This window comes from Streptomyces sp. NPDC031418, from assembly GCF_055581605.1.
In genome coordinates, this window is the sequence record NZ_JBVIJC010000001.1 from 1 (window position 1) to 112382 (window position 112382).

At 71.9% G+C, this 112382-nt stretch carries 100 protein-coding genes, 1 tRNA gene and 2 pseudogenes; 59 read left to right on the forward strand and 44 right to left on the reverse strand.

The features are described from left to right. Positions 1-91: 91 nt before the first annotated feature. Both ACZ5CZ_RS00005 and ACZ5CZ_RS00010 read left to right on the forward strand, forming a co-directional pair. Positions 92-520, forward strand: a complete 429-nt coding sequence (locus tag ACZ5CZ_RS00005) for a hypothetical protein (RefSeq protein ID WP_385840020.1) — start codon at positions 92-94, stop codon at positions 518-520. A gap of 74 nt (positions 521-594) precedes the next feature. Next, the gene (locus ACZ5CZ_RS00010; RefSeq protein WP_385840019.1) at positions 595-1185 is read left to right on the forward strand and encodes a hypothetical protein; all 591 of its coding nucleotides are present in this window, start codon (positions 595-597) and stop codon (positions 1183-1185) included. On the opposite strand, the gene ACZ5CZ_RS00015 is transcribed toward ACZ5CZ_RS00010, so the two are convergent. Both ACZ5CZ_RS00015 and ACZ5CZ_RS00020 read right to left on the reverse strand, forming a co-directional pair. Further along, on the reverse strand, positions 1182-3515 hold the full coding sequence (locus tag ACZ5CZ_RS00015; protein WP_468937843.1) for an ATP-binding SpoIIE family protein phosphatase: 2334 nt from the start codon (positions 3513-3515) through the stop codon (positions 1182-1184). The genes ACZ5CZ_RS00010 and ACZ5CZ_RS00015 overlap by 4 nt on opposite strands. A gap of 92 nt (positions 3516-3607) precedes the next feature. Continuing rightward, complete coding sequence (locus ACZ5CZ_RS00020; RefSeq protein WP_468937846.1) at positions 3608-4450, reverse strand: lysozyme; 843 nt, start codon at positions 4448-4450, stop codon at positions 3608-3610. Positions 4451-4675: 225 nt separating this feature from the next. Here ACZ5CZ_RS00020 and ACZ5CZ_RS00025 point away from each other — a divergent pair, with 225 nt between their 5' ends. Further along, positions 4676-5167: a MarR family winged helix-turn-helix transcriptional regulator gene (locus ACZ5CZ_RS00025; RefSeq protein ID WP_468937848.1), complete on the forward strand. Its 492-nt coding sequence runs from the start codon at positions 4676-4678 to the stop codon at positions 5165-5167. 10 nt (positions 5168-5177) lie between these two features. Here the strand turns inward: ACZ5CZ_RS00025 and ACZ5CZ_RS00030 are convergent, their stop codons facing one another. Further along, positions 5178-5969 (reverse strand): protein phosphatase 2C domain-containing protein, encoded by a 792-nt coding sequence (locus ACZ5CZ_RS00030; RefSeq protein ID WP_468937850.1) that lies wholly within the window; start codon positions 5967-5969, stop codon positions 5178-5180. 384 nt (positions 5970-6353) lie between these two features. Here ACZ5CZ_RS00030 and ACZ5CZ_RS00035 point away from each other — a divergent pair, with 384 nt between their 5' ends. The 5 genes from ACZ5CZ_RS00035 to ACZ5CZ_RS00055 are packed head-to-tail and all read left to right on the forward strand — an operon-like array spanning position 6354 to position 12065. Then, positions 6354-9197: a sensor histidine kinase gene (locus ACZ5CZ_RS00035; protein ID WP_468938384.1), complete on the forward strand. Its 2844-nt coding sequence runs from the start codon at positions 6354-6356 to the stop codon at positions 9195-9197. Next, a complete protein-coding gene (locus ACZ5CZ_RS00040; RefSeq protein ID WP_467545352.1) occupies positions 9194-9712 on the forward strand; it encodes a roadblock/LC7 domain-containing protein in 519 nt (172 codons plus the stop codon). The genes ACZ5CZ_RS00035 and ACZ5CZ_RS00040 overlap by 4 nt, the downstream gene beginning before the upstream one ends. Further along, complete coding sequence (locus tag ACZ5CZ_RS00045) at positions 9709-10128, forward strand: DUF742 domain-containing protein (protein ID WP_385840010.1); 420 nt, start codon at positions 9709-9711, stop codon at positions 10126-10128. Before ACZ5CZ_RS00040 ends, ACZ5CZ_RS00045 begins: the two co-directional genes overlap by 4 nt. Then, on the forward strand, positions 10109-10771 hold the full coding sequence (locus tag ACZ5CZ_RS00050) for a GTP-binding protein (protein ID WP_385840009.1): 663 nt from the start codon (positions 10109-10111) through the stop codon (positions 10769-10771). Before ACZ5CZ_RS00045 ends, ACZ5CZ_RS00050 begins: the two co-directional genes overlap by 20 nt. Positions 10772-10817: 46 nt before the next feature. Next, positions 10818-12065, forward strand: a complete 1248-nt coding sequence (locus tag ACZ5CZ_RS00055) for a styrene monooxygenase/indole monooxygenase family protein (RefSeq protein WP_467545356.1) — start codon at positions 10818-10820, stop codon at positions 12063-12065. On the opposite strand, the gene ACZ5CZ_RS00060 is transcribed toward ACZ5CZ_RS00055, so the two are convergent. From ACZ5CZ_RS00060 to ACZ5CZ_RS00075, 4 genes are all read right to left on the reverse strand, one after another. Next, positions 12044-13105 (reverse strand): C40 family peptidase, encoded by a 1062-nt coding sequence (locus tag ACZ5CZ_RS00060; RefSeq protein ID WP_468937853.1) that lies wholly within the window; start codon positions 13103-13105, stop codon positions 12044-12046. The two genes, ACZ5CZ_RS00055 and ACZ5CZ_RS00060, sit on opposite strands and share 22 nt — an antisense overlap. A 123-nt stretch (positions 13106-13228) precedes the next feature. Then, complete coding sequence (locus ACZ5CZ_RS00065; protein WP_385839989.1) at positions 13229-13519, reverse strand: hypothetical protein; 291 nt, start codon at positions 13517-13519, stop codon at positions 13229-13231. A 10-nt stretch (positions 13520-13529) separates the two neighbouring features. Continuing rightward, positions 13530-14177 carry a TetR/AcrR family transcriptional regulator gene (locus tag ACZ5CZ_RS00070; protein ID WP_385839988.1) on the reverse strand — a complete coding sequence of 216 codons (648 nt, stop codon included), beginning with the start codon at positions 14175-14177 and terminating at the stop codon, positions 13530-13532. A gap of 157 nt (positions 14178-14334) precedes the next feature. After that, positions 14335-15273, reverse strand: coding sequence for an AurF N-oxygenase family protein (locus ACZ5CZ_RS00075; RefSeq protein WP_468937856.1), 939 nt, complete (start codon positions 15271-15273; stop codon positions 14335-14337). 123 nt (positions 15274-15396) lie between these two features. On the opposite strand from ACZ5CZ_RS00075, the gene ACZ5CZ_RS00080 reads away from it, so the two are divergent. Further along, entirely contained in the window at positions 15397-16506 is a 1110-nt protein-coding gene (locus ACZ5CZ_RS00080; protein ID WP_468937858.1) for a ferritin-like domain-containing protein, read from the forward strand. Between the two features lie 48 nt (positions 16507-16554). Continuing rightward, entirely contained in the window at positions 16555-17433 is an 879-nt protein-coding gene (locus tag ACZ5CZ_RS00085; RefSeq protein WP_468938387.1) for a hypothetical protein, read from the forward strand. Between the two features lie 53 nt (positions 17434-17486). Here ACZ5CZ_RS00085 and ACZ5CZ_RS00090 read toward each other — a convergent pair whose 3' ends face one another. The 5 genes from ACZ5CZ_RS00090 to ACZ5CZ_RS00110 all read right to left on the reverse strand — a co-directional run bounded on the left by ACZ5CZ_RS00090 (position 17487) and on the right by ACZ5CZ_RS00110 (position 22969). Then, positions 17487-18944, reverse strand: a complete 1458-nt coding sequence (locus ACZ5CZ_RS00090; RefSeq protein ID WP_468938389.1) for a penicillin-binding transpeptidase domain-containing protein — start codon at positions 18942-18944, stop codon at positions 17487-17489. 35 nt (positions 18945-18979) lie between these two features. Further along, the gene (locus ACZ5CZ_RS00095) at positions 18980-20341 is read right to left on the reverse strand and encodes an FtsW/RodA/SpoVE family cell cycle protein (protein ID WP_468937860.1); all 1362 of its coding nucleotides are present in this window, start codon (positions 20339-20341) and stop codon (positions 18980-18982) included. A 64-nt stretch (positions 20342-20405) separates the two neighbouring features. Then, positions 20406-20765: an SH3 domain-containing protein gene (locus tag ACZ5CZ_RS00100; RefSeq protein ID WP_385839984.1), complete on the reverse strand. Its 360-nt coding sequence runs from the start codon at positions 20763-20765 to the stop codon at positions 20406-20408. Positions 20766-20981: 216 nt separating this feature from the next. Beyond that, positions 20982-22232: an ATP-binding protein gene (locus tag ACZ5CZ_RS00105; RefSeq protein ID WP_468937862.1), complete on the reverse strand. Its 1251-nt coding sequence runs from the start codon at positions 22230-22232 to the stop codon at positions 20982-20984. Continuing rightward, positions 22232-22969, reverse strand: coding sequence for a hypothetical protein (locus ACZ5CZ_RS00110; RefSeq protein ID WP_468937864.1), 738 nt, complete (start codon positions 22967-22969; stop codon positions 22232-22234). The genes ACZ5CZ_RS00105 and ACZ5CZ_RS00110 overlap by 1 nt, the downstream gene beginning before the upstream one ends. 287 nt (positions 22970-23256) lie before the next feature. Between ACZ5CZ_RS00110 and ACZ5CZ_RS00115 the strand changes: the two genes are divergently transcribed. Next, entirely contained in the window at positions 23257-24129 is an 873-nt protein-coding gene (locus ACZ5CZ_RS00115; RefSeq protein ID WP_468937866.1) for a nuclease-related domain-containing protein, read from the forward strand. A 31-nt stretch (positions 24130-24160) separates the two neighbouring features. Here the strand turns inward: ACZ5CZ_RS00115 and ligD are convergent, their stop codons facing one another. Continuing rightward, positions 24161-25060: a non-homologous end-joining DNA ligase gene (gene ligD, locus ACZ5CZ_RS00120; protein ID WP_468937868.1), complete on the reverse strand. Its 900-nt coding sequence runs from the start codon at positions 25058-25060 to the stop codon at positions 24161-24163. Between the two features lie 50 nt (positions 25061-25110). Between ligD and ku the strand changes: the two genes are divergently transcribed. After that, positions 25111-26142, forward strand: a complete 1032-nt coding sequence (gene ku / locus ACZ5CZ_RS00125) for a non-homologous end joining protein Ku (protein WP_385839978.1) — start codon at positions 25111-25113, stop codon at positions 26140-26142. A gap of 9 nt (positions 26143-26151) precedes the next feature. Here the strand turns inward: ku and ACZ5CZ_RS00130 are convergent, their stop codons facing one another. After that, positions 26152-27318, reverse strand: a complete 1167-nt coding sequence (locus ACZ5CZ_RS00130; protein WP_468937871.1) for an MFS transporter — start codon at positions 27316-27318, stop codon at positions 26152-26154. A gap of 174 nt (positions 27319-27492) precedes the next feature. Between ACZ5CZ_RS00130 and ACZ5CZ_RS00135 the strand changes: the two genes are divergently transcribed. After that, positions 27493-27837, forward strand: a complete 345-nt coding sequence (locus ACZ5CZ_RS00135; RefSeq protein ID WP_468937873.1) for an ArsR/SmtB family transcription factor — start codon at positions 27493-27495, stop codon at positions 27835-27837. A gap of 259 nt (positions 27838-28096) precedes the next feature. Here the strand turns inward: ACZ5CZ_RS00135 and ACZ5CZ_RS00140 are convergent. Next, positions 28097-28168 (reverse strand) — tRNA-Arg (locus ACZ5CZ_RS00140). 475 nt (positions 28169-28643) lie between these two features. On the opposite strand from ACZ5CZ_RS00140, the gene ACZ5CZ_RS00145 reads away from it, so the two are divergent. The 25 genes from ACZ5CZ_RS00145 to ACZ5CZ_RS00265 all read left to right on the forward strand — a co-directional run bounded on the left by ACZ5CZ_RS00145 (position 28644) and on the right by ACZ5CZ_RS00265 (position 54489). Continuing rightward, positions 28644-29111 carry a response regulator gene (locus ACZ5CZ_RS00145; protein ID WP_468937875.1) on the forward strand — a complete coding sequence of 156 codons (468 nt, stop codon included), beginning with the start codon at positions 28644-28646 and terminating at the stop codon, positions 29109-29111. Between the two features lie 130 nt (positions 29112-29241). Beyond that, a complete protein-coding gene (gene nrtL / locus ACZ5CZ_RS00150; RefSeq protein WP_468937877.1) occupies positions 29242-30213 on the forward strand; it encodes an ArgS-related anticodon-binding protein NrtL in 972 nt (323 codons plus the stop codon). A gap of 20 nt (positions 30214-30233) precedes the next feature. Further along, positions 30234-31625 (forward strand): diaminopimelate decarboxylase, encoded by a 1392-nt coding sequence (gene lysA, locus ACZ5CZ_RS00155; RefSeq protein ID WP_385839972.1) that lies wholly within the window; start codon positions 30234-30236, stop codon positions 31623-31625. 152 nt (positions 31626-31777) lie between these two features. Then, positions 31778-33070, forward strand: coding sequence for a homoserine dehydrogenase (locus ACZ5CZ_RS00160; protein ID WP_468937879.1), 1293 nt, complete (start codon positions 31778-31780; stop codon positions 33068-33070). Between the two features lie 6 nt (positions 33071-33076). Then, on the forward strand, positions 33077-34135 hold the full coding sequence (gene thrC, locus ACZ5CZ_RS00165; RefSeq protein WP_385839968.1) for a threonine synthase: 1059 nt from the start codon (positions 33077-33079) through the stop codon (positions 34133-34135). Positions 34136-34364: 229 nt separating this feature from the next. Continuing rightward, a complete protein-coding gene (thrB, locus tag ACZ5CZ_RS00170; RefSeq protein ID WP_385839967.1) occupies positions 34365-35294 on the forward strand; it encodes a homoserine kinase in 930 nt (309 codons plus the stop codon). A gap of 407 nt (positions 35295-35701) precedes the next feature. Then, positions 35702-37696 (forward strand): transcription termination factor Rho, encoded by a 1995-nt coding sequence (gene rho / locus ACZ5CZ_RS00175; RefSeq protein ID WP_468937882.1) that lies wholly within the window; start codon positions 35702-35704, stop codon positions 37694-37696. 341 nt (positions 37697-38037) lie between these two features. Then, entirely contained in the window at positions 38038-39183 is a 1146-nt protein-coding gene (locus ACZ5CZ_RS00180) for an LCP family protein (protein ID WP_468937884.1), read from the forward strand. Between the two features lie 200 nt (positions 39184-39383). Beyond that, the gene (rpmE, locus tag ACZ5CZ_RS00185) at positions 39384-39608 is read left to right on the forward strand and encodes a 50S ribosomal protein L31 (RefSeq protein WP_019326867.1); all 225 of its coding nucleotides are present in this window, start codon (positions 39384-39386) and stop codon (positions 39606-39608) included. Between the two features lie 107 nt (positions 39609-39715). After that, positions 39716-40783 (forward strand): peptide chain release factor 1, encoded by a 1068-nt coding sequence (gene prfA, locus ACZ5CZ_RS00190; RefSeq protein WP_385839962.1) that lies wholly within the window; start codon positions 39716-39718, stop codon positions 40781-40783. A gap of 31 nt (positions 40784-40814) precedes the next feature. Continuing rightward, positions 40815-41660, forward strand: a complete 846-nt coding sequence (prmC, locus tag ACZ5CZ_RS00195) for a peptide chain release factor N(5)-glutamine methyltransferase (RefSeq protein ID WP_385839960.1) — start codon at positions 40815-40817, stop codon at positions 41658-41660. Positions 41661-41712: 52 nt separating this feature from the next. Next, positions 41713-42360, forward strand: coding sequence for an L-threonylcarbamoyladenylate synthase (locus ACZ5CZ_RS00200; protein WP_385839959.1), 648 nt, complete (start codon positions 41713-41715; stop codon positions 42358-42360). Next, the gene (locus ACZ5CZ_RS00205; protein ID WP_385839958.1) at positions 42357-43034 is read left to right on the forward strand and encodes an arsenate reductase/protein-tyrosine-phosphatase family protein; all 678 of its coding nucleotides are present in this window, start codon (positions 42357-42359) and stop codon (positions 43032-43034) included. Before ACZ5CZ_RS00200 ends, ACZ5CZ_RS00205 begins: the two co-directional genes overlap by 4 nt. Positions 43035-43130: 96 nt before the next feature. Beyond that, positions 43131-44369 carry a serine hydroxymethyltransferase gene (locus ACZ5CZ_RS00210; protein WP_385839956.1) on the forward strand — a complete coding sequence of 413 codons (1239 nt, stop codon included), beginning with the start codon at positions 43131-43133 and terminating at the stop codon, positions 44367-44369. Between the two features lie 130 nt (positions 44370-44499). Beyond that, positions 44500-45816, forward strand: coding sequence for an MraY family glycosyltransferase (locus tag ACZ5CZ_RS00215; protein ID WP_468937888.1), 1317 nt, complete (start codon positions 44500-44502; stop codon positions 45814-45816). Between the two features lie 303 nt (positions 45817-46119). Beyond that, entirely contained in the window at positions 46120-46557 is a 438-nt protein-coding gene (locus ACZ5CZ_RS00220) for a hypothetical protein (RefSeq protein WP_468937890.1), read from the forward strand. 273 nt (positions 46558-46830) lie between these two features. Beyond that, a complete protein-coding gene (gene atpB / locus ACZ5CZ_RS00225) occupies positions 46831-47601 on the forward strand; it encodes a F0F1 ATP synthase subunit A (RefSeq protein WP_385839953.1) in 771 nt (256 codons plus the stop codon). A 75-nt stretch (positions 47602-47676) separates the two neighbouring features. Continuing rightward, complete coding sequence (gene atpE, locus ACZ5CZ_RS00230) at positions 47677-47922, forward strand: ATP synthase F0 subunit C (RefSeq protein ID WP_385839952.1); 246 nt, start codon at positions 47677-47679, stop codon at positions 47920-47922. 39 nt (positions 47923-47961) lie between these two features. Further along, positions 47962-48513, forward strand: a complete 552-nt coding sequence (locus ACZ5CZ_RS00235) for a F0F1 ATP synthase subunit B (RefSeq protein WP_385839950.1) — start codon at positions 47962-47964, stop codon at positions 48511-48513. Further along, positions 48510-49325 (forward strand): F0F1 ATP synthase subunit delta, encoded by an 816-nt coding sequence (locus tag ACZ5CZ_RS00240; protein ID WP_385839949.1) that lies wholly within the window; start codon positions 48510-48512, stop codon positions 49323-49325. The genes ACZ5CZ_RS00235 and ACZ5CZ_RS00240 overlap by 4 nt, the downstream gene beginning before the upstream one ends. Positions 49326-49452: 127 nt before the next feature. Further along, complete coding sequence (atpA, locus tag ACZ5CZ_RS00245; RefSeq protein ID WP_385839948.1) at positions 49453-51045, forward strand: F0F1 ATP synthase subunit alpha; 1593 nt, start codon at positions 49453-49455, stop codon at positions 51043-51045. A 21-nt stretch (positions 51046-51066) separates the two neighbouring features. Beyond that, positions 51067-51981: a F0F1 ATP synthase subunit gamma gene (locus ACZ5CZ_RS00250; protein ID WP_385839946.1), complete on the forward strand. Its 915-nt coding sequence runs from the start codon at positions 51067-51069 to the stop codon at positions 51979-51981. Further along, the gene (gene atpD / locus ACZ5CZ_RS00255) at positions 51981-53417 is read left to right on the forward strand and encodes a F0F1 ATP synthase subunit beta (RefSeq protein ID WP_385839945.1); all 1437 of its coding nucleotides are present in this window, start codon (positions 51981-51983) and stop codon (positions 53415-53417) included. Before ACZ5CZ_RS00250 ends, atpD begins: the two co-directional genes overlap by 1 nt. Before the next feature lie 117 nt (positions 53418-53534). Further along, on the forward strand, positions 53535-53912 hold the full coding sequence (locus tag ACZ5CZ_RS00260) for a F0F1 ATP synthase subunit epsilon (RefSeq protein WP_385839944.1): 378 nt from the start codon (positions 53535-53537) through the stop codon (positions 53910-53912). 130 nt (positions 53913-54042) lie between these two features. Then, positions 54043-54489 carry a DUF2550 domain-containing protein gene (locus tag ACZ5CZ_RS00265; protein WP_385839942.1) on the forward strand — a complete coding sequence of 149 codons (447 nt, stop codon included), beginning with the start codon at positions 54043-54045 and terminating at the stop codon, positions 54487-54489. A 73-nt stretch (positions 54490-54562) separates the two neighbouring features. Here the strand turns inward: ACZ5CZ_RS00265 and ACZ5CZ_RS00270 are convergent, their stop codons facing one another. The 3 genes from ACZ5CZ_RS00270 to ACZ5CZ_RS00280 form a co-directional block, all read right to left on the reverse strand. Further along, positions 54563-56383: a glycosyl hydrolase family 18 protein gene (locus ACZ5CZ_RS00270; RefSeq protein ID WP_385839941.1), complete on the reverse strand. Its 1821-nt coding sequence runs from the start codon at positions 56381-56383 to the stop codon at positions 54563-54565. 115 nt (positions 56384-56498) lie between these two features. Next, a complete protein-coding gene (locus ACZ5CZ_RS00275) occupies positions 56499-57152 on the reverse strand; it encodes a response regulator (RefSeq protein WP_468937895.1) in 654 nt (217 codons plus the stop codon). Beyond that, complete coding sequence (locus tag ACZ5CZ_RS00280) at positions 57149-58330, reverse strand: sensor histidine kinase (protein ID WP_468937897.1); 1182 nt, start codon at positions 58328-58330, stop codon at positions 57149-57151. Before ACZ5CZ_RS00280 ends, ACZ5CZ_RS00275 begins: the two co-directional genes overlap by 4 nt. A 151-nt stretch (positions 58331-58481) precedes the next feature. Here ACZ5CZ_RS00280 and ACZ5CZ_RS00285 point away from each other — a divergent pair, with 151 nt between their 5' ends. After that, positions 58482-59012: a hypothetical protein gene (locus ACZ5CZ_RS00285; RefSeq protein ID WP_385839936.1), complete on the forward strand. Its 531-nt coding sequence runs from the start codon at positions 58482-58484 to the stop codon at positions 59010-59012. Here ACZ5CZ_RS00285 and ACZ5CZ_RS00290 read toward each other — a convergent pair. From ACZ5CZ_RS00290 to ACZ5CZ_RS00300, 3 genes are read right to left on the reverse strand one after another with little or no spacing between them, the layout of a single operon-like run. Further along, on the reverse strand, positions 59009-59581 hold the full coding sequence (locus ACZ5CZ_RS00290) for a cob(I)yrinic acid a,c-diamide adenosyltransferase (RefSeq protein ID WP_468937899.1): 573 nt from the start codon (positions 59579-59581) through the stop codon (positions 59009-59011). The genes ACZ5CZ_RS00285 and ACZ5CZ_RS00290 overlap by 4 nt on opposite strands. Before the next feature lie 13 nt (positions 59582-59594). Next, positions 59595-60344 (reverse strand): ABC transporter permease, encoded by a 750-nt coding sequence (locus tag ACZ5CZ_RS00295; RefSeq protein WP_385839934.1) that lies wholly within the window; start codon positions 60342-60344, stop codon positions 59595-59597. Positions 60345-60354: 10 nt separating this feature from the next. After that, positions 60355-61140 carry an ABC transporter ATP-binding protein gene (locus tag ACZ5CZ_RS00300; protein WP_385839932.1) on the reverse strand — a complete coding sequence of 262 codons (786 nt, stop codon included), beginning with the start codon at positions 61138-61140 and terminating at the stop codon, positions 60355-60357. Positions 61141-61220: 80 nt separating this feature from the next. On the opposite strand from ACZ5CZ_RS00300, the gene ACZ5CZ_RS00305 reads away from it, so the two are divergent. From ACZ5CZ_RS00305 to ACZ5CZ_RS00320, 4 genes are all read left to right on the forward strand, one after another. Continuing rightward, entirely contained in the window at positions 61221-61853 is a 633-nt protein-coding gene (locus tag ACZ5CZ_RS00305) for a TetR/AcrR family transcriptional regulator (protein WP_468937902.1), read from the forward strand. Between the two features lie 227 nt (positions 61854-62080). Next, positions 62081-62929: a 3-hydroxyacyl-CoA dehydrogenase family protein gene (locus tag ACZ5CZ_RS00310; RefSeq protein WP_385839929.1), complete on the forward strand. Its 849-nt coding sequence runs from the start codon at positions 62081-62083 to the stop codon at positions 62927-62929. A gap of 186 nt (positions 62930-63115) precedes the next feature. After that, entirely contained in the window at positions 63116-63439 is a 324-nt protein-coding gene (locus ACZ5CZ_RS00315) for an STAS domain-containing protein (protein WP_385840314.1), read from the forward strand. Between the two features lie 296 nt (positions 63440-63735). Further along, a complete protein-coding gene (locus tag ACZ5CZ_RS00320) occupies positions 63736-66195 on the forward strand; it encodes an ATP-binding protein (protein WP_468937904.1) in 2460 nt (819 codons plus the stop codon). A gap of 82 nt (positions 66196-66277) precedes the next feature. Here the strand turns inward: ACZ5CZ_RS00320 and nucS are convergent, their stop codons facing one another. Continuing rightward, on the reverse strand, positions 66278-66949 hold the full coding sequence (gene nucS, locus ACZ5CZ_RS00325; protein ID WP_385839927.1) for an endonuclease NucS: 672 nt from the start codon (positions 66947-66949) through the stop codon (positions 66278-66280). A 276-nt stretch (positions 66950-67225) separates the two neighbouring features. On the opposite strand from nucS, the gene ACZ5CZ_RS00330 reads away from it, so the two are divergent. Beyond that, on the forward strand, positions 67226-67618 hold the full coding sequence (locus ACZ5CZ_RS00330; protein WP_385839926.1) for an SCO5389 family protein: 393 nt from the start codon (positions 67226-67228) through the stop codon (positions 67616-67618). A 137-nt stretch (positions 67619-67755) separates the two neighbouring features. On the opposite strand, the gene ACZ5CZ_RS00335 is transcribed toward ACZ5CZ_RS00330, so the two are convergent. Continuing rightward, positions 67756-68784: an LLM class flavin-dependent oxidoreductase gene (locus ACZ5CZ_RS00335; protein ID WP_468937907.1), complete on the reverse strand. Its 1029-nt coding sequence runs from the start codon at positions 68782-68784 to the stop codon at positions 67756-67758. A gap of 233 nt (positions 68785-69017) precedes the next feature. Between ACZ5CZ_RS00335 and ACZ5CZ_RS00340 the strand changes: the two genes are divergently transcribed. Further along, a complete protein-coding gene (locus tag ACZ5CZ_RS00340) occupies positions 69018-69350 on the forward strand; it encodes an ATP/GTP-binding protein (protein ID WP_385839922.1) in 333 nt (110 codons plus the stop codon). Positions 69351-69354: 4 nt separating this feature from the next. Here the strand turns inward: ACZ5CZ_RS00340 and ACZ5CZ_RS00345 are convergent, their stop codons facing one another. From ACZ5CZ_RS00345 to mce, 6 genes and pseudogenes are all read right to left on the reverse strand, one after another. Further along, complete coding sequence (locus tag ACZ5CZ_RS00345; protein ID WP_385839921.1) at positions 69355-70233, reverse strand: ABC transporter permease; 879 nt, start codon at positions 70231-70233, stop codon at positions 69355-69357. Continuing rightward, positions 70230-71519, reverse strand: a complete 1290-nt coding sequence (locus tag ACZ5CZ_RS00350; protein ID WP_385839920.1) for an ABC transporter ATP-binding protein — start codon at positions 71517-71519, stop codon at positions 70230-70232. The genes ACZ5CZ_RS00345 and ACZ5CZ_RS00350 overlap by 4 nt, the downstream gene beginning before the upstream one ends. A gap of 203 nt (positions 71520-71722) precedes the next feature. Continuing rightward, on the reverse strand, positions 71723-72658 hold the full coding sequence (locus ACZ5CZ_RS00355) for a coiled-coil domain-containing protein (RefSeq protein WP_385839918.1): 936 nt from the start codon (positions 72656-72658) through the stop codon (positions 71723-71725). Between the two features lie 183 nt (positions 72659-72841). Next, positions 72842-74014, reverse strand: a pseudogene (locus ACZ5CZ_RS00360) (hypothetical protein); the annotation flags it as partial. Between the two features lie 132 nt (positions 74015-74146). Continuing rightward, positions 74147-77008: pseudogene (gene scy, locus ACZ5CZ_RS00365) on the reverse strand (polarized growth protein Scy); the annotation flags it as partial. 206 nt (positions 77009-77214) lie between these two features. Continuing rightward, positions 77215-77655 carry a methylmalonyl-CoA epimerase gene (gene mce, locus ACZ5CZ_RS00370; RefSeq protein ID WP_450784507.1) on the reverse strand — a complete coding sequence of 147 codons (441 nt, stop codon included), beginning with the start codon at positions 77653-77655 and terminating at the stop codon, positions 77215-77217. Between the two features lie 148 nt (positions 77656-77803). Here mce and ACZ5CZ_RS00375 point away from each other — a divergent pair, with 148 nt between their 5' ends. Together ACZ5CZ_RS00375 and meaB are read left to right on the forward strand one after the other, a co-directional pair. Next, a complete protein-coding gene (locus tag ACZ5CZ_RS00375) occupies positions 77804-79003 on the forward strand; it encodes an acetyl-CoA C-acetyltransferase (protein ID WP_385839914.1) in 1200 nt (399 codons plus the stop codon). Positions 79004-79049: 46 nt separating this feature from the next. After that, positions 79050-80006, forward strand: coding sequence for a methylmalonyl Co-A mutase-associated GTPase MeaB (gene meaB / locus ACZ5CZ_RS00380; RefSeq protein WP_385839912.1), 957 nt, complete (start codon positions 79050-79052; stop codon positions 80004-80006). Positions 80007-80692: 686 nt separating this feature from the next. Here meaB and ACZ5CZ_RS00385 read toward each other — a convergent pair. From ACZ5CZ_RS00385 to ACZ5CZ_RS00405, 5 genes are all read right to left on the reverse strand, one after another. Then, complete coding sequence (locus tag ACZ5CZ_RS00385) at positions 80693-81340, reverse strand: TetR/AcrR family transcriptional regulator (RefSeq protein WP_468937912.1); 648 nt, start codon at positions 81338-81340, stop codon at positions 80693-80695. Then, positions 81337-82038, reverse strand: coding sequence for a DUF4166 domain-containing protein (locus ACZ5CZ_RS00390; protein ID WP_468937914.1), 702 nt, complete (start codon positions 82036-82038; stop codon positions 81337-81339). The genes ACZ5CZ_RS00385 and ACZ5CZ_RS00390 overlap by 4 nt, the downstream gene beginning before the upstream one ends. Then, complete coding sequence (locus tag ACZ5CZ_RS00395; RefSeq protein WP_468937916.1) at positions 82035-82796, reverse strand: hypothetical protein; 762 nt, start codon at positions 82794-82796, stop codon at positions 82035-82037. Before ACZ5CZ_RS00395 ends, ACZ5CZ_RS00390 begins: the two co-directional genes overlap by 4 nt. 148 nt (positions 82797-82944) lie before the next feature. Next, the gene (locus ACZ5CZ_RS00400; protein ID WP_468937918.1) at positions 82945-83238 is read right to left on the reverse strand and encodes an MTH1187 family thiamine-binding protein; all 294 of its coding nucleotides are present in this window, start codon (positions 83236-83238) and stop codon (positions 82945-82947) included. Continuing rightward, complete coding sequence (locus tag ACZ5CZ_RS00405) at positions 83235-83585, reverse strand: DUF3817 domain-containing protein (protein WP_385839906.1); 351 nt, start codon at positions 83583-83585, stop codon at positions 83235-83237. The genes ACZ5CZ_RS00400 and ACZ5CZ_RS00405 overlap by 4 nt, the downstream gene beginning before the upstream one ends. 200 nt (positions 83586-83785) lie before the next feature. Between ACZ5CZ_RS00405 and ACZ5CZ_RS00410 the strand changes: the two genes are divergently transcribed. The 7 genes from ACZ5CZ_RS00410 to ACZ5CZ_RS00440 all read left to right on the forward strand — a co-directional run bounded on the left by ACZ5CZ_RS00410 (position 83786) and on the right by ACZ5CZ_RS00440 (position 89388). Continuing rightward, positions 83786-84418 carry an AIM24 family protein gene (locus tag ACZ5CZ_RS00410; RefSeq protein WP_385840312.1) on the forward strand — a complete coding sequence of 211 codons (633 nt, stop codon included), beginning with the start codon at positions 83786-83788 and terminating at the stop codon, positions 84416-84418. Between the two features lies 1 nt (position 84419). Continuing rightward, positions 84420-85070, forward strand: coding sequence for an AIM24 family protein (locus ACZ5CZ_RS00415; protein ID WP_385839905.1), 651 nt, complete (start codon positions 84420-84422; stop codon positions 85068-85070). Between the two features lie 65 nt (positions 85071-85135). Beyond that, positions 85136-85897: an AIM24 family protein gene (locus tag ACZ5CZ_RS00420; protein ID WP_385840311.1), complete on the forward strand. Its 762-nt coding sequence runs from the start codon at positions 85136-85138 to the stop codon at positions 85895-85897. A 92-nt stretch (positions 85898-85989) separates the two neighbouring features. Further along, the gene (locus ACZ5CZ_RS00425; protein WP_385839904.1) at positions 85990-86466 is read left to right on the forward strand and encodes a MarR family winged helix-turn-helix transcriptional regulator; all 477 of its coding nucleotides are present in this window, start codon (positions 85990-85992) and stop codon (positions 86464-86466) included. Positions 86467-86634: 168 nt separating this feature from the next. Further along, positions 86635-87144: a MarR family winged helix-turn-helix transcriptional regulator gene (locus tag ACZ5CZ_RS00430; RefSeq protein WP_385839903.1), complete on the forward strand. Its 510-nt coding sequence runs from the start codon at positions 86635-86637 to the stop codon at positions 87142-87144. Between the two features lie 129 nt (positions 87145-87273). After that, positions 87274-87612, forward strand: coding sequence for a DUF3817 domain-containing protein (locus ACZ5CZ_RS00435; RefSeq protein ID WP_385839902.1), 339 nt, complete (start codon positions 87274-87276; stop codon positions 87610-87612). A 75-nt stretch (positions 87613-87687) separates the two neighbouring features. Then, positions 87688-89388 carry an acyl-CoA mutase large subunit family protein gene (locus ACZ5CZ_RS00440; RefSeq protein ID WP_450784502.1) on the forward strand — a complete coding sequence of 567 codons (1701 nt, stop codon included), beginning with the start codon at positions 87688-87690 and terminating at the stop codon, positions 89386-89388. Positions 89389-89611: 223 nt separating this feature from the next. On the opposite strand, the gene ACZ5CZ_RS00445 is transcribed toward ACZ5CZ_RS00440, so the two are convergent. Beyond that, complete coding sequence (locus tag ACZ5CZ_RS00445; RefSeq protein ID WP_385839900.1) at positions 89612-90226, reverse strand: TetR/AcrR family transcriptional regulator; 615 nt, start codon at positions 90224-90226, stop codon at positions 89612-89614. Between the two features lie 213 nt (positions 90227-90439). On the opposite strand from ACZ5CZ_RS00445, the gene ACZ5CZ_RS00450 reads away from it, so the two are divergent. From ACZ5CZ_RS00450 to ACZ5CZ_RS00465, 4 genes are all read left to right on the forward strand, one after another. Then, complete coding sequence (locus ACZ5CZ_RS00450; protein WP_385839899.1) at positions 90440-91405, forward strand: tetratricopeptide repeat protein; 966 nt, start codon at positions 90440-90442, stop codon at positions 91403-91405. 623 nt (positions 91406-92028) lie between these two features. After that, positions 92029-92667, forward strand: a complete 639-nt coding sequence (locus ACZ5CZ_RS00455) for a DUF6230 family protein (protein WP_385839898.1) — start codon at positions 92029-92031, stop codon at positions 92665-92667. A 116-nt stretch (positions 92668-92783) separates the two neighbouring features. Next, positions 92784-93341 carry a DUF6114 domain-containing protein gene (locus ACZ5CZ_RS00460; protein ID WP_385839897.1) on the forward strand — a complete coding sequence of 186 codons (558 nt, stop codon included), beginning with the start codon at positions 92784-92786 and terminating at the stop codon, positions 93339-93341. After that, on the forward strand, positions 93331-94773 hold the full coding sequence (locus ACZ5CZ_RS00465) for a hypothetical protein (RefSeq protein WP_468937923.1): 1443 nt from the start codon (positions 93331-93333) through the stop codon (positions 94771-94773). The genes ACZ5CZ_RS00460 and ACZ5CZ_RS00465 overlap by 11 nt, the downstream gene beginning before the upstream one ends. Before the next feature lie 109 nt (positions 94774-94882). On the opposite strand, the gene pyk is transcribed toward ACZ5CZ_RS00465, so the two are convergent. The 3 genes from pyk to pta form a co-directional block, all read right to left on the reverse strand. Next, entirely contained in the window at positions 94883-96307 is a 1425-nt protein-coding gene (pyk, locus tag ACZ5CZ_RS00470; protein WP_468937925.1) for a pyruvate kinase, read from the reverse strand. A gap of 84 nt (positions 96308-96391) precedes the next feature. After that, positions 96392-97600, reverse strand: coding sequence for an acetate kinase (locus tag ACZ5CZ_RS00475; RefSeq protein WP_468937927.1), 1209 nt, complete (start codon positions 97598-97600; stop codon positions 96392-96394). Between the two features lie 28 nt (positions 97601-97628). Further along, complete coding sequence (gene pta / locus ACZ5CZ_RS00480; RefSeq protein ID WP_468937929.1) at positions 97629-99704, reverse strand: phosphate acetyltransferase; 2076 nt, start codon at positions 99702-99704, stop codon at positions 97629-97631. A 209-nt stretch (positions 99705-99913) separates the two neighbouring features. Here pta and ACZ5CZ_RS00485 point away from each other — a divergent pair, with 209 nt between their 5' ends. Then, positions 99914-100939 (forward strand): ATP-dependent 6-phosphofructokinase, encoded by a 1026-nt coding sequence (locus ACZ5CZ_RS00485; RefSeq protein ID WP_385839892.1) that lies wholly within the window; start codon positions 99914-99916, stop codon positions 100937-100939. Positions 100940-101292: 353 nt separating this feature from the next. On the opposite strand, the gene ACZ5CZ_RS00490 is transcribed toward ACZ5CZ_RS00485, so the two are convergent. The 6 genes from ACZ5CZ_RS00490 to ACZ5CZ_RS00515 form a co-directional block, all read right to left on the reverse strand. After that, positions 101293-102132 (reverse strand): methionyl-tRNA formyltransferase, encoded by an 840-nt coding sequence (locus tag ACZ5CZ_RS00490; protein WP_468937932.1) that lies wholly within the window; start codon positions 102130-102132, stop codon positions 101293-101295. A gap of 44 nt (positions 102133-102176) precedes the next feature. Further along, a complete protein-coding gene (locus tag ACZ5CZ_RS00495) occupies positions 102177-102386 on the reverse strand; it encodes an MbtH family protein (protein WP_385839890.1) in 210 nt (69 codons plus the stop codon). A gap of 108 nt (positions 102387-102494) precedes the next feature. Beyond that, on the reverse strand, positions 102495-108857 hold the full coding sequence (locus ACZ5CZ_RS00500; protein ID WP_468937934.1) for an amino acid adenylation domain-containing protein: 6363 nt from the start codon (positions 108855-108857) through the stop codon (positions 102495-102497). 191 nt (positions 108858-109048) lie between these two features. After that, positions 109049-109735, reverse strand: coding sequence for a helix-turn-helix domain-containing protein (locus ACZ5CZ_RS00505; RefSeq protein WP_385839888.1), 687 nt, complete (start codon positions 109733-109735; stop codon positions 109049-109051). A gap of 174 nt (positions 109736-109909) precedes the next feature. Beyond that, positions 109910-110611, reverse strand: coding sequence for a response regulator (locus ACZ5CZ_RS00510; RefSeq protein WP_468937937.1), 702 nt, complete (start codon positions 110609-110611; stop codon positions 109910-109912). After that, positions 110608-112236, reverse strand: coding sequence for a sensor histidine kinase (locus tag ACZ5CZ_RS00515; RefSeq protein ID WP_468937939.1), 1629 nt, complete (start codon positions 112234-112236; stop codon positions 110608-110610). The genes ACZ5CZ_RS00510 and ACZ5CZ_RS00515 overlap by 4 nt, the downstream gene beginning before the upstream one ends. Between the last annotated feature and the right edge of the window lie 146 nt (positions 112237-112382).

The window sequence follows — 112382 nt, forward strand, 5'->3', positions numbered from 1 at the left end:
CAGTGGTGGCTAACCCGCATGGTACGGCGGCCGGGGCGGTCTCCAGCGCCCCCCCGGGCCGCCGTGTCCCTCCTCTCCCCAAGGACACCCCATGACCAGGAAACTCCGGCTCCGCGCGGCCCGTCTGCTGGCCGCCGCCGTCACCCTCGCCGCGGGCACCGGCTGTGCCGCCCGCGCCCTGCCGGCCCCCGCAGCGGCCGACCGCCCCGTCACCTCCGAGTGCGGCAACGGCGGCGCCGGCGGCCAGGGCGGCGACAGCGGCGCGAACGGCCGGCCCGGCAAGCCCGGCAAGCCCGGCAGCCCCGGCACCCACGCCTGCAACCGCTACGCCGACCTGCCCGACAAGCCGAAGGGCGACCTCACCCTCGCCGACAAGGTCCGCGTCGTGCTGGTCCTGCTGAACGGCGGCGCGACCGAGGCGCAGATCGCCCACAAGTACCGGATGTCCCCGCACGAGGTCGAGGCATGGAAACGGGCCTACCTCGACGACGACTGGGCCGTCCTCATGCGCCACACCTGAGAAACCGCCCACGCACCCCGACGAACCCCATGACCCCGATGAACACCCACGACAACCGACGAGCAGGAAGCACCATGAAGACCGAAACGCGCAGGAACTCGCTCACCGCGGCCGCCGCCATCGTCTTCCTCGCCGTGACCGGCGCGGCCGTCCCCGCCGGCACCGCCCTCGCGGCCCCGCTCGGGCACAGCAGCCCCGCGCACACCCACCACGACCGCGACCACGACCGGCACCACGACCACTCCCCTCACGACCGGCACGGGGACGACCACGGCTACTGCCGCCGCGGCGACGGCGGCAACGGGGGCAACGGCGGGGACGGCACGGGCAGCCCGCCGGTGTGTACGGCCCCGGGCCAGACCGGCACCGGTGGTGCGGGCGGGCGCGGCGGCCGGGGCAGCTGCGGCGGCCGGGACGGCCGTAACGGCAGCAGTGGCAGCGGGGGCGGCGGGGGCGGCGGGGCGCCCTGCCCGGAGCCGCCCTCGACCTCGGGCACGGACGGCGGCAGCGACCACGCACCGCAGAACGGCTCCGCACCGTCGGCACCCTCGGATAACAGCGGCCACGGCGACTCCGCGCCGCCCGACCAGGGCAGCGACAGCGGCCACGGCAACCCCGCGCCGCCCCCCGACCAGGGCAGCGACAGCGGACCGGTCGTCTCCTAAAGGGCCTGGAGCCCCGTCAGGTTCTGTTCGGCCCAGACCGTCTTGCCGATCCGGTCGTGCCGGGTGCCCCAGCGGTCGGCGAGCTGGGCGACGAGCAGCAGGCCGCGCCCGCCCTCGTCGAAGATCCGGGCGCGCCGCATGTGCGGGGTGGTCCCGCTGGCGTCGTACACCTCGCAGATCAGGGTGGAGTTCTGATGGATCAGCCGGAGCCGGATGGGCGGACGGCCGTAGCGGATGGCGTTGGTGACCAGCTCGCTCACCATCAGCTCGGTGGTGAAGGCCGCCTCGCTGAGCCCCCAGGCGCTCAGCTGGTCGTCGGCGAGATGGCGGGCCCGGGAGACGACGGTCGGCTCGGGCGCCAGCTCCCAGGAGGCGACCCGGTCCTCGTGCAGTACCCGGGTGCGCGCCACCAGCAGGGCGATGTCGTCGTCGGGCCGATGGGTCAGCAGCTCGGTGAGCACGTGGTCGCAGACCGAGTCCAGGGTGCGGGCGGGCCGGCCGAGCGCGGCGAACATCTTGTCCAGCGCCTCGTCGATGTCGTGGTCGCGGGCCTCGAACAGGCCGTCCGTGTAGAGGGCGAGCACACTGCCCTCGGGCAGTTCGGTCTCGACGGCCTCGAACGGCAGCCCGCCGAGCCCCAGCGGCGGACCGGGGGGTACGTCGAGGAAGCGGACGGCGCCGTCGGGGGTGACCACGGCGGGCGGCGGATGGCCGGCCCGGGCCAGGGTGCAGCGCCGCGAGACCGGGTCGTACACCGCGTACAGGCAGGTGGTGCCGATGCCGCCGGCGGTCTCGGCGGCCGGGTCCGCGCTGCCCTCGTCGGCGGCCAGCCGCAGCACCAGGTCGTCCAGGTGGGTGAGCAGCTCGTCGGCGGGCAGATCGACGTCCGCCAGCGTGCGCACCGCCGTCCGCAGCCGGCCCATGGTCGCGGAGGCCCGGATGCCGTGCCCGACCACGTCCCCCACGACCAGCGCCACCCGCGCCCCGGACAGCGGGATCACATCGAACCAGTCGCCGCCCACCCCGGCCCGGGTGGCGGCCGGCAGATAGCGGGTGGCGATCTCCAGGGCGGCCTGGTCGGGCAGGGTGTGCGGGAGCAGGCTGCGCTGGAGGGCCATGGTGGTGGTGCGGGAGCGGGTGTGGGCGCGGGCCCGGTGGATGCCGGTGGCCGCGCGGGCCGTGAACTCCTCGGCCGCCCGCAGCTCCTCCGGGCCGAACGGCTCCCGCTGCGGACGCCGGCCGAACAGCGCGACGCCGAGCGTGCTGCCCTCGGCGAGCAGCGGTACGGCCAGCAGCGAGCGGGTGCCGGAGGCGCGCAGCCAGAGGGCGCCCGGGTCCAGCGCCGCCCACCCGGCGACGGCCGGGTCCGTGGTGTCGTACAGCAGCGGCGTACCGGCCGCCAGGCACTGGGCCGGCGGCGAGTCCGCCGGGCAGACGGTGGCCTCGCCGACCCCGGTGCCGTAGCCGGTCCGGTCCTCGTCCGGGACCGCGCGCAGGGCGGCGCGGCGCAGCACCACCTGGTCGGTCGGCGAGACGGGTTCGTCCTCGCCGAGCGGGGTGTCCAGCAGGTCGACGGCGATGACGTCGGCGAGTCGCGGGACGGTGACCTCGGCCAGCTCCTGCGCGGCCCGGGACTGGTCGGCCACCGTGCCGACGGGGGTGCCGGAGTCGGCGGGCGGCGCCTCCCCGGTCGCGGGGGCGGACAGGCAGACGGCCCGGACCCGGCCGCCGGCGTCCTTCAGCGGGGTGAGGACGGCGCTGCGGCCCAGGTCCGGACCGAGCCCGGCCGGCGCCTCCTGGGGCCGGCCGGACTCCAGCGCCTGCCGCATCGAGCGCTCGGTCTCCTCGCTCCCGGTGCCGGGCGCGATATGGGCGAGACGCAGTCCGCGCATCGCCGCCTCGGGCAGGGCGAGGGTGTGCTCCATCCGGCGGTTGGCCCGCACCAGCAGCAGATCGGCGTCGAAGATGGCGAGCGGGAAGGGGGACTGGAGGAAGGTCCACTCCTCCAGCGGTTCGCCGCGGGGCGGCTGGGCCCGGGCGGTGACGGCGCTGACCACCAGCCAGTCCGCGGCCCGGCGGTGGGCGAGCACGCCCAGTTCCAGCAGCCGGCCGTCGCGGTGGCGCAGCGGTACGGTGCCGTGCCAGCGCTGCCGGCCGGCCAGGACGCGCCGGGCCGCCGGACCGTCGGCCGCGAGCAGCGCGGTGGCGGGACGGCCGACGACCGCCGAGGAGTCGTAGCCGAGCAGCCGCCGCGCGCCCTCGCTCCAGCCGGTGAGGATCCCCTGCTCATCGATGGTGGCCGTGGCCGTGTACGTGGACTGTCGCTCCATCGCCGCTCATCTCGCCCTTGCTCGGCAGGCTCTCCACCCCCCAGCATGATCCGGGGCGCCGCTGAGCACCAACGCAGCGATCCACGGGCCGGCTATCCGTTGGCCAGGGCCTGCACCCGGTCCAGCGCGCCGTTGAACTTGTCGTGGTCACCGACGGTCGGGCCGGACGAGGTGTACTGCCACATCGTGTAGTACGACCATCCGGCGGGCAGGGTCCCCGGGTCCGTCGCGTAGCGGGCGATCCACAGCGGGTCGTTCGTGGCGAAGCCGCCGTAGTTGCCGGTGCACTGGCTCCACCAGCTGTAGGCCGTGTAGATCACCGGGTAACGGCTGGTGAGCGACTTGTAGGTGGTGACGAAGTCGGCGATCCAGCTGACCATCTGGCTCGCCGTCTTGCCGTAGCAGGCCGCCCCGTACGGGTTCCACTCGATGTCGAGGGCACCGGGCAGGGTCTTGCCGTCCTGGGACCAGCCCCCGCCGTGGCTGACGAAGTAGCTGGCCTGGGTGGCGCCGCTCGTGGTGTCCGGGGTGGCGAAGTGGTAGGAGCCGCGGATCATGCCGACGTTGTACGAGCCGTTGTACTGCTGGGCGAAGGACGGGTTCGTGTAGTAGGTGCCTTCCGTGGCCTTGACGTACGCCCAGCGCACCCCGCTGCCGTACAGCGTGGACCAGGCGACGTTGCCCTGGTACGCCGAGACGTCCACGCCCTCGGTCTGGGTGACCGAGGCGGGCGTGGCGGTGCCCTTCCGGCCGTCATGGGCGAGCACACCCATGCCCATGTAGGCGGAGCCGCGGCTGGGCTTGGCCGCGGCCTGGGCGGAGGTGCCGGGCAGCGCGAGGGCGAGCGCCGTGAGCAGGGCGGTCAGCCCGGCTGTGAGAAGGAGGGCGCGCGGGGAGCGGGCGGGGCGGATGGAACCGGGTCTGTGCACGGGCATGACGTGCCTCCGGGTGTGAGGTGGGGGAGCACAATGTGGGGGGTCTCCCACTGGCGTGGGCATGCCATTGGTTGCTCGCTAAAGAAGCTACGCACGTAGATAGGGCGACGGAAGGGGGTCCGGCCACCGCCGTTGGTCTACGCCTGCGAAATACTGACCGAGCTGCGGCAATGGCGGCGTTTGACAGAAACTTTCAGGACCGCGAAACCGATCAGGGGTGCTGACGTGCACGAGGACGGAAACGGCGACGAACCACTCGGCGCCCGCCAGGTGACGCCCAGTGGTGCAGACCAGGAGTTCCTGGCGCTGGAGCGCGAGTTGACCGTGCTGCTCCGGCGCGCCCGGGCCAACCAGGGCGAGATGGCCCGGGAGGTCCACCCCGATCTGGAGTCCGCCGCCTACGGACTGCTCATCCGGCTGGACGAACAGGGCGGCCAGCGGGCCACGGAACTCGCCGGCTACATCGGCGTCGGCAAGGCCACCATGTCGCGCCAGCTGCGCGCCCTGGAGGAGCTGGGCCTGATCGCCCGCGAGCCCGACCCCGCCGACGGCCGCGCCTGGCTCGTCACCCTCACCGAGGAGGGACGCCGCCGCGTCGGCACGGTCCGCGAGGCCCGCCGCGCCCGCTACGTCAGCCAGCTCGCCCACTGGAACCGCACCGAGGTGGCGGAACTCGCCCGGCTGCTGCACCAGCTGAACCGGGTCATGGAGAAGTAGCCCCCCGGGCTCACAGCTCGACGTACACCGCGGTCGCGTCGTCGTGCGTCTTGGCGCGGCCGAGGAACGCCCGCTCCTCGCGGTCCGCCGCCTCCAGCTCCCGCACCCGGTCCACCAGCGACCGGGCCCCCTCCTTGGCGAGGATGTCGAACAGGGCCGTCCAGTCGCCCTCGTGGAACAGCTCCGTCCAGCGGCTCGCGCCGTCCGTCAGCGCGGCCAGGGCGCGGACCTGCGCGCGGGGCACCGCGCCGGTCACCGCACGGGCGGCCACGGAGGGATCCGCGGCGGCCGTGAAGAAGCCGCCCTCCTTGTTGCGCAGCGTGCTGTCGACCACGGCCGCGCTCGCGAGCGCCGAGCGGGGCAGCCGGGCCAGCCGGTCGTCCAGGACCGGGGTGACCGCACCCTGTGGCGACCGGAGCAGCAGCACCGCGTCGGACAGCACCAGGTACTCGACCAGGTCGGCGGACCAGCGGGCCAGGGCGACGGTCGCCTGCGGTGTCCGCGGGTGAGAAAGCTCACAGGTTTGAGCGTGGGCCTGGGCGGTGCGCTCGATCGCCCGGGAAAGAATCTCCGGCAGCGTCAGATCTCGCCCGGAAACGGTCAGTTCGGTCAGTGCGCCACCCAGGTGCGCGGTGAACCAGGGGACGGAATGCAGACAGCCCGTCTCGCCGCTGGGCGGCGGTGTCACCCCGTCCAGCACGATCACACAACCCCCCTGTCCGGAGGCGGGAAGTCCGACACCGGCGAAGTCCTCGTCGGGGCGGGCCGCGTCGCCCGGTTCCGAGACCAGATCAGTGCGCATTCGGCCAGTCTGCACGACCTCTTCACAGCGTGCGCCAAAGGCTGCGAAGCGTTGCCGAATGACCACGACCCCGCAGGTCAGCCGTCTGGTTTGGGAGGGAATGAGGCACTCCGGCAAGACGCGGTGGCGAATCCTGCCAAAGCCTGCCGCCCGCGTCCAACCGGCCCCCCGCGCAGGGGCCGTGCACGCGCCAGAGGAACTTGCCCGCCAACTCCCCTCCGATGTTCACTCCTTCGAGTGGCGGGTCAGGTGATGCACGACCACCGCCCACCGGCGCTGGGAGGGTCGGGAACCGTACGAACCGGGTGTACGCACCACTTGGCGCCGACATGACGGGCCGCCACCCGGGCCCTTGGGTAGACGAGTTACGGAATGCGAGCACCGGTGCAGATGAAGCGGCCTCGGCGCACAGGCAGGCAGACGGCCCCCGAGGGGACCGCCGAGCAGACCCCCGTGGGCACCGGCCGCCCCACCCATGTGCGCACCCGGCTGATCATCGCCGTCGCGGTGGTCGCCGCGGCCGTCGCCGGAGCCGGCGCGCCCGCACTGCTCACCGCCTCCGGGAACGTCAGCGACTCGCAGGACCTGGTGACCCTGGCCGCCCGCACCGAGGACGCCCTCGCCCTCGCCCACTCCCTCGCCGACGAGCGCGACGAGGTCACCTCCTACATCGCCGCGGGCCGCCCCCGCTCCAAGGCGCCCTCCGAGGACCGCAGCGCCCGCGTCGACCACGAGGTCGAGGACCTGCGCGCCGACCCCGACACCCCGGCGAGCCTGCGCACCGACCTCGACGCCATCGAGCCGAACCGGCACGCGGCCCTCACCGGCAAGTCCACCGCCCTCCAGGCCCACCAGGCCTACTCGGCGATCATCAACGACCTGCACCGGCTCGCCGAGCAGCTCGCCGACCGGATGCCCCCGCGGGCCGGTTCCGGCGCCCATGCGCTCGCCGAACTGGACACCGCCGTCCAGCAGTCCGCCGCCGCCCGGGGGCTGCTGCTGGCCGCGCTGAACGTCCCCTCCACCACCCGCACGGTGATCAACCCCCTCACCGGCCTGCCCACCACCACCTCGCTGACCACCGAGGCGGACCGCAAGCAGCGCGACGCGCTCACCGCCGCCGCCCAGCAGGCCCGCGTCCGCGCCGACGCCGCACTCGCCGGCTTCCGCGCCACCGCCCCCAAGGCGGCCGTGGACTCCTACGCCTCCACCGTCACCGGCCCCGAGGTCAACTCGGCGGAGAAGTACCTGGCCACGCTCACCGACCAGCCCACCCTCGCCGACAGCGAGCTGACCACCAGCACCAAGAAGCTGGACGCGGCCCTGTCCGCCCGCGTCGACCTGATGCGCGGCGCCGAGTCCGCGCTCTACGACCACCGCACCAAGGACCTCGAAAAGCTCCGCGACGACGACGTCACCGCGCTGGAGGTCCGGGTCGCGGTCCTCGGCGTGCTGATGCTGGTGGCCGTGGGCATCGCCACGGCCATGGCCCGCACCCTGACCCGCCCGCTGTCCGTGCTGCGCCGCGGCTCGGCCCGGCTGGCGCAGTCCGAGCAGCCGACGGCCGAGGAGCCGATCGCCTTCACCGGCCGCAACGACGAGTTCGCCCAGGTCGTCCGCTCGGTCAACGCCCTGCACGCGCACGCGCTCGCCCTCCAGGAGCGGGTGACGACGCTGGAGACCGACCGCAAGCACCTGGTCGGCCAGCGGCAGAAGATGGCCGACGCCCGGGAGTCGCTGCGCGCGGAACTTGCCGACGCCGAGGCCCAGTTGCAGCGGCTGCGCACCAGCATCGGCGGCACCTTCGTCAACCTCGCCCTGCGCACCCTGGGCCTGGTCGAGCGCCAACTGGGGGTGATCGAGGGCCTGGAGGAGCGGGAGCAGGACCCCGACCGGCTGGCCACCCTCTTCAAGCTGGACCACTTCGCCACGGTCATGCGCCGGCACAGCGAGAACCTCCTGGTCCTCGCCGGCACCGAGCATGTGCAGCCGCACCACGGGCCGGTCCCGCTGGTCGACGTGGTCCGCGCCGCGGTCAGCGAGATCGAACGCTACGAGCGGGTCCGCATCGCCTCCCTGCCCCCGCACGCGCATGTGGCGGGCTTCGCGGCGGACGACCTCTCCCATCTGCTGGCGGAACTCATGGAGAACGCGACCTCGTTCTCCCCGCCGGACCTTCCCGTGGAGGTCTCCGGCTGGCTGCTGGAGTCCGGCGAGATCATGCTCTCCGTCCAGGACGAGGGCATCGGCGTCACCGAGGACCGCCTCGACCGCCTGAACTCCCGCCTCACCGACTTCGACCCCGAGTCCCCCTACGACCAGGAGGGCGAGGACGGTCTCGGCCTCGGCCTGTACGTCGTCGCCCGCCTCGCCCACCGCCATGGCGTCCGGGTACGGCTGCGCGAGCAGAAGCAGGGCGGCACCGCGGCGGTGGTGATCCTTCCGTCCACCCTGCTCGCGGAGGCCGCCCCGGCTTCGATCCCACCCCAGGCTTCCGCCCAGGGCACCCCCGTCTCCCTCCCCGGCGCCAACGCCGAAGCCAACTCCAACATCCTCCCCACTCGTCCCACACCCCCGACCCCGCTGCCCGCTGCGTCCGGCGGTTCGGCGGAGGGGCCGGCTGTGGAAGCCGACGGTGGGGCCGCGGATGAGTCCGTCGGTGAGTCGGCGGATGCTGTGGACGCCGTGGATGCCGAGGAGGCTGTCTCCGAGGGAGACCATGACTCCGCGGTCGGTGACGAGGGCCGGGCTCAGGATGAGCACGGGGCCGCGGCCGACGACGCGGGCTGGGCCGCGGGTGGACATCCGGAGGTGGGGGTCGAGGCGTATGCCGAGACCACGATGGAGCTGTTGCTCCCGGATCCCACCCCGCCGCAGGAGGCATCCGGCGAGCCCGCCGCTGACGGCGAAGGCGCCCCGAAGGGGCCGTCCGCGGCCGACGACGAAGGCCGTACGGACGGGGAGGCCGAGGAGCCGCTCACCAGCAAGGGCCTGCCCAAACGCACACCCAGGATCACCACCCCCGCCGAGGCCCCGCGCCAGCGGACCCGCTCGGTCGACGCCGAGGCCCTGCGCCGCAGGCTGGGCGGCTTCCGCCGGGGGGCGGAGGCCGGCTACCGCGACGTAGAAGCGCAGATCGAGGAAGAGACGGCCAACAACCGGCGGCCGTCCGATGACGCACACGCCGAAGAAACCACGGGGGGTACAGCCGAGGAGGCAACCAGTTGACCGCGCCGAGTACCTACGGACTGAGCAGTGAAGCCCGCAATCTGCACTGGCTGCTGACCAACCTGGTCGAGGAGGTCCCCGGCATCCAGTCCGTCGCCGTGGTCTCCTCCGACGGCCTGCTCCTGCTCTCCTCCGACCCGGGCCACACCGAGCAGTCCCGCCAGGCCCTCCAGGAACGCAGGTCCGCCCCGGTGAAGGGCCCCCGCGGCTCCGCCGCCGACCTCGCCACGATCGTCTCCGGCATCGGCAGCCTCACCGTGGGCGCGGCCAGGCTGCTGGAGTTCGGCGGGGTCAAGCACACGATGGTCGCCATGGACGAGGGCAGCCTGTTCGTGATGTCGATCAGCGACGGCTCGCTGCTCGGCGTACACGGCTCCGCCGAGTGCGACATGAGCGTGGTGGCCTACCACATGGCGCTGTTCGTCGGCCGGGCCGGCCATGTCCTCACCCCGGAACTCCGCACGGAACTCCGGCAGTCACTGGAGGCCGACGCCGCCACCGGGACCGTCCGATGAGCGGCCGCCCGCCGAAGCTCCCCGTCCGCGGCGGCGACCGCAAGCCCGCCCGCGTCCGCCCCTACTCGCTCACCGGCGGCCGTACCCGCTTCGGCCATGTCCTCCTCGTGGAGACGTTCGTGGCCAGCACGGCGGCGCTCGACGCCCCCGAGGAGCGCAAGGAGCTGACGAACGGCTCGCTCAACACCCGGGTCATGCCGGAGCTGCGGGCCATCGTCGAACTGTGCCGCCGTATGCGCACGGTGGCCGAGATCGCCGCGCTGCTGAAGATGCCGCTCGGCGTGGTCCGCGTCCTCCTGAGCGATCTCGCGGACCAGGGAAAGATCCGTGTGTACGGCACCGGAACCGGTCACGGCACCGGCCGCCCGGACCGCGCTCTGCTGGAAAGGGTGCTGAGTGGACTCCGCCGTCTCTGACGCCACCGTCGCCGACGCCACCGGCGTCACCCCGCTCGTCGCCGGCTTCACCGAGCCCGACGAGGATCTGAAGGCCTGGCAGAAGGACCGTACCCGGGCCCCCGTCGCCACCAAGATCGTGGTGGCCGGGGGCTTCGGCGTCGGCAAGACCACGCTGGTCGGGGCCGTCTCGGAGATCACGCCGCTCCAGACGGAGGCGCTGATGACCGAGGCGAGCGAGGGCACCGACGACCTCTCCGCCACGCCGGACAAGCTGACCACCACCGTGGCCATGGACTACGGCCGGATCACGCTCGACGACGACCTGGTGCTGTATCTGTTCGGCACACCGGGCCAGCAGCGGTTCTGGTTCATGTGGGACGACCTGGTGCGCGGTGCGATCGGCGCGGTCGTGCTGGCCGACACCCGTCGGCTGAAGGACTGTTTCCCCGCGCTGGACTACTTCGAGAGCTGCGGGCTGCCGTACGTCGTCGCGGTCAACCACTTCGACGGCAGCGAGCGGTTCGACCCGGAGGACGTCCGCGAGGCGTTGACCATACCCGCGCACATCCCAATCATGATCATGGATGCGCGGCGCCGGATCTCGGTGATCGAGACCCTGCTGTCCCTGGTCGCGCACGCTCTGGACGAAACCCCCGAGTAGTCCCGGAGCAGTCCCCGAGAAATCCCCGTAAGGAGCCCTCCCCCGTATGCGGAAGATACTCGTCGTCGGAGCCGGCCAGTCCGGACTCCAGCTCGCCCTCGGCCTCCAGTCGCACGGCTACGAGGTCACCCTGATGTCGAACCGGACCGCGGACGAGATCCGCTCCGGCCGGGTCATGTCCACGCAGTGCATGTTCGACACCGCCCTGGGGCACGAGCGCGATCTCCAGCTGAACTTCTGGGAGTCCCAGGCCCCGAAGATCGAAGGACTCGGCGTGTCGGTCGCGGCCCCCGGCTCGCACGACCCGGGCCCCACCCAGCGCGCGATCGACTGGGTGGGCCGGCTCGACGGGTACGCGCAGTCGGTCGACCAGCGGGTGAAGATGGCCGGCTGGATGGAGACCTTCGCGCAGCGCGGCGGCCAGCTGGTCATCCACGGCGCGGCGGTCGGCGACCTCGACTACTTCTCCCGCGCCTACGACCTCGTCCTGGTCGCCGCGGGCAAGGGCGAGCTGGTGTCGATGTTCGCCCGCGACCCGGAGCGCTCCCCGCACACCGAGCCGCAGCGCGCGCTGGCGGTGGCCTACGTCCACGGCCTGGGCCCCCGCCCCGAGCACCCGGATTTCCACGCGGTCCGCTGCAATGTGGTCCCCGGCGTCGGCGAGCTGTTCGTCATGCCGACGCTCACCACCTCCGGCCCGGCCGACATCCTCTTCTGGGAGGGCATACCCGGCGGCCCGCTGGACGTCTTCACCGGCGTCAAGGACCCCGCGGAGCACCTCTCCCTGACCCTGGAACTCATGGAGAAGTTCACCCCGTGGGAGTACGCGCGGGCCACCAGGGTCGAACTGACCGACGCGGGCGGCACGCTGGCCGGCCGCTACGCCCCGACCGTCCGCAACCCCGTCGGCCGGCTCCCCTCCGGCGGGCTGGTCCTCGGCGTGGCCGACGTGGTCGTGGCCAACGACCCGATCACCGGCCAGGGCTCCAACTCGGCGGCCAAGTGCGCGGCCGCCTACCTCGCCGCGATCCTGGAACACGGCGACAAGCCCTTCGACGAGGACTGGATGCGGGCCGCCTTCGACCGCTACTGGGCCACCGCCCAGCACGTCACCAAGTGGACGAACGCGATGCTGGCCCCGCCGCCGGAGCACGTCCTGAACCTCTTCGGCGCGGCCGGCGCGCTCCCGGCCGTCGCCGACCGCATCGCCAACGCCTTCGACGACCCGGCCGACTTCGAGGACTTCTTCTACGACCCCGAGAAGACGGCCGCCTACCTGGCCTCGGTGGCCTGACCGCCGTCCGGACGCACGGCTCCCAGGACCGGGTACGACGCCAGCGGGGACACCTGCACCCTGGCGCCGGGCCGGGGAGCCTGGACGACCTTCCCGCCCCCGACGTACAGCGCCACATGGGTCGCCTGCGGGAAGTACACCACCAGGTCACCCGGGCGCAGTTCGCGCAACGGGACCCTGCGCAGCCGCTGCCACTGCTCCTGACTGGTGCGGGGGATCGGGGTGCCCGCGTGCGACCACGCCTCGGAGGTCAGGCCCGAGCAGTCGTAGGCCCCGGGGCCCTCGGCGCCCCACTCGTACGGCTTGCCCAGCTGGTCCATGGCGTAGCGGACCGCGCGGCCGCCCTCCGCGGAGGCGGGACGGTCGGCCGGCAGGGCGCCCGAGGTGGACAGCCGCTGCTGGGCCTCGGTGACCCCCTGCTGCTCCAGCCGGGCGACGGCGGCCAGCTGGTCCGGGGTGAGCGAGGCCAGCATGCGTTCCACGTCGGCCAGCCTGCCCCGGACCTCGTCGCGCTGCTTGCGCTGCCGGTCGGCGAGAGACAGCTGGGCGTCCAGCGCCTTGCGGGCCGCCCGGGCCAGGACGTCCTGCCGCTTCTCCGTCCCGGCCAGCCGGGCCACCGTCCGGGCCCGTTCCCGCGCCAGTTCGCCGATGACATGGCCCTCGTCCAGCGCGTGCTGCGGGTCCGGGGCGAGCAGCAGGCGGACGTACGGTCCGAGTCCGTCGCCGGACTGGTACTGCTGACGTGCCAGCCGCCCGGCGTCCCCCTGGCTGTCCCGCAGGGCGAGCCGGGCGCGGGCCAGTTCACCGTCCAGCCGGGACACCTCGGCGCGCTGCGCCGCCAGCTTCTCCGTGGTCCCGTTGTAGGTCTCGGTGGCCTGCTCGGCCTGCTGGTAGAGCTGCTGAAGGTCCGTCAGGAGGCGGGAGACGGACGGCTGTCGGGGTTCGGGTTCCGGTACGGCCGCGGCCGGCGCCGCGGGGGCGAGGGCGGCCTGGGCCGCCACCGCGGCCGTACACGCCAGGCGGACAAGCCTTCCTGACACGACATCACCTCGGGTGCGGGGAGGGAATCCCGGCGAGCGGGCTGTTCGCCTCCCATGGCACCGCGATTATCGGATGAATCGGTGCGGGGCGCGCGCCGAGCCTGCGCGGACGGCGCAACCCTGTCACCCGTTCGGCCGCTCCTCGGGGCCCTCCGGCTTCGACCAGGGCCACCGGAGCTTGCCGCCCGACCTGTCCTCGGGGTCGTACGCGTACTTCCACCCCTGGATCAGCCCCAGCCGCTTGCTGTACCCACGCGGCACCCTGCGGTAGACGTACACGGCGGGCGGGCCGCCCGCGGGGTCGGGGACGGGGATGCGGTACGTCTTCGGGGGGTGCCCGGTCGGGCCGACCAGCACGGGCAGCACGCGCCCGTCCATCGGGCCGCCCTCGAAGGGGGTGTCCTGGCTCTTCACGGCTCCAGTGTCAGCCTTCCGCGGCGAGCGCGCCGACCAGGCCGGCCGTCTGCTCGTCCCGGCCGGCGGTGACCGCGAGCATGGCGGTGAACTGCTCCACCAGCCAGTCGCGCAGCTCCTGCACCGGGGGCTGCTTCTCCTCGTCCAGCCAGATCAGCGAGGCCGCCTCCACGGCGGTGATCCAGGTCCGTACGGTCATCCGCAGCCGGGGGCCGGGGGCGGTGACGCCGAGATGGCGGAAGATGTGCTCCGCCGCCGCCCGGCGCACCCCGTCCACGATGGCCGTGGTCCGCGAGGTCTCCACCACGCTGCCGCCCTGGAGCAGCGCGCTGAAGCCGGCGTCGTGCTCGTCGACGAAGGCCAGGTAGCGGTCCAGGGTGCGGCACAGCCGGGCCAGCAGCGGGCCCTCGCGGGGTTCGTCGAAGCAGTGCTGGAGTTCCTCGGCGGCGGAGCGGAGCGCGGCCTCGTACAGCTGCTGCTTGCCGCCGGGGAAGTACCGGTACACCAGCGGACGCGAGACCCCGGCCGCCTCCGCCACGTCGTCCAGCGACACGTCCTCGGGGGCGCGGTGCGCGAAGAGGGTGAGAGCCGAGGTGAGCAGTTGGCTGCGCCGGGCTTCGACGGTGAGGCGGCGGTAGGCGGGGGTGGCCGGGGTCATGCTCAGCAGCCTAATCGCTGCGCTGCTTCGGCCGTTTTTGTCTGCGGGTGCGTTGGGGCTGGTCGCTCCCCCGAGTTCTCGGCTTCGCTCGAACAGGGGGCACCCCCGTCGCGGCGGAGCCGCATATCGGACAGAGCCCCGCGCCCCTTCGGGGCGCTTATGCCAGTAGTCCCGATGACCTCCACAGGCGGCGGCCCACTCCGCGCAGGACGCCGATGTCGTCCAGGAAGTCGGTCAGCCGCTTCGCGCCGGTCTGCATGATCTCGCGGCGGTGGGCGCTCGCCTTCACCTGGGCCATCGCCTCCCGCTTGTCCAGTCCCACGTTCGTGTAGACGTCCGGGTTCACGAACGCCACGGAGAACACCCGGGCGAACTCGCCCGAGGTGACCCGGGTGAACTCCTGCGACCACCTCGGCGCGGTCAGCATCTGGCGGCGCAGCTCCTCGCGGGCGTACCGGACGTGCCGGGCCTCCTCGACGACGTGGATGCGGGTGACGCCCCGGATCAGCGGCTGGACCCGCTCGTCCGGGAAGGTCAGCCGCTGCATCCAGTCCAGCACCTCCTCACCGAGCAGCGTCGCGGTGAAGGAGCCGGGGGTGGTGGAGATGGTCTTGAAGACGCGGCCGAGGTTCTGGTGGGCCCTGCTGACCGGGTACCAGGGGGTGCCGCCGTGCGAGATCAGCCGGGCGAACATCTTCGAGTGCCGGCACTCGTCCTCGATCTCGGTGAGCGCGTAGCGGACGTGCGCGCTCGTCGCCGCCTTGTCGTAGATGTGCCGGACGAGCAGCTGCATGAGGATGATCTCGAACCAGATGCCGAGCGAGGCCAGCGCGGCCGCCTCGTGCTGGGAGAGCAGGATGCGCTGCTCCTCGCTCATCCGCTTCCACAGCGGCGTGTCGTACAGCGACACCAGCTCCGGCGGCCAGAACCACTTGCCCTCCTCGAAGGGCGCGTCCCAGTCCAGCTCCCTGTCCGGGTCGAAGGAGTGCTTGGCGGAGGAGGCGAGCAGCCGCTCGGCCACCTGCTCCCGGTCCTTGAGCAGGCCGAGCGCGTCGCGCAGGCCGTCCAGCGCGTCCGCTTCCGTCAGGGTCGTCATGGCTCCCTCACCTCGTTACCCGGGGGTACGTCGTCAGCCTCTTATGAGACTGCCTGTCAGCAAGACCGTCAATCCCCTGCACCGGACTTGTTGACTCGGCGTCTACGTGTGAGCCTGCGAGGTATGCCGACCCATGACCTCTACGCCAACGCGCCCGGTGACTCTCCGTGGCAGGTGCCCGCGACCGGCGCGGCCCGCTTCAGCTGGGAGTACGACGACGGCCGTGACCGACTGCTCGCCCTGTACCAGAAGGGCAAGGACAAGCAGTGGGACGGGCAGACCCGTATCGACTGGGACCTGGAGGTCGACCCGTACGACGCGCTCGGCACGCCCGAGGAGGCGATGTCGCTGTACGGGACGCCGTACTGGGACAAGCTCAACGCGAAGGACAGGGGCGAGCTGCGCCGGCACTACGCCTCCTGGCAGTTCAGCCAGTTCCTGCACGGCGAGCAGGGTGCGATGATCTGCGCCGCCCGGATCGTGGAGTCGGTGCCCGACATGGACGCCAAGTTCTACTCCGCGACCCAGACCATGGACGAGGCCCGGCACGCCGAGATATACAGCCGGTTCCTGCACGAGAAGATCGGGCTGGTCTACCCGATCAACGACAACCTCCAGTCGCTGCTCGGCGACACCCTGCGGGACAGCCGCTGGGACATGCCCTACCTCGGTATGCAGGTCCTCATCGAGGGACTCGCCCTCGCCGCCTTCGGCATGATCCGGGACACCACCAAGAAGCCGCTGCCCAAGCAGATCCTCACCTACGTCATGCAGGACGAGGCCCGGCACGTGGCCTTCGGGCGGATGGCGCTGCGCGACTACTACCAGCAGCTGACCGACGCCGAGCTGCGCGAGCGCGAGGAGTTCGTCATCGAGGGCTGCTATCTGATGCGGGACCGGCTGCGCGGGGTGGAGGTGCTGGAGAACTTCGGCATACCCAGGGCGGAGGCCGAGGCGCTGAGCGAGCGCTCCGAGTACCTCCAGCTCTTCCGTAAGCTGCTGTTCAGCCGCATCGTGCCCTGCGTCAAGGACATCGGCCTGTGGGGCAAGCGGCTCCAGCAGGCCTATGTCGACATGGGCGTCCTGGAACTGGGCGACTCCAGCCTGGACCTGCTGATGGCCCAGGACGAGGAGCTGGCCGACCGGCTGGACGCGGAACGCTTCGCGGCCGAGGAGCAGGAGCGGGTGGCCGAGGTGACGGGGGCGATCGAGGCCGGAGCGGACGAGGGCTGAGGCGGCCGAGGGGCCGTCCGCCCCGTGCAGTAGCGTGCTGGCGTGTCCATGCCTCCGCCGTCGCACCCTTCCCCGTACGGCCCCCAGCAGCCCCAACAGCCCTACCCCTACGGCTCCCAGCCCCCGCAGGGACCCGCCGGGCCGTACGGCTCCCCGTACCCCCAGGCACAGCCCTACCCTCCGGCACAGCCCTACCCCCAGGCACAGCCCTACCCGCAACAGCAGCCGTATCCGGGTCAGCCCTACCCGCCCCAGCAGCAGTACCCCGGCTGGGGCGTGCCGCCCATGGGGCCGCCGCCGAAGAAGCGGCGGGTCGGGCTGGTGCTCGGGATCGTGGGCGGTGTCGTCACCGCCGGTGTGGTGGGGCTGATACTGCTCGGGACGGCGGCCGAGGGCGGCTTCCCCGAGGCGAAGAACAAGCTGGTGCTTCCGCACACCCTCCTCGACGGTAAGTACACCCTCGCCCAGGACCTGTCCGGCACCGAGGGCAAGAAGGTGGAGGAGGAGGCCGACGGCGCCTGGGACGCCAAGGACATCCACGCCGTCACCGGCCGCTACAGCCCGGGCGGCGACGACACCAAGGGCATGCTGCTCGTCTCGTCCATGTACGGCCGGTTCAAGAACCAGGACGACGTCCGCAGCCGCATGCTCAAGGGCGCCACCCAGGCCGACGGCGTGACCCTGGACCAGCCGCCGAAGGACGTCACCCCGCCCGGCGCGGCCACCACCATCAGCTGTGAGGTGCTGACCCAGAAGGGCGCCCTGGCGACCCTCACCTACCCGGTCTGTTCCTGGGCGGACGGCAACACCGCGGCCGTGGTGGCCGAGGTCGACATGGCGACGACCCACGCCGCGGACGTCGATCTCGCCGCCGCCGCGCGGCACACCGTCACGGTCCGCTCCGAGATGCTCCGGCCGCTCGGCTGACCTCCGGGCGCCCGCCCGAGAGCCTTTCGGAAGAAGGGCTCTCGGGCAGGCGCTCACCGGGCGAGGACCGCCCGCATCACGTCCCGGGCGATCGGCGCCGCGTCCCCGCCCCCGCTGATCTCGCCCCGGTCCGCCGACGCGTCCTCCACCACCACCGCGACCGCCACCTCCGGCTCCAGGGCATCCTCCGACTGCGCCCAGGACACGAACCAGGCGTACGGCACACCGGAGTTGCCCACACCGTGCTGGGCGGTGCCGGTCTTGCCGCCGACCAGGGCGCCCGGGATGCCCGCCCGGGTGCCGGTGCCCTCCTCGACCACGTCGGTCATCAGCTCCTTCAGCCGGGCCGCCGTGTCCGGCCGCATCACCTGCCGCGCCGGATGCGCCCCGCTCCCGGCCACCGTCTCACCGCCCCGGCGGGTGGTCCGCTCGATCAGGTACGGCCGGCGCAACCGGCCGCCGTCGGCGACGGCCGCCGCCACCATCGCCATCTGGAGCGGTGTGGCCCGGGTGTTGTACTGCCCGATCGAGGACAGCGCCAGCTGCGCCCGGTCGACATGGGTGTCGAAGGTGCTGGGCGAGACGCCGAACGGGATGCGCAGCGCGGGGTCGTTGAAGCCGAACGCCCGCGCCGTCTCCGCCATGTCCCGCACGCCCACGTCCACGCCGAGCTTGGCGAACACCGTGTTGCAGGACCACTCGAACGCCATCCGCAGCGAGGCGTCCGCACAGCCGTCGCCCTCGTTGGTCAGCCGGGTGGTGGTGCCGGGCAGCCGGTAGGGGTCGGGGGAGTCGGTGGGCGCGTCCAGGTCGGTGACCACCCCCGAGTCCAGCGCCGCGGCCGCGGTGACCACCTTGAACGTCGACCCCGGCGGATAGGTCTGCCGTACCGCCCGGTTGAGCATCGGCTTCTCCGGGTCGTGGTTGAGCCGCGCCCACGCCGACGCCACCGCCTCGCCGTTGCCGGACAACAGCGCCGGGTCGTACGACGGGCTCGTCACCAGCGCCAGGATGCGGCCGGTGGCCGGCTCGATGGCGGCCACCGCGCCCTTGCGCCCGGCCAGCCCCCGGTACGCCGCCTCCTGGGCCGCCCCGTCCAGCGTCGTCACCACGTCGCCGCCGGGGTTCGGCCGCCGGGTCGCGTCCCGCCACAGCGGCAGCGGCGACAGCACCGGATCGGTGCCCGACAGCACCCCGTCCGCCGCGTGCTCCAGGAACGTGGTGCCGTACATCTGCGAGGCGAAGCCGGTCACCGGTGCATACAGCGGGCCGTCGCGGTAGGTGCGTTCGTAGCGCAGCTGCTCGCCGGTGTCCACGGAACCCGTGACCGGCTCGCCGTCGACCAGGATGTTCCCGCGCGGCTGGCCGTAACGGGCGATCGTGGTACGCCGGTTGGCCGGGTTGTCGTCGTAGGCGCCGGACTGGACGACCTGCACCCGGGCCGCGTTGACCAGCAGGGCCGCGAGCAGCAGGGCGCAGAACGCGCAGGCGTGCCGGATGTACCGGCCCATCGGCCGGCCGCCCTCGCCGAGGCCGCCGTACTCGGTCACCGCGCCTCCCGCCCGTCGTACTGGCTGCGCGCCGAATGGCTCACCCGGATCAGCAGCGCCACGATCGCCCAGTTGGTCACCACCGAGGAGCCGCCCTGGGCGAGGAACGGCATCGCCATGCCGGTGAGCGGGATCAGCCCGGTCACCCCGCCCGCGATCACGAACACCTGGAGCGCCAGGATCGAGGCGAGCCCGACCGCGAGCAGCCGCCCGAACGGCTCGCGCAGCGCGAGGCCCGCCCGGTAGCCGCGCTCCACCAGCAGCGCGTAGAGCAGGATGATCGCGGCCAGGCCGGTGAGGCCCAGCTCCTCCCCGGCCGTCGCCAGGATGAAGTCCGACTTGGTGGCGAACCCGATGAGGATCGAGTGGCCGAGCCCGAGCCCGGTGCCCAGGACCCCGCCGGCGGCGAACGCGAACAGCGACTGGGACAGCTGGTTCGGCCCCTGCCCCGCCTCGATGGTGGCGAACGGGTGCAGCCAGTCCTCGATCCGCTGGTTCACATGCGGCTCCAGCCGCCCCACGGCCACCGCGCCCAGCACGGCGAGCAGCAGCCCGACCGCGATCCAGCCGGTGCGCCCGGTGGCGACGTACAGCAGCACCACGAACAGCCCGAAGAACAGCAGCGAGGTGCCGAGGTCGCGCTCCAGGACCAGCACGCCGACGCTCATCAGCCAGATCGTCAGGATCGGCCCGAGCACCCGCCCGGTCGGGAACTGCAACCGCCACACCCGGCGGCCGGTGTACGCGAGCGCGTTGCGGTTGGCGGCCAGGTAGGCGGCGAAGAACACCGCGAGCAGCACCTTCGCGAACTCGCCCGGCTGGATGGAGAACCCGGCGATCCGGATCCAGATCCGGGCCCCGTTGACCGCCGGGAAGAGGATCGGCAGCGCGAGCAGCGCCAGCGCGGCGACCACGCACACGTACGCGTACCGCTGGAGCATCCGGTGGTCGCGCAGCATCAGTACGACCAGGATGAACAGGCCGACTCCCAGCGTGGACCACACCAGTTGGGCGGGGGCCGCCCGGTCGCTCGGCGTCTCCAGGTCCAGCCGGTAGATAAGGACCAGGCCGAGGCCGTTGAGCAGCACCGCGATCGGCAGCAGCAGCGGGTCGGCGTACGGCGCCCGGATCCGGACGGCGAGATGCGCGAACAGGGCGAGCACCCCGACCCCGGCCCCGTAGCCGACGGCGCCCGGCGGCACCGTACCGGCCCTGGCCAGGCCCACCGCGCAGTAGCCGGACACCGACAGCAGGACGGCCAGCACGATCAGGGCGAGTTCCATGCCACGGCGCCGGGGGAGGCGTACGGCGGGTGCGGGAGCCTGGGCCGCCGCCAGGGTGGTTCCGGCGTTCGTCATGCCCGGAACCTACCCAAAGGGGAGGTCTGGCGGGTGTTGTCCCCCGGCAGTGTCCGTCGGCGCGTCAGCACCGGCGTGGCAGGGGCCCGATGATGTCGATGTACCGCGCCGTGCCCCAGGCCCAGGTGCCGTCCGTCAGCAGGTACCACACCGGGTTGCCGTGCACGGGCCGCCCGCGCGTCTCGCAGAAGACCGACACCCGCTCGCCCTCGTCGACGAACCGCACCCGCCGGCTGCCCCGGTCCGGCCGGTCCCGCAGCCACATGCCCTCCTCGGCGGTGACGACACCCTGGGAGAAGCGCGGATCCCTCCCGCCGCCGTCGTCCTCGTCCGCGAGGGCGGGCACGGCCGCGACGGTACAGGCCAGGGTTCCGGCGGCGGTGACTATGGCGAGCCCACGGGAGAGGACGGAACGCAGGGACATGGGGGCACCTCCGGGCGGCGGACGGATCCTGACTAACCGCCACATTAGGATCGGCCGCCTGCGGGTGCCCTGCGCATTAGTCCCTTAGGGGCGCGCGGACACTCGGTCCCTTAGAGGCGCGGGGCATCGGTCCCTGCGGGCACCGGTCCCTCAGGGGCGCGGGGACATCGGCGGCTCAGGGGCGCGGGGACATCGGCCCCTACGGGCATCGGTCCCTTAAGGATGCGGGGAGTCGGGCAGCCGCAGCGTGGCGACCGCCCCGCCGTCCACCGCGTTGGCGAACGACAGCCTCGCCCCCAGCACCTCCGCCTGCCCCAGCGCGATGGTCAGCCCCAGCCCGTGCCCGGTGGCGCCGCCCTCCGTACGGAACCGCTGCGGCCCGTGCGCGACGAGGTACTCCGGATAGCCGCCCCCGTGGTCCCGCACGGTCACCACCGGCCCGTCCACCGTCAGCACCACCGGCGCGGCCCCGTGCTTGTGCGCGTTGGCCACCAGGTTCCCCAGCACCCGCTCCAGCCGCCGCCGGTCGGTCTCCACCCGCGCGTCCCGGAGGATCCGCACCTCCGTACGGGTGCCCGAGGCGCGTACCACCCGCTGCGCCAGCGCCCCCAGCTCCTCGGTGTCCACCTCCAGCCTCTCCCGGCCGGTGTCCAGCCGGGAGATCTCCAGCAGGTCCTCGGTGAGCGTGCGCAGCGCCGCCACCCGGTCCCGCACCAGCTCCGTCGGCCGGCCCGGCGGCAGCAGCTCCGCCGCCGCGTGCAGCCCGGTCAGCGGGGTGCGCAGCTCATGGGCGACGTCCGCGGTGAACCGCTGCTCGCTCAGCAGCTTGCTCTGGAGCGTGGAGGCCATGGTGTCCAGGGCGGCCGCGACGGCGGCCACCTCGTCCGGCGGCCGGCTCGCGTCCTTGGTCCGTGGGTCGTTCACCCGCGCGTCCAGATCGCCCGCGCTGATCCGCCGGGCCACCCGGGCGGTGCCGTGCAGCCGGCGGGTCACCCGGCTCACCGCGAACACCCCGACCAGCACGGTCGCCCCGATGGCGAGCCCCGAGGACCACAGGATCGAGGTGTCGAGGCCGGCGATCGTACGGGCCTGCTGGGAGTAGTCGACCTCCACGGCGAGCGCCCGGTGGCCGGCCACCGGCCCCGCCGCCCACATGGTGGGCCGGCCCAGGTGCGCGGAGACCATCGTGCCGCGCTCCCCGGCCGCCGCCAGCGTCCGCAGCGGCGCGGGCAGCCCCTCCGGGTCCACCCCGGCGCCCGGCAGCAGCGTGTCCCCGGCCTCGTACGCCTGGGTCGCGTCGGCCAGCCGGGACAGCGCCAGCTTGCGGGCCTGGCCCACGGTCTGGTTGGTCACCGAGACATGCACCAGGACGCCCAGCAGCGCGGCCAGCGCACAGCACATCACCGTGATGAACAGCGCCGCCTTCACGGCGAGCGTCCCGGCCCACTGGGGCAGCGCGACCCTCATCACGCGCCCGCCGACGGCGAGACGGACGGCACCGGGCTCGGCGAGGGCTTCCGGGTGCGGCGGCCGTCCCCGGTGTGCAGATACTCGTCCCGGGAGAACACCATCGCGCGCTGCTCCGGGTCCCACACCCAGGTGGTGCGGTACTCGTACCCGGAGATGTCGGCCGGCGAGCGCTCGATCAGCGCGCGTCCGGCCAGCTCCACGCCGATGATCGCGTCGTTGTCGGCCAGGACCTGCACCAGCCGGTGCTTCTCGACCGTGTAGACCCGTACGGCCGTCTGGTTCGTCGGGTACAGCCGGAAGCCGAGCGTCATGTCGGGCCGGCCGTCGCCGGTCAGGTCCCGGTAGTACGCCGGCAGCAGCGGGCAGCGCGCCCGCCGCCCGCCCGGCCGGCACTCCTTCAGCCGGTCCACCGTCGCGTGGTACGCCCCCTTCGACCCGTAGTCGTCCGGATGGGCCTTCACCTCGGCGTCCACCACGTCCACCGGATCGACCCTGCGGATGTCGTCACCGGGCACGGTCACACCCTTGACGGTCTCCCGGGTCGCCACGGAGTACGGAAAGGCGGGGCTGGACGCCGGCCGCAGGTCGGGCCAGAGCTTGGCGGGACTGATGGCCGTCTGGGTCGGACCGGCGGCCTGGAGCCCGCCGCTGTCGCCGCAGGCCGCCGCCGTCGCCGCGAGCAGTGCGACGGCGACCGCGGTACGGGCGGTGCGCAGAGGGCGACGGGCAGACACGGGGCTCCTGAGGGCGACGGGGCGGTCGTCATCCACCACACCCTAAGTCGTAAAGGCGTAAAGTCCGTTTTGTTCACCCGGGGTGGTGCTGGGAGAGAGGCTACTCGGCCGACTTCTCCAGCGGCCGTACGGTGCCCGGTCAGGCGCGCGGGTACGCCACGAACAGCTCGTTGTGCGGCCCGCCGGACGGGACACGGCCGGCCGGCCTCCACGGCAACCGCAGTCGGCCCAACCGGTCTTGCCCCCGGACCACCCTGCCTGTTCCCATGGTCGAGGGGTGATGGCGCATGAGCGGACTGCGCGTGGTGCCGGCCTTTCGGCACGGCCGGGAACGGCTGTACGTCTGCCGCCCGGACGGATCCAGCGTCGCCTGGTACGACCGTGAGACCGGCCGGGTCAGCGTGCTTCTGCCCGGCGAGGACGGCCATCAGGACGTGCTCGAGGCACTGAAGCCGTTTCTGACCGGCCCGGTGACCGTCGGCCCGCCCCCGGTCCCCACCCCCGCGGAACTCGCCCGGCTGACCCTGCACCCGGACGACGACCTCGCCCCCAATCGCCCCGGCGAGGCCCTGCTGGTCGCCCTCGACCGCGAATCCGGTCACGGCCGCGGCCGGGCTCATGGCCTGGGGCACGGTCTCGGTCACGGCCCGGGCCACGGCGGTCCCGTCCGCAGGCTCCGCCCGGACCCGCGCCGGCGCGCACTGCTGGCCGAGCAGGCCGTCGGCGAGACGCTGGACGGGCTGGAGGGCGCGGGCTGGCACACCGTGCACTCGATACCGCTGCCCGGCGGCGACCGCATCCACCACCTGGTCATCGGCCCCGGCGGCCTGTACGCCGTACACGCCCTGTACGCCCGCAGAAGCCGGGTCCTGGTCGCCGACCTCATGGTCACCGTGGGCCGCCGCGAGCCCGAGCCGCTGCTGCGCCGGCTGCGCGCCGACGCCGACCGCGCCGCGTACGCCCTGACCGCCGAGGTCCATCCGCTGCTGGCCCTGGTGGGCCCCACCGAGGTCACGGTCACCGCCCGGCCGAGGGGCGTGCGCATCCTCCGCGACGAGGAGCTGACGGGTCTGGCGCGGACCGGCGGGGTGCTGAAGCCGGGGGACGTGGAGGCGCTGCACGCGATGGCGCGGGACCGCAGGACGTGGGGGAGGGTGTAGGCGGGGCCCTGTGCGACGGGTGCCCGGGCTGCTATCCGCCCCGGGCGGGAAGGTCGGCCGCGTTCGCCCCGTCCACCAGCGGTGACATCAGATCGCCCAGGTCCTGAAGACGCGGGGCGATGTCCTCCGCCCGGAACTCCAGCCGGCCGGGGCTGCGGCACTCGGCGACCTCCTCCCAGGTCACCGGCGCCGACACCAGCGGGGCCCGGCGGGCGCGCAGGGTGTACGGCGTGGCCGTGGTCTTGCGGGCCGCGTTCTGGCTCCAGTCCACGAACACCTTCCCCGGCCGCAGGCTCTTGGTCATCCGGTGCACCACCAGCCGCGGCATCGCCCGCTCGGCCTCCACCGCGAGCGCCTTGGCGTACTCGCTGGCCCGCTCCGAGGACGAGCCCCGTACGGCGGCCAGCAGATGCAGCCCCTTCGAACCGGCCGTCTTCGGGTACGCCTCGATCCCGTCCGCCGCGAGCCGCTCGCGCAGCCACAGGGCGACCTCGCAGCAGTGCACGACGGTGGCGGGCGCACCCGGGTCGAGGTCGAAGACCAGCCGGTCGGCCTCCTGTGGGGTCTGCACCCGCCACTGATGGGTGTGGAACTCGGTGACCAGGTTCGCCGCCCAGACCAGACTGGCCAGATCCTGGATCACCACCATCCGGGCCGGGCTGTCCGCCGAGGACCGCGGCACCTCGGCGGTGGTGACCCACTCGGGTGTACCGGGCGGCACGTTCTTGGTGAAGAACAGCTGCCCGTCCGGGCCGTCCGGATACCGCAGGAACGACACGGCGCGGTCCCGCAGATGCGGGAGCAGCACGTCGGCGGTGGTCGCGTAGTAGTGCACCAGCTCCGCCTTGGTGAAACCGGTCTCCGGGTACAGCACCTTCTCCAGATTGCTGAGCGCGACCCGGTGCCCCTCCACCTCTGTGATAGGCGTCATAGGATGACAATCCCAGACAAAGCGGTGAAAACGGTGGAAGGGTGTGGCACGTGCGATCCATATGGAACGGTGCGATCTCCTTCGGGCTCGTCAGCATCCCGATCAAGCTGGTGAACGCGACCGAGAGTCACTCGATCTCCTTCCGCCAGATCCACACCGAGGACAACGGCCGGATCCGCTATCGCAAGGTCTGCGAACTGGAGGAGCGCGAGGTCACCCAGTCGGAGATCGGCAAGGCGTACGAGGACGCCGACGGCACGATGATCCCGATCACCGACGAGGACCTCTCCCACCTGCCCATCCCCACGGCCCGCACGATCGAGATCGTGGCCTTCGTGCCGGCCGACCGGATCGACCCGCTCCAGATGGACGCGGCCTACTACCTGGCGGCCAGCGGCGTCCCGGCGGCGAAGCCGTACACCCTGCTGCGCGAGGCGCTCAAGCGCAGCAACAAGGTCGCCATCGCCAAGTACGCGCTGCGCGGCCGGGAACGCCTCGGCATGCTCCGGGTCGTCGGCGACGCCATCGCCATGCACGGCCTGCTGTGGCCGGACGAGGTCCGCGCCCCCGAGGGGGTCGCCCCCGACGCCGACGTCAGCATCCGCGACAAGGAACTGGACCTCGCCGACGCCCTGATGGACACCCTCGGCGAGGTCGACCTGAAGGACCTGCACGACGAGTACCGGGAAGCGCTGGAGGAGGTCATCGCGGCGAAGGCCTCCGGCGAGGCGCCGCCCGAGGCGCCGGCCCCGCCCGCCGGCGGCAAGGTGCTCGACCTGATGGCGGCCCTGGAGAACAGCGTCCGCGCGGCCCGCGAGTCGCGGGGTGCGCAGCCGGCGGGGGAGGCGGAGGTCAGACCCCTGCCGCGAGGCCGGACCACGCCGAAGGAGACCGAGGGCAAGAAGTCGACGAAGGCGGCCCCGGCCAAGAAGACGGCCGCGGCGCGGAAGTCGACGTCCAAGGCGACGGAGGGGACGAAGAAGAAGACGGCGGCCAAGTCCGCCTCGACCTCGTCGTCCTCGTCGGGGAAGAAGACGACGGCGGCCGCGAAGAAAACGACCTCCCGCAAACGCCCGGCCTGACGGCGGCCCTCACTCCTCGAAGCGCCGCCCCACCACGGCCGCGAGCGCACCCCCACCCACGGCGACCACCCCCAGAGCGACCCCGAACACCGTCGCCCCCGTACCCAGCCCCACCGCATCACTCAGATACCCCACGGACACAGGCAGCACCCCGGCGGGCAGATACCCCCCGATGTTGAACGCCGCGTTGGCCTCGGCGAGCCGCTCCACCGGCACCGCGGCGTTCAACAGCGACAGCCCGCCCAACTGCCCCATCCCCTGCCCCGCCCCGGCCAGCAGCACCGCCCCCGCCAGCGCCGTCACCGAGCCCCACCGCACGGCGACGACCAGCAGCAGCATGCCGAGCGCGGTGGCCCCCGCCCCGCCGGCCAGAATCGCCGGCCGCCGCAGCCGCCGTACCGCGAACTGCACCCCCGTCGCACCGAGGAACATCACGAACGCCAGCGCCCCCGACACCACGCGGCTACCGGTCCCGAGCAGCCCCGCCAGCAGCGAGGGGCCGAGCGACAGCACGAACGACGTCGCGGTGATCCCGGGCGCGAACACGGCGATGCCCACGGCCAGCCGCCACCCCACACCCCGGGGCACACCCGGCACCCGCACCCACGCCCCGCTGCCGCCCCTGTCCGGCCGCCCTACCGGCATCCGTACGACCACCACCCCCGCCGTGACCAGCAACACCGCCTCCACCACGAACACGGTGACCGTGGGCGCGGGCAGGGCCTCGGACAGCACCCCCGCGAGCAGGGGCCCGGTGCCCGCCCCGAACACCATCGCGCAGGAGGCGAGCAGCGCGGCCAGCCGGCGCCGCCCGGGCCCGGCCACGTCCGTCACCGCGGCCATCCCGGCCGACACCACCGCGCCGACCGCGATCCCGGTGCACAGCCGCGCCACGACCAGCGCGCCGACCCCGCCCGCGGTGGCGAAGACCAGGCAGGCCACCAGCGCGAGCCCCACCGCGGGCAGCAGCACCGGCTTGCGGCCGAACCGGTCGGACACGACGCCGGACACCAGCAGCGAACCCAGCAGCCCGGCGATATAACACGCGAAGACGACGGTCAGCGTGCCCTTGCTGAACCCCATCTGACGCTGCCACAGCACATACAGCGGCGTGGCGGCGTTGGACAGCACGAACACGGCGGTCACCGGCCAGGCGGCGAGCCACACCCACCGCACGGACACCTCCCCACCACCCGCCCTGAGCCCCACCCCGCGCCTTCGCACCCCAACCTGGCTCACGACCCACTCCTCCCCTGGAAGTCCTCAGTACGACCGAACCCGTACCAGTACGACTTCAATCGAACCTAGCACGTAGTACGATCGAACTCGTACAGGAGAAAGGAAGTGCCCATGCCGGACCCGCACCCGCGTCCCGCCCCCCTCCCCGAGCCATCCGTGGAGGACCTGCGCCTGGAGACCGTCCTCGGCGCACTCAGCGACCCGCTCCGGCTGCGCATCGTCCGCAAACTGCTCCTGGAGTCGGAGGAGTTCGACCACCCCTGCGGCTGGTTCGGCCTGGACCGCCCCAAGTCCTCCCTGACCCACCACTTCAAGGCCCTCCGCGAAGCGGGCATCACCCGCCAGCGCCAGTACGGCCTGGAACGCCGCAGCCAGGTCCGCACGGAAGACCTGCACACCCGCTTCCCGGGCCTGCTGGATTTGGTGGCGGCGTGGACGCCGCCGGCGGAGACCTGAGCCGGTGTCCGTAGGGGCGCAGGCGTGAGCCGTTGGGAAGAGGTCGGGAAGATCAACAGAGATCATCGCGGCCTGGGGAGCTCTCGCTCGCGCCAGCTTTTCAGCAGGCCCCGCGCGGTGTGGATGGTCGCTACTGTCTCGTCGATGTGGCCGCTGGTGGGCACGCATCACGCGCAGGGGTCTGGCATCTCCCCATACGCGAAGACCCCGCCTCAGCGCTTCCGCTGATGACGGGGTCTCTTAGGCACCTCATACAAGGTGCCCCCGGCAGGATTCGAACCTGCGCACACGGCTCCGGAGGCCGTTGCTCTATCCCCTGAGCTACGGGGGCGTGTCGGCTGCGGAGCTTCTCGCTCGCGGCGACGTGTAGAACATTAGCAGGTCCGGCGGGGTGATCAGGAACCCGTTTCCCGGGTCGGGCTGAGGAGGCGTCGCCTACCCGGCGTGGAGTAGTCCTCCACCCGCCGTGGACGGACCACCCGCCCGGAGTGACCGCGTCCCTCCCCAGCGCCGAGAGCCCCTCCCCGGCACGCCCGGCTCCCTCGCCCCCCGCGGAGGACCCCCAGCTCATCGGGCCCCCCGACACGACCGGGCCCCTAACCAGCGCAGGGCAGCCCCCAGCCCGGCACGATGGGGTCCCTTCCCAGCGCAGAGGAACGCCAACCCAGCCCCCTCCGCCCCCCGCCCGCCACGGAGGTGCCCCCGCCCAGCCCGAAGGACCCCCCTCCCCCCACCCCCATCCCCCCTACGGGGCAGAAGTAGGGAAAACCCGGACGCGGTGGCCGGGGCGGACCTACTCTCGAGGTGTGCCAGGGGCGTCGGGTCGGGTGCTTGTCGTCGACGACAACAAGGTCATCCGCCAGCTGATCAGGGTCAACCTCGAGCTGGAAGGGCTTGAGGTGGTGACCGCGGCCGATGGTGCCGAGTGTCTGGATGTGGTGCATCAGGTGCGGCCCGACATCGTCACGCTGGATGTCGTCATGCCGCGGCTGGACGGCCTGCGCACCGCTGCCCGGCTGCGCGCCGATCCCCGTACCCACCACCTGCCCCTCGCCATCATCAGCGCCTGCACGCAGTACGAGTTCGAGGCCGGCCTCGATGTCGGCGTCGACGCCTTCCTCGCCAAGCCCTTCGAACCCGCGGAACTCGTCCGGCTCGTCAAGCAGCTCATCGAGGGGCGGCGGGGGGCCCGGGGGAGTGGGGAGGACGACGCGGACGGGGATGACGACGGGGTCGCCGACGGAGTCCCCGGGGGGATTTCCTTCGGCGGATAGCGGGGGTGGAGGGAATTCCTTCGGTCGGGACGGGGCGCGGGCAGGGTCCGTTCGGTGTGGGCCGCCGGTGCCGTCTTGCGAGGGGAAACCGGCTCGCCGTGCCCCCCGTCTCCTCCCCTAGGCTTGTCCCGTGACCCCCGTCGAGCTGTCCCGCACCGTGCTGCACGCGGTGCGCCGTGCCGTTGCCGACGGGGAGCTGGAAGTGGCCGTGCCCGAGCGGGTCGTCGTGACCGAGCCGGGGCCCGGCGGATGCGGGGACTTCGCGACCAACGTCGCCCTCCAGCTCGCGCGGCCGGCCGGGCAGCCGCCGGGGCGGGTCGCCGAGATCCTGCGCAGCCGGCTCGTCGGCGCGGCCGGGGTCCGGGACGTCGTCGTCACCGGCCCCGGGTTTCTCAACATCAGCCTGGACGCGCTGGCCGACCCCGTCACCGGCCTGGTCGAGGAGATCCTGCGCCAGGGCGCGGGGTACGGCCACGGTGACGCCCTGGCCGGGCAGTTCCTGGTGCTGCGGGTGCCGTACGAGGTGCGGGCCGAGGTCGTCGCGGACGCCGTCGTACGGATCGTGGCGGCGCAGGGCGGGCGGGCCGTCGTCGAGCACGGGGAGCCGGCCGATCTGCGGCCGGTGCCCGCGCCCGAGGATCCCGCCCCGCTCGGCCCCGACGCCGCCCGGTGGGCGCTGCTGCATCCCGCGCCGCACGACCGGCCCCGGATCACCGCCGACCACCTGGTGCAGCGGGAGAGCAATCCGCTGTTCCGGGTGCGGTACGCACACGCCCGCGTCCGGTCCCTCAGCCGCAACGCCGCCCGCCTCGGGTTCGGCGCCGTCCCCGGCCCCGTCGACGCCCGCGACCTGCTCACCCCCCTCGCCGACCACCCCCGCATCCTCGCCGCGGCCGCCACCCACCGTGCCCCGGACCGGATCGCCCGGCATCTCGTGACCGTCGCCGATGCCGCGCTGCCCCTCCTGCCGTTCGTGCTGCCGCGCGGTGAGGAGAAACCCTCGGCCGCCCACCGCGCCCGGCTGGCCCTCGCCGAAGCCGCCGGGACGGTGCTGGCCGGTGGCCTGTCCCTGCTCGGCATCGACGCACCCGAATACCTCTGAGCCAAGAAGAGACCCACGTCATGAGCCGTTCCGCACACCCCGCCGGGCCCCGTCACGCCGACGTCCTTCCCGAGGGCCACTACTCCGCGCCGCCCGCCGACCTCAACGCCCTCGACGCGAAGGTGTGGTCCCAGACGGTCGAGCGCGACGCCGACGGTGTCGTCCGCGTCGGGGGCATCGACGTCGTGCGGCTCGCCGAGGAGTTCGGCACCCCCGCCTACATCCTCGACGAGACCGACTTCCGCACCCGGGCGCGTGCCTGGCGCAGCGCCTTCGGGCCCGACGCCGACGTGTTCTACGCCGGCAAGGCGTTCCTCTCCCGTGCCGTCGTGCGGTGGCTGCACGAGGAGGGGCTGAACCTGGACGTGTGCTCGGGCGGCGAGCTGGCCACCGCCCTGTCCGCCGGGATGCCCGTCGAGCGCATCGCCTTCCACGGCAACAACAAGTCCGAGGCGGAGATCCGCAGGGCCGTGGAGGCCGGGGTCGGCCGGATCGTCCTCGACTCCTTCCAGGAGATCGTGCGGGTCGCCCACATCGCGCAGTCCCTGGGCAGGCGGCAGCGGGTGCAGATCCGGATCACCGTCGGCGTGGAGGCGCACACGCACGAGTTCATCGCCACCGCCCACGAGGACCAGAAGTTCGGGATCCCGCTCGCCGGGGGGCAGGCCGCGGAGGCGGTACGGCGGGCCCTTCAGCTCGACGGCCTGGAGCTGATCGGGATCCACTCCCACATCGGCTCGCAGATCTTCGACATGTCCGGGTTCGAGGTCGCCGCCCACCGGGTAGTCGGGCTGCTCAAGGACATCCGGGACGAGCACGGGGTCGAGCTGCCCGAGATCGACCTCGGGGGTGGCCTCGGGATCGCGTACACCAGCGCCGACGACCCGCGTGAGCCGCACGAGATCGCCAAGGCGCTCACCGAGATCGTCACCCGTGAGTGCGAGGCCGCCCGGCTGCGCACCCCGCGCATCTCCGTCGAGCCGGGGCGCGCCATCGTCGGGCCGACCGCCTTCACCCTCTACGAGGTCGGCACCGTCAAGCCGCTGGACGGGCTGCGCACCTATGTGTCCGTGGACGGGGGCATGTCCGACAACATCCGGACCGCTCTGTACGACGCCGAGTACAGCGTCGCCCTGGTGTCCCGGGCGAGCGAGGCCGAGCCGATGCTCGCCCGTGTCGTCGGCAAGCACTGTGAGAGTGGCGACATCGTGGTCAAGGACGCGTTCCTGCCCGCCGACCTGGCGCCGGGCGATCTGATCGCCGTACCGGCCACCGGCGCGTACTGCCGCTCCATGGCCAGCAACTACAACCATGTGCTCCGGCCGCCCGTGGTGGCGGTGCGGGACGGCGAGGCGCGGGTGATCGTCCGGCGCGAGACGGAGGAGGACCTCCTGCGTCTCGACGTCGGGTAGCCCACCGGGCCCGGCACCGGGGCTGGAAGATCTGCGGTCTTCCGGCCCCGTACAAATGAAATACATGTCTCAGGATCCGGACGAAGGGTAGAAACTCCCGTCCGGTGAGTGAGACTGGTCCAACCGTAGACGGTATGAGGAAACGAGGTCGGATGATGCGTACGCGTCCGCTGAAGGTGGCGCTGCTGGGCTGTGGGGTTGTCGGCTCAGAGGTGGCGCGCATCATGACGACGCACGCCGACGACCTCACGGCGAGGATCGGCGCCCCGGTGGAGCTGGCGGGGGTCGCCGTACGGCGGCCGAGCAGGGTCCGCGAGGGCATCGACCCGGCCCTGGTCACCACCGATGCCACCGCGCTCGTCAAACGCGGCGACATCGACGTCGTCGTCGAGGTCATCGGGGGCATCGAGCCGGCCCGGGCCCTCATCACCACCGCCTTCGAGCACGGCGCCTCCGTGGTGTCCGCCAACAAGGCCCTGCTCGCCCAGGACGGCGCCGCCCTGCACGCCGCCGCCGAGGAGCACGGCCGGGACCTGTACTACGAGGCAGCCGTCGCCGGTGCCATCCCGCTGATCCGCCCGCTGCGCGAGTCCCTCGCCGGCGACAAGATCAACCGGGTGATGGGCATCGTCAACGGCACCACCAACTTCATCCTCGACAAGATGGACAGCACGGGTGCCGGCTACCAGGAGGCGCTGGACGAGGCGACCGCCCTCGGATACGCCGAGGCCGACCCGACCGCCGACGTCGAGGGGTTCGACGCCGCCGCCAAGGCCGCCATCCTCGCCGGGATCGCCTTCCACACGCGCGTGCGGCTCGACGACGTCTACCGCGAGGGCATGACCGAGGTCACCGCCGCCGACTTCCGCTCGGCCAAGGAGATGGGCTGCACCATCAAGCTGCTCGCCATCTGCGAGCGCTCGAAGGACGGCGCGTCGGTCACCGCGCGCGTGCACCCCGCCATGATTCCGCTGAGCCACCCGCTCGCCTCCGTGCGCGGCGCGTACAACGCGGTCTTCGTGGAGAGCGACGCCGCCGGGCAGCTGATGTTCTACGGCCCCGGCGCCGGCGGTGCCCCGACCGCCTCCGCGGTCCTCGGCGACCTCGTCGCCGTCTGCCGCAACCGGCTCAGCGGCTCCACCGGGCCCGGCGAGTCGGCGTACGCCGCGCTGACCGTCTCCCCGATGGGCGACGTCGTCACGCGGTACCACATCAGCCTCGACGTCGCGGACAAGCCGGGCGTACTCGCCCAGGTGGCCACCGTCTTCGCCGAGCACGGGGTGTCCATCGATACGGTTCGGCAGCAGGGCAAGGACGGAGAGGCCTCCCTCGTCGTCGTCACCCACCGGGCCTCCGACGCCTCCCTCACCGGGACCGTCGAGGCACTGCGCAAGCTCGACACCGTGCGGGGTGTCGCCAGCATCATGCGGGTTGAAGGAGAGTAACCAGCAATGACCCACCAGTGGCGCGGAATCATCGAGGAGTACCGGGACAGGCTGCCGGTCTCCGACAGCACGCCGGTCGTGACGCTCCGCGAGGGCGGCACGCCCCTCGTGCCCGCGCAGGTGCTCTCCGAGCGCACGGGCTGCGAGGTCCACCTCAAGGTGGAGGGGGCCAACCCCACCGGGTCCTTCAAGGACCGCGGTATGACCATGGCCATCAGCAAGGCCAAGGAGGCGGGAGCGAAGGCGGTCATCTGCGCCTCCACCGGCAACACCTCCGCCTCCGCCGCCGCCTACGCGGTGCGCGCGGGCATGGTCTCGGCCGTCCTCGTGCCGCAGGGCAAGATCGCCCTCGGCAAGATGGGCCAGGCCCTGGTGCACGGCGCGAAGATCCTCCAGGTCGACGGCAACTTCGACGACTGCCTCACCCTCGCCCGCTCGCTGAGCGACAACTACCCGGTGGCGCTGGTCAATTCGGTCAACCCGGTGCGTATCGAGGGTCAGAAGACCGCCGCCTTCGAGATCGTGGACATGCTCGGGGACGCCCCCGACATCCATGTCCTCCCGGTCGGCAACGCGGGCAACATCACCGCCTACTGGAAGGGCTACCAGGAGTACGCCGCCGACGGCATCGCCGGCAAGACCCCTCGAATGTGGGGTTTCCAGGCCTCCGGCAGTGCCCCGATCGTGCGAGGCGAGGTCGTCAAGGACCCGTCCACCATCGCCACCGCCATCCGCATCGGCAATCCGGCCTCCTGGGAGTACGCCCTGAAGGCCCGCGACGAGTCCGGCGGCGCCATCGACGAGGTGACGGACCGTGAGATCCTGCGCGCCTACCGGCTGTTGGCCGCCCAGGAGGGCGTCTTCGTGGAGCCCGCCTCCGCCGCCTCCGTGGCCGGTCTGCTCAAGGCCGCCGAGCAGGGCAAGGTCGACCCGGGCCAGCGCATCGTGTGCACCGTCACCGGCAACGGCCTGAAGGACCCCGACTGGGCCGTCGCCGGCGCCCCGCAGCCGGTCACCGTCCCGGTCGACGCGGCCACCGCGGCCGAGCGCCTCGGCCTGGCCTGAGCACCGGCACCACCCTGACAGGGTGCACAGGGGGCCTACGACACGCATCGTGCGCCTCCTGTGCGCCCTATGTCGCTACAGAACCTTCCTTCGATAGGCTGTACCGAACCCTCCCCTCGCATATGCGTCCGCATAGGGGTGACGCCGCGCCGTCTGCGCGGCCAGAGGGTCTCCCCGTACGCATCGAATGTCTTCCACCGTCACGCAGCTCAAGGAGAGTCAACGAGCGATGGCCGGTCCAGCGTTCCGCGCCGCCGCCGTCCGGGTGCGCGTTCCCGCCACCAGCGCCAACCTGGGTCCGGGCTTCGACGCCCTGGGCCTCGCGCTGGGGCTGTACGACGACGTCGTCGTCCGGGTGGCCGACTCCGGGCTGCACATCGACATCGCGGGCGAGGGCAGTGAGACCCTCCCGCGGGACGAGAGCCACCTCCTCGTCCGTTCCCTGCGCACCGCCTTCGATCTGCTGGGCGGACAGCCCCGCGGCCTGGAGATCGTCTGCGCCAACCGCATTCCGCACGGCCGGGGCCTCGGCTCCTCCTCCGCCGCGATCTGCGCCGGCATCGTCGCCGCGCGCGCGGTGACCATAGGCGGTGAAGCCAAGCTCGACGACGCGGCCCTCCTGGAGCTGGCCACCGAGATCGAGGGGCACCCGGACAACGTGGCCGCCTGCCTGCTCGGCGGTTTCACCCTCTCCTGGATGGAGGCCGGCGCCGCCCGGGCGATCAGGATGGAGCCCTCGGATTCCATCGTTCCGGTGGTTTTCGTGCCCGGAAAGCCGGTTCTGACCGAGACCGCCCGCGGTCTGCTCCCGCGCACCGTGCCGCACGTCGACGCCGCCGTCAACGCGGGCCGCGCCGCCCTGCTCGTCGAGGCCCTGACCAGGCGCCCCGAGCTGCTGCTGCCCGCCACCGAGGACCGCCTCCACCAGGAGTACCGCGCCCCGGCCATGCCGGAGAGCGCCGCGCTGGTGGAGCGGCTGCGGGCGGACGGGATCCCGGCCGTCATCTCGGGTGCCGGACCCACCGTGATGGCCCTCGCCGACGCCGCCAGCGCCGACAAGGTGTCGCACCTCGCGGGCGAGGGCTGGGCCGCCAACCGGCTGGACCTCGATATGCAGGGAGCGAGCGTGCTGCCGCTCGCCACCTCCGGCGACAGCTGAAAGCACACGGTTGCCGGATTTGGAGAGGGGGAATGTTTGTTGGATCCGGTAGTGTTAATCTCAAGTCTGCACCCGACCCCACCATGGCGAGGTGCTTTGTGTCCCCGTCCGGGACAGACATTCTTCCGGGAGCCTCCCGCGCCACTCCGTGTTCCCTGCGCCGTACCTGGGCAGTACGTCGTATGCGAGCACTGAGCGGGCCGCCGGGCACGCTCCGGAACAGGTGCTGCCACGCCACGTGACACCAGGTGTCACGGCTCGCGGAAGCGCCATCACCGCACATTTCCTCCGCCGCTTTGGCGGACCACCGCCCCGGCACGGTTCACCGAAAGCAAGGACCGTAGTCGGACAGCACAACCGGTCGCCGAGCCAGACAGGCCGACGTCCGCTCCAGGGAAGGACCCTTCGTGAGCGACACCACCGATCTGATGGGCGCACGTGTCGAGGAGACCGCTGCCGCGCCCGCCACGGACGCCTCCGCGCCTGCCACCGGTGCCGGCTCCCGGCGGCGCCGCGGTACCGGCCTCGAGGGCATGGTGCTGGCCGAGTTGCAGCAGGTCGCCTCGGGCCTCGGCATCAGGGGCACCGCGCGGATGCGCAAGAGCCAGCTGATCGAGGTCATCAAGGAGGCGCAGGCCGCCGGGGGAGCCGCCCCCAAGGCCGACGCCGCCGCCGAGACCAAGCCGAAGCGCCGGGCCACCTCCAAGGCCCGTACGGGTGAGGCCGCCGACGGCGAGAAGAAGGCCGAGGCGCCCGCCGAGAAGGCCGTGGCCCAGCAGCAGATCGAGATCCCCGGCCAGCCGGCCTCCGACGACGCCCCGACCGAGCGCCGTCGCCGCCGCGCCACCGCCGAGGCGGGCAGCCCGGCCGCCGGCAGCGCCGAGACCGTCGCCGCCGAGGCGAAGGCCGAGCCCAAGGCCGAGACGCCCGCGCAGCAGCAGGGGCAGGGCGAGGCCCGCGGCGACGCCGGTGACGGCGAGGGCCGTGGCCGCCGCGACCGCCGTGAGCGCGGCCGCGACCGCGACCGTGGCGAGCGCGGCGACCGCGAGCGCGGTGACCGTGACCGCCGTAACAAGGGCGACGACCAGCAGGGCGGCCAGCAGCGTCAGCAGCAGGGCCAGCAGCAGGGCGGCCGCCAGGACCGGCAGCAGGACGACGACGACTTCGAGGGCGGCCGCCGTGGCCGTCGCGGCCGCTACCGCGACCGCCGTGGCCGCCGTGGCCGCGACGAGATCGCCGCCGAGCCGCAGCTGGCCGAGGACGACGTCCTGATCCCCGTCGCGGGCATCCTGGACATCCTCGACAACTACGCCTTCATCCGGACCTCCGGCTACCTGCCCGGCCCGAACGACGTGTACGTCTCCCTCGCCCAGGTCCGCAAGAACGGCCTGCGCAAGGGTGACCACGTCACCGGTGCGGTCCGGCAGCCGAAGGAGGGCGAGCGCCGCGAGAAGTTCAACGCGCTGGTCCGCCTCGACTCCGTCAACGGCATGGCGCCCGAACACGGCCGCGGCCGCCCGGAGTTCAACAAGCTGACCCCGCTCTACCCGCAGGACCGCCTCCGCCTGGAGACGGACCCGGGCGTGCTGACGACCCGGATCATCGACCTGGTCTCGCCGATCGGCAAGGGCCAGCGCGGTCTGATCGTGGCCCCGCCGAAGACCGGTAAGACCATGATCATGCAGGCGATCGCCAACGCGATCACGCACAACAACCCCGAGTGCCACCTGATGGTCGTCCTGGTCGACGAGCGTCCGGAAGAGGTCACCGACATGCAGCGGTCGGTCAAGGGCGAGGTCATCTCCTCGACCTTCGACCGTCCGGCCGAGGACCACACCACCGTCGCCGAGCTGGCCATCGAGCGCGCCAAGCGCCTGGTCGAGCTGGGTCACGACGTGGTCGTGCTGCTGGACTCGATCACCCGTCTGGGCCGTGCGTACAACCTGGCCGCGCCGGCCTCCGGCCGCATCCTGTCCGGTGGTGTCGACTCCACCGCGCTGTACCCGCCGAAGCGGTTCTTCGGTGCGGCGCGCAACATCGAGGACGGCGGCTCGCTGACCATCCTGGCCACGGCGCTCGTGGACACCGGCTCCCGCATGGACGAGGTGATCTTCGAGGAGTTCAAGGGCACCGGCAACATGGAGCTGAAGCTCGACCGCAAGCTCGCGGACAAGCGGATCTTCCCGGCCGTGGACGTGGACGCGTCCGGTACCCGTAAGGAAGAGATCCTGCTCGGTGCCGAGGAGCTGGGCATCGTCTGGAAGCTGCGCCGGGTGCTGCACGCGCTGGACCAGCAGCAGGCGATCGAGCTGCTTCTCGACAAGATGAAGCAGACCAAGTCGAACGTCGAGTTCCTGATGCAGATCCAGAAGACGACGCCGACGCCGGGCAACGGCGACTAGTCGCTCCCGCTCACGGCGTGTGCGAGCCCGCCCCCTGTCACTTCCGGTGACAGGGGGCGGGCTTTTTCGACGCGGGCGACGAGAGATCTTTGCCACAAGGATCTCGGTTGGTACCGGTTTCGAGGCGTACGACCTCCGGGGCTGAAACCGCAGGTGAGCGCCGCTCGCCCCGATCGGTCCGGTCACGCAGGGTGAATGCCGCGCCACGCGGTGGGCACCCGGCCCTGTGCAACGCTGTCTCGAGTTTCTCCGTCTGACCAGGTGGGGCGACGATGGAGCGGTGACAACCGCGCCCGACCCTGAAAGCAGGGGGTAACCGACCGCCGAGACCTAGGAGCGATGTGTCCGCCCAGAGCACGCCGGAGCCCGCGATACCGCAGCCGGGGGGCAGCGCCTCCCGGGGCCCCTCCCGTGGCAGCGGCAGAGGGCGCCGCCGCAAGGCCCGCAGTACGGGCCGCAAGGCGCTGCTCGCCACGGCCTGGACCGCCGCGGGCGTGGTCGCCCTGGGCGGTGCCGGGGCCGGGTATCTCTACTTCAAGCTCAACGGCAACCTGCACAGCGTCGACATCAACCAGGCCCTCGGCGCCGACCGGCCCACGAAGATCGACAACGGCTCGGAGAACATCCTGGTCCTCGGCTCGGACACCCGGTCCGGCTCCAACCGGAAGCTCGGCGGCGGCGCCGACGACGGCAGCGCCCGCTCCGACACGGCGATGATCGTCCACATCTACGAGGGCCACACGAAGGCCAGCGTGGTCTCGATCCCCCGGGACACCCTGATCGACCGCCCCCGGTGCACGGACACCAAGGGCACCGCCTACCCGGCCGCCGCGGGCGTGATGTTCAACTCCGCCTACTCCACCGGCGGGGCCGCCTGCGCGGTGAAGACCGTCGAGTCGATCACCGGCATCCGTATGGACCACTACCTCGAGGTCGACTTCTCGGGCTTCCAGAAGCTCATCGACGACCTCGGCGGGGTCCAGGTCACCACCACGAAGAACATCGACGACCCGCAGAGCCACCTCGCCCTCAAGGCCGGCACCCACACCCTCGACGGCGCGCAGGCCCTCGGCCTGGTCCGCACCCGGCACGGCGTCGGCGACGGCTCCGACCTGGGCCGCATCCAGCTCCAGCAGGCGTTCGTCAAGGCCCTGATCAACCAGGTCAGGCAGGTCGGCGTGTTCAGCAACCCGAAGAAGCTGTACGACCTCGCCGACACCGCCACCAAGGCCGTCACCACCGACTCCGACCTCGGCTCGGTCAACTCCCTGATCGACTTCGCGAGCGGCCTGAAGGGCATCGGCGCCAAGAACCTGGGCATGGTCACCATGCCCGTCCAGTACGACCCCGCCAACCCCAACCGGGTCCTGCTGGAGAAGCAGAAGGCCCAGCTGGTGTGGGACGCCCTGAAGAACGACCGCCGGATCCCGAAGGCGGCCACCCAGGGCACGGCCACCGGCGAGGCCAAGGGCGTGGTCACTCCCTGAGGGCGGACACCCTCGGGGACTGCCCGGACCCCGGGGACTACCCAGATCCCGAGGACTGCCCGGGCCCCGGGGAATACCTGGGCCCCACCCCCGGTTTTGGGGGATGGCGCCAGTCCTGGCAGACTGGTACGTCGGCCCCGGTTCACGCTCCCGCATCCCGCGGCGGCGACCCGGTGCCCTCCCGAAACCTAGGAGACACCTTGAAGCGCGACATCCACCCCGAGTACGTCGAGACGCAGGTCAGCTGCACCTGCGGCGCGTCGTTCACCACCCGCAGCACCATCGAGTCCGGCACCATCCGGGCCGAGGTCTGCTCCGAGTGCCACCCGTTCTACACGGGCAAGCAGAAGATCCTCGACACCGGTGGCCGTGTGGCCCGCTTCGAGGCCCGCTTCGGCAAGGCTGCCGCCGGCTCCAAGAAGTAGCGAGCCCCCTTGCGCCGGTCCACGGCCACACCCTCACCGGGGTGTGTCCGGGACCGGCGTTTTTGGTCGCCCGCCCTTCCCTTCATTCGCAGTACAGGAGCCGAAAGATGTTCGAGGCAGTCGAGGACCTCGTCGCCGAGCACGCCGATCTGGAGCAGAAGCTCGCCGATCCGTCGGTCCACGCCGACCAGGCGAACGCGCGCAAGCTGAACAAGCGCTACGCCGAGCTGACCCCGATCGTCGCCACGTACCGCTCCTGGAAGCAGTCCGGCGACGACATGGACACCGCGCGCGAGCTCGCGGCCGACGACCCCGACTTCGCCGCCGAGGTCAAGGAGCTGGAGAAGCAGCGTGAGGAGCTGACCGAGAAGCTCCGTCTGCTGCTGGTCCCGCGCGACCCGAGTGACGACAAGGACGTCATCCTGGAGATCAAGGCGGGCGCCGGCGGCGACGAGTCCGCCCTGTTCGCCGGTGACCTGCTGCGCATGTACCTGCGGTACGCCGAGCGCGTCGGCTGGAAGACCGAGATCATCGACGCCACCGAGTCCGAGCTGGGCGGCTACAAGGACGTCCAGGTCGCCGTGAAGGTCCGCGGGCAGGCCGAGCCCGGCCAGGGCGTGTGGGCGCGGCTGAAGTACGAGGGCGGTGTGCACCGGGTGCAGCGCGTCCCGGCCACCGAGTCCCAGGGCCGTATCCACACCTCCGCCGCCGGTGTCCTCGTCACCCCGGAGGCCGAGGAGGTGGACGTGGAGATCAACCCGAACGACCTGCGCATCGACGTCTACCGGTCCTCCGGCCCGGGCGGGCAGTCGGTCAACACCACCGACTCCGCGGTGCGCATCACGCACCTGCCGACCGGCGTCGTCGCCTCCTGCCAGAACGAGAAGAGCCAGCTCCAGAACAAGGAGCAGGCGCTGCGTATCCTGCGCTCCAGGCTGCTCGCCATGGCGCAGGAGGAGGCGGAGCGGGAGGCCGCCGACGCCCGCCGCAGCCAGGTCCGCACCGTCGACCGCTCCGAGAAGATCCGCACCTACAACTTCCCGGAGAACCGCATCTCCGACCACCGTGTCGGCTTCAAGGCGTACAACCTGGACCAGGTCCTGGACGGCGACCTCGACGCGGTGATCCAGGCCTGCGTCGACGCCGACTCGGCGGCGAAGCTGGCCGCGGCGTAAGGCTCGTACCAGTGACTTCCGGAGGACTTGCGTGAACCTGCTGCTCGCGGAGGTGGCCCAGGCCACCCAGCGGCTGGCCGACGCCGGCGTGCCCTCGCCGCGCACCGACGCCGAGGAGCTCGCCGCGTTCGTGCACGGCGTGAAGCGCAGCCAGCTGCACTCCGTGAAGGACGCGGACTTCGACGCCCGCTACTGGGAGGTCATCGCCCGGCGTGAGCAGCGCGAGCCGTTGCAGCACATCACCGGGCGGGCCTACTTCCGGTATCTGGAGCTGCAGGTCGGTCCGGGGGTCTTCGTGCCGCGGCCCGAGACCGAGTCCGTGGTCGGCTGGGCCATAGACGCCGTACGGGCCATGGACGTGGTCGAGCCGTGCATCGTCGACCTGTGCACCGGCTCCGGGGCCATCGCGCTCGCCCTCGCCCAGGAGGTGCCGCGCTCCCGTGTGCACGCCGTGGAGCTGTCCGAGGACGCCCTGGTGTGGACCCGGAAGAACGTCGAGGGGTCCAGGGTCGACCTGCGTCAGGGCAACGCCCTGGACGCCTTCCACGACCTCGACGGCCAGGTCGACCTGGTCATCTCCAACCCGCCGTACATCCCGCTGACCGAGTGGGAGTACGTCGCCCCCGAGGCCCGCGACTACGACCCCGAGATGGCGCTGTTCTCGGGCGAGGACGGCCTCGACCTGATCCGCGGCCTGGAGCGCACCGCGCACCGGCTGCTGCGCCCCGGCGGCGTCGTCGTGATCGAGCACGCCGACACCCAGGGCGGTCAGGTGCCGTGGATCTTCACCGAGGAGCGGGGCTGGGCCGACGCGGCCGATCACCCCGACCTCAACAACCGCCCCCGGTTCGCGACCGCCCGCAAGGCGCTGCCGTGACCGCCCCCCAGACTTTCCAGCCGCAGTACGTGTACGAGGAGGCCCGCTAGACATGGCACGGCGATACGACACCAACGACGCGACCGACCGCGTGACGGGTCTGCGCGAGGCCGCGTCCGCCGTCCGCCGGGGCGAGCTGGTGGTGCTGCCGACCGACACGGTGTACGGCATCGGCGCCGACGCCTTCTCCTCGGAGGCGGTCGCCGATCTGCTCGCCGCCAAGGGCCGGGGCCGCGCCATGCCCACCCCGGTCCTGATCGGCTCCCCGAACACCCTGCACGGTCTGGTCACGGACTTCTCCGAGCTGGCCTGGGAGCTGGTCGACGCGTTCTGGCCGGGCGCCCTCACGCTCGTCGCCAAGCACCAGCCGTCGCTCCAGTGGGACCTCGGCGACACCCGGGGCACCGTCGCCATCCGGATGCCGCTGCACCCGGTCGCCATCGAGCTGCTGACCGAGGTCGGCCCGATGGCCGTGTCCTCCGCCAACCTCACCGGGCACCCGGCGCCGGAGAACTGCGACTCCGCCCAGGACATGCTCGGCGACTCCGTCTCCGTCTACCTCGACGGCGGCCCCACCCCCGGCATCGTCCCGTCGTCCATCGTGGACGTCAGCCGTGACGTTCCGGTGCTGCTGCGCGAGGGCGCCCTCTCCGCCGAGGAGCTGCGCAAGGTCGTACCCGACCTCGAGGTGGCGAATTGACCGCCCCCGCACCGGGGCGTGGCATAGGCATCGGCGAGCGTGTCGCGGAGCAGACGACCACCTTCGGCTTTCCCCGTGACACCTTCCGCATCCTCCACGTCAGCACCGGCAATGTGTGCCGCTCGCCCATCACCGAGCGGCTGACCCGGCATTTCGTCATGGAGCGCCTCGGGGTGCTCGGCGGCGGGCTGCTCGTGGAGAGCGCGGGCACCTGGGGCCACGAGGGCGCGCCCATGGAGGCGCACGCGGAGGCGGTGCTCGGCGAGTTCGGTGCGGACGCCTCCGGCTTCGTGGGCCGGGAACTGCTGGACGAGCATGTGATCAAGGCCGATCTGGTGCTGACCGCCACCCGGGACCACCGCGCCCAGGTGATCTCCATGGGCCACTCGGCGGGGCTGCGCACCTTCACCCTGAAGGAGTTCACCCGGCTGGTCCGGGCGATAGACCCGGTGACCCTGCCGCCCCTGGAGGAAGGCCTGGTCACCCGGGCCCGCGCACTGGTCCGGGCGGCGGCGGCGCTGCGCGGCTGGCTGCTGGCGCCCACCGCCGAGGCGGACGAGGTGTACGACCCGTACGGGGCGCCCCTGACCTTCTTCCGGTCCGTCGGGGACGAGATACGGGACGCGCTGGACCCGGTGGTGACGGCACTGACCGGGGTACCGGCGCGCATGTGAACGCCCCGCGTTCCCGTGCGGCCGCATCACCGGGCGCCCCGCACCTGCCCGGCCTACATTGGGGATAGTCACCGTCGACCGCCCCGGGAGCCCGCCATGTCGGTCACCCATACCCTCCAGACCGACGCGCTGCGGCACCAGGATCCGGCGATGGCCGACATCCTGCTGGCCGAGCTGGACCGGCAGTCGTTCACGCTCCAGCTGATCGCCGCCGAGAACTTCACCTCGCCCGCCGTGCTCGCCGCCCTCGGTTCCGCGCTGTCCAACAAGTACGCCGAGGGCTATCCCGGCGCCCGCTACCACGGCGGCTGCGAACTGGTCGACGTCGCCGAGCGCGCCGCCGTCGACCGGGCCAGGGAGCTGTTCGGCGCGGAGCACGCCAATGTCCAGCCGCACTCCGGCTCCTCGGCCGTGCTGTCCGCCTACGCGGCCCTGCTGCGCCCCGGTGACACCGTGCTCGCCCTGGGGCTGCCGTACGGCGGTCATCTCACCCATGGCTCGCCGGCGAACTTCTCCGGCCGCTGGTTCGACTTCGTCGGGTACGGGGTGGACGCGGAGACCGGGCTGATCGACCACGACCAGGTGCGCCACCTGGCCCGCAACCACCGGCCCAAGGCGATCGTGTGCGGGTCCATCGCCTACCCCCGCCATGTCGACCACGCCTTCTTCCGGGAGGTCGCCGACGAGGTCGGCGCCTATCTGATCGCCGACGCGGCGCACCCCATCGGGCTGGTCGCCGGGGGAGCGGCGCCGAACCCGGTGCCGTACGCCGACATCGTGTGCGCGACCACGCACAAGGTGCTGCGCGGGCCGCGCGGCGGGATGATCCTGTGCGGGAGCGAGCTGGCCGAGCGGGTCGACCGGGCGGTGTTCCCGTTCACCCAGGGCGGCGCGCAGATGCACACCATCGCCGCCAAGGCCGTCGCCTTCGGCGAGGCGGCAACGCCGGCGTACGCCGTGTACGCCCATCAGGTGGTCGCCAACGCCCGGGTGCTGGCCGGCCATCTGGCCGCCGAGGGGCTGACCGTGGTCACCGGCGGCACCGACACCCATCTGATCGTCGCCGATCCCGCGCCGCTCGGGGTGGACGGCCGGGCCGCGCGGGGCCGGCTGGCCGCCGCCGGGATCGTGCTCGACTGCTGTGCGCTGCCGCACGGGGACGGCCGCGGGCTGCGCCTGGGTACGGCCGCGGTGACCACGCAGGGGATGGGGGAGCCGGAGATGGTGCGGATCGCGGCGCTGCTCGCGGCGGTGCTGCGCGGGGAGAGCGAGCCGTCCGGGGTGCGGGACGAGGTGCGCGAGCTGACCGGTAGATTTCCGCCGTATCCGGGTTGACCGATTCCGGTTCGCCGGCCGGGCCACAGCCGCTCGTGCAACCATCGTCGCTACCCGGAAGTCTTCATCCGTATGCGTCCGTCGCTAGGGTGTGAGGCTGTGATGGCCAGCGAGACATGTGGGGAAGCCCGTGCGTGAATACCTGCTGACGCTCTGTATCACGGCCGCGGTGACGTATCTGCTGACAGGGCCGGTACGCAAGTTCGCGATCGTGGCCGGGGCGATGCCGGAGATCCGGGCCCGGGACGTGCACCGGGAGCCCACTCCGCGGCTGGGCGGGATCGCGATGTTCTTCGGGCTGTGCGCGGGCCTGCTGGTGGCGGACCATCTGACGAACCTGAACTGGGTCTTCGACAAGTCCAACGAGCCGCGGGCGCTGCTCTCCGGCGCGGCGCTGATCTGGCTGATCGGCGTGCTGGACGACAAGTTCGAGATCGACGCGCTGATCAAGCTCGGCGGCCAGATGATCGCCGCGGGTGTGATGGTGATGCAGGGTCTCACCATCCTGTGGCTGCCGGTGCCCGGGGTGGGCACGGTGGCGCTCACCCAGTGGCAGGGCACCCTGCTGACGGTGGCCCTGGTGGTGATCACCATCAACGCGGTGAACTTCGTGGACGGCCTCGACGGCCTGGCCGCCGGCATGGTCTGCATCGCCGCCGCCGCGTTCTTCATGTACGCCTACCGGGTCTGGTACTCGTACGGCATCGAGGCCGCGGCCCCGGCCACGCTGTTCGCCGCCGTGCTGATGGGCATGTGCCTGGGCTTCCTGCCGCACAACATGCATCCGGCGCGGATCTTCATGGGCGACTCCGGCTCGATGCTGATCGGCCTGGTGCTGGCCGCCGGCGCGATCTCGGTCACGGGCCAGGTCGACCCGGACGTGATGAACCTGTTCTCCGGTTCCGAGCGCAACACCGTGCACCAGATGGTGCCGGTCTACATCCCGCTGCTGATGCCGCTGACGATCATCGCCGTGCCGGCCGCCGACCTGGTGCTGGCGATCGTCCGGCGCACCTGGCGCGGTCAGTCGCCGTTCGCCGCGGACCGGGGCCATCTGCACCACCGGCTGCTGGAGATCGGCCACTCGCACAGCCGGGCGGTGCTGATCATGTACTTCTGGTCGGCGCTGATCGCCTTCGGCGCGCTGGCGTTCTCGGTCAACTCCGCGTCGATGTGGATCACTTTGAGCGTCGCGTTCCTGAGCGCGGTCGGTCTGGTCCTGCTGCTGCTCCCGCGCTTCACGCCGCGGGTGCCGGTCTGGGCGCAGCGGTTCGTGCCGCCCCGGTACCGGCGCAGGAGCCGTCCGGCCGAGGGTCTCGCGGCGGCACACGGCGCCGCCGAGGAGTGCCCGGAGGGCGTGGAGCCGACGCCGGTCACGGCGGGCGTCGCGGGCGTCAACGGGGCGACCGCGGTGGGCCCTCGATCGCGTTTCATTGACGGTCGTTGAGAGACGCAAGGTAAGAATCTGACGAGAGCATTGCCCGTTGTTGGGGGAGCAAAGCGCCCTAATACCAGACAAGAGGGCGCTGATTCTGCACAGACGCGCACTGTCACTCTCATGTGTGACAGTAGGCACACTGGAGAGGTAAAGACCTCATCAAATAGTTTGTGATACGGTTCACGAGAACCCCGGAGAGAACCGAAGGACCCGAGTGCGAGGGTCCGTCGGTGTGAGGTCTCGATCACTCAGCCCGGGACTACGCTCGTCCATGACGACACCCTGCCCCCTTGTGAAAGCGGAGTTGCCGCCATGCCGTCCAATGACGCCCGGAACCTCTTGCAGATCGCTGTGCCCACAGCGGCTGTGGGCGCGATCGCCGTCGCCGTGAGCGCCGCGCTCGCGGGAGGCAAGGGCGCGCTCGGTGCGGCCGTCGGCACGGTGCTGGCCATCCTGTTCATGGGAATCGGCCTCTATGTGCTCCAGCGGACGGCAAAAACGCTCCCGCAGCTGTTCCAGGCGATGGGCCTCATGCTCTACGTGGCCCAGCTGCTGCTCCTTCTGATCTTCGTCGCTGTTTTCAAGGACACCTCTCTCTTCAACGCGAAGGCGTTCGCCGCGGCGCTCGTCGTCGCGACGGTCGTGTGGATGGCCGCGCAGGCACGTGCGCACATGAAGGCCAAGATCTTCTACGTCGACCCGGACTCCGAGAAGAGCGACAAGTCCACGAAGACAGGGCCGTCGTCGTGAGGAGTAGGGGCGGGATAAAGGCTTGTGAGATCTCCTGCTATCGTCCGGTGCCAACTGCGGCATCGCGGGCGCGGGCATCTGAGCTGACGCCTGCTCGATCGCGAGGCTCGATGCCCCCCAGCCGCCCCCACATCCGTAACACCAGTCCGGTGCCGATCCGCGGCCCTGTGCCGCGCCGACACAACGAGGTTGCCGTACCCATGCGTCACGCCGAAGGAGCCCGCGGTGAGTGCTGACCAGACCCAGCTCGCCTTTGACTGGAGTTGTCGGATCATGTCCGACAACGGGTGCGGTTTCCCGGCCCCGGGCCTGAACTCCTTCCTCTTCAAGCCGCTCGCCACGGTGGGGGGCTTCGAGTTCAACAAGGTGATGCTGCTCGCGCTCGTCACCACGCTCGTCGTCGTCGCCTTCTTCTGGGCCGCCTTCGGCAAGGCCAAGGTCGTCCCGGGGAAGCTCCAGATGATCGGCGAGGCCGGCTACGACTTCGTGCGCCGCGGCATCGTCTACGAGACGCTCGGCAAGACCGAGGGCGAGAAGTACGTGCCCTTCATGGTCTCGCTGTTCTTCTTCGTCTGGATCATGAACATCTGGTCCGTGATCCCGCTGGCGCAGTTCCCGGTGTCCTCGGTCATCGCCTTCCCGGCGGTCCTGGCCGCGGTCGTCTACATCACGTGGGTCGCGCTGACCTTCAAGAAGCACGGCTTCGTCGGCTTCTTCAAGAACGTCACGGGCTACGACAAGTCGCTCGGCGCGGTGCTCCCGCTCGTCATGGTCATCGAGTTCTTCTCGAACCTGCTGGTCCGCCCGTTCACGCACGCGGTGCGACTCTTCGCCAACATGTTCGCCGGGCACCTGATGCTGGTGATGTTCACCGCCGCCTCCTGGTACCTGCTGAACAGCTGGCTGGTCGTCGGCGCCGGCGTCTCCTTCGTGATGACGATGGCCATGATCTGCTTCGAGCTTTTCGTGCAGGCCGTCCAGGCGTACGTCTTCGTGCTCCTCGCCTGCTCCTACGTTCAGGGTGCTCTCGCCGAGCACCACTGATCAGCAACCGCCCCTCACCCCCAGTCGTCCGGTGGCCAACCCCCACCGGTCCATGAAAGAGAAGGAAGAACCGGCATGTCCGCTCTTGAGACCCTCGCCGCCACCGCTGGTGTCCACGGTTCCGTCGGCTCGATCGGCTACGGCCTTGCTGCGATCGGCCCCGGCGTCGGCGTCGGCATCATCTTCGGCAAGGGCACCGAGGCCCTGGCCCGCCAGCCCGAGGCCGCCGGTCTGATCCGCGCCAACCAGATCCTCGGCTTCGCGTTCTGTGAGGCGCTCGCCCTCATCGGCATCGTGATGCCGTTCGTGTTCGGTAAGTAATCACCGCTTACCCGACACGAATCGACGAAAGGCACTGATGTGATCGCCAACCTGGTACAGCTGGCGGCCGAGGAGACCGAGCAGAACCCGCTCGTCCCCGCCGGTCCCGAGCTGCTCGTCGGCACCATCGCCTTCGCCATCGTGTTCTTCTTCTTCTGGAAGAAGCTGCTTCCGAACATCAACACGGTTCTCGCGGAGCGGCGCAAGGCGATCGAAGGCGGCATCGAAGAGGCCGAGGCCATGAAGGTCGAGGCCCAGAGCGTCCTGGAGCAGTACAAGGCACAGCTCGCCGAGGCCCGGCACGAGGCCGCGCGCCTGCGCCAGGAGGCGCAGGAGCAGGGTGCCGCGCTCATCGCCGAGATGCGGGCCGAGGGCCAGCGGCAGCGCGAGGAGATCGTCGCCGCCGGTCACGCCCAGATCGACGCCGACCGCAAGGCCGCCGCGTCGGCGCTGCGTCAGGACGTCGGCAAGCTCGCCACCGACCTGGCCGGCAAGCTCGTCGGCGAGTCCCTCGAGGACCACGCCCGTCAGAGCCGTGTGATCGACCGCTTCCTCGACGAGCTCGAGGAGAAGGCCGAGGCCACGCGATGAACGGAGCGAGCCGCGAGGCCCTGGCTGCCGCCCGTGAGCGTCTCGACGCGCTGACGGACTCCACGTCCGTGGACGCCGCGCAGCTCGCCGACGAGCTGGCGGCGGTCACCGCGCTGCTCGACCGCGAGGCCGGACTGCGCCGGGTCCTCACCGACCCGGCGAAGCCCGCAGAGGCCAAGGCCGAACTGGTCCGGCGCCTGATCGGCGGACAGGTCAGCGGGGAGACCGCCGATCTGGTGGCCGGCACCGTCCGGGCCCGCTGGTCGCAGCCCCGCGACCTGGTGGACGCGCTGGAGGAGCTGGCGGACATCGCCGACCTCACGGCGGCGCAGGCGGCCGGCACCCTCGACGACGTCGAGGACGAGCTGTTCCGCTTCGGCCGGATCGTGTCCTCCAGCACCGAGCTGCGTGCCGCGCTGACCGACCGGGCCGCCGGCGGCCAGGCCAAGACCGCGCTGCTGCACCGGCTGCTGGGCGGGCGGGCCAAGCCGGCCACCGAGCGTCTGGTGACGCGCCTCGTGACCGCGCCGCGTGGTCGTAGCCTGGAGGCGGGACTGGAGTCCCTGTCCAAGCTCGCCGCGGAGCGCCGGGACCGCATGGTCGCCGTCGTGACGTCGGCGGTGCCGCTGAGCGACACCCAGAAGCAGCGCCTCGGCGCGGCCCTGGCCAAGCTCTACGGGCGCCGGATGCACCTGAACCTGGATGTGGACCCCGAGGTCCTCGGTGGAATCCGGGTGCAGGTCGGTGACGAGGTCATCAACGGCTCCCTCGCGGACCGGCTGGACGAGGCCGCCCGCCGCATGGCGAGCTAGCAACTCAAGAAGTACGTACTGATGACGGCCCTGGTTGGGCCGTGCAGAGGATTCACCTCCTAATGGGGGGAGTCCCCATCCCCCCAAAGTGAAACTTCGGGCCCAACAAGGAGAGCAGGGAACCCAGATGGCGGAGCTCACGATCCGGCCGGAGGAGATCCGGGACGCGCTGGAGAACTTCGTCCAGTCGTACAAGCCGGACGCGGCCTCGCGCGAGGAGGTCGGTACGGTCACCCTTGCCGGCGACGGCATCGCGAAGGTCGAGGGTCTGCCCTCGGCCATGGCCAACGAACTGCTGAAGTTCGAGGACGGCACCCTCGGCCTCGCCCTCAACCTCGAGGAGCGCGAGATCGGTGCCATCGTCCTCGGTGAGTTCAGCGGCATCGAGGAGGGTCAGCCGGTGCAGCGCACCGGTGAGGTCCTCTCCGTCGCGGTCGGCGAGGGCTACCTCGGCCGTGTCGTCGACCCGCTCGGCAACCCGATCGACGGCCTCGGCGAGATCGAGACCGACGGTCGCCGTGCCCTCGAGTTGCAGGCCCCCACGGTCATGCAGCGCAAGTCGGTGCACGAGCCGATGGAGACCGGCTACAAGGCCGTCGACGCGATGACCCCCGTCGGCCGTGGTCAGCGTCAGCTGATCATCGGTGACCGCCAGACCGGCAAGACCGCCCTGGCCGTCGACACGATCATCAACCAGCGTGACAACTGGCGCACCGGCGACCCGAAGAAGCAGGTCCGCTGCATCTACGTCGCCATCGGCCAGAAGGGCTCCACCATCGCCGGCGTGCGCCGCGCGCTGGAGGAGAACGGCGCCCTGGAGTACACGACCATCGTCGCCGCCCCGGCGTCGGACCCGGCCGGCTTCAAGTACCTCGCGCCGTACACCGGTTCCGCCATCGGCCAGCACTGGATGTACCAGGGCAAGCACGTCCTGATCATCTTCGACGACCTGTCGAAGCAGGCCGACGCCTACCGCGCCGTGTCGCTGCTGCTGCGCCGTCCGCCGGGCCGTGAGGCCTACCCGGGCGACGTCTTCTACCTGCACTCCCGCCTGCTGGAGCGCTGCGCCAAGCTCTCCGACGACATGGGTGCCGGTTCGATGACCGGTCTGCCGATCGTCGAGACCAAGGCCAACGACGTCTCGGCGTTCATCCCGACCAACGTCATCTCCATCACCGACGGCCAGTGCTTCCTGGAGTCGGACCTGTTCAACGCCGGTCAGCGTCCCGCGCTGAACGTCGGTATCTCCGTCTCCCGAGTCGGTGGTTCCGCGCAGCACAAGGCGATGAAGCAGGTCTCCGGCCGACTGCGGGTCGACCTCGCCCAGTTCCGTGAGCTGGAGGCGTTCGCCGCCTTCGGTTCCGACCTGGACGCGGCCTCGAAGTCCCAGCTGGAGCGCGGTCAGCGCATGGTCGAGCTGCTGAAGCAGGACCAGTACCAGCCGATGTCCACCGAGGACCAGGTCGTCTCCGTGTGGGCCGGCACCACCGGCAAGATGGACGACGTCCCGGTCGCCGACATCCGCCGCTTCGAGAAGGAGCTGCTGGAGTACCTGCACCGCAAGGAGCAGGGCCTCATGACCTCCATCCGCGAGGGCGGCAAGATGTCCGACGACACCCTCACGGCCGTCGCGGACGCGATCGCGGAGTTCAAGAAGCAGTTCGAGACCTCGGACGGCAAGCTGCTCGGCGAGGACACTCCTGCCGCTGCCGCCAAGTGACGTAAGGAAGGGACCTGACTCATGGGAGCCCAGCTCCGGGTCTACAAGCGTCGCATCCGATCCGTCACCGCGACCAAGAAGATCACCAAGGCGATGGAGATGATCGCCGCCTCGCGTGTCGTCAAGGCGCAGCGCAAGGTGGCGGCCTCCACGCCGTACGCGACCGAGCTGACGCGCGCGGTCACGGCGGTCGGTACGGGTTCGAACACCAAGCACCCGCTCACCACGGAGGCGGAGAACCCGACCCGTGCCGCGGTCCTGCTCCTCACGAGCGACCGTGGTCTGGCCGGTGCCTTCAACTCCAACGCCATCAAGGCGGCGGAGCAGCTGACCGAGCGCCTGGAGCGCGAGGGCAAGCAGGTGGACACGTACATCGTCGGCCGCCGCGGTGTCGCCCACTACAACTTCCGTGAGCGCAAGATCTCGGAGTCGTGGACGGGCTTCACCGACGAGCCGACGTACGCGGACGCCAAGAAGGTCGCGGCGCCGCTGATCGAGGCCCTCGAGAAGGACACGGCGGACGGCGGCGTGGACGAGCTCCACATCGTCTTCACCGAGTTCGTCTCGATGATGACCCAGACGGCGCTCGGCGCGCGGCTGCTTCCGCTGCGCCTCGAGGAGGTCGCGGAGGAGAAGCCCCAGGGCGAGATCCTTCCGCTGTACGACTTCGAGCCCTCGGCGGAGGACGTCCTCGACGCCCTGCTGCCGCGCTATGTGGAGAGCCGTATCTACAACGCGCTGCTCCAGTCGGCCGCTTCGAAGCACGCCGCCACGCGGCGCGCGATGAAGTCGGCCACCGACAACGCGGGCGAGCTGATCAACACGCTCTCCCGTCTTGCCAACGCGGCCCGCCAGGCCGAAATCACCCAGGAAATCAGCGAGATCGTCGGTGGCGCGAGCGCCCTGGCCGACGCGACCGCGGGGAGTGACCGCTAATGACCACCACTGTTGAGACCGCGACGGCTACGGGCCGCGTCGCCCGGGTCATCGGCCCGGTCGTCGACGTGGAGTTCCCCGTCGACGCGATGCCGGACATCTACAACGCGCTGCACGTCGAGGTCGCCGACCCGGCGAACGAGGGCGCGAAGAAGACGCTGACCCTGGAGGTCGCCCAGCACCTGGGTGACGGCCTGGTCCGCACCATCTCCATGCAGCCCACCGACGGTCTGGTCCGCCAGGCCGCGGTGACCGACACGGGCGCGGCCATCTCCGTCCCCGTCGGCGACTTCACCAAGGGCAAGGTGTTCAACACCCTCGGTGAGGTGCTGAACGTCGACGAGTCCTACGACGGCGAGCGCTGGCCGATCCACCGCAAGGCCCCGAACTTCGACGAGCTCGAGTCCAAGACCGAGATGTTCGAGACGGGCGTCAAGGTCATCGACCTGCTCACCCCGTACGTCAAGGGCGGCAAGATCGGCCTGTTCGGCGGCGCCGGCGTCGGCAAGACGGTGCTCATCCAGGAGATGATCTACCGTGTCGCCAACAACCACGACGGTGTCTCCGTGTTCGCCGGTGTCGGTGAGCGCACCCGTGAGGGCAACGACCTGATCGAGGAGATGTCCGACTCGGGCGTCATCGACAAGACCGCGCTGGTCTTCGGTCAGATGGACGAGCCCCCGGGCACCCGTCTGCGCGTCGCGCTGGCCGGCCTCACCATGGCCGAGTACTTCCGTGACGTCCAGAAGCAGGACGTGCTGTTCTTCATCGACAACATCTTCCGCTTCACGCAGGCCGGTTCCGAGGTCTCCACGCTGCTCGGCCGTATGCCGTCCGCGGTGGGTTACCAGCCGAACCTGGCCGACGAGATGGGTCTCCTCCAGGAGCGCATCACGTCGACCCGCGGTCACTCGATCACCTCGATGCAGGCGATCTACGTCCCCGCGGACGACCTGACCGACCCGGCCCCGGCCACCACCTTCGCCCACCTCGACGCGACGACGGTTCTGTCCCGTCCGATCTCGGAGAAGGGCATCTACCCGGCCGTGGACCCGCTGGACTCCACGTCCCGGATCCTGGACCCGCGCTACATCGCGCAGGACCACTACAACGCGGCCATGCGCGTGAAGACGATCCTCCAGAAGTACAAGGACCTCCAGGACATCATCGCGATCCTCGGTATCGACGAGCTGGGCGAGGAGGACAAGCTGGTTGTCCACCGTGCCCGTCGTGTCGAGCGGTTCCTGTCGCAGAACACCCACGTCGCCAAGCAGTTCACCGGCGTGGACGGTTCGGACGTGCCGCTGGACGAGTCGATCGCCGCGTTCAACGCGATCTGCGACGGTGAGTACGACCACTTCCCGGAGCAGGCGTTCTTCATGTGCGGTGGTCTCGAGGACCTGAAGAAGAACGCCAAGGAGCTGGGCGTCTCCTGACCCGGACACTCGTCCGAGTCATGAGGGGGCGGGCGCGTCCCGCCCCCTCATTCACGCCTACTAGAATTGACCCCAACACCCGGCAGCCCTGCCGGGTGGTGACCCGAGGAGCCACTCTTGGCTGCTGAGCTGCACGTCGAGCTGGTCGCCGCCGACCGCCAGGTCTGGTCCGGCGAGGCCACCCTGGTCGTCGCGCGCACCACCTCCGGCGACATCGGCGTCATGCCCGGTCACCAGCCGCTGCTCGGTGTGCTGGAGTCGGGCCCGGTGACCATCCGTACGAGTGAGGGTGGAACGGTCGTCGCCGCGGTGCACGGCGGTTTCATCTCGTTCGCGGACGACAAGCTGTCCCTGCTGGCCGAGATCGCCGAGCTGTCGGACGAGATCGATGTCCAGCGCGTGGAGCGCGAGCTCGAGCGCGCGAAGGCGGAGGACGACGCCGAGGCCGAGCGCCGCGCCGATGTCCGTCTGCGGGCGGCGACCGCGGCGCGCTAGACACAGCGCGCCGTTGCGTTGACGTCACTCAGCCGCGGCTGGGACCGGAGCGATCCGGACCCGGCCGCGGCTGAGGTAGATGTGGGTGTTTTTACGTTCCGTTACCTAGGAGACGAGGAGGTCGGTGCCGATGGTCCTCGCTCTGACTGTGTGCGGGATCGTGGTCGCCCTGGTGGTGCTGGGGCTCTTCCTGTTCGGACTGCGGCGCAGACTGATCCAGCGTTCCGGCGGCACCTTCGACTGTTCCCTGCGCTGGGACGTGGGCGAGAAACCGGACGCCGGCGGCAAGGGCTGGAGCTATGGCGTCGCCCGCTACAACGGCGACCGCATCGAGTGGTACCGGGTCTTCTCCTACGCCCCCCGGCCGCGCCGCACGCTGGAGCGCGCGCAGATCGAGGTGGCCGGCCGCCGGCTGCCCGAGGGCGAGGAGGAGCTGGCCCTGCTCTCCGACGCCGTGGTGCTCGCCTGCACCCACCGGGGCACCCGCCTGGAACTGGCCATGAGCGAAGACGCGCTGACCGGTTTCCTCGCGTGGCTGGAAGCAGCCCCGCCCGGACAGCGAGTGAATGTGGCGTAGCCGCATTCACTCGCTGGGTGGGGGTCCCCCCGGACGAAGTCTGGGGGAGCGTCAATGTGGCCTAAGGCCCTTTTCAGAGGTTGCTGCTGATCGCGTTCACCAGCTCGCCGTCGCTGGTGTCGCCGCTGAACTCCCAGAAGAAGGCCCCGCCCAGGCCCTGGTTCTTGGCCCAGGCCATCTTGCCGGCGATGGTCGACGGGGTGTCGTAGGACCACCAGTTGCTGCCACAGTGGGCGTAGGCCGTGCCCGCGACGGTGCCGGTGACCGGACAGGAGGACTTGAGGACCTTGTAGTCCTCGATGCCCTGCTCATAGGTGCCGGTGGCCGGGCCCGTGGCCGTGCCGCCCGGGGCGTCCTGGGTGACGCCGGTCCAGCCGCGGCCGTAGAAGCCGATGCCGATGAGCAGCTTGCTCGCGGGCACGCCGATCGACTTGTACTTCGCCATCGCGTCGGCCGTGTCGAAGCCGGCCTTGGGGATGCCGCTGTACGAGGTGAGCGGCGAGTGCGGCGCGGTCGGGCCGGTCTTGTCCCAGGCGCCGAAGAAGTCGTACGACATCACGTTGTACCAGTTGACGTACTGGGCGGCGCCCGCGTAGTCGGCGGCCTCGATCTTGCCGCCGGAGGAGCCGTCGGCGGTGACCGCGGCGGTGACCAGCTTGTTGGTGCCGAACTTGGCGCGCAGTGCGGCCATGACGTTCTTGAAGGCCGCCGCCCCGCTGGTGTCGCAGCTCAGGCCGCAGGCGTTCGGGTACTCCCAGTCGATGTCGATGCCGTCGAAGACATCGGCCCAGCGGGGGTCGTTGACGAGGTCGTAGCAGGACTGGGCGAAGCCGGCCGGGTCCTTGGCCGCGTCCGCGAAGCCGCCGGACCAGGTCCAGCCGCCGAAGGACCACAGCACCTTGAGGCCCGGGTACTTGGCCTTCAGCTCGCGCAGCTGGTTGAAGTTGCCGCGCAGCGGCTGGTCCCAGGTGTCGGCGACACCGCTGACGGACTGGTCGGCGGTGAACGCCTTGTCGTAGTCGGCGTAGGAGTCGCCGATCGCGCACTTGCCGCCGGTGACGTTGCCGAAGGCGTAGTTGATGTGCGTGATCTTGGATGCCGAGCCGGACGTCACCAGGTTCTTGACGTTGTAGTTGCGGCCGTAGATGCCCCACTCGGTGAAGTAGCCGAGCTTGACCTTGCCGCCGGTGCTCGGGGGAGTGGTGGTGCCGCCGGTGGTGTGGACGGCGACCGCGCCGCTGGCCGGGCCGGTCTGGTCGGCGGTGTCGCGGGCCCGCACGGTGTAGGAGTAGTCGGTGCCGGCGGTCAGGCCGGAGTCCGTGTACGACGTGGTCGTCACGGTGCCGACGACCTTGCCGTCGCGCAGCACGTCGTAGTTCTTGACGCCCTTGTCGTCGGTGGCCGCGCCCCAGCCGAGCTTCACCGAGGTGTCGGTGATGTTCGAGGCGGTCGGGGTGCCGGGGGCGCTGGGGGCGGTGTCGCCCGGGACCGTCGTACCGTCGCAGCTGCCGCCGTTGAGCGTGCAGTTGGCCGGGTTGCCGGAGCCGGAGCCGTTGAAGCCGAAGGAGACCGTGGCGCCGGGGGCGAGGGTGCCGTTGTAGGACTTGTTCTTGGCGGTCCAGTGGGTGCCGGAGCCGGTCACGTCCGCGTCCCAGGCGGAGGTGACGGAGGTACCGGAGGGGAAGTCCCACTCGACGGTCCAGGAACTGAGGGAGCTGGTGCCGGTGTTCTTGATGGTCCACTGACCGCCGAAGCCGGTACCCCAGTCGCTGGTCTTGGTGAAACTGGCGGTGGCGCTGCTGGCGGCCTGGGCGGGGCCGGCGAGGCCGACGAGACCGGCCAGGGGGAGCGCCAGGGTCGCGAACCCTGCCGCGACTCTGTGTCTGAAGCGCATGCTGCGCCTCCTTGTGTCTGTGGGGATGTCAGGGGCATGACTGAGCCTTCACGCCCACGGTGCTGCGAGAGTAGAAAGGTCTGGACCACTCGTCAATAGGTCTGGACCAGTCGACTCAGTGCTCCGGCCGGATCCCCAACTCCTGGGCCAGCACCGCCGCTTGCACCCGGCTGCGCAGCTCCAGCTTGGCCAGCACCCTGCTGACGTGTGTCTTCACCGTGCCCTCCGCCATGCCCAGCCGGTCCGCGATCCCGGCGTTGGACAGCCCCTCCCCGAGGTGGGCCAGCACCTCGCGCTCGCGCCGGGTCAGACCGTCCAGCACGGCCGGCTCGGCCTTCGCCTGACGCACCGGACCGGCCGCGAACTCGGCGATCAGCCGCCGGGTCACCGCCGGGGCGACGATGCCCTCCCCGCGCGCCACCGTCCGCACCGCCTCCAGCAGATCCCGTGCCTCGGTGTTCTTCAGCAGGAACCCGGCCGCCCCGGCCCGCAACGCCCCGAACACGTACTCGTCCAGGTCGAAGGTGGTCAGCACGAGCACCTCCGCGACCCCCTCCGCCACGATCTGCCGGGTCGCCGCCACCCCGTCCAGGCGCGGCATCTGCACGTCCATCAGCACCAGGTCCGGCCGCAGCTCCCGGGCCAGCTCCACCGCCCGCTCCCCGTCCGCCGCCTCCCCGGCCACCTCGATGTCGGGCGCGCTGCGCAGGATCAGGACCAGTCCGGCGCGGACGGCGGACTGGTCCTCGGCGACCAGGACACGGATCACGAGGAACCTCTTTCGGTGTCGGTGAGCGGAAGGGCGGCGCGTACGGTCCACAGGCCGGCCTCGGCCCCGGCGGTGAAGCCCCCGCCGAGCAGGTTCGCCCGCTCCCGCATCCCGGTGAGCCCGGAACCCGAGCCGGGCGCGCGGGGGCCGTCACCGGGCCGGTAGGGGCTCGTGACCTCCACGGTCAGGGTGTCGTCGCCCTGCCGCACGGTCACCCGGACCGCCCCGGGCGCCGCGTGCTTGAGCGCGTTGGTCAGCGACTCCTGCACGATCCGGTAGGCCGCCAGTTCCACCGGCGCCGGCACCCGGCCGTGACCGGCGTCGAGCCGCACGTCGAGACCGTTGGCGCGGGCGCCCTCGACCAGGGCGGCCAGGCCGTCGAGCGTCGGTGTGGCGGCCGGCTCCAGGTCATCGCCGCGGTCCCGCAGGATGCCGATCAGCCGCCGCATCTCGGCCAGCCCGTCCACGCTGTTCTCCCGGATCACCGTCAGGGCGTCCCGGGAGGTCGCCGGATCGTCGAGGGACAGCGCGGCCGTGGAATGGATGGCGATCGCGGACAGGTGGTTGGCCACCATGTCGTGCAACTCCCGTGCCATGCGGGCCCGTTCGGCGGTGACCGCCTGGACGCGGTCCATCTCGGCGAGCAGCGCGGTCTGTTCGGCGCGCAGCCGGGCGGCCTCGGCCGCCTCCCGGTGGTCGCGCACCACCCAGCCGGTCCCGGCGGGCGCGAGCGCGATCACGCCGATGCCCACTCCGATCAGCAGCCCCTTCGGATCGCGCCACAGGGCGGCCGGTACGACCCCGCCGAGCACCGTCAGCATCCCGGTGATCCAGGGGATGCGGCGGGCGGAGGCCGGGGTGCCGTACAGGACGGCCGCGTACATCAGGTCCGTGTACAGCACGACGGTGACCAGGCTGCCGACGGTCACCGTGTCCAGGGTCAGCGCGATCGTGCCCACCAGCAGCCCGATACGGGGCCGGGTGCGGCGCAGCGGCTCGCAGGCGGCCGTCACCGCCAGCGGCACCAGCGGGGCCCAGGGCGCCGACCACAGCACGAGCGCGTCCGTGGTCACCCGCGTGTGCAGACCGAGCGACCACAGCAACAGCCCGCCGAGCAGCCCGCCCACGGCGATCCGCACGTCGTCTCGGTGGGGGCGGGGGAGTGCTGCGAGGGCCATGCCCCCATCCAACACGGCCCGCGAGCGGCCCGCGTGCTCCCCGGGCACGGTCCTGGACTGCAACTTTCGCTTACCCGGGGTTCGCCCCCGCCGACGATGATCCGACCCCCGGGCGACCGGGAGCCTTGACGGGTGACGAGGGGAGCGAACCATGGTCGTATGGTTGATCATCGCCTGTGAGGTGGCGTTCTGGGTGCTGCTGGTGGCCGGACTGACCTTCCGGTACGCGCTGCGGATGCCCCGGACGGGGCTGGCGCTGCTGTTGTGCGAACCGCTGCTCGAGGTCGTGCTGTTCCTCGTGACCGCCATCGACCTGAGGAACGGCGCGCAGCCGGACTGGCGGCACGGCCTGGCCGCCGTCTACATCGGCTTCACGGTCGGGCTGGGCCACTCGACGATCAAGTGGGCCGACGCCCGGGTCGCCCACCGTTTCGCCGGCGGCCCGCCCCCGGTGAAGCCGCCGAAGTACGGCACCGCCCGCACCGTCCACGAATGGAAGGTCGCAGGCCGCTGGATCCTGGCCGCGTGCGTCGCCCTCGCTCTGCTCCAGGGTGCCGTCTGGTACGTCGGCGACGGCGACATCAGCTCCCTGCGCGCCTGGCAGCAGCGCATGCTCTGGGTGATCGGCATCAACCTGGTGATCGCCGGCAGCTACACGCTGTTCCCGAAGCGCGAGCCCTAACGCTCACCGCCCGGCACCCACAGCACATCGCCCTGCTCCTTGTTCGCCGTGCGCGCCAGGATGAACAGCAGGTCCGACAGCCGGTTGAGGTAGGTCGCGGTGAGCGGGTTCATCGTCTCGCCGTGCGCCTCCAGCGCCTGCCAGGTGGAGCGCTCGGCCCGGCGGACGACCGTGCAGGCCTGGTGGAGGAGGGCGGCGCCCGGGGTGCCGCCGGGCAGGATGAAGGAGCGGAGCTTCTCCAGCCGCTCGTTGAAGCGGTCGCAGTCCGCCTCCAGCTTGTCGATGTAGAACTGCTCCACCCGCAGCGGCGGGAACTCCGGCTTCTCCACCACCGGCGTCGACAGGTCCGCGCCCACGTCGAACAGGTCGTTCTGGACGCGGGTGAGGACCGTGACGATCTCCTCCTCCAGACCGCCCAGTGCGATGGCGGTGCCGATCACCGCGTTGGCCTCGTTGGCGTCCGCGTACGCGGAGATCCTGAGGTCCGTCTTGGGCACCCGGCTCATGTCGCCGAGGCTGGTGGTGCCCTGGTCGCCGGTCCTGGTGTAGATGCGCGTCAGATTGACCATGCGGCCAGCGTAGTTACGCTCCGCTGGTCCGGAACACCCGTGTGCCCACCGTCACGGAGAGCACCGCGAGGGCGACGGCGACGAGGGCGCCCTGGAGCATGTGCCCGGTCGCGTACCGGCCGACGTACGCGTCGCGCACCGCGTCCACCAGATAGCGGAACGGGACGAAGTGCGAGAGCACGTCCAGCCAGGTGGGTGCGAGGGTCATCGGGAGCATCAGGCCCGACAGCAGCATCGACGGCATCGACACCGCGTTGATCAGCGGCCCGAACGTCTGCGGTGTGCTCACCCGCATGCCGAGCGCGTACGACAGCGAGGCCAGCGAGAGGGTGAGCAGGGCGACGAACACGAAGCCGATCACGATGCCCGCGAGCGGGGCGCGCAGCCCCATCACCAGCGCGGCCAGCACCAGCAGCACCGCCTGGAAGACGAACACCGTGGCGTCGCGCAGCACCCGGCCGAGCAGCAGGGCAAGCCGGCTGACCGGGGTCACCCGCATCCGCTCCACCACCCCCTGCCCCTTCTCGAGGATCACCGTGAACCCGGCGAACAGGGCGCCGAACAGGCCGAGTTGGAGCAGCAGGCCGGGGACCAGCAGCTGCCAGGAGCTGCCGGTGCCGCCGAGCGGGAGGCGGGTGAGCAGGGGGCCGTAGAAGAGGAGGTAGAGCAGCGGGGTGAGGACGCCGAAGAGCAGGGCGAAACGGGAGCGCAGGGACTGGCGGAGGTAGCGGCCGTAGATGAGGGCCGTGTCGTGCAGCAGCATCTTCTGGTTCCTAGACGGCTACGGGGGCGGTGTCGGCCGGCGCCGGGCCGCGGCCGGTGATGGCGAGGAAGGTGTCCTGGAGGGTGGCGTCGAGCGAGCCGCCGTACCGGAGTTTGAGCGCGCCCGGCGTGCCCTCGGCGGCGACCTCGCCCCGGTCCACGATCACCAGGCGGTCGGCGAGGGCGTCGGCCTCGTCCAGGTAGTGGGTGGTCAGGAAGACGGTGGTGCCGTGCTCGTCGCGCAGCCGGCGGACCAGGTCCCACAGGTCGGCGCGGCTGCCCGGGTCCAGGCCGGTCGTCGGCTCGTCCAGGAACAGCACCTTCGGCCGGTGCGTCAGCGCCATCGCGATGTCCAGCCGGCGGCGCTGCCCGCCGGAGAGGGCACCGGCCTTGCGGTCGAGCAGGTCGGTGAGGTCCAGCTGTCGGGCCAGTTCCGCGGCGCGGGCGACGGCCTCGGCCTTCGGCAGGCGGTACATCCGGCCCTGGGTGACCAGTTCCTCCCGCACGGTGATCTGCGGATCGACGCCGCCGGACTGGGCGACATAGCCGCAGGCCCGGCGCACCCCGGCCGGGTCGCCCGCCAGGTCGTGCCCGGCCACGACGGCCGTGCCGCCGGTCGGCCTGAGCAGGGTGGTGAGCATCCGGAGCGTGGTGGTCTTCCCGGCGCCGTTCGGGCCGAGGAAGCCGAGGATCTCGCCCGCGCGCACGGTGAGGTCCATGCCGCGGACGGCCGCCACGGGGCCGGCCTTGGTCTGGAAGGTGCGGGCCAGTCCGGCCGCGCTGATGACTGCTGTCATGCCCGACAGAAAAACAGAGTCCCTGAAATTTTGCAATGACCCCAAGTTTTCAGGAGTACCAGCGAAGCTAGGATGCGGCCATGGCCGAAGGACTCAGGGAACGGAAGAAGCGGCAGACCCGGCAGTACATCTCCGATGTCGCCACCGGGCTGTTCCTGGAGCGCGGCTTCGACGCGGTCACGGTCGCCGAGATCGCGGAGACCGCCAATGTCTCCGTCAACACCGTCTACAACTACTTTCCGGCCAAAGAGGACCTCTTCTTCGACCGCTCCGCCGGCGTCGTCGACCGGCTCGCCCGCTGGGTCCGCGGCCGCCCGCAGGGGGAGTCCGCCGCCGCCGCGGTCCTGCGCGAGCTGCGCGAGGAGATCGAGGCCGTCTCGCCCCGGGTCGGCCTGATCCCCGGCTACGCCCGCTTCCAGCGCGTCATCGAGGAGACCCCCGCCCTGCGCTCCCGCCTCTGGGCCATCGCCCAGGAGGTGCAGGCCAACCTGGAGCAGGCGTTGCGCGAGGAGACCGGCGCGAACCAGGACGACGACCTGCCGCACCTGATGGCCGGTCAGATCGGCTGGGCGCACAGCACGGTGATGGCGGTCATCGGACGCGAGATGGTCAAGGACCGCGACCCCCGCGAGGTGTCCCGCGAGGCTCTGGCGCTGCTGGACGAGATCGAGGACCTGTGGGGGGAGAAGGTCCTGGCGTACGCGGTGCGCTGAGCCTTGCGGATTCAACCCATTGGAGTGAAAAGCCGGTTTCGGGTGGGCGTCGGCCGAAGGGGCCCGGAAAGGCGCCCGATGGGGTGGCCGTTGCCGCTGCCGGTGTGATGTCCGTCAAGTGAGACGTGACGCGCGTTACTTACCGGTCACACAGCCGCTCCCGAGCGCTATGGTCCGCCGGAGAGACACGCGTTGGACAGGGTTCGCAAGGATTCGAAGGAGTCGGAGTGGCACGGAAGCTCGCCGTCATCGGGGCCGGTCTCATGGGGTCCGGCATCGCCCAGGTCGCCGCCCAGGCGGGCTGGGAGGTCGTCCTGCGCGACGTCACCGACCAGGCCCTCAAGCGTGGCACCGACGGCATCAAGGCCTCGTACGACAAGTTCGTCGGCAAGGGCAAGCTGGCGGCGGACGCCGCCGAGGCCGCCCTGGCCCGCATCACTCCGACCACGGATCTGGACGCCGCCGCCGACGCCGATGTCGTCGTGGAGGCCGTCTTCGAGAAGCTGGAGGTCAAGCACGAGATCTTCCGCGCGCTCGACAAGCTCGTGCGCGAGGACGCCGTGCTCGCCTCCAACACCTCCGCCATCCCGATCACCAAGATCGCGGCGGTCACCGAGCGCCCCGAGCGGGTCGTCGGTGTGCACTTCTTCTCGCCGGTGCCGATGATGCAGCTGGTCGAGCTGGTCCGCGGCTACAAGACCAGCGACGAAGCCCTCGCGACCGCGCGGGAGTTCGCCGAGTCCGTCGGCAAGACCTGCATCGTCGTCAACCGCGACGTCGCCGGCTTCGTCACCACCCGCCTCATCTCCGCCCTGGTGGTCGAGGCGACCAAGCTGTACGAGTCCGGCGTCGCCACGGCCGAGGACATCGACCTCGCCTGCAAGCTGGGCTTCGGCCACGCCATGGGCCCGCTGGCCACCGCGGACCTCACCGGCGTGGACATCCTGCTGCACGCCACCGGCAACATCTACACCGAGTCCCAGGACGAGAAGTTCGCCCCGCCGGAGCTGATGCGCCGGATGGTGGACGCCGGTGACATCGGCCGCAAGAGCGGGCAGGGCTTCTACACGTACTGATCACCTTCGGTACGGACATCGGCCGGATCTCACCCCCGGGGGTATCACTCCCAGGGGTGAATTCGGTATCGGTTCGCTTACAAACAGCAACCGCATCAGCACTCACACAGTCAGACGGTGCACAGCACCGCCACCATCGTCATCACCGTCACCGAGTACGCCAACCGCACTCAACGGGGAGCGCATATGCACATCAGGGGCGACCACGTCGAGCTGGTCGTCGGGGGCCGCCTCGACGTCCGCAGCGCGGCGGACGCCCGTACGGCCCTGCACTCGGCCGTCGACGACGGCGTCGGCGACCTGATCCTCGACCTGTCCGAGCTGGACTCCTGGGACGCCACCGGACTCGGTGTGATCATGGGGGCCCACCGGCGGGCCGGGCGCTGCGGTCGCCGCCTGGTGCTGCGCGGTGTGCCGCCGCAGATGCAGCGCCTGCTGGTGGCCACCCGACTGCACCGCATCCTCGCCATCGAGGGCGGCATCGGCGTCGAGTCGCTGCCGCGCGTCTGAGTCGTACGGCTGTGCACAGGGCGACGCGGCGGACCACGGGAGTCCACGGCGGCCGGTGAGACCCGGGCGCAGCCGTCGAACCGCACGTCGGGGGCAATCCTCACAAGACTGTGATGTCTCGGACCGCCCGGCACCCCGCCCTGTCGGAGATACTGGGCGACGGTTTAGGGTTCGGTCGCCCGCCGCCTCGCACCCCTCGACCGAGCGGGCCCGGACCAGAAGCGACAGCGCGGTGTGCAACAGGCCGGGAGGGGCCGGAACACGAGCACGCAACGCTTTTGGGGGGCTGGAAACCCATGGACCCGATCAACCCGGGACCCGAGGAGCAGAGCCAGGCGCACAGCCGCCGTCCGCCCCGGGAACCCCTCACCTCCGACTTCGCGCCGAGCGCTCCCGCGCCCGCCCGCACGGCCCGGCTCGTCACCGGCGACCTGCTGCTGACCGTCAACCCCGTCGACGGCAGCGAGATAGCCCTCTGCCCGCCGGCCGAACGGCCCGGCAGGCCCCGCAAGCGCACCGCCGCCGAGCGCGCCGAGACCGAGCGCGCCGCCCGGCCGCCCGTGCCGCCCGGCGCCGGCCACCCGACGCCCGCCCTGCTGGAACGCCAGGACGAACGCGAACGCCTGGTCCGGCTGCTGGCCCGCGGCCGCACCGTGCGGCTCACCGGTCCCGGCGGCTCCGGCCGCAGCGCCCTGCTCGACCTCGTCGCCGAGGACTGCCAGGACCTCGCCCCCGACGGTGTGGTGCGCCTGACCGGCTTCCACCGCACCGCCGCCGAGGTCCTGGACGACCTCTTCCACGCCGTCTACGACGCCCCGGGGTACCGCCCCGAAGCGGACGAACTGCGCGCACTGCTGACGGAGATCGGCGCGGTCGTCGTCGTGGACGACATCGAGTTCGGCGGCGCCGCCCTCGACGAGCTGCTCGACGCCACCCCCGAGTGCGCGTTCCTGATGGCCGCCACCCCCGAGGTGCCCGCCCCCTCCGCCGAGTCGGAGGTCGAGGAGGTCTTCCTCGGCGGCCTCGACCGCGCCGCCGGCGTGGAGATCCTGGAGCGCGCCGTCGGCCGGGTCCTCACCGAGGAGGAGGCCAACTGGGCCGGCGACCTCTGGTTCGAGTCCGAGGGGCTGCCGCTGCGCTTCGTCCAGGCGGGCGCCCTGCTCCGGCAGCGCGAGGAGCTGCGCGCCGGTGCCGCCGGGGTCGACGCGTTCGACGTCTTCGAGGACGCTCGGCCCCCTATCCCTCCGCTGCCCGCGACGGAGGGCGAGGAGGTCCCGCTGCCCTCCCTGGGCGAGGCCGCCGCCCCCGCCCCGCTGCTCGCCTCCCGGCTCGGGGCCTCCGCCCGCGCCGCCCTGCGCTTCGCCGTCGCCCTCGGCGGCGAGGTCCCGCACCAGGCCCATCTGCCCGCGCTCGTCGGCGACACCCACGCCGACGCCGCCCTCGGCGAGCTGGTGGGATGCGGACTGGTCTCGCCGGTCGGCCCCCGCTACCGGCTCGCGGCCGGCGTGCAGGCTCAGCTGGAGGCCGCCGGATACGGCGAGGACGCCCAGGACCGGGCGCTCGCCGCCGCCCAGCACTACGCCTGGTGGGCCGGCCACCCCTCGGTCACCCCCGAGCGGGTCGCCGCCGAGGCCGACGCGGTCCTCGCCGCGCTGGCCGCCGTGGTCCCCCAGACACCCCGCTTCGTCTCCGACAGCTCGGAGAACTGCGCCGTACGGCTCGCCCGCACGGCCGCGCCCGCCTTCGCCGCGGCGCTCCACTGGAGCGCCTGGGAACGCGCCCTGCGCTCCGGCGCGGAGGCCGCCCGGCTGACCGGCGAGGTGCCCGAACAGGCCTACTTCCACCATGAGTTGGGCGTCCTGGCGCTGTGCTCCGGACAGCTCGACCGAGCCCGCGCCGAACTGGAGGCGTCCATCGGGCTGCGCGGCGCCCTCGCCGACAAGCGGGGCACCGTCGCCGGGCGCCGGGCGCTCGCGCTCGTCGCCGACCGCGCGGGCGAGGTGCCGGCGGTGGCCGCCCTGGTGGGCGAGGAGGTGCCGGAGGTACCGCACGAGGAGTCGGCGCCGCCGCCGTACGGCCCCGTCGGCGACACCGTGGTCACCCGTCGGCTCCCGGCCGGGAAGCCGCTGGGCGCCGGCTTCCGGCGGCTGGCCCGGCGCAATGTGGCCGCGGCCGGCGCGGGCGCGCTGCTCGCCGCCGTACTGGGCACGGTCGTCACGCTCGGCATGACCTCCCATGAGACCGCCGACAAGAACCCGGCCGGCAAGGCCGGCGCCAACCCCTCCGCCGGCCAGGGCACGGACGACGGCAGCCTGGACGCCGACCCGCGGCAGGACACAGGCACCAGCGGCGGTACCGGCGGCGGCGCGGGCACCGTCCCCTCGGCCCGGCCGACGAACCCGGGCCCGGACGGCACCTACGGCACGACGGACGACCCGACGCCGTACACCCCGGCCAGCTCCCCGGCCGCCGACCCGACCGGCAGCCGGTCGCCGAGCGGCGGGGGTACGACCCCGACGCCGCCGAAGACCCCCACGACGAAGCCGTCCACCCCGACCCCGAGCAAGTCGACCCCGACCGGCGGCAGCCCCTCCTCCTCGCCGTCGACCCCGAGTTCGCCGCCGTCCTCGTCCAGCTCCACCCCGACGGGTGGCAGCAGTGGCTCGCCGACGACGACGGACACGGCGAGCGGCCCGGTGTCCTCCAGCGGCTCGGCGAGCGCTCCGCAGAGCAGCGGGTCGGCGTCCGTGGTCTGAGGCCGCACGCAAAAACCGCCGCGACGGCCGGGTACAGCGCTGTCGCGGCGGTGAGCGGGGTGGGCGGACCCGGGACCCGGGGTCAGAACAGGCGGAGCTTGTCGTCCTCGATGCCGCGCAGGGCGTCGTAGTCCAGGATCTGGCAGTTGATGCCGCGGTCGGTGGCGAGGACGCGGGCCTGGGGCTTGATCTCCTGCGCGGCGAAGACGCCCCGCACCGGCGCCAGATGCGGATCGCGGTTCAACAGCTCGAGGTAGCGCGTGAGTTGCTCGACGCCGTCGATCTCGCCCCGGCGCTTGATCTCCACCGCGACCGTCTGCCCGTCCGCGTCCCGGCACAGGATGTCCACCGGGCCGATCGCGGTCATGTACTCGCGCCGGATGAGGGTGTAGCCCTCGCCCAGCGTCTCGATGCGGTCGGCGAGCAGTTCCTGGAGGTGTGCTTCCACGCCGTCCTTGATCAGCCCGGGGTCGACCCCGAGTTCGTGCGAGGAGTCGTGGAGGATCTCCTCCATCGTGATGATCAGTTTCTCGCCCGCCTTGTTGACGACGGTCCACACGCCGTCGTCCTCGCCCGTGCCCTCCTTCAGCGTGCAGGGCGGCGACATCCAGTTGAGGGGCTTGTAGGCCCGGTCGTCCGCGTGGATGGAGACGCTGCCGTCCGCCTTGACCAGGATCAGGCGGGGTGCCGAGGGCAGGTGGGCGGTGAGCCGGCCGGCGTAGTCGACCGAGCATCGGGCAATGACGAGACGCATGGTCGGCAACGCTACTCGACGCCCCTCGGTGCGCGCGATTCGCCCGTCCCGCTCCCGATCGATCGCCCCATTTGTCCCTGGAAACTCTTGTTCATCCCTGGCCGATTGTGCCCCTAACGGGACCGTTCCATATACGCATTCTGCTGGTGTGGTCACCGACGGTTGCCTACCGTAGAGAACGGGAGGTCGCGGCATCCTTACCGAGCGTGTTCGACAGCGCGAACTCCCTTACCTGTCCGGCAACCCCTGCTCTTCGGGGGTGCGAGAGGAGAACCCATGTCGCTCGACGTCTCACCGGCCCTACTCGAAAAGGCCGAGCGAGGCGAGGTCGACGACGCAGACTTCGTCGACTGCGTCCGGACCTCCCTGCCCTATGCATGGGAGATGATCAGCTCCCTGGTGGCCCAGCTGAAGGTGGACGGCGGACCCTTCGCCGACAACCAGACGCCGCCGCCGGACGAGCAGGCACGCGGTCAGCTGCTGCGTGCGCTCGCGAGCGACGCCATACGCGGCGCGTTGCAGCGGCACTTCGGGGTGCGCCTGGCCTTCCAGAACTGTCACCGGGTGGCGGTGTTCCCGCTGGACGCCTCGGTGGACGAGACGCTGGCCCGCTTCACCTCGGCGCGCAACCAGTTGCTGAACCAGTCGCCGGAACTTCGCGACTGCTGACGCATGGCTCCGGCACGGCCGGGGCAGTGAGCTGCCTGCTTGCCGCTCCACTCGCGGGGGGTGCATCCAGTACGGGGCGGCAAGCCCCCCAGGTGGCTTGCGCGTCGGCGCCCGCGGCCGCAGCCCCCGGCGCCGGCTCAGCGCAACTGCGGCAGCACCTCGGCGCCCAGGCGCCGTACGTTCTCCTCGGTGGCCGCGAGGTCGCCCGACCCCTCGACCAGCAGCGCGAAGCGGGAGATCCCGGTACGTTCCGAAGTGGCCGCGAGCCGGTCGGCGGCCAGCCGCGGCGTGCCCACCGGGTGCAGCCCGCAGAGCAGCTCCGTGTAGGCATGCGGATCGCGCATCGCCCGCACCCGTCCGTCGACGGTGACATGGGCCTCCAGCCCCTGCCGCAGCCAGCCCGGCATCGCCTTCAGCAGGGTCTCCGCCGCCTCCGTGCGCCGGTCGGCGAGCTGACACACCCCGGCCGAGACATGCCCCGCCGTCGCGATCTCCTCGGCCGGCCGGCCCGCCGCGCGGGCGCAGCGCCGCCACAGGGCGACCATCTCGGCCTTCTCCTCGTCCCCGACATGCATCCCGAGCAGCATGGGCAGCCCGCGCTCGGCGGCCAGCCGGACGCTCGCCGCGGAGGTGCAGGCGACCACCACCTCGGGCCCGGGCACCTCCGTCAGCGCCTCCGACGGACGCGGTACGACGGGCACCTCGCGGAACCGGAACCGCTCGCCGGCCGCCCCCACCGCCGGCTCGCGCAGCCAGCGCAGCAGCAGATCGAGCGACTCCGGGAACCCGTGTTCGTACGCCCCGAGGCCCGCGCCGAAGACCTCCAGGTCCACCCAGGGGCCGCCGCGGCCCACCCCGAGCGTGAACCGCCCGCCGCTCGTCATATGCAGCAGCGCGGCCTGTTCGCCGAGGGCGACCGGGTGCGCGGTGGGCAGTACGCTGACCGCCGTACCCACCCGGATCCGGCGGGTGCGGCCGAGCAGCAGCGCGGCCAGGGTGATCGCGGAGGGGCATGTGCCGTAGGGCACGAAGTGGTGCTCGGCCAGCCAGACCGCGTCCAGCCCGGCCTCCTCGGAGACCTCCGCCGAGCGCACCGCCCGGTGCAGAGCCTCCCCGGCGCCCTGGCCGGGGAACTGTGCGGCCAGCACAAAACTACCTACGTGCATCGCGTTTTCCTGCTTCCTTGGCTCCGACCGGAGCTCCCCCACCCGGCATAACCGGCTGACACGTGCGCAGGACACGGCTCCGCGAGGAGATTTGCGGATTGTCTTCAGAATGGGTCGTCCGGCAGGGGGACTTGTGCGGATTGCTTCCGCATTCGTTCTGTACGCGTACCCCACTCGGCGGCGCGTAGGCTGGAGTCGGCCCGTGCTCCCTGTACAGCCCCGAGAGGTGTCCCGTGTCCCCGCGTCGCAACCGCCCGAAGGCAGCCGGCTCGTCCGGCCGGAGCGCCGAGGACGACCGGGCCGGCCGGTACGGCGGCTGGCAGTCCACGGAGAGCTGGCAGGGCGAGGAGTGGAGCGTGCGCCATGTCGCGGGGGCGAGCGCGCAGGGCAAGACCTACCGCTGCCCGGGCTGCGACCAGATGATCCCCTCCGGCGTCCCGCACGTGGTGGCCTGGCCGGAACACGCGGGCGTGGACGACCGCCGGCACTGGCACAAGGCCTGCTGGAACGCGAAGGACCGCCGCACCACGCGGGTGCAGCGGTCCCGGAACGCCCCGAGGTTCTGAGGCGTCAGACGTCCCGGCTCCGCAGCAGGGCGAACGCACCGGCGTACGCGGCCGCGGTCAGGCCCAGCATGATCCACAGCGGGTCCCAGCCGGTCGGGCCGGAACCGCCGAGGTCGTTGCCGTAGAAGACGGCCAGCTGGCTCGGGATCGAGTACTCGAACAGCCACTGCTGCACCCGGTGCAGCGAGGACGTGCTCATGAACAGGGCGATCACCAGCGGCGCCAGCACCGCGCCGATCATGATCGTGATGGCGCCCGCGGAGTGCCGGATGATCGAGCCGACCAGCAGCGAGAGCAGCCCGAGCAGCGCGAGGTAGAGGCTCACGCCGACGGTGTCCTTGAACCAGTCCCCGCCGGACGGCGTCATCGCGCTGGTGCCGCTCAGCATGGACGCGTGGATCATCCCCACGAAGGCCGACGACGCCAGCGTGATGACGAAGGACACCGCGAAGAACACGATCGACTTGGCGGTGAGCACCCGGGCCCGGTCCGGGCACGCGGTCATCGTCGTACGGATCATGCCGGTGCCGTACTCCGAGGCCGTGGTCAGCACGCCGAGCGTGATGACGCACATCGAGCCGAGGAGCAGCCCGAAGAACCCGAAGGAAAGCGGGTTCTGGCCGTCCAGGGAGGAGGAGTGGGCCTTGGCCAGGGCGCCGGTCATCAGGCCGATGGAGACCACGAGGGCCACGAAGACGCCGAGCGTCCACATCGTCGACCGCACCGACTTGATCTTCGTCCACTCGGAGGCCAGCGCATGCCCGAGGTGGGTGCGCACGACCGGGATGGGCGAGGTGTAACCGGGGTACGGTCCGCCGGGCGCCGCCTGCCAGTCGGGCGCGGACGCGGGGGCCTGCGGCATCGGGGGCTGGTGGCTGCTCATCGGGCTTCCTCGGGCTTGGTCAGGTCGGCGGGGGCGGGAGCGGGTGCGGCGGCCGGGGGTGTCGCCGGGGGAGTGGCGGGGGCCGCGGGCATCGCCGGGGCGGCGCCCTGGGGCCCGCCCGGCTGGGCGTACGGGTTCGGGTCCGAGCCGGTCGGGGGCTGGCCGTACGGGTTCGGGGTGTCCGCGCCGGGGGCGCCGTACGGGTTCGCCGGGGCGCCGCCGTACGGGCCCGCCTGCGGCATCGCGAAGGGCTGGCCGCCCTGCTGGGGCGGCGGCGGGGCGTACCAGCCGGGCTGGCCCTGGCCGGGCACCGGCATCGGCGGCTGCGCGCCGGGCGGCGGCGCCTGCTGGAGGCCTTCCTTCTGGTCGACGGTCGAGCGGTAGTCCACGGCGCCCTGCGTCATCCGCATGTACGCCTCCTCCAGCGAGGCCTGGTGCGGCGACAGCTCCCACAGCCGGACGTCCGCCTCGTGCGCGAGGTCGCTGATCCGGGGCAGCGCCAGCCCGGTCACCCGCAGCGCGCCGTCCTGCTCGGGCAGCACATGGCCGCCCGCCTCGGTGAGCGCCGAGGTCAGCTTCTCGCGCAGGTGCGGCTCGGTGTCGGGGGTGCGGACGCGCGCGAAGTCCGCGGAGTTGGCGGAGATGAAGTCCTTCACGCTCATGTCGGCGAGCAGCTGGCCACGGCCGATCACGATGAGGTGCTCGGCGGTCAGCGCCATCTCGCTCATCAGATGCGAGGAGACGAAGACCGTACGGCCCTCGGCGGCCAGGGCCTTCATCAGGTTGCGCACCCAGAGGATGCCCTCCGGGTCGAGGCCGTTGACCGGCTCGTCGAAGAGCAGCACCTGGGGGTCGCCGAGGAGCGCGGCGGCGATGCCGAGCCGCTGTCCCATGCCGAGCGAGAAGCCCTTGGAGCGCTTCCTGGCCACGTCCTGGAGGCCGACCACGCCCAGCACCTCGTCCACGCGCCGGGCCGGGATGCCCGACAGCTGGGCGAGGCTCAGCAGGTGGTTGCGCGCGCTGCGGCCGCCGTGCACGGCCTTGGCGTCGAGCAGCGCGCCGACCTGACGGGGGGCGTTGGGCAGCTTGCGGTACGGGTAGCCGCCGATGGTCACCGTGCCGGACGTCGGGTTGTCCAGCCCGAGGATCATCCGCATGGTGGTCGACTTGCCGGAGCCGTTCGGGCCGAGGAAGCCGGTCACGGTGCCGGGTCGTACCTGGAAGGAAAGGTTGTACACGGCGGTCTTGTCGCCGTAGCGCTTGGTCAGGCCTACAGCCTCGATCATGCTCCGCACCCATCGAATGGTTCAGGACAGCGGGGCGCATGCCCCCGTAAGGGTTAGGAGGATATCCGGGCGCTGACGGTTCCGCCCAAGAGAAGGCAAAGCCCCCTGCCATGAGACAGAGGGCTCGTCCAAGCGCCCCAAAGGGGCGCGGGGAACTGCGCGACCAGCCACAAGCGGCCCCGCAGCTCCCCGCGGACCGAAACCTACCGCGACTGCTGCGCCGGCACCCCGCGCGAGATGGGCTCGTCGTCCGTCGCAGAGCCGGCGGCAGCCACGGCCGCACCGGTCAGCGTCGCCAGCATCTCCCGGACGTTCGTCAGCTGGGCGTTGATCGAGTCGCGGCGGTTGGTCAGCGCCGCCAGCTCGCGCTCGGATTCCGAACGGATCCGGTCGGCCTTGGCGTTCGCGTCGGCCACGATGTCCTCGGCCTGGCGCTGGGCGGTCTCCACCGTCTGGCGGGCGCGGCGCTCGGCGTCGGTGCGCAGCTTCTCCGCCTCCAGGCGCAGCTGCTCGGCGCGGTGCTCGATCTCCGCCAGGCGCTTCTCGGCCTTCTGCTGCCGCGAGGCCAGGTCGCGCTCGGACTGCTCGCGGCGCTTGGCCAGGTTGGTCTCGAAGTCCGCGGCGGCCTGCGCGGCCTTGGCGCGGGTCTCCTCGAAGAGGGCGTCCGCCTCCTCCCGCTTCGACTGCGCGTCCTTCTGCGCCTCGGCCCGCAGCTGGGACGCGTCGGCCTTGGCCTTCTCGACGATCCGGACGCCCTCGTCCTCGGCCTTGGCCTTGCGCTCGGCCGCGAACGCCTCCGCGTCGTTGCGCACCTGCTGGGCCGCGGACTCGGCGAGGTCGCGGTGCTGCTCGGCCGCGCGCCGGGCCTCCTCACGCAGCTCCTTGGCCTCTTCCTCGGCCAGCCGCAGGATCTTCTCGACGCGCGCGCCGAGACCGGCGTACGACGGCTCCGCGTCGCTGACCTGGGCCTGGGCGTTCTGCGTTTCGAGGTGCAGCTCCTCGATGCGCTTCTCCAGGGCGGTGATCCGGGCGAGAGCGCTGTCACGGTCGGAGACGAGCTTGGAGATACGTTCGTCCACCTGAGCGCGGTCGTACCCACGCCGCACAAGCTCGAAGCCGTAGGGGGAAGTGTCGCTCATGGGGTTCCTGTCGAATGAGACCGGTGAGGTGATAAGGGGAATCCTAGGGGCCGAAGCGGTGTGTCATCGAGCGGATACGGATTTGATCTGGAGAATGGCACCTCTTTTGAGTGGCTGACCGGCGGACTGCTTGCCAAGGACTCGGGCAAAGCCCCCAGAAAACACCGGAAACCCCTCCGCGTGCTAGCCGTCTGACGACTTGCCACCCGATCGGGGGGCGCCCACGGTGGCACTCGCCTTGACTCCGCCGTCCTTGCCGGCCGCCGGCGTCTCGAAGGACTCCAGCGCCTCCAGGACATCCTGGACCCGGGAGATCTCCGCGTTGATGTCCTCCCGCCGGCGCACCAGGATCTCCAGCTCGCGCTTGCCCTCCTCGACCGTGCGCCGCGCCTCCCGGATCGCCTCGGCCTTCAGCTCCTCGGCCTCCTTGACCAGGCGAGCCTTCTTCAGCTCGGCCTCCTTCAGCAGGCCCTCCGCCTTCTTGACGGCGGCGATGCGCACCTTGCCGGCCTCCGAGTTGGCGTCCGACACCAGCTCCTTGGCCTTCGCCTCGGCCTTCTCCAGCTGCTCCTCGGCGGCCTTGATGAGCGCGTCGCAGCGGTCGCCGGTGGACTTCATCGTCTCGGCGGCCTCCCGGCGGGCCCGCTCGTGCAGCTCCTCGATCTCGCTGGTGATCCGGTCGCGCAGCTCCTCCGCGCGCTCCCTTATGGCGGTCGCGTCCCGGCGGGCGCCGACCAGCAGCTCGTCGGCGTCCGTACGGGCCTTCTCGACCAGCGAGTTGCCCTCGATGGTCGACTCGGTGACGATCCGCTCGGCCTCCGTGCGGGCCGCGCCCACCATCGTGTCGGCCTGCGACTCCGCGTCCGCGGTGGTCTTCAGCGCCTGCTCCTGCGCCTCGGCGAGCAGCTTGTCGACCTCGGCGGTGGTCTCGGTGATGAGCGTGTCGACCTGCTCGGCCGCCTCCGAACGCCGCTTGTTGGCTTCCTTGCGCGCCTCGTCCAGGGTCCGCTCGGCCTCCTCGCGCGCCGAGCCGACGAGCCGCTCGGCCGCCTCCTCCGCGTCCGCCTTCAGCTGCTCGGACTCCGCCCGCACCCGCTCGGCGTGCGCCTGCGCCGAGGCGACCGTCTCCGCGGCCTCGGCCCGCAGCCGCTCCGCCTCGTCGGAGGCCTCCCCGATCAGCTGCTCGGCGCTCGCCACCGCCTCCGCACGGACCCGCTCCACCTCGGCGGCGGTCTCCGCGGTCAGGCGCTCGGCCTCGGTGACGGCCTCGGTGCGGACGCGTTCGGCCTCGGCGGCGGTCTCGTTGGTGAGCCGTTCTGCCTCGTTGCGGGCCTCGGTGATGAGGGTGTCCGCCTGGGTGGCCGCGTCCGAACGGATCCGGTTGGCGTCCTCGCGGGCCTCCGCCCGGGTACGCGTCGCCGCCTCGGTGGCCTCGACGAGCGCCTCCGACGCCTCCCTGCGCACCCGCTCCGCCTCCGCGGCGGTCTCCGCGGTCAGGCGCTCGGCCTCGGTGAGGGCCTCGGTGCGGACGCGTTCGGCCTCGGCGGCGGTCTCGTTGGTGAGCCGCTCGGCCTCGTTGCGGGCCTCGGTGATGAGGGTGTCCGCCTGGGTGGCCGCGTCCGAACGGATCCGGTTGGCGTCCTCCCGGGCGTCCGCCCGGGTACGGGCCGCCGCCTGGTCGGCCTCGGCCAGCGCGTCCGACGCCTCGGTACGCACCCGCTGGGCGTACTCGCCCGCGTCCGCGCGCAGCCGCTCGGCCTCCGCCACCGCCTCGACGACCGTACGCTCGGCCAGCTCCTTCGCGGCCTCCGACTCCTCGGCCGCCTCGCGCCGGACCCGCGAGGCGTCCTCGCTCGCCCGCTCCCGCTCGGCGTAGGCGTCGGCGCGGACCCGGTCCGCCTCCTCCTCGGCCTCCCGCCTGGTCCGGTCCGCCGCGACCTCCGCGGCCGACCGCAGCCCGGCGATCTCCTCCTGCGCCTGCTCGTGCAGCCCGGCGACGGAGTCCCGCACCTGCTGGGCGTGCAGCTCGGCGGCCGACACCATCTCGGTGGCGCGCCGGTCGGCCTCCGCCACCAGCCGGACCGCCTCGGCCTGCGCCTCCTCCACGCGCTTGCGCGCCGAGGCCAGCAGCTCCTCGCTCTGCTCGCGGGCCCGCTCACGCTCCTGGTCCGCCTCCGCCCGCGCGGAACCGAGGACTTCCTCGGCCTCCCGGCGGCGCCGGGCGGCCTCCTCCTGCGCGGCGGCCAGCGTCTCGGACGCCTCCGCGGCGAGCCGCTCGGCGGCGGCCTGCGCCTCGGCACGCACCCGGTCGGCGGTCTCCTGCGCCTCGGTCTTCAGCCGCTCCGCCTCGGCGGCGGCCTCCGAACGCAGCCGTACGGCGACGGCCTCGCCCTCGGCACGGGACGCGGACGCGTCGGACGCGGCCTCGGTCCGCAGCCGGTCGGCCTCGGCCTCGGCCTGCTGCTGGAGCGTACGGATCCGGTCCGCCGACTCCGCGCGCAGCCGCTCGGACTCCTCCGCGGCCTCCCGGCGGATCCGGGCGGCCTCCTCCCGGGCCTCGGTCAGCGCCTGCTCGGCCGATGCCAGCCGCTCCTGCGCCTCCGACTGCAGCCGGGCCAGCTCCTCGGCGGCCTCGCTGCGCCGGGTCTCGACGGCCTTCTCGGTCTCCTCGCGCAGCTCCCGCGCCGCCTTCTCGGCGTCCCCGCGGACCGTCTCGGCCTGCTCGTCGGCCTCGGCGCGCAGCCGCTCGGCCTCCTTGCGGGCCCGCGCCAGGGTCTCCTCGGCCTGCCGGCGCAGACCGGTGGCGCGCTCGATGGCCTCGGTGCGGACCTTCTCGCTGTCCGCGGTCGCGGTCCGCCGCAGCTCGTCGGCGTCCGCCTTGGCCTTGGCCAGCAGCTCCTCGGCGGACCTGGCCGCCTCCTCGATCTGCGCGACCGCCTCCCGGCGGGCCTCCGCGCGGATCGACTCGCCCTCGGCGACCGCGTCGGCGCGCAGCTGCTCGGCCTCGCCGCGCAGCCGGCGCGCCTCCTCCTGGAGCTCGACCGTCTTGGCGCGGTACTCCTTGGTGTCGTCCTTCGCCGCGCCCTTGAGCTGCTCGGCGATGTCGTGCGCCTCGGCGCGCAGCCGGTCCGCCTCGGCCTCCGCCTCGGTGCGGATCCGCTCGGCCTCCTCGGCGGCGGCCTTGGTGGTCTTCTGGGCCTCCTCGGAGGCCTTGTTCAGGACCTCCTCGGCGGTCCGGGCGGCCTTGGACAGCTGGGTAGCCGTCTCCTCGGCCGTGATCGAGCGGGCCTTCTCGGCGGCCTCCGCGACGATCTTCTCGGCCTCGGCCCGGGCGTCCGCGACCAGCTGCTCGGCCTCGGACCGGGTGGACTCGGCCTCCTTGGTGGCCTCCTCGACCAGCCGGGCGACCTGCTCCTTCGCGGTACGCGTGCGCGCCTCGCCGGCGGCCTCCGCGGCCGCCAGGGCCTTGGCGGCGGCCTCCTTGGCCTCCGCCTGCACCTTCTCCGCCTCGGCCTGCGCCTTGCGCAGCGCCTCCTCGGCCGCCGTCATCCGCTCCTCGGCGGCCCGGGTCAGCTCCGCGGCCTGCCGGCGCGCGGTGTCCGACTCGCTGACCGTGGTGGAGCGCAGCTGCTCGGCGTGCTCGGTGGCCTCCTGGGCCTGCGTGGAGGCGGCGTTCAGCAGCCGCTCGGCGTCCGCGCGGGCGCGGCGCAGCAGCTGCTCGGCCTCCGCGCGGGCCGCCTCGGCGTCGGCCTGGAGCCGCTCCCGGGCCTCCCGGGTCAGCCGCTCGGCCTCGGCCCGGGCGGTGGCCATGGCCTGCTCGGCCTCCGCGCGGGACTCCTCCAGCAGCCGGCGGGCCTGCTGCTCGGTACGGGAGCGCAACTGCTCCGCCCAGGCGACGTTCTCGTTGACGTGCGACTCGACCGTGGCGCGCCGCTCGGCCAGCTCCTGGTCCAGCTGCTGGCGCCGGGTCACCGCCTCCTGGTGCAGCTCCGCCTGGAGCCGGGCCGCCTGCTCGGCGTGCTCCTGGAGGATGCGCTGGGTCTGCGCGCGGGCCTGGCTCAGCTCCCGCTCCGCGTCCTGACGCAGCTGCTCGGCCTGCATCTGGGCGTTGCGGAGCAACTGCTCGGCCTGGTAGCCGATGTCCCCCGCGTCGTAGGCGGGCCGGGTCATGAGGGTGCGCCGCGCCTCGTGCAGCTTGGCGCGCAGCACCTCGACCTGGTAGCCGAGGTCCTCGGCGTGCTGGATCGCCTTCTCGCGCTCGGTCCTCAGCCGCTTCATCTCGGCCTCGAACCGAGAGAGGTGGTCGACGTCAGCCGCCGGCTCTCGCTCCTGGCTCTCGTAGCCCCGCACTGCGCGGTCCCATCCGTCCCCTGGTCAGCTTCTCCAACGAGCTCCGTCCATCGGCCGAACGGGGCCCCCGGGGAATGGTGTCAGATCAACGGCGGAGCACGGGCTGCTGCCCCGACGCTCGTCCCCCGAAACCCGGACCCCGGCATGTGGTCACCCCGGTTTCGGGGACGACCGCCCCCAACCCTACCGGCCCTTATGTACGAGGGTCAGTGCTCGGGCGACTCAACAGGCGCCGAAGTGACCAGTTCTGTCAGAACACCGTGGCAGTCCTTGGGGTGCAGGAACGTGATCCGCGACCCCATGGAGCCCCGCCGGGGCTCGTCGTACAGGACGCGGACGCCCTTGTCCCGGATCTGTGCGGAGTCCGCGTCGACGTCCGCCGTACCGAAGGCGATGTGGTGGACGCCCTCGCCGTTCTTCGCGAGCCACTTGGCGACCGTGGAGTCCTCGCGGATCGGTTCGAGCAGCTGGAGGTAGGAGGCGCCGCCGTCCGAGGTCTCGTTGATCTTGAGCATGGCCTCGCGCACGCCCTGCTCCTCGTTGACCTCGGTGTGGAACACCTCGAAGCCGTAGGTGGCCCGGTAGAACTCGACGGTGGCGTCGAGGTCGTGGCAGGCGATCCCGATGTGGTCGATTCGCGTCAGCATGGATTCAGTGCAGCGCCCCGACGGTGGTTACGCAACGTGCGCGCGATCACACCGACGGCCCGGTGACGGCACGGAGTGCCACTCAGTACATTCGAAGTAAACCCTCGTTCACTCCTCGGCTGTGCAGCCGGTAAGGGGATCGCAGCTCATGTCTTCAGGAACGACCAGCTCGGTGATCGTCGCGGGCGCCCGTACGCCCATGGGACGGCTGCTGGGCTCCCTCAAGTCCTTCTCCGCGGCCGACCTGGGCGGCGTCGCGATCAAGGCCGCTCTCGACCGCGCCGGCATCGGCGGCGACCAGGTGCAGTACGTGATCATGGGCCAGGTGCTCCAGGCCGGCGCCGGCCAGATCCCCGCCCGCCAGGCCGCCGTCAAGGCCGGCATCCCGATGAACGTCCCGGCGCTCACCATCAACAAGGTGTGTCTCTCCGGCCTCGACGCGATCGCCCTGGCCGACCAGCTGATCCGCGCCGGCGAGTTCGACATCGTGGTGGCCGGCGGCCAGGAGTCCATGACCAACGCCCCCCACCTGCTGCCGAAGTCCCGCGAGGGCTTCAAGTACGGCGCGGTGGAGATGCTCGACGCCATGGCCTACGACGGTCTGACCGACCCGTGGGAGAACATCCCCATGGGCGAGTCCACCGAGAAGCACAACACCCGCCTCGGCATCGGCCGCGCCGAGCAGGACGAGATCGCCGCCCTCTCCCACCAGCGGGCCGCCGCCGCGCAGAAGAACGGCCTGTTCGAGGCCGAGATCACCCCGGTGGAGATCCCGCAGCGCAAGGGCGACCCGGTCCTGTTCAGCAAGGACGAGGGCATCCGCCCCGACACCACGGCGGAGTCCCTGGGCAAGCTGCGCCCGGCCTTCACCAAGGACGGCACCATCACGGCGGGGACCAGCTCCCAGATCTCCGACGGTGCCGCCGCCGTGGTCGTGATGAGCAAGGCCAAGGCCGAGGAGCTGGGTCTCACCTGGCTCGCCGAGATCGGCGCGCACGGCAATGTGGCCGGCCCGGACAACAGCCTCCAGTCCCAGCCGTCCAACGCCATCCAGCACGCGCTGAAGAAGGAGGGCCTGGAGGTCTCCGACCTCGACCTCATCGAGATCAACGAGGCCTTCGCCGCCGTGACCGTGCAGTCAATGAAGGACCTCGGCGTGTCCACGGAAAAGGTGAACGTCAACGGCGGCGCCATCGCGCTGGGCCACCCGATCGGCATGTCCGGCGCCCGCCTCGTGCTCCACTTGGCGCTGGAGCTGAAGCGGCGGGGCGGCGGGGTCGGCGCGGCCGCGCTGTGCGGTGGCGGCGGCCAGGGCGACGCGCTGATCGTCCGGGTCCCGAAGGCCTGACCTCTCTCTGTACGTCGTACGTCGCTGAAGTGAACGGAGCTGTGTGATGCAGGACGTCTCCTCTCTGGTGGCCCAGGCCAGGGAAGGCCGGCCGCGGGCCGTGGCCCGGCTGATCTCCCTGGTGGAGGGGGCGTCCCCGCAGCTGAGGGAGGTCATGGCGGCCCTGGCCCCGCTGACCGGCAACGCCTATGTGGTCGGCCTGACCGGCTCCCCGGGCGTCGGCAAGTCCACGTCCACCTCCGCGCTCGTCACGGCGTACCGCAAGCAGGGCAAGCGGGTCGGCGTGCTGGCCGTCGACCCGTCCTCCCCGTTCTCCGGCGGCGCCCTGCTCGGCGACCGGGTCCGGATGTCGGACCACGCCTCCGACCCCGGCGTCTACATCCGCTCCATGGCCACCCGCGGCCACCTCGGCGGCCTCGCCTGGGCCGCGCCCCAGGCCATCCGCGTCCTCGACGCGGCCGGCTGCGACGTGATCCTGGTCGAGACGGTCGGCGTCGGCCAGTCGGAGGTGGAGATCGCCTCCCAGGCGGACACCTCCGTCGTCCTCCTGGCCCCCGGCATGGGCGACGGCATCCAGGCGGCCAAGGCGGGCATCCTGGAGATCGGCGACGTCTACGTCGTCAACAAGGCCGACCGGGACGGTGCCGACGCCACCGCCCGCGAGCTGAACCACATGCTGAGCCTCGGCGAGTCCCGCGGCCCCGGCGACTGGCGCCCGCCGATCGTGAAGACGGTCGCGGCCCGGGCCGAGGGCGTGGACGAGGTCGTCGAGGCACTGGAGAAGCACCGCGCGTGGATGGAGGAGCGGGGCGTCCTCGCCGAACGCCGCACCGCCCGCGCGGCCCGCGAGGTCGAGACGATCGCCGTCACCGCCCTGCGCGAACGCATCGGCGACCTGCACGGCGACCGCCGCCTCAGCGCCCTCGCGGAACGGATCGTCTCCGGCGACCTCGACCCCTACCGAGCAGCGGACGAACTGGTAGCAGGCCTCACCCAATCCTGACCCCCGGAGACTCCGCAGACGCACGAGACGCCCGCCCGGCGCGGACTCGCACCACGCGGGCGGCGCACGGCCCTGCGCGGCTTCACCGCCGGAGTGGGCCGTCGCCGAGTGTTGCGGGGTGGGGTAGCGGAGTCCCGTCGTCGTCCCGCCCCAGGCACTGAGCGCGGCCTGCTCGCCGGTGCGGGATCCCGCGGCCTGCGCGCCCCAGCCGATGGCGTACGACCCGTTGCGTCAGCGGCTCCGGCGACTCCACGGCCGGTTGCCTCCGGGCGCGGGGCGTCCTCGCCGAGTCCGGCGGTGCTGGTGCGCGTGGTCATGCCGACCGGGGCTGAGCCCGGCCGTCCCTTCCGGTCCGGAGCTCTGCAGCCCGCCTTCGCTCCGCAGGAGCCGCGAGGCCCTGAGGGAGCCAAGTCCGTCGTCGTCCTGCCCGAGGGCTGAACCCGGCCGGCTCGCCCGGTGCGGGATCCCGCGGCCTGCGCGCCCCAGCCGATGGCGTACGGCCCGTTGCGTCAGCCGCCCCGGCGACTCCACGGCAGGTTGCCACCCGGAGCGGGATAACCTCGCCCAGCACCCAGCACCCAGCACCCAGCACCCAGCACCCAGCACCCAGCACCCAGCACCCGCAGGGCTCGGCGGCGCCGTTGCCCGGCCCCTGGGGCCAGCCCAGTTCGCCCCCCGCCCGGGATTCAGCGGTTGGTGCGGCGGAGTTGGTGGCGTACTGCTCGTTGGGCCACCGGGCCCAGGGATTCCACCGCGGCGACCAGTGCGCCCAGTTGTTCCAGGGCGTCCAGGGCCGACAGGGCGCCGGCCTCGTCGACGCCCTCGTACAGCTCTATGCCCACGAACGACGCGGCCACCGCGCGCGCCAGTCCCGCCGGGTCCACGAACTCGCCGAACGGCGTGGGGGTGAGCAGCCGCCGGAGGACCTGCTCGATCTCGGTGATCCAGAGCTGGAGCCCGGCCGCCGTGGCGGGACCGAGGGCCGCGTGGGTCGGGGTGCCGGCCAACAGCTGGCCGAGCAGGGCGACATGGCCCCCGGCCCGCTCGTGCCGGTGGATCTCGCGGCCCACGGAGAGCAGTTCGGAGAGGGACGAGACGGCGGCGAGCCGGGCCCGGTACTTGGCGACGGCCTTCTCCGCGCCGTACCGGCAGGCGGCCGCGAGGAGTTCGTCCACCGAGCCGAAGTGGTAGAAGACCAGCGCCTGGTTGACCCCGGCCGCCGCCGCCACCGTACGGGCCGACGTCTTGGCGATGCCCTGCTCGGTGAGGGTGCGCAGCGCCCCCTCCAGCAGTCTCGCCTTGGTCTCCTGCGACTTGGCCGTCTCCGGGCTCATGCGCGCACCTCCTCCCGCACCGGCCGCAGACCGCGCCGCACGCCACAGCTGCGGACATCGGTGTACGACACCGTGAAGGACCCCTCGTAGCCGAAGAGCGGCCCGAAACGGCGGTTGACGACACGGACGCGGATACGGAAGCGGCCGGTCGCGTCGTCGTAGGACTCCCGCACCTCGGCCGTGGCGCCGATGAGTTCGGGGACGCGGACGTCGACCGGCCCCTCGCGGAAGCGGTGTTCGCCGGAGCGGATGAGCAGGGAGCCGTCGGTCTCGACGCCGAGGTGCAGCTCGCTGGCGAGGTGCTGGTGGGTGCCGAGATAGTCCAGGATGCGGTCCCCCTTGGGGCTGAGCACCATCTGGGCGTCGAAGCGGCGGGCCCGGCCGGGCAGGTCGAAGGTGCGCACGAAGCTCACCGTCTCACGGCCGTGGCTGTCGGTGTACGGCACGTTCTCGATCACGAACGGCACGTTCCGGCCGGTCCTCGGGACGAGGATGTGGCGGGTGGCGCCGAGGGCCAGGAAGGGCTTCACGAACGTGGGCCCGTGCCAGCTGCGGTCCATCACGCCCCGGCCGACACACGCCTCGCCGCTCGTGAGACCGACGGAGAAGCGGCGGCGCAGCTGGGGGTGGAGCCGGTCGAAGTCGGCCCCCAGGACGGCCTGGAACATGGAGGCCGCCGAGGTCGTCGTCGGGGTCATCCGTGCTTCTCCAGGGTGCGCAGGACACGGGGCGCCCGGGACTCCCGGGTCTGGGTGACCGGCGCGCGCAGGCAGCGGCGGGCGGCCGGGGTGGCGGACAGCGGCGCCTTGAACAGGGCGACGCAGACGGCGGCGAGGAGCAGCAGCGGGCACAGGAAGGCCACCGAGGGGGCGAGCGGCCCGAAGGCGCCCAGGGACGGCTGACCGGCGAGCCCGGTGAGGCACACCGTCAGCACGAGCGCCCGCACGGCCAGCTCCGCCAGCCAGTTGGCGAGGGCCCGCTCGGGGGTGATGCCGCGCTCCACCCAGAGCCGCAGCCGGTCGAAGGACCAGGCGGTCGCCCAGCCCATCAGCGGGCGGAACAGCAGCCGGTCGGCGCGGGCGCCGAAGGCCCCCCAGCGGGGCCGGTAGTCGTAGCCGGTGAGGAAGCGGACGCCGTGGGCGTCGGGGACGTAGCGCCAGTAGCCGCTGCCCTCGGCGAGCAGCGACAGCGGGTGCGGGGAGGCGAAGCGCAGGGCGGAGGTGCGGGTGCCGTCGGGGCGCTCCTTCTCGCCGGCCGAGACCCCGGTGCCGGAGACCGTGAGGAAGGGCAGGAGGCGCGTGGCGTACCGGAAGCGCTGCGGCTCGCCCTCCGTGCGCGGAAGGTAGTCGATCTCGGTGAAGCGCAGGTCCCAGCGCTGGTGCCGGGCCGGGTCCTGGGTGTGCGTCCACAGTGTGTCGAGGTCGGCGCGTATATGCGCCTCGATATAGAGACCCATGTCGTTCCCCCACGTCAGGCCCTGGTTTGAGCGACTGCTCAAACACTCTGCGGCGACGGTACACCCTCTTTGAGCGATCGCTCAAACAGTGGGGACGAGAAAACCCCGGCCCGCGCGGGCCGGGGTCTTCGAGGGGCGAGCGACCGGGTCACTGCGCCAGATGGCGCTCCACGGTCCCCACCTTCGAGGTGAGCCCGTCACTCACGCCGGGCCGGATGTCGGCCTTGAGGACGACCGACACCCGCGGGGCGCGTGCCTCCACGGCGGCCACGGCGCGCTTGACGACGTCCATGACCTCGTCCCACTCGCCCTCGATGGAGGTGAACATGGCGTCGGTCCGGTTCGGCAGCCCCGACTCGCGCACCACCCGGACGGCGTCGGCGACGTACTCGCCCACGTCCTCGCCGACGCCGAGCGGCGTCACGGAGAAGGCGACGATCATGCGTTCACGACCCCTTCCTGGCGGGCCCGGGCGGCGATGACGGCGTCCTCGGCCTCGCGGCGCAGCGTCCGCTCGATGATGAAGCCGCCGCCGGGGATGATCGAGTACGCGAAGTAGAGGGCGGCCTTGCCCTTGGCCCACTTGGTGCGGTTCCAGGCGTCCGCCCAGAACAGCACGTAGAGGACGAACAGCACGCCGTGGATCGGGCCGAGCACGGGGGCCACGTCGAAGCCGGACGCCACCGTGTACTTGATCACCGTGCAGGCCGCGAGGATGATCCAGGAGATGCCCTCCGGCACGGAGATCAGGCGGAGGCGTCGGATGGCGGAGGCTGTCTTCAGGTCCACTGGTCACCTTCGGTGGGAGAGTCGCTGACGGCGCGATCGCTGCACTGGACCGCGTTCGCTGCGTGATCCGCTTTGTGAACGGAAGCACAAACGTTCACCCATTGTGGCAAACGGCGCCCGTAGGGGTGCGCTCAGGGTCCGTCTCCACCCGGGGGCCCTGTCCGGTCCACCCGGCCGGCGGCTACTTTCCCTGCGTGGCGATGTTCCGACTCCAAGGCAGCAAAGTGCTGGCCGTCGACATGACCGGGGACGCCGTGAAGGCGAAACACGGCTCGATGGTCGCGTACGACGGACAGATGACCTTCAAGAGACTGAGCGGGGGTGGCGAGGGGCTGCGCGGGATGGTGACCCGGCGGCTCACCGGTGAGCAGATGACGGTGATGGAGGTGAAAGGGCACGGGACCTGCTGGTTCGCGGACCGGGCCACGGAGATCAACCTGGTCGCACTCCAGGGCGACAAGCTGTACGTGGAGTCGAGCAACCTGCTCGTGACGGACGCGGGGCTGCGCACGGGCACGACGTTCACCGGCCTGCGCGGCGCCTCCCAGGGCAACGGCCTGTTCACCACGACCGTCGAGGGCCACGGCCAGGCGGCGATCATGTCCGACGGGCCGGCGGTGGTGCTCCGGGTCACCCCGCAGTACCCGCTGACCGTGGACCCGGGGGCCTATGTCGCCCACCAGGGCAACCTCCGGCAGTCCTTCCAGTCCGGTGTGACGTTCCGCACGTTCCTCGGGGAGGGCGGCGGCGAGGCCTTCCAGATCCGGTTCGAGGGCGACGGGCTGGTCTATGTGCAGCCGAGCGAGCGGAACACGATAGCGGGGGATCTCTGACATGGGCTTCCGGGAGATCAACTCCAAGATGGTCGAGGCGACCGTGCTGCCCGGGCAGCGGCTGTTCAGCCAGCGCGGGGCGATGCTCGCCTACAAGGGGGACGTGTCCTTCACGCCCAACCTCCAGGGCGGCCAGGGCGGACTGATGTCCATGGTCGGCCGCCGGGTGACCGGCGAGGCCACCCCCCTGATGACGGTCGAGGGCAACGGCACGGTGTTCTTCGGGCACGGCGGCCACCACGTCCACGTCATCCGCCTCACCGGCGACACCCTCTACGTGGAGGCGGACCGGCTGCTCGCCTTCGAGGGCACCCTGCGGCAGGGCACGATGTTCATGGGCTCACAGGGCGGGGTCATGGGCCTGGTCCGCGGCCAGGTCACCGGGCAGGGCCTGTTCACCACCACTCTCCAGGGCCAGGGTGCGGTGGCGGTGATGGCGCACGGCGGGGTCTTCGAGATCCCGATCACCCCCGAGCACCCGGTCCATGTCGATCCGCAGGCCTATGTCGCCCACCACGGCGACGTCCGCAACAGGCTGTCCACCGCGCTCGGCTGGCGCGACATGGTGGGCCGCGGCTCCGGCGAGGCGTTCCAGCTGGAGCTGACCGGCAACGGCACGGTCTATGTCCAGGCCTCGGAGGAAAAGCTGTGAGCACATACGCAGGCCCGCACGGCGGCGCATACGGAACCCCCGGCGGCCCGGTGGTCCACGACCCGATGACCCTGCCCGTCGACGACAACGTGAACCCGTACACCTTCTGTGTCGAGCTGAAGAGCGGCCAGTGGTTCCTCCAGAAGGGGAAGATGATCGCCTACTACGGGGCGATCGAGTTCAACGGCATCGGACACGGCCGGCTCGACCATCTCGTCCGCACCTCGTTCCATTCGCCACTGCACGCGAGCGACTGGGTCGTGGCACAGGGCTCGGGCAAGATGCTGCTCGCCGACCGGGCCTTCGACGTCAACGCGTACGACCTGGACGACGGGAACTTGACCATTCGCGCGGGCAATCTGCTCGCTTTTCAGCCAAGTCTGGCGCTGAAACAATCGATCGTGCCGGGTTTTCTGACCCTTATCGGAACCGGAAAGTTTGTGGCGGCATCTAACGGTCCGGTGGTGTTCATGGAACCTCCGATCCGGGTGGACCCGCAGGCGCTCGTCGGCTGGGCCGACTGCCCGTCGCCGTGCCATCACTACGACCACGGGTATCTGACCGGTGTACTGGGCGGTCTACGTGCGATGACGGGCCTCGGCGGGGTATCCGGGGAGGAGCACCAGTTCGAGTTCGTAGGCGCCGGCACGGTGCTTCTCCAGTCGACGGAGACGCTCATGGCGGAGGTGGACACAGGGGTCATTCCGTCCGATCCGGGGACTCCCGGCGGTGGCGGAGCGGCACCGGCTGGACACGGTCCGCAATCGATGGGCGGACCGCGCCTTCCCGGACAGCTCGGAGACCTCCAGCGTCGCTTCGGGCTGTGAGCGGTAGTCTGCGGAGTGTGACGTCGAACGCGTGCGCACAGTCACACCACCCGAAGTAGTTCGTCATTCAACTTCTTAGGTAGACTTCATTCATGGAGACCGAGACGGCCACGCGCTGGCTGACCGATGCGGAGCAGTGCGCCTGGCGCACCCACCTGGAGGTCAACAGGCTGTTGACGTATCAGCTCGAAAAGGATCTCCAGCCGTTCGGGCTGACGATGAACGACTACGAGATCCTGGTGAACCTCTCCGAGTCGGAGGACTTCCGGATGCGGATGAGCGACCTCGCCTCCGCGACACTCCAGTCCAAGAGCCGGCTCTCGCACCAGATCACCCGCATGGAGAACGCGAACCTGGTGCGCCGGGAGAACTGCGAGTCCGACCGGCGGGGACTGTACGCGGTGCTCACCGACCACGGCATGGAGACGATGAGAAAGGTCGCGCCGCATCACGTCGCCTCCGTGCGCCGGCACTTCATCGACCTGCTGCCGCCGGAGTCGCTGATAGAGCTGGACAAGTCCCTCAAGCCGATCGCCGAACACCTCAGAGGGCAGCGGGGGCGTCCCTGAGGCCGGCTGAGCGGCTCGGAGGGTCGTAGCCGGGCGGGGACGGGTGCCGCCGGCCCGCGTGCCGACGGCGCCCGCCCGGCGCCCGCCGGCACCGCCGCGGCGGTGCGGGGCGCCCGAAAGCCGAGACAGAGCTGAGGGGCTTGTGACCGGCGGGTAGGGTCTGGTGACGTGCCGAAGCCTCTCAGTCTTCCCTTCGACCCCATCGCCCGTGCCGACGAGCACTGGAAGCAGCACTGGGGAAACGTGCCCGCGATGGCCGCGATCACCTCGATCATGCGGGCCCAGCAGATCCTGCTCGCCGAGGTGGACGCGGTGGTCAAGCCGTACGGACTGACGTTCGCCCGGTACGAGGCGCTGGTGCTGCTCACCTTCTCCAAGGCCGGCGAGCTGCCGATGTCGAAGATCGGTGAGCGGCTGATGGTGCATCCCACGTCCGTGACGAACACCGTCGACCGGCTGGTGAAGTCCGGGCTGGTCGCCAAGCGGCCCAACCCCAACGACGGGCGCGGCACCCTCGCCGTCATCACCGCCAAGGGGCGCGAGGTGGTCGACGCGGCCACCCGCGACCTGATGGCCATGGACTTCGGCCTCGGGGCGTACGACGCGGACGAGTGCCGGGAGATCTTCGCGATGCTCCGGCCGCTGCGGATCGCCGCGGGTGACTTCGAGGACGAGTAGGCTCGACGCGGGTCAGTGCGCCGATCTCCGCTGTCGCGGAGGTGGTCCCAGCGTCCTGACACGCTAACGCGTGAGGGCGTAGTGGTCCCCGCCGCTGTGGGGGTTTTTCGGGCGGTTACGCTCGATGGCATGAAACGAAGCGTGCTGACCCGCTACCGCGTCATGGCCTACACCACCGGTGTTCTGCTGGTCCTGCTGTGCCTGAGCATGATCGCGAAGTACGGGCTGGACATCAGCGGTGCCGCCGACGTCACCCGGGTCGTCGCCATCGCCCACGGCTGGCTGTACGTCGTCTACCTGGTCGTCGCCTTCGACCTGGGCTCCAAGGCGAAGATGCCGGTCGGCAGGCAGCTGTGGGTGCTGCTCGCCGGCACGATCCCCACCGCCGCGTTCTTCGTCGAGCGGAAGATCAGCCGCGAGCTGGAGGCCAGGGTCGCCGACCAGGTCCCGGCCGCCGCCAAGGCCTGAGGCTCACCGCCGTACGAACCTCGTGCGGCGGTTTGCCATCGACATTTACTAGGACGTCCAAGTAAATTCGACGGTATGGACGCTCACGCCATCGAGGAGGGCCGCCGCCGCTGGCAGGCCCGGTACGACGCCGCACGCAAGCGCGACGCTGACTTCACCACGCTCTCCGGCGACCCCGTGGAGCCGGTGTACGGCCCCCGGCCGGGGGACACGTACGAGGGATTCGAGCGGATCGGCTGGCCCGGGGAGTACCCCTTCACGCGCGGGCTCCATCCGACCGGCTACCGGGGACGGACCTGGACCATCCGGCAGTTCGCCGGTTTCGGCAACGCCCAGCAGACCAACGAGCGCTACAAGATGATCCTCGCGGCGGGCGGCGGAGGTCTGTCCGTCGCCTTCGACATGCCGACGCTCATGGGCCGGGACTCGGACGATCCGCGCTCGCTGGGCGAGGTCGGGCACTGCGGGGTCGCGATCGACTCGGCCGCCGACATGGAGGTCCTGTTCAAGGACATCCCGCTGGGCGATGTGACGACCTCGATGACCATCAGCGGGCCGGCCGTGCCGGTCTTCTGCATGTACCTGGTCGCCGCCGAGCGGCAGGGTGTCGATCCGGGAGTGCTCAACGGAACCCTCCAGACCGACATCTTCAAGGAGTACATCGCCCAGAAGGAGTGGCTGTTCCAGCCGGAGCCGCATCTCCGGCTGATCGGCGACCTCATGGAGTACTGCGCGGCCGGCATCCCTGCGTACAAGCCGCTGTCCGTCTCCGGCTACCACATCCGCGAGGCGGGTGCGACGGCCGCGCAGGAGCTGGCGTACACGCTCGCGGACGGGTTCGGGTACGTCGAGCTGGGTCTGTCGCGCGGGCTGGACGTGGACGTCTTCGCGCCGGGGCTGTCCTTCTTCTTCGACGCCCATGTGGACTTCTTCGAGGAGATCGCCAAGTTCCGGGCGGCCCGGCGGATCTGGGCGCGCTGGATGCGGGACGTGTACGGCGCGAAGTCGGAGAAGGCGCAGTGGCTGCGGTTCCACACGCAGACCGCCGGTGTCTCGCTGACCGCGCAGCAGCCGTACAACAACGTGGTGCGTACGGCCGTGGAGGCGCTGGCGGCCGTGCTCGGCGGGACCAACTCGCTGCACACCAACGCCCTGGACGAGACGCTGGCCCTGCCGAGCGAGCAGGCCGCCGAGATCGCGCTGCGCACCCAGCAGGTGCTGATGGAGGAGACCGGCGTCACCAATGTGGCCGATCCGCTGGGCGGTGCCTGGTACGTCGAGCAGCTGACGGACCGGATCGAGGCCGACGCGGAGAAGATCTTCGAGCAGATAAGGGAGCGCGGCCTGCGGGCTCACCCGGACGGGCGGCACCCGATCGGGCCGATCACCTCCGGCATTCTGCGCGGGATCGAGGACGGCTGGTTCACCGGCGAGATCGCCGAGTCCGCCTTCCGGTACCAGCAGGCGCTGGAGAAGGGTGAGAAGAAGGTCGTGGGCGTCAACGTCCACACCGGTTCGGTCACCGGGGACCTGGAGATCCTGCGGGTCAGCCACGAGGTGGAGCGGGAGCAGGTGCGCATCCTGAGCGACCGCAAGGCCGCGCGGGACGAGGCGGCCGTGCGGTCGGCGCTGGACGCGATGCTGGCCGCCGCCCGGTCGGGCGCCAACATGATCGAGCCGATGCTGGACGCCGTCCGCGCCGAGGCGACGCTGGGCGAGATCTGCGGGGTGCTGCGGGACGAGTGGGGCGTGTACACCGAGCCCGCCGGTTTCTAGGCGGGGATGCCCGGTGGGGGGGGGGGGGGGGGGGGGGGGGGGGGGGGGGGGGGGGGGGGGGGGGGGGGGGGGGTTGGGGGGGGTGTGGGGAGGGGGGGGTTACGCCCCCCCACCTTTTTTTTTTTTCTGGGGGGTCCCCCCTCCCCCCCCGCCCCTGTACTTCCTCCCCCCCCCCACCGGCACGTTGTCGGCGGGGTGTCCGGGCCTTCCGTGGCTTCCGGTGTCACCCGCCGGTCAGGCCCAGGAGCAGCACCCGGGTGAGGCTGTGCACCCACTGCTCGTCCGCCGGTTTGCCGCTGACCAGGGTGCGGTGGACCACGGCGCCCGCCACCAGGTCGAAGATCAGGTCGCCCGTACGGGCGGATTCCTCGGGGTCGGGTTCCGGGGGCAGTTCGCCGCGTCTCTGTGCCCGCGCGCGGCCCTCCAGGACCAGCCGCATCTGGCGCTGCACGATGGAGCAGCGGATGCGTTCGCGCAGGGCCTCGTCGCGGGTGGACTCGGCGACCACCGCCATCAGGCCGCTTCTGGCCTCGGGGCGGGCGAGGATCGCGGCGAACTGGAGGACCACGCCCTCGATGTCGGCCGCGAGGCTGCCCCGGTCGGGCAGTTCCAGTTCGTCGAAGAGTTCCGCCACCGCGTCGCAGACGAGTTCGTGTTTGCCGGCCCAGCGGCGGTAGAGCGTCGTCTTTGCAACCCCGGCGCGGGTCGCCACGTCTCCCAGGGTGAGCTTCGACCAGCCGAGTTCCACCAGAGCGTCCCGCGTGGCGGCCAGGATCGCGGCGTCCGCGGCGGCGCTGCGCGGGCGGCCCGGACGGCCGGCGGGGGTGCGGCTCTGCATCCCTCGACCATAACCGGCGCACCAGCGGCGGGATCTGTGCGGTGGTGAGGGAGATCACCGAGGCGTGGTGTCGCGAAGGCACCGAGTGCCATTACGCTACGACTCGTAGCGAAAGCTCGTGACGGACGTACACGAGCGCGATCATCGGTGCGGGTGGGGACCCGGCGCCACGCGATTTTTTCTTCAGGCACGGGATCGGGGGAGGATAGACGCATGCAGCCACGGAACATGTCCATGAGCGGCGTCGTCGACCTCGCCGCGGTGAAGGCGGCCCAGGAGGCCAAGGCCAAGGCCGAGCAGCAGCGCGCCGAGGCCGCCCGCCAGGGTGGTGCGGGGGCCGTGTCCCCGGCCGATCTCGTGATCGACGTCGATGAAGCCGGATTCGAGCGGGAGGTGCTCCAGCGCTCCGCCGAGGTGCCCGTCGTCATCGACTTCTGGGCCGAGTGGTGTCAGCCCTGCAAGCAGCTGAGCCCGGTCCTGGAGCGGCTGGCCGTCGAGTACAACGGGCGCTTCCTGCTCGCCAAGATCGACGTCGACGCCAACCAGATGCTGATGCAGCAGTTCGGGGTCCAGGGGATTCCGGCCGTCTTCGCCGTCGTGGCGGGCCAGGCGCTGCCGCTCTTCCAGGGGGCCGCCGGCGAGCAGCAGATCCGGCAGACCCTGGACCAGCTGGTGCAGGTCGCCGAGCAGCGGTTCGGCCTCACCGGTCTGACCGTCGACCCGGACGCCCAGCCGGGCCAGGTCGCGCCGGCGCAGGAGGGTCCGTACGACGCGGCCCTGAACGCCGCCGCGCAGGCCCTGGACGCGGGCGACATGGGCGGCGCCATCCGGGCCTACCAGAACGTGCTGGCCGACGACCCGGCCCACCCGGAGGCCAAACTCGGCCTCGCGCAGGCCGAGTTGCTCCAGCGGGTACAGGGTATGGACCCGCAGAAGGTGCGTCAGGAAGCGGCCGGCGACCCGAAGAACGTCGACGCGCAGATCGCCGCCGCCGATCTGGACCTGGTCGGCGGTCATGTCGAGGACGCCTTCGGGCGGCTGATCGACACCGTGCAGCGTACGGTCGGTGACGACCGGGACGCGGTACGGCGCCGGCTGTTGGAGCTGTTCGAGGTCGTGGGTCCCGAGGACCCGCGGGTGGTGGGGGCGCGCCGGGCGCTGGCGCGTGCACTGTTCTGACCAGTCACTAAACGGCCACGGCTTGTGATGCCGAGGTGAAAGATCTGCCGACGAGGCGTCAGGGCTGCGGTGCTTTACCAAATCTTGGTCATCGCACGCCCTGTTACTGCGAGTAAGTCAGAGCCGTTGGTCTGTCTGGTTTCGTCCAGGGATCAACGGCTTTGCTCTGCCCTGAGATGCCACCCAGCGTCGCACTCTGAGACCGGTCGGTCGTCCTCCGGTTATCCGGCCGTTACTAGCCAGTAACGAACCCCCTTGTGTCCGGGCCGAGAATGCACCACGATCGGCGACGCTCGGTCCATTCCCACACCCCGGCAGCCGGTCGGGAAACGGGAGACTCTGGGTCCCCACCGAGCAGACCCGGCGGCAGTGGCGCCGGGTCTTGGGCAGGGGGGTCTTCGCCGTCCGGTGAAGCCTGTCCAGCAAGGTTGTGCGTGATGCGTGTCAGGCGCGACCAGTGGTTGTCGCTCGGGGGTGATCGCCGGTGATTCGGGCGCTGTTCGCGCCGCCGAGCGCGGGCGCTCCCCTTCCCGAGGACGTAGCACTTCTCCCATCCCTGCCGGGCCGAGCCGCGATTCGGGGCGCGTCCGGGCCAGGAGATGTACGTCCGAGAAGGAGGAAATATGGAGTCCCAGGTGCGTGGCGGGACCAGATGGAAGCGGTTCGCTGTGGTCATGGTGCCCAGCGTCGCCGCGACGGCCGCGATAGGCGTCGCCCTTGCACAGGGCGCTCTCGCCGCCTCGTTCAGCGTGTCCGGCCAGTCGTTCAAGGTGTCGGCCGACTCGCTCGAGGGCAAGGGCTTCGAGCAGTACGGCGCCATCGACAGCGGCTATGAGCTCAACGGCAAGAAGACGCTCCACCCGGTGGCCGTCTCGGCGTTCACCCACGCCGAGATCACCAACCTGTGCCAGTCCGTGGTCACGCCCGACGTGCCGATCCTGGGCAAGGTCAGCCTGATCCTGCGGGCGGGCGGTCCGGGACACGACAAGGTCGAGGCCGACCGGATCTACATCGACGTCGCGGACCTCCAGGCCGACGCCACCTTCAACGGCATCGACATCGGTGTGGCCGCGAAGGACGCCGGCAAGGGCCCGGGCATGAAGGGCGGCGGCGAGCAGGCCAACCCGTACGGCTTCGCCCAGCAGGCCGACTCGGCCACGCTGACCGGTGTGAAGCAGACGGCGTGGGCGACCACCGCGGGCACCTTCAAGCTCAGCGGTCTGCACATGTCGCTGTCGACGGACGGCGCGGAGTGCTACTGAGCACTCGGTGACGGGCGGGGGAGCCGACGGCCCCCCGCCTGTCCACTATCCGGCCGCGTCTTCACGCGCGGCACACATCACCACCACGGCAACGCCGCACCAGGGAGCTGTTTTCCATGAGCGCCGAGACTCCTGCCGCCGCATCCGGCCAGTTCACCCGCCGTAGGCTGCAGTTCCGCGCCTGGCGGGGCACGCGGCCGTTCTGGGCCGGTCTGTACATCCTGCTCAGCGGCCTTCCGATCATCTACTTCCCGTACTTCCACCTCCAGGTCGGCCATCTGACGCTGGCGATGGCGACGACGGCGGGAGCGGGATCCCTGATCATCGGCGTGCTGCTCATTGTCCTGGGCATCAGCCTCTGGTTCCAGAAGCACGTACGGACGTTCGCGGGCGTCGCCGCGATCCTGCTCGCGCTGGTGTCCCTGCCCGTGTCCAACTTCGGCGGCTTCATCATGGGCTTCCTGCTCGCCCTCATCGGCGGGGCGATGGCCGTGGCCTGGGCGCCGGGCGTGGCCCCGCAGCCGGAGCCGCCGGCCGAGGCGGCGCCGGGCCAGGGCGCCGGCCCGCAGGCCGCGCCCCTGCCGGAGCAGCGGGTGGACGGATTCGCCGAGCCGAACGACCTGTCAGGAACGAGCCCGGCCAACGGGGCGAACGGGAGGCACAGTGCCGGCTGACGAGGTGACCCACGGGACCGATGCGGAGGGGTCCCGTGCGAGAACCGGCCCCCGCCACGCGGCCCCCAGGAAGCCGCTGTTCACCAGGTTCCACATGCCGGCCGGCAAGGCGATAGCGTCCGTGGCGATGCCGACGGCGGTGATCATGGGCATGGGCTTCACGTCCACGCTCGCCCTCGCCGACAACAACGGAAGCCCGGCGCCGTCCCCGACGTCCAAGAGCCTGACGGCCGACGAGTACAAGGACTGCGTAAAGGCGCTGGGCGACTCCACGGACCCCTCGGCCTCGCCGTCGCCGTCCGCCTCGCCGAGCACGTCCACGGACACGGCGACGCCCTCGCCCTCCGCGAGCGCCGGCACCAAGGACACGCCGGACACCAAGGACCGCACGGGTACGCCGGACACCTCCGGCTCCTCGGGCTCGGGTTCCGGTTCGGGTTCCGGCTCTGGTTCGGGTTCCGGCTCCGGTGGCACGGCCACGCCCACCCCGACCGCGACCTCCGGCTCGTCGGGCTCGGGTTCCGGCTCCGGTACGGCGACCCCGGCCCCGGCCCCCACCAAGAGCACCGGCACGAGCGGCAGCGGCAGCGGCGGCGGCGGTCTGCTGGACACCATCGGCGACACGCTCGGCGGCATCCTCACCGGCGGCGGCAGCGGCTCCGGTACGACGTCCACGGCCGGCACTCCGACGCCGGCCGCGTCCCCGTCGGCGAGCGCGACCCCGGACGCGGCCACGAAGGACAGCTCGTCGTCCGGCACCTCCGGGTCCAAGGCCACGGACACCGTCAAGGACACCGTGCCCAAGGCCGAGAAGACGGTCACGGACACGGGCACCGGCACGGTGCAGAAGACCACCGGCACGGTCTCCAAGACGGCCGGTGACGCCACCAAGGCGCCCCAGGACGCGACCGCGTCGGCCACGCCCAGCCCGTCCGCGAGCGACTCGACCGCGGCCAAGGACTGCCCGGCGGCCACGACCGACGTCAGCGGTGTCGACAACAAGGTCGCGGTGGCGGACGACCCCTGGTACCTGGACGCCAGCTCGCTGCTCCTCAAGGGCGCCGACTACCAGGGCATCGTGGAGGTGAAGACGGCGAACGGCAGCACCAAGAAGGTGCTGAAGTACGTCATCTCCAGCGGCACGGACATCGGCGACCTGCACCAGACGGTGCACGACAAGCTGTCCGGCAAGACCTACCACGTGCAGGCGGCCTCGGGGTCGACGTCCACCATCCGGGGCGGCGACACCGTGATGTACACGGAGAAGATCTCCGGCAACCTGTTCGGTCTGATCCCGGTGACCTTCAGCCCGGACAGCCCGCCCCCGCTGAACATCCCGCTGATCTACTTCACCCACGCCAAGGTGGTCCAGGCGGGCCAGTTCGGCGGCAACCTGCACGTGCCCGGCATGCACGTGTACACGACCGACTGACCGGTCCCACAAGCCCGTTCGGGAGCCGCACACAGCTGAGGGCGCCCCCCTGGAAGTCCGGGGGGCGCCCTCAGCGCCGTACCAGCCCCTCGCGGGGACCGTCCGCTGCTCAGCCCTGGTCGCCCAGGTGGTGGACGCGGAGCATGTTGGTGGTGCCGGGCACGCCGGGGGGCGAGCCGGCGGTGATGATGACCGTGTCGCCGGCGTCGAAGCGGCCCAGCTTGGCGACCTCCTGGTCCACCAGGTCGACCATCTCGTCGGTGGTGTGCACGAACGGCACCACGTGCGACTCCACGCCCCAGCTCAGGGTGAGCTGGTTGCGGGTGGACTCCTCGGTGGTGAAGGCGATGATCGGCTGGGTCGCGCGGTAGCGGGACAGACGGCGCGCGGTGTCACCGGAGTTGGTGAACGCGACCAGGCCCTTGCCGCCGAGGAAGTCGGCGATCTCGCAGGCCGCACGGGCCACCGAACCACCCTGGGTGCGCGGCTTCTTGCCCGGCACCAGCGGCTGGAGGCCCTTGGAGAGCAGCTCCTGCTCGGCCGCGGCGACGATCTTCGACATGGTCTTGACCGTCTCGACCGGGTACGCGCCCACGCTCGACTCGGCCGACAGCATGACCGCGTCGGCGCCGTCCAGGATCGCGTTGGCCACGTCGGAGGCCTCGGCGCGGGTCGGGCGGGAGTTGGTGATCATCGACTCCATCATCTGGGTCGCGACGATCACCGGCTTGGCGTTGCGCCGGCACAGCTCGATCAGGCGCTTCTGCACCATGGGGACCTTCTCGAGCGGGTACTCGACGGCCAGGTCGCCACGGGCCACCATCACGGCGTCGAACGCGGCGACGACGTCCGTCATGTTCTCCACCGCCTGCGGCTTCTCCACCTTGGCGATGACGGGGACCCGGCGGCCCTCCTCGTCCATGACGCGGTGGACGTCCTGGACGTCCTTGGCGTCCCGGACGAAGGACAGCGCGACCATGTCGCAGCCCATGCGGAGGGCGAAGCGCAGGTCCTCGACGTCCTTCTCGCTCAGCGCGGGCACGTTGACGGCCGCGCCGGGCAGGTTGATGCCCTTGTGGTCGGAGACGACACCGCCCTCGATGACGATCGTCTTCACCCGGGGGCCCTCGACGTCCAGGACCTTCAGCTCGACGTTGCCGTCGTTGATCAGGACCTGGTCACCGCGCGAGACATCGCCCGGCAGTCCCTTGTACGTCGTACCGCAGATGTGCTTGTCGCCCGGGACGTCCTCGGTCGTGATGACGAACTCGTCACCGCGCTCCAGCTCGACCGGACCCTCGGCGAAGGTCTCCAGACGGATCTTCGGGCCCTGGAGGTCGGCGAGGACGCCGATGGGGCGGCCGGTCTCCTTGGAGGCGGCCCGGACGCGGTCGTACCGCGCCTGGTGCTCGGCGTGGGTGCCGTGGCTGAAGTTGAACCGGGCCACATTCATGCCCGCCTCGATCATGGCGACGAGCATCTCGTGGGAGTCGACCGCGGGGCCGAGAGTACAGACGATTTTCGAACGGCGCATGGGGCGATCCTATCCGTTTGTTTCGCTACGGAATATTCCGTCTGGCGGAAGATACAAATGAGTGGGACACCGCTCAGGTGCTATTCAGTTGTTCTTTCCGACCAGTGCGTAGGCTTGCGTCGCGATCTCCAGTTCTTCATCCGTCGGCACCACGGCCACTGCCACCCGGGCGCCCTCCGGAGAGATCAGCCGGGCCTCGTCCGAGCGCACCGCGTTGCGCTCCGGGTCGACCGCCAGGCCCAGCGATCCGAGGCCGGCGAGCGCCGCCTCCCGCACGGGCGCCGCGTTCTCCCCGACACCGGCCGTGAACGCGACCGCGTCCACCTCCCCGAGGACGGCGTAATAGGCGCCGATGTACTTCTTGAGCCGGTGAATGTAAATGTCGAAGGCGAGGGCGGCCTCTTCGTCGCCCTCGTCGATCCGGCGGCGGATCTCCCGCATGTCGTTGTCCCCGCAGAGGCCGAACAGCCCGCTCCTCTTGTTGAGAAGAGTGTCGATCTCGTCCATGGACATTCCGCCAACCCGTGCCAAATGGAAGATGACGGCCGGGTCCAGATCACCGGAGCGGGTTCCCATCACGAGGCCTTCCAGTGGCGTCAGGCCCATGGAGGTGTCCACGCACCGGCCCGCCCGCACCGCGGACGCCGAGGCGCCGTTGCCCAGGTGCAGCACGATGACGTTCACCTCGGACGGGTCCTTGCCCAGCAGCCGCGCCGTCTCCCGGGAGACATAGGCGTGCGAGGTGCCGTGGAAGCCGTAGCGGCGGATGCGGTGGCGGTCGGCGATCTTCGGGTCGATCGCGTAGCGCGCCGCCGACTCCGGCATCGTCGTGTGGAACGCGGTGTCGAACACGGCGACCTGGGGCAGGTCGGGGCGGAGCGCCTGGGCGGTGCGGATGCCGGTGAGGTTGGCCGGGTTGTGCAGCGGGGCGACCGGGATCAGCCGCTCGATCTCGGTGAGCACCTCGTCGGTGATGAAGGTCGGCTCGGTGAAGAACATCCCGCCGTGCACCACCCGGTGGCCGATCGCGGCCAGCTCCGGCGAGTCGAGGCCGATGCCGTCCCGGGCCAGCTCCTCGGCGACCGCCTTCAGCGCGGCGTCGTGGTCGGCTATCGGCCCGCTCTGCTCGCGGGTGTCGCCGGTGGTGAGGCAGGTGTGCTTGAGCCGGGAGGTCTGCTCGCCGATGCGCTCCACCAGGCCGGCGGCGAGTCGGCTCTCGTCGCGCATGTCGAGGAGCTGGTACTTCACCGACGAGGAGCCGGAGTTGAGGACGAGGACACGGGTCGCGGTCACGGTGTGCGAGAACTCTCTGTGGGGGACGTCAGTTGGCGGGCGTCTGGGCCTGGATCGCCGTGATGGCGACGGTGTTGACGATGTCCTGGACGAGGGCGCCCCGGGACAGGTCGTTGACCGGCTTGCGCAGACCCTGGAGCACCGGGCCGACCGCGATCGCGCCGGCCGAGCGCTGTACGGCCTTGTAGGTGTTGTTGCCGGTGTTGAGGTCCGGGAAGATCAGGACCGTGGCCTGGCCGGCCACGTCCGAGTCGGGCAGCTTGGTCGCCGCGACGGACGGCTCCACGGCCGCGTCGTACTGGATCGGCCCCTCGATCTTCAGATCGGGCCGGCGCTCGCGGGCCAGCTCGGTGGCCTCCCGCACCTTGTCCACATCGGCGCCCGAACCCGACGTACCGGTCGAGTACGACAGCATCGCGATCCGCGGCTCCACGCCGAACTGCGCTGCCGTGGTCGCCGACTGGATGGCGATGTCCGCGAGCGCCTGCGTGTCCGGGTCCGGGTTGACCGCGCAGTCGCCGTAGACCAGCACCTTGTCGGCGAGGCACATGAAGAAGACGGACGAGACGATCGACGACTCCGGGCGGGTCTTGATGATCTCGAAGGCGGGCCGGATGGTGGCCGCGGTGGAGTGCACGGACCCGGACACCATGCCGTCGGCCAGGCCCTCCTGGACCATCAGGGTGCCGAAGTAGTTCACGTCGGAGACGACGTCGTAGGCCAGTTCCACGGTGACGCCCTTGTGGGCGCGCAGCTGGGCGTACTTCTCGGCGAAGGCGTCGCGCAGTTCGCTGGTGGCCGGGTCGATCAGCTGGGTGTCGCCCAGGTCGATGCCGAGGTCGGCGGCCTTCTTGCGGATCTGGTCCGCGGGACCGAGCAGGGTCAGATCGCAGACGCCCCGGCGCAGCAGCACCTCGGCCGCGTGCAGCACCCGCTCCTCGGTGCCCTCGGGCAGCACCACCCGGCGCCGGTCGGCGCGGGCCTGTTCCAGCAGCTTGTGCTCGAACATCATCGGGGTGACCCGGTCGCTGCTCGGCGCCGAGACCCGGCGGGCCAGGTCGGCGGTGTCGGCGTACCGCTCGAACAGGCCGAGCGCGGTCTCCGCCTTGCGCGGGGTGGCCGCGGTCATCTTCCCCTCCATCGAGAACAGCTGCTCGGCGGTGGGGAAGGAGTTGCCGGTCACCGACAGGACGGGGGTGCCCGGGGCGAGCCGGGCGGCCAGGGTGAGGATCTCCTCGCTCGGCACCTCGTTCAGGGTGAGCAGCATGCCGGCTATCGGCGGGGTGCCGGCGCTGTGCGCGGCCAGCGAGCCGACCACCAGGTCGGCGCGGTCGCCCGGGGTGACGACCAGGCAGCCCGGGGTCAGGGCGGTCAGGAAGTTGGGCAGCATCGCACCGCCGAAGACGAAGTCCAGGGCGTCCCGGGCGAGGCCGGAGTCGTCGCCGAGCAGCACCTTGGCGCCGAGGGCGTGCGCGATCTGGGAGACGGTCGGCGCGGACAGGGCGGGCTCGTCGGGGACGACGTAGCAGGGGACCGGAAGCCGGCTGGCGAGCCGCTCGGCGATGGTGTCGCGGTCCTCGCGGGCGACCCGGTTGGTGACCATGGCGAGCACGTCGCAGCCGAGGCCGTCGTAGGCCCGGTAGGCGTTCCGGGTCTCCGCGAGCACGGACTCGGCGGTCTGCCTGCGGCCGCCCACCACCGGGATCACGGACGCGCCGAACTCGTTGGCGAGCCGGGCGTTCAGGGCCAGCTCGTCGGGCAGCTGGGTGTCGGCGAAGTCGGTGCCGAGGACCAGCACCACGTCGTAGTCCCGGGCCACCCGGTGGAAGCGGTCGACCAGGGCGGAGACCAGCTCGTCGGTGCCCTGCTCGGCCTGGAGCGCGGAGGCATCGTGGTAGTCCATGCCGTAGACGGTCGTGGGGTCCTGGGAGAGGCGGTAGCGCGCCCGCAGCAGCTCGAACAGGCGGTCGGGACCGTCGTGGACGAGCGGCCGGAAGACGCCCACCCGGTCCACCTGCCGGGTCAGCAGCTCCATGACTCCCAGCTCCACGACCTGGCGGCCGTCACCGCGGTCGATCCCGGTCACGTACACGCTGCGCGTCACGTGTGCACTCCGATCCGTCTCGTTTGTCCGTTTATATATGCGTCTACGTCGTCGTCAGAGCCGCAAAATCGCCCACCGAGGTGAGCGGAACCCTCTTGACAATACCCCTGGGGCCGGATAAGGCGCCCGTCAAAGCTCCACCGGCCCGGCGGACGTGAAAGAATCGGCATGGCTCACAGGTACCGACAGCGAGCAGGAGACACAGCACGATGCGTATCGGAGTTCTCACCGCAGGCGGCGACTGCCCCGGCCTGAACGCCGTGATCCGGTCGGTCGTGCACCGGGCCGTGACGACGTACGGCGACGAGGTCATCGGCTTCGAGGACGGCTACCGCGGTCTGCTCGACCGCCACTACCGCGCCCTCGACCTGGACGCGGTCAGCGGCATCCTGGCCCGCGGCGGCACCATCCTCGGCTCCTCCCGGCTGGAGCGCGACCGGCTGCGCGAGGCCTGCACCCGGGCCACCGACATGGTCGAGGAGTTCGGCATCGACGCGCTGATCCCGATCGGCGGCGAGGGCACGCTGACCGCGGCCCGCATGCTGTCCGACGCGGGCCTGCCCGTCGTGGGCGTCCCCAAGACGATCGACAACGACATCTCCTCCACCGACCGCACCTTCGGCTTCGACACCGCCGTCGGCGTGGCCACGGAGGCCATGGACCGCCTGAAGACCACCGCCGAGTCCCACCAGCGGGTGATGGTCGTCGAGGTCATGGGCCGGCACGCCGGCTGGATCGCCCTGGAGTCCGGCATGGCCGCCGGCGCCCACGGCATCTGCCTGCCCGAGCGTCCCTTCGACCCCGCCGACCTGGTCAAGATGGTCGAGGAACGCTTCGCCCGGGGCAAGAAGTTCGCCGTCATCTGCGTCGCCGAGGGCGCCCACCCGGCCGAGGGCAGCATGGACTACGGCAAGGGCGAGATCGACCAGTACGGCCACGAGCGCTTCCAGGGCATCGGCACCGCCCTCGCGTACGAGCTGGAGCGGCGCCTCGGCAAGGAGGCCAAGCCGGTCATCCTCGGCCACGTCCAGCGCGGTGGTGTGCCCACCGCCTACGACCGGGTCCTCGCCACCCGCTTCGGCTGGCACGCCGTCGAGGCGGCGCACCGCGGCGACTTCGGCAAGATGACCGCGCTGCGCGGCACCGATGTCGTCATGGTGCCGCTCGCGGAGGCGGTCACCGAGCTGAAGACGGTCCCGAAGGACCGGATGGACGAGGCGGAGTCGGTCTTCTAGCAGGCCTCGCGACGCGGACGGGCAGCGCCGGCGGGTGCTGCCCGTCCCCTGCCCCTCCTAGGGCCTCTCTTTCGGATCTTGCCGGCGTCGCGGGCCCTGGCACGCACATCTGCTGCGTTGTCGTCACTCTCCCCCACGCTCGGCTGCGCTCGCGCGGGGGGACCCCCATCGCTCCGCGTCGACTCCCTCCTCCGCCTTGCATCTGCACGCTCCCCCAAGCTCTCGACTCCTCCCCCACTCTCGGCTCCGCTCGAGCGGGGGGACCCCCATGAGCAGGGGGCACCCCCATGACCCCGCTCGGGTCGGCCGAGAAGGCACCGCCACCGCAGCCGACCTGATCCGAAAGAAAGGCCCTAGTCCAGCGGGTCGGCGGCCAGGACCCACACGTCGCCGGTGCCGCACGTGACGCGGCGCCCGGTACCCGGTGGCGGCTGTTCCAGCGTGGTCCGGCGCAGCCGCCACCGCGTCCCGTCGATCACCGCCACCGGCCCCTGCACGCGGGGGTGATGGCCGGCGATGTTCCACGCGCGCACCTGGGTGTGGATGTGCGCGGCGGGCGCGGACCAGTCCACCGTGGCGTAGTCCTCCGAGAAGAACCCGGCCCAGGAGCCCTCGCGCCGCGGCTGCGGTTCGCCTTCCTCCCCGCGCGCCAGCCGCCGCAGCACCTGCGGCAGCATCTCCGAAGCGGCGCGCAGCACCAGCGAGTTGACTCCGGTGAACGACCAGACCCGGTCGTCCAGGGCGATCCTCGTACGGGCCAGCACGGAGCCGGTGTCCAGCTCCGCGTCCATCCGGTGCCAGGTCACGCCGATCGTGCGGTCGCCGTTGCGCACGGCCCATCCCACCGGGTTCGGGCCCCGGTAGGAGGGCAGGTCGGAGGGGTGGCAGTTGACCGTTCCCAGGCGGGGGGCGGCCACGGCGGCGGCGGGCAGCTTCCTCGGGTACCCGTAGCTGACGGCCACGTCCACGTCGTAGGCGCGCAGGAGCCCGGCGACCGATTCCATCCGGGACGGAACGGCCAGGTCCACCCCCGGCGGCAGGTCGTGCTCGCCGAGCACATGCCCGGGCCAGTCGGCAGGGCGCCGGTAGCCGATCACGACCGGGACCCGGTGCCCCAGGGTGTGCACCGCCTCCACCAGCGGGGGAGCGGTCTGGGGCAGCGCCGCCACGACGGCGACGCGCAGCGCGGGCATCTCCTGATCGCACGGCGCCGGCGCCCCGGGCGTGTCCGGGGCGGTCATCGGGCTGCCCCGGCGGTCCGCAGCGAACGCGGCCGCAGGTCGGTCCAGGACGCCTCGACCCAGGCCAGGCAGGTGGCCCGGTCGGCGCGGGGGTGCACCTCGCGCCAGCCGTCCGGGACGGCGACGTGGGCGGGCCAGAGGCTGTGCTGATCCTCGTCGTTGGCGAGCACGAGGAACGCGCCGTCGGGGTCGTCGAAGGGGTTCATGGGTCTCCTCGGAAGGGCCGCTGAGGGCGTCGAAGGGCGTTGAAGGGTCTCGGGGGCATTCAGGGGCGCGGCCGGTCCCTGCCGTTCCGGGCCGGGACCGGCCCCCGCTCAGCCGCGTGCGGGTAGCGGCGTGAGGGTGGCGGCCAGAGCTGCCGGGGTGGCCCGCCGCATCACCTGGTCCAGGGTGACCGCGGGGCCGAAGTGTTCCCGCAGGCGCTGGAGCAGCCGGGCCGCGAGCAGCGAATGCCCGCCCAGGTCGAAGAAGTTGTCGTCGATGCCGACCCGCTCCAGGCCCAGGACGCCGGCGTACGCCTCGGTCACCACCCGCTCGGCCGATGTGCGCGGCGCGCGCAGCGCGGCCGGGACGCGCTGGGGCTCGGGCAGGGCCCGGCGGTCCACCTTGCCGTTCACGGTGAGCGGCATGCGGTCCAGCACCATCACCCGGGCGGGCAGCATGAAGTCCGGCAGCACCCGGGCCAGCGCGTCGCGCAGGGCGCCCCCCTCCAGGGGTGCACCGGTCTCCGACGAGCCCACCGCGTACCCGGTGAGTTCCTTGCCGCCGCGTCCGTCCGGCCCGGCCACCACGGCGGCCTGCACCACACCGGGCAGCGCGGCCAGGGCGGCCCGCACCTCGTCCGGCTCGATCCGGTGCCCGCGGATCTTGACCTGGTCGTCGTTGCGGCCGGTGAACTCCAGCGTGCCGTCCGGGAGCCTGCGGGCCAGGTCGCCCGTGCGGTACATCCGGGAGCCGGGCGGCCCCCAGGGGTCGGCGACGAACCGGGCGGAGGTCTGCCCCGGCCGGCCCAGATAGCCGCGGGCCACCTGGTCACCCGCCAGGTACAGCTCGCCGGCCAGTCCGTCGGGGACCGGCCGCAGCCCCGCGTCCAGCAGCATCACCCGGGATCCGGGCACCGGAGCGCCGATGCCGGGGCGCGCGGGCCAGTCGGCCGGGTCCCCGGTGACCTCGGCGGCGGTCACCACGTGCGTCTCGGCCGGGCCGTAGTGGTTGTGCAGGCGTTTGCCGCCGCTCGCGCACAGGGCGCGCAGCTGCGGTCCGACGACCAGCGCCTCACCGGCCTGCACCAGGTGCCGCAGGTCGGGCAGCGACTCCCGCTCCCCGTCGGCGAACTCGCACAGCGCCGCCAGCACGGGGGTCGGGGCGAACAGCTCGGTCACGCGGTGCCTGCGCAGCCAGGCGGCCCAGGCGGCGGCGTCGGCACGGGTGTCCGCGTCCGGGACGGCCAGCGTCCGCCCCGTGCACAGGGCGGTGAGCACCTCCTGGGTGGCGACGTCGAACGCCATCGAGGTGAACTGGGCCGTGACCGCGCCCGGTTCGGCCGGGAAGCGCCGCTCGTGCCAGTCCACCAGCCGGTCCATGGCGGCGCCGGGCATCACCACGGCCTTCGGCTTTCCCTGCGTCCCGGAGGTGTGCACCACATAGGCCGGGTGGCCGGGCAGCCGCGCGGGCCGGACCCGGCCGCCGCCGGGCAGCGGCTCGGAGGACACCTGGTGGGGTTCCAGCGCCATCCGCGGCACGGCGGCGTCTACGAGCGCCAGGGCCTCGTCGAACTCCGGTTGCCGGACGAGCAGTGCCGGGCGCCCCTCGGCGGCCTGCGCCGCCACCCGGGGAGCGGGGTGGCGCGGGTCCAGCCACAGATAGGCGGCGCCGGCCTTGAGCACCGCGAGCATCGCGGTCACCGCGTCCCGGCCGCGCCGCAGGCACAGGGCGACGACGTCCTCGGGACCGATGCCGCGGGCGGCCAGTTCCCCGGCGAGCCGGTCCGAGGCCGCGTCCAGGCCTTGGTAGTCCAGCACCCCGCGGTCGTCCACCACGGCCGCCCGCCGGGGGGCCGCGCGTACCTGCGCCGCGAACCGCTCCAGCACCGGCACCGGGGCCGGCACCTGGGCGGGCGGCCGCCCGGCCGCCCGGGGCCGGGCCGCCGCGACCGGGTGCGTGGCAGGCACGAAGAGGTCGGCGGCGAGCGCGTCCAGGGCTTCGACGAACCGTGCGCCGATGTCCCGGGCGCCGGCCTCGCCGAGCCTCTCCGGCCGGTACTGCACCCGGACCGTCATCCGCTCGCCGGGCGAGACCAGCACGCACAGCGGGTAGTGCGTGCCGTTCTCCACCCGGCTGGACGTCACCCGCAGGTCCGCTCCCCACCGCGTGGCGAAGGAGTCGGTGTACGTCTCCAGTACGACGACGGTGTCGAAGAGCTCGCGCAGCCCGGCGGCCCGGATGATCTCCGCCAGGCCCAGGTGCTGGAAGGGCATCATCGCGGTCCGCTGCTCCTGGAGGGCCGTCAGCAGGCCGCCCCGGTCGCCGGCCGCCGCGGTGTCCACCCGTACCGGCACGGCGTTGTTCATCAGCCCGACCATGGACTCGACGCCGGGCAGATGGGGCGGACGGTCGGCGACGACCGTGCCGAACACCACGTCGGTGCGCCCGGTCAGCTGGGCCAGGACCAGCGCCCAGGCGCCGAGCACCAGGGTGTTCAGGGACAGCGCCCGCTCGCGCGCCCGCGCCCGCAGAGCGGCCGTGCGTTCGGCCGGCAGCTCGAGCAGCACCGTGTGCGGGCGGGTCTGCTCCCCGCCGCCCGGCGGCGTCAGCAGCGTCGGCTCGGTCACGCCGCCGAGCAGCGCCTGCCAGTGCTTGGCCGCCAACGCGACGTCCTGGCCGGCCAGGTGCCGCAGATAGGCGAGCGCGGACGGCCGCGCGGCGGGCCGGGGCACGGCGCCCGCGGCGGCCCGGCCGTACAGCTCGGCCAGGTCGGCGAGGGCCACCTGCATCGACCAGCCGTCCATGAGGATGTGGTGGTAGCTCAGCAGCAGCCGGGAGCGCCCCTCGCCCAGGCGCAGCAGCACGGCCCGCAGCAGCGGCGGCACGGCCAGGTCGAACGGTTCGTCCCGGTCCCGGCGGGCCTCCTCGTCGGCGGCGCGCCGGCGGTCGGCCTCGGGCAGCCGCGTGAGGTCGGCCTCCCGCAGCGGGACCGTGACCGTCTCCGGCACACGCTGCTCCGCCCCGCCCCGGCCGTTCCACCGGAACCCGGCCCGCAGGGCCGGATGCCGGTCGGTGAGCAGGGACAGCGCCAGCCGCAGTGCGGCCGCGTCCACCGGTCCTTCCAGGTCGAGCACGGTCTGGACGTGGTAGGGATCCGCGGCGCCCTCGTCCTTGTGGGCGTGGTAGAGCAGCCCCTCCTGGAGCGGGGAGCAGGGCCACTGTTCCTCCGCGCGCTGCGCGGGCACGGCCGGCGCGCCGGCCCGCGGGCGCGTACCGGTGTCCGCGGCGCGGGCGAGGGCGGCGAGCACATCGGCCCATTCCGTCGCCAGGCCCGCCGCGTCGTCGCTGTCCACCAGACGCGCCGACCAGCGCCAGACAGCGGTCAGCAACGGCTCCCCGGTGCGCTCGTCGACGACGGCGTTGATCTCCAACGGGTGGGACAAGGGCTGCCGGGCGGCCCGGTGGATGCCCAGCACGGGTGCCTCGGCGGCGTACGGCCAGGGGTCGCGGCCCGGAACGGCGTACCGGCCCAGGTAGTTGAAGAGCACCGGCCGGCCCGGTGCGGCGGCCAGCAGACCGGCGGCCTGCGGATGCAGGTGGCGCAGCAGCCCGTACGAGGCGCGGTCCTGCGGCACCCGCTGCCACTGCTCCCGTACGGCACGCACGGCGTCGGCGAGGGCCGCGTCCTGTGCGGCGGGGTCCGCCGCGGGCCGGGCCGCCTGCCGGGGGCACTCCAGACGGACCGGGAACATGCAGGTGAACCAGCCGACCGTGGCGGAGACGTCGGTGTCCGGGCCGCCCGCCACGGCGTCCCGGCCGTGCCCCTCGGTGTCCAGGACCAGGGTCCGGGAGCCGCCGCGCCGGGCCGTGGCCACCGCCAGCGCGGCGAGCAGAAGCTCCTGCGTCGTGGCGCCGTAGTGTGCCGGGGCCGTGGTGAGCAGGGCCCGGCCGACCTCGGGGGGCAGCACCGACTCCAGGGAGCGGGAGGTGGCGAGGGTGTCCAGCGCGGGATCGAGCGGTCCGCGCGCCGGCCACGGCGTGGCCGCCGGGACGCTCGCCGCCTGCCAGTGCGCCAGCGTCGCCAGCACTGCGGCGCTTTCGGCCCGGGCGTTGTGCGTCCGCACCCAGCGGCGGTACGGGGTGGCCGCGCCCCAGGCGCCCAGCGTGTGCGGGTCCTCGGCGGCCCGCGCCAGGTCCTGGGTGAGCACCTGCCAGGAGACCCCGTCCACCACCAGGTGGTGCACGGCCAGCAGCAGCCGGCCCGGTCGTGTGGGGCCCGCGTCCCACCACACCGCGCGCAGGGTCCGCCCCGCGGGCAGGTCCAGCGTCCGCATGGCGTGGCCGACCGCGTCCCGGACCGTGCCGGGGGCGGGGGCGTCCGGCAGCTCCCGCACGTCCACCACGTCCAGCAGGGCGCTCGCCGCCACCTCGCCCGGGGGCAGCACCTCGGGCTGCCACACGGCCGCGGGGGACGGGTCGGGGAGCCGGGTGCGCAGGGCGTCGTGCCGGTCGAGCACCGCTTGCAGGGCCGCCACGAGCGCCCCGCGCTCCAGACCGGGCGGCGTCTCCACCAGCACCGACTGGACGAACTCCTCGACGCCGTCGCCCTGTTCACGCAGCCACAGCGCGATCGGCGGCAGCTCCAGCCCGCCGGTGGCCGACTGGTGCAGCAGGTCCGCGGCCGGAGCCGCCGCCTGCGCGGCGGCGGCCAGGGCTCCGGGGGTGCGCAGCCGGAAGACGTCCTGCGAGCTGATGGCCACGTTCTCCCGGCGTACCCGGCTGACCAGGCGCATCGCGGTGATGCTGTCGCCGCCGAGGGCGAAGAAGTCGTCGTCGGTACCGGTCTCGGGCAGGCCGAGCACCTCCGCGAAGGCCGCGCACAGCGCCCGCTCGGCGGGCGTGCGTGCCGTACCGGCACCGGCCCGCACGGCGGCGGGTGCGGGCAGCGCCGCCCGGTCCACCTTGCCGTTGACGGTCAGCGGGATCTCGTCGATCAGCAGCACGGCGGCGGGCACCATGTATTCGGGCAGCACCCGGCTCAGCCGGGCGCGCAGATCCTCCCCGGTGACGCCGGCCCGGTCGCGTCCGGGCACCGCGTAGCCGACCAGGCGCCCGTCCGTCGCGACCACGACGGCCCGGGCGACCCCGGGCAGGGCGGCCAGGGCGGCCCGCACCTCGCCCGGCTCGATCCGGTGCCCGCGGATCTTGACCTGGTCGTCGTCGCGCGCCAGGTACTCCAGCGCACCGTCGGACCCGCGCACGGCGAGGTCACCCGTGCGGTACATGCGGGCACCGGCCGGTCCGTAGGGGTCGGCGACGAAGCGTTCGGCGGTCAGGCCGGACCGGCCCAGGTAGCCCCGGGCAACTTGTTCACCGGCGACGTACACCTCGCCGGGCTCGCCGGCGGGCACCTCGGCCAGGTCGGGACCGAGCAGTCGTACGACGGCCCCGGGCAGCCCGGTACCGATCGGCACCCGAGCCTCGGGTACCCGCTGCCCGGGCGGCAGGGGGTGCAGGGTGGTGAAGGTGGTGCACTCGGTCGGCCCGTAGACATGGCCGAGCGTCAGGTGCGGACACGCGGCCCGGACCTGGGTGAACGCCCGCGGGTCGGCGGCCTCGCCACCGGTGAGCACCGTGTGCAGCCCGCGCAGCGCGCCCGGGTCGTCCGCGGCGATCTGGTTGAACCAGGCGGTGGTGAGGAAGACGCCGGTGACGCCGTGCGCGGCGACCAGGGCGGCCAGCCGGTGTGCGTCCACCCGGTCCTCGGCCGGGACGACCACGGTGCCGCCCCGGGTGAGCGGCAGCCACAGATCATGGCTGAGCGCGTCGAAACCGAGCGCGGAGACCAGCGCCGTGACCCGGTGACCGGGGCCGTCCCAGTGCGGGTCGGCGGCGAAGCTCCCCAGGTTGCGGTGGGTGACCTGGACGCCCTTGGGGCGGCCGGTGGACCCCGAGGTGTAGAACACACAGGCCACCCGGTCGAGTTCGCCGTCCGGTACGGCCGGGCTCGGTGTCCCGGCCGCGCGGGCGGCCGCCCCGGGAGAAGCGGCCACGGTGACGGGCCGCGGACCGCCGGGGCGAGCGGCCTCCCCGGCCGGCACGAGTACCGCCGCGCATTCCGCGTCGGTCTCGACGGCCGTCAGCCGCTCGGCCGGCGTCCGCGGATCCAGCACCACGGCGGCGGCGCCGGTGTCGAAGACCGCGAGCAACGAGGCGACCAGCCCCGCGGAGCGCGGCAGCCGCAGCGCGACCGCAGCCCCCGGACCGACCCCGGCCTCGCGCAGCCGGACGGACAACACACCTGCCCAGACGCAGAGTTCGCGGTACGACCAGGTTCTGCCGCCCTCCTCCACGACCGCGGGCCGGTCCGGTTCGCGGGCTGCGGCGGTGGCGACGGCGCGGTGCACGGGCAGGGGGGCACCGGTGTCGTCGACCGGGTAGGCGGGCGCCCGCATCGCTGCTGAAAGGATCATGAAGGTCATCCAAAGCGCAGCGACGTGCGCCCCCTTCCGGCTGTCACCCGGATGGCGTAGAGGGACCATCCGATCGGGTGCGCAGCAGCCTTTGCGCCCCCTGCCCACGCAACTCCCGTACACCGCCGAGAAGTTCGGCCGCACGTTCCGGCCGGGGGTGGTACACGCCTCGCCGCGCGCCCCCGGCCCGCTCAGCCGCCCTTCTCCACCGCCGCCCAGAAGTGCTCCACGATCCGGTCGAGGAACTCCCGGCCGGACTCGCTGGCGCTGCTGGTGCCGCCGCCCCAGCTGAGGGTGGCGGCCATATGGCCCTGGTAGTCCTGGTGCAGTTCCTGGAGGGCGGCCTCCAGCGCGCCGCGGTCGACGGGTGCCAGCTTCGCCACCGGCCGCACATAGGCCTGCCAGCGGGTGGTCACCGCGCTGCGCAGCAGCTCGGCCAGCTTCGCCTCCCGGCCGGTGACGGACACGAAGTCGGGCACGGACAGGTCCAGCACCCGCGCGAGCGCGGCGGACTGGCGTTCGTTGCCGCGCCACTGCCCGCTGTCCTCCATGCGCAGATACGCGCGCAGGTCCAGGCCGACGGCACGGGCGACGTCCTCGGGGGCGACGCCCCGGGCGATGCGGTGCTCGCGCAGGGTCTGCGGGCTGCCGATCAGTTCACCCGCGGAACACCACAACACCCCTGCCAGGGCGGTGAGTTCGGGGCTGCTCGGGGCGGCGACGCCGCGTTCCCAGGCGATCACGAGGTCGGGGGTGACATAGGGCAGTCCGTACGAGGCCCGCATGCCGTACGCGACATGCTCGGGGCCCATGCCGAGCGCGGCGCGCAGCCGGCGGGCCGCGGGAGCGTTGAAGGGGGGAGCTGAGGGTTGGCGCACCCCGCACAAGCTAGAGGCGTGGTGACGGGATGGCTACGGTCTGTTCGGACAGGATCACCGATTGTCTGAATGCACAGTTCCGGCCGTTCGGTATGTAGGGCGCGTTCCGTGTGTAACGGACGGAACACCTCTTCCGTTCCTCCCTTGACGGCCCGCCCGGGAGTGTCCGGCGCCTCAGCGCCCCTGCGGCATCCACCGGTAGACCAGCTCCGGGCGCCCCACCTGCCCGTACTGCGGGCTGCGGGCGGCGCGGGAGGTCTCCACGAGGTGTTCCAGATACCGGCGGGCCGTGATCCGCGAGATTCCCACCGTTTCCGCCAGCCCCGTCGCCGTGAGCCCCTCCGCCGCCTCCCGCAGCGCCGAGATCACCCGCTCCAGGGTGGGCCCGCTCAGCCCCTTCGGCAGCGCCGCGGGCGACGGCGCCCGCAGCGCCGCCAGCGCCCGGTCCACCTCGTCCTGGCCGCTCGCCTCGCCCACGGCCGCCCGGAACTCGGCGTAGCGGGTCAGACGGTCGCGCAGCGTGGCGAAGGTGAAGGGCTTCAGGACGTACTGGACGACACCGAGCGAGACACCCTCCCGCACCACCGCCAGATCGCGGGCCGAGGTCACCGCTATGACGTCCGCGTGATGTCCGGCCGCCCGCAGGGAGCGCGCGAACTGGAGCCCGTGCACATCGGGCAGGTGCAGGTCCAGCAGCAGCAGATCGACCGGCGTACGGTCCAGGACGCGGCGCGCCTCCGCGCCGGTGTGCGCCTTGCCGACGGCGACGAAGCCGGGGACCCGGCCGACGTACAGCACGTGCGCGTCGGCGGCGACCGGGTCGTCCTCGACCACCAGGACCCGGATCGGCTGCGTGGCCCCCTGCTCCGGGGTCATCTGCCGTCACCCGCCGCCGGCCGCAGCGGCAACCGCGCCTCGAACACCGCACCGCCCTCGCCCTCTGCTCCGGACTCCGCCACCGTCAACGTGCCCTCGTGACGGGTGACCGCCTGCCGGGCCAGGGCCAGCCCGAGCCCCCGGCCGTCCGGTCCGGCCGGTTTCGTCGAGAACCCCCGTTGGAATACCAGGTCGGCATGGGCCGGGTCGACCCCCGGGCCCGTGTCGGCGACCCGGAGCACCACTTCGGCCTCCGAGGCGTACGCCGTCACGGTCACCCGCGCCCCGGCGCCGCCCTGCGCCGCGTCCACCGCGTTGTCGATCAGGTTGCCGAGGATGGTCACCAGGTCGCGGGCGGACAGATCGGCGGGCAGCAGTCCGTCGTCCAGCCGGCTGTCCGGGGACACCACCAGCTCCACGCCCCGCTCGTTGGCCTGGGCCGTCTTGCCCAGCAGCAGGGCCGCCAGCACCGGCTCACTGACCGCCGCCACCACCTGGTCGGTCAGCGCCTGGGCCAGCTCCAGCTCGGCCGTGGCGAACTCCACCGCCTCCTCGGCCCGCCCCAGCTCGATCAGCGACACGACCGTGTGCAGCCGGTTCGCGGCCTCGTGGGCCTGTGAGCGCAGGGCCTGGGTGAAGCCGCGCTCCGAGTCCAACTCACCCATCAGCGACTGGAGTTCGGTGACATCGCGGAGGGTGACGACCGTACCTCGGTGCTCCCCGCCGGACACCGGGGAGGTGTTCACCACCAGCACCCGGGACGCGGTCAGATGCACCTCGTCCACCCGGGGCTGCGAGGACAGCAGCGCGCCGGTCAGCGGGGCCGGGAGGTCCAGGTCGGCCACCGAGCGGCCCACCACGTCCGCCGCCTCGCCCACGCCCAGCAGCTCCCGGCCGCCGTCGTTGATGAGGGCCACCCGGTACTGCCCGTCGAGCATGAGCAGGCCCTCGCGGACCGCGTGCAGCGCGGCCTGGTGGTAGTCGTGCATCCGGCTCAGCTCGGTGGCGTTCATGCCGTGGGTGTGGCGGCGCAGCCGGGCGTTGACGACATAGGTGCCGACCGCGCCCAGCACCAGCGTGCCGCCGGCCACCCCGAGCAGCGCCGTGACCTGGTCCTGGATGTGCTCGCTGATCGTCTGCACCTTGATGCCGGCGCTCACCAGGCCGACGACCCGGCCGCCCGAGTACACCGGGGTCACCGCGCGGACGGACGGGCCGAGGGTGCCGGTGTAGGTCTCGGTGAAGGTGTGTCCGCGCTGGGCGGGGCCGATGGTGCCGAGGAAGCGCTTGCCGATCTGCCTCGGGTCGGGGTGGGTCCAGCGGATGCCGGACGGATTCATGATCGTCACGAAGTCGACGTCCGCGTCCCGCATCACCTGGAGGGCGTACGGCTCCAGGCGGGCGCTCGGGTCGGGGGTGCGGATCGCCTCGCGGACCGAGGGGGAGTCGGCGATCGAGCGGGCCACCGCGGTGGCCTGCCGGGCGGCGGACTCCTCGGCCTGCCGCTGGTCGCTGACGTAGGTGAACAGCGCGTACCCGGCCACCACGACCGCGACCAGCACGGCCTGCACGGCGAACAGCTGGCCGGCCAGGCTGCGGGGGCGGGGAAGGGCGGGAACGCGCATGTCAGCAGTGTGCCTCTCCGGTTAAGTGTGAACTAAATGAACGGAAGGGTGACCGCCCTCACAGGCCGGGAGATAGTCACGGCATTCCCCGAACAACGCCCGGACGTGAGCCGCACGCCGGTTGTTGAACCGACGAAGACGTCAAG

Excerpts from the sequence above, each read along its gene's own strand:
- ACZ5CZ_RS00440 (WP_450784502.1), top strand. The coding sequence starts at position 87,688 with ATGGACGCTCACGCCATCGAGGAGGGCCGCCGCCGCTGGCAGGCCCGG.
- ACZ5CZ_RS00345 (WP_385839921.1), bottom strand. The coding sequence starts at position 70,233 with ATGAGCAGCCACCAGCCCCCGATGCCGCAGGCCCCCGCGTCCGCGCCC.
- ACZ5CZ_RS00285 (WP_385839936.1), top strand. The coding sequence starts at position 58,482 with ATGGTCGTATGGTTGATCATCGCCTGTGAGGTGGCGTTCTGGGTGCTG.
- ACZ5CZ_RS00315 (WP_385840314.1), top strand. The coding sequence starts at position 63,116 with ATGCACATCAGGGGCGACCACGTCGAGCTGGTCGTCGGGGGCCGCCTC.
- ACZ5CZ_RS00115 (WP_468937866.1), top strand. The coding sequence starts at position 23,257 with ATGAGCGGACTGCGCGTGGTGCCGGCCTTTCGGCACGGCCGGGAACGG.
- ACZ5CZ_RS00415 (WP_385839905.1), top strand. The coding sequence starts at position 84,420 with ATGGGCTTCCGGGAGATCAACTCCAAGATGGTCGAGGCGACCGTGCTG.
- ACZ5CZ_RS00010 (WP_385840019.1), top strand. The coding sequence starts at position 595 with ATGAAGACCGAAACGCGCAGGAACTCGCTCACCGCGGCCGCCGCCATC.
- ACZ5CZ_RS00280 (WP_468937897.1), bottom strand. The coding sequence starts at position 58,330 with ATGGCCCTCGCAGCACTCCCCCGCCCCCACCGAGACGACGTGCGGATC.
- ACZ5CZ_RS00270 (WP_385839941.1), bottom strand. The coding sequence starts at position 56,383 with ATGCGCTTCAGACACAGAGTCGCGGCAGGGTTCGCGACCCTGGCGCTC.
- pyk (WP_468937925.1), bottom strand. The coding sequence starts at position 96,307 with ATGCGCCGTTCGAAAATCGTCTGTACTCTCGGCCCCGCGGTCGACTCC.
- ACZ5CZ_RS00355 (WP_385839918.1), bottom strand. The coding sequence starts at position 72,658 with ATGAGCGACACTTCCCCCTACGGCTTCGAGCTTGTGCGGCGTGGGTAC.
- ACZ5CZ_RS00080 (WP_468937858.1), top strand. The coding sequence starts at position 15,397 with ATGCCGACCCATGACCTCTACGCCAACGCGCCCGGTGACTCTCCGTGG.
- ACZ5CZ_RS00090 (WP_468938389.1), bottom strand. The coding sequence starts at position 18,944 with ATGGGCCGGTACATCCGGCACGCCTGCGCGTTCTGCGCCCTGCTGCTC.
- prfA (WP_385839962.1), top strand. The coding sequence starts at position 39,716 with ATGTTCGAGGCAGTCGAGGACCTCGTCGCCGAGCACGCCGATCTGGAG.
- ACZ5CZ_RS00390 (WP_468937914.1), bottom strand. The coding sequence starts at position 82,038 with ATGACCCCGACGACGACCTCGGCGGCCTCCATGTTCCAGGCCGTCCTG.
- ACZ5CZ_RS00020 (WP_468937846.1), bottom strand. The coding sequence starts at position 4,450 with ATGCCCGTGCACAGACCCGGTTCCATCCGCCCCGCCCGCTCCCCGCGC.
- ACZ5CZ_RS00490 (WP_468937932.1), bottom strand. The coding sequence starts at position 102,132 with ATGCCCGCGCTGCGCGTCGCCGTCGTGGCGGCGCTGCCCCAGACCGCT.
- ACZ5CZ_RS00240 (WP_385839949.1), top strand. The coding sequence starts at position 48,510 with ATGAACGGAGCGAGCCGCGAGGCCCTGGCTGCCGCCCGTGAGCGTCTC.
- ACZ5CZ_RS00290 (WP_468937899.1), bottom strand. The coding sequence starts at position 59,581 with ATGGTCAATCTGACGCGCATCTACACCAGGACCGGCGACCAGGGCACC.
- ACZ5CZ_RS00395 (WP_468937916.1), bottom strand. The coding sequence starts at position 82,796 with ATGGGTCTCTATATCGAGGCGCATATACGCGCCGACCTCGACACACTG.
- ACZ5CZ_RS00295 (WP_385839934.1), bottom strand. The coding sequence starts at position 60,344 with ATGCTGCTGCACGACACGGCCCTCATCTACGGCCGCTACCTCCGCCAG.
- ACZ5CZ_RS00200 (WP_385839959.1), top strand. The coding sequence starts at position 41,713 with ATGGCACGGCGATACGACACCAACGACGCGACCGACCGCGTGACGGGT.
- ACZ5CZ_RS00030 (WP_468937850.1), bottom strand. The coding sequence starts at position 5,969 with ATGCGCACTGATCTGGTCTCGGAACCGGGCGACGCGGCCCGCCCCGAC.
- atpB (WP_385839953.1), top strand. The coding sequence starts at position 46,831 with ATGTCCGACAACGGGTGCGGTTTCCCGGCCCCGGGCCTGAACTCCTTC.
- ACZ5CZ_RS00055 (WP_467545356.1), top strand. The coding sequence starts at position 10,818 with ATGCGGAAGATACTCGTCGTCGGAGCCGGCCAGTCCGGACTCCAGCTC.
- ACZ5CZ_RS00385 (WP_468937912.1), bottom strand. The coding sequence starts at position 81,340 with ATGAGCCCGGAGACGGCCAAGTCGCAGGAGACCAAGGCGAGACTGCTG.
- ACZ5CZ_RS00335 (WP_468937907.1), bottom strand. The coding sequence starts at position 68,784 with ATGCACGTAGGTAGTTTTGTGCTGGCCGCACAGTTCCCCGGCCAGGGC.
- thrC (WP_385839968.1), top strand. The coding sequence starts at position 33,077 with ATGACCCACCAGTGGCGCGGAATCATCGAGGAGTACCGGGACAGGCTG.
- ACZ5CZ_RS00350 (WP_385839920.1), bottom strand. The coding sequence starts at position 71,519 with ATGATCGAGGCTGTAGGCCTGACCAAGCGCTACGGCGACAAGACCGCC.
- ACZ5CZ_RS00455 (WP_385839898.1), top strand. The coding sequence starts at position 92,029 with ATGGAGTCCCAGGTGCGTGGCGGGACCAGATGGAAGCGGTTCGCTGTG.
- lysA (WP_385839972.1), top strand. The coding sequence starts at position 30,234 with ATGAGCCGTTCCGCACACCCCGCCGGGCCCCGTCACGCCGACGTCCTT.
- ACZ5CZ_RS00250 (WP_385839946.1), top strand. The coding sequence starts at position 51,067 with ATGGGAGCCCAGCTCCGGGTCTACAAGCGTCGCATCCGATCCGTCACC.
- ACZ5CZ_RS00445 (WP_385839900.1), bottom strand. The coding sequence starts at position 90,226 with ATGCAGAGCCGCACCCCCGCCGGCCGTCCGGGCCGCCCGCGCAGCGCC.
- ACZ5CZ_RS00135 (WP_468937873.1), top strand. The coding sequence starts at position 27,493 with ATGCCGGACCCGCACCCGCGTCCCGCCCCCCTCCCCGAGCCATCCGTG.
- ACZ5CZ_RS00425 (WP_385839904.1), top strand. The coding sequence starts at position 85,990 with ATGGAGACCGAGACGGCCACGCGCTGGCTGACCGATGCGGAGCAGTGC.
- atpE (WP_385839952.1), top strand. The coding sequence starts at position 47,677 with ATGTCCGCTCTTGAGACCCTCGCCGCCACCGCTGGTGTCCACGGTTCC.
- ACZ5CZ_RS00320 (WP_468937904.1), top strand. The coding sequence starts at position 63,736 with ATGGACCCGATCAACCCGGGACCCGAGGAGCAGAGCCAGGCGCACAGC.
- ACZ5CZ_RS00100 (WP_385839984.1), bottom strand. The coding sequence starts at position 20,765 with ATGTCCCTGCGTTCCGTCCTCTCCCGTGGGCTCGCCATAGTCACCGCC.
- ACZ5CZ_RS00265 (WP_385839942.1), top strand. The coding sequence starts at position 54,043 with ATGGTCCTCGCTCTGACTGTGTGCGGGATCGTGGTCGCCCTGGTGGTG.
- ACZ5CZ_RS00375 (WP_385839914.1), top strand. The coding sequence starts at position 77,804 with ATGTCTTCAGGAACGACCAGCTCGGTGATCGTCGCGGGCGCCCGTACG.
- atpD (WP_385839945.1), top strand. The coding sequence starts at position 51,981 with ATGACCACCACTGTTGAGACCGCGACGGCTACGGGCCGCGTCGCCCGG.
- ACZ5CZ_RS00095 (WP_468937860.1), bottom strand. The coding sequence starts at position 20,341 with ATGACGAACGCCGGAACCACCCTGGCGGCGGCCCAGGCTCCCGCACCC.
- ACZ5CZ_RS00515 (WP_468937939.1), bottom strand. The coding sequence starts at position 112,236 with ATGCGCGTTCCCGCCCTTCCCCGCCCCCGCAGCCTGGCCGGCCAGCTG.
- ACZ5CZ_RS00210 (WP_385839956.1), top strand. The coding sequence starts at position 43,131 with ATGTCGGTCACCCATACCCTCCAGACCGACGCGCTGCGGCACCAGGAT.
- ligD (WP_468937868.1), bottom strand. The coding sequence starts at position 25,060 with ATGACGCCTATCACAGAGGTGGAGGGGCACCGGGTCGCGCTCAGCAAT.
- ACZ5CZ_RS00410 (WP_385840312.1), top strand. The coding sequence starts at position 83,786 with ATGTTCCGACTCCAAGGCAGCAAAGTGCTGGCCGTCGACATGACCGGG.
- ACZ5CZ_RS00420 (WP_385840311.1), top strand. The coding sequence starts at position 85,136 with ATGACCCTGCCCGTCGACGACAACGTGAACCCGTACACCTTCTGTGTC.
- mce (WP_450784507.1), bottom strand. The coding sequence starts at position 77,655 with ATGCTGACGCGAATCGACCACATCGGGATCGCCTGCCACGACCTCGAC.
- ACZ5CZ_RS00045 (WP_385840010.1), top strand. The coding sequence starts at position 9,709 with ATGAGCGGCCGCCCGCCGAAGCTCCCCGTCCGCGGCGGCGACCGCAAG.
- ACZ5CZ_RS00005 (WP_385840020.1), top strand. The coding sequence starts at position 92 with ATGACCAGGAAACTCCGGCTCCGCGCGGCCCGTCTGCTGGCCGCCGCC.
- ACZ5CZ_RS00450 (WP_385839899.1), top strand. The coding sequence starts at position 90,440 with ATGCAGCCACGGAACATGTCCATGAGCGGCGTCGTCGACCTCGCCGCG.
- ACZ5CZ_RS00495 (WP_385839890.1), bottom strand. The coding sequence starts at position 102,386 with ATGAACCCCTTCGACGACCCCGACGGCGCGTTCCTCGTGCTCGCCAAC.
- ACZ5CZ_RS00070 (WP_385839988.1), bottom strand. The coding sequence starts at position 14,177 with ATGACCCCGGCCACCCCCGCCTACCGCCGCCTCACCGTCGAAGCCCGG.
- nucS (WP_385839927.1), bottom strand. The coding sequence starts at position 66,949 with ATGCGTCTCGTCATTGCCCGATGCTCGGTCGACTACGCCGGCCGGCTC.
- ACZ5CZ_RS00435 (WP_385839902.1), top strand. The coding sequence starts at position 87,274 with ATGAAACGAAGCGTGCTGACCCGCTACCGCGTCATGGCCTACACCACC.
- ACZ5CZ_RS00500 (WP_468937934.1), bottom strand. The coding sequence starts at position 108,857 with ATGATCCTTTCAGCAGCGATGCGGGCGCCCGCCTACCCGGTCGACGAC.
- ACZ5CZ_RS00305 (WP_468937902.1), top strand. The coding sequence starts at position 61,221 with ATGGCCGAAGGACTCAGGGAACGGAAGAAGCGGCAGACCCGGCAGTAC.
- ACZ5CZ_RS00400 (WP_468937918.1), bottom strand. The coding sequence starts at position 83,238 with ATGATCGTCGCCTTCTCCGTGACGCCGCTCGGCGTCGGCGAGGACGTG.
- atpA (WP_385839948.1), top strand. The coding sequence starts at position 49,453 with ATGGCGGAGCTCACGATCCGGCCGGAGGAGATCCGGGACGCGCTGGAG.
- ACZ5CZ_RS00510 (WP_468937937.1), bottom strand. The coding sequence starts at position 110,611 with ATGACCCCGGAGCAGGGGGCCACGCAGCCGATCCGGGTCCTGGTGGTC.
- ACZ5CZ_RS00075 (WP_468937856.1), bottom strand. The coding sequence starts at position 15,273 with ATGACGACCCTGACGGAAGCGGACGCGCTGGACGGCCTGCGCGACGCG.
- ACZ5CZ_RS00485 (WP_385839892.1), top strand. The coding sequence starts at position 99,914 with ATGCGTATCGGAGTTCTCACCGCAGGCGGCGACTGCCCCGGCCTGAAC.
- ACZ5CZ_RS00105 (WP_468937862.1), bottom strand. The coding sequence starts at position 22,232 with ATGAGGGTCGCGCTGCCCCAGTGGGCCGGGACGCTCGCCGTGAAGGCG.
- ACZ5CZ_RS00330 (WP_385839926.1), top strand. The coding sequence starts at position 67,226 with ATGTCGCTCGACGTCTCACCGGCCCTACTCGAAAAGGCCGAGCGAGGC.
- meaB (WP_385839912.1), top strand. The coding sequence starts at position 79,050 with ATGCAGGACGTCTCCTCTCTGGTGGCCCAGGCCAGGGAAGGCCGGCCG.
- ACZ5CZ_RS00085 (WP_468938387.1), top strand. The coding sequence starts at position 16,555 with ATGCCTCCGCCGTCGCACCCTTCCCCGTACGGCCCCCAGCAGCCCCAA.
- ACZ5CZ_RS00160 (WP_468937879.1), top strand. The coding sequence starts at position 31,778 with ATGATGCGTACGCGTCCGCTGAAGGTGGCGCTGCTGGGCTGTGGGGTT.
- ACZ5CZ_RS00220 (WP_468937890.1), top strand. The coding sequence starts at position 46,120 with ATGCCGTCCAATGACGCCCGGAACCTCTTGCAGATCGCTGTGCCCACA.
- ACZ5CZ_RS00300 (WP_385839932.1), bottom strand. The coding sequence starts at position 61,140 with ATGACAGCAGTCATCAGCGCGGCCGGACTGGCCCGCACCTTCCAGACC.
- ACZ5CZ_RS00015 (WP_468937843.1), bottom strand. The coding sequence starts at position 3,515 with ATGGAGCGACAGTCCACGTACACGGCCACGGCCACCATCGATGAGCAG.
- thrB (WP_385839967.1), top strand. The coding sequence starts at position 34,365 with ATGGCCGGTCCAGCGTTCCGCGCCGCCGCCGTCCGGGTGCGCGTTCCC.
- ACZ5CZ_RS00460 (WP_385839897.1), top strand. The coding sequence starts at position 92,784 with ATGAGCGCCGAGACTCCTGCCGCCGCATCCGGCCAGTTCACCCGCCGT.